Source organism: Pseudomonas sp. 1121_17, from assembly GCF_052850745.1.
In genome coordinates this window covers 1-112457 of sequence record NZ_VXCX01000005.1, presented here as the reverse complement: position 1 = coordinate 112457, position 112457 = coordinate 1, and the positions used below count along the sequence as shown (strand labels likewise).

Sequence of the window (112457 nt, the reverse complement as noted above, 5' to 3'; positions counted from 1 at the left end):
TGCATCGCGCAGGTTACCAACGTGATTGGCGATCAACGCGCCCTTGTGGAAGTCTTCGGTGGCTTCTTCCACCACCACATCCAACGCTTCGTCACAGGTCACCAGACCGACCAGGCGGCCGTCGTCGTCGAGCACTGGCACCGCCAGCAGGTCATGCAGGCGAATCAACCGCGCCACCTCTTCCTGCAAGGTGTGCACGCTGACGCTGATGATATTGCGCACCATGACCTGTTCAATCGCCGCCTCGGGTGCTGCCAGGATCAGCTCGCGCAGCGACACGGTGCCGAGCAGGTTGCGCTGCTCATCGAGCACATAGGACTGGTAGATGGTTTCGGCATCGGCCGCCTCGCGGCGCAGCATGTCGATTGCCTGGCTGGCGCTCAAACCGCTGTCCAGGCTCGAGTAATGGCTGATCATCAGCGCACCGGCGGTGCCGGCCGGATGGCGCTGCGACTGCAACAGTTGGTCACGTCGAGCCTGGGCGGCGCGGCGCTGGTTGGCTTGCGCCTCTACAAAATCAGGGGAGTAGTGCATGCGGTGTCTCCAGGCGCCGACGCGGGCGCCTGCAGCCCTCACCCTCTCAGGTGCAAGCCTTCGGCAGCCCTGGCGCCAGCGCGCTCAGTGCCAGAATGCAGGTTCGTGATGAACTGAAAACTGGGAAGGTCCATTGAGGGTGTATCTCGTCGAGCCGCACATGCGGCGCGGCGATAATAGGCAGCTGACGCGGGGACGTCAGCACGCAATTGCCCGGTTGTACGCATTTGGGAAAGCTCCTACGACAGTTCGGCCAACACCTAGCCGATATCCACCCGGCACATCGGCCTCCCTTCACGGCCGCAGCGGTGTAGAATCGGCCTATTCATCGCCAGTCATCCCCGGCGGGTTTATGAGCTCTGGTCGAGCTTGCGGCGATCCCGTAGTGTTTTCGACCTCATCCGTGCCAGTGGCAACCGGCCTGCGGTGCAAAGGACAAGAGAAGCTCACTTCCCTTTTTTCTGACCTGATTCAGCCGCCAGGAGTGCTTCATGCCTGATTATCGTTCCAAGACTTCCACCCACGGCCGCAACATGGCCGGTGCCCGTGCCCTGTGGCGCGCAACCGGGATGAAGGACGAAGACTTCAAGAAACCGATCATCGCCATCGCCAACTCGTTCACCCAGTTCGTCCCTGGGCATGTGCACCTCAAGGACCTGGGCCAACTGGTCGCTCGCGAGATCGAGCGCGCCGGTGGCGTGGCCAAAGAGTTCAATACCATTGCGGTCGACGATGGCATCGCCATGGGCCACGACGGCATGCTCTATTCGCTGCCCAGCCGCGAGATCATCGCCGACTCGGTCGAGTACATGGTCAACGCCCACTGCGCCGACGCCATCGTGTGCATCTCCAACTGCGACAAGATCACCCCTGGCATGCTCATGGCTGCACTGCGCCTGAACATCCCGGTGATCTTCGTCTCCGGCGGTCCGATGGAAGCTGGCAAGACCAAACTCGCCAGCCACGGCCTGGACCTGGTCGACGCTATGGTCATCGCCGCCGACTCTACCGCCAGCGATGAAAAAGTCGCCGAGTACGAGCGCAGCGCCTGCCCGACCTGTGGCTCGTGCTCCGGCATGTTCACCGCCAACTCGATGAACTGCCTGACCGAAGCACTCGGCCTGGCCCTGCCTGGCAACGGTTCGACCCTGGCCACCCACTCCGACCGTGAGCAGCTGTTCCTCACTGCCGGCCGTACCATCGTCGAGCTGTGCAAACGCTACTACGGCGACAACGACGCCTCGGTGCTGCCGCGCAACATCGCCAACTTCAAGGCGTTCGAAAACGCCATGATGCTCGACATCGCCATGGGCGGCTCGACCAACACCATCCTGCACCTGCTCGCTGCAGCCCAGGAAGGTGAGGTCCAGTTCGACCTGCGTGATATCGACCGGCTGTCGCGCAAGGTGCCGCAGCTGTGCAAGGTTGCGCCGAACATTCAGAAGTACCACATGGAAGACGTCCACCGCGCCGGCGGCATCTTCAGCATCCTCGGCTCGCTGGCCCGTGGCGGCCTGCTGCACACCGACCTGCCGACCGTGCACAGTCCGAGCATGGAAGAAGCCATCGCCAAATGGGATATCACCCAGACCGACGATGAAGCTGTGCACACCTTCTTCAAGGCCGGCCCTGGTGGCATCCCGACGCAGACCGCGTTCAGCCAATCGACCCGTTGGGAAACCCTCGACGACGACCGTGAAAACGGCTGCATCCGCAGCTTCGAGCATGCCTATTCGCAAGAAGGCGGCCTCGCCGTGCTGTACGGCAACATCGCCCTTGATGGCTGCGTGGTGAAAACTGCCGGTGTTGACGAATCGATCCACGTGTTCGAGGGCAACGCGAAGATCTTCGAGAGCCAGGACAGCGCTGTGCGCGGCATTCTGGCCGATGAAGTACAGGCCGGCGACATCGTGATCATCCGTTACGAAGGCCCGAAAGGCGGCCCGGGCATGCAAGAGATGCTCTACCCGACCTCGTACCTGAAGTCCAAAGGCCTGGGCAAGGCCTGCGCCCTGCTCACCGACGGCCGCTTCTCTGGCGGTACCTCGGGCCTGTCGATCGGCCACGCTTCGCCTGAAGCCGCTGCCGGTGGCGCGATTGGCCTGGTGCGCGATGGCGACAAGGTGTTGATCGACATCCCCAACCGCTCGATCAACCTGTTGGTCAGCGATGAGGAGCTGGCCACCCGCCGCGCCGAGCAGGACAAGAAGGGCTGGAAGCCGGTGGAAGTGCGTCCGCGCAAAGTCACCACGGCGCTGAAGGCTTACGCGCTGCTGGCGACCAGTGCCGACAAGGGTGCTGTGCGCGACAAGGCGTTGCTCGACGGCCTGTAAGGTTTTTCGGCAAAAACAGACCGGCGCCTGGTGCGCCGGTTTTTTTTCGCCTATACCCAGCCTTCCCGCTCAGGCAGCGCTCATCAGGTGAAACGGTTTGTTTATTGCGACGTCCAAGACGTTGTTATTCCATACCGGCATAAGCACATTCCATTCAGGTATAAATTCGTTTGTTTTCAAGCTGTTAGCATTTACGTTCGCAATCGCGCCCAGACGCGAAGCCCCCTATTTAGATCCCGGAGCTGTAATGAACCTGCCGTTGTCACTTAATCTGCTGGCGTTTCTGGCCCTGCTGCTGGGCCTGGCGCAAACCCGCCGCACCGATTGGAGCCTGGCCAAGAAGGTCCTGCTCGGGTTGGTCATGGGCGTAGGGTTCGGCCTGGCCTTGCACACTGTTTACGGCGCAGGGCATCCGGTGCTCAAGGCCACCATCGGTTGGCTCGATCTGGTCGGTAACGGCTATGTCGGACTGTTGCAGATGATCGTCATGCCGCTGATCTTTGCCTCGATCCTCAGTGCGGTTGCGCGCCTGCACAATGCCTCGGCGCTGGGCCGGATCAGTGTGCTGAGCATCGGCACATTGCTGCTGACCACTGCCATCGCAGCCTTGATTGGTGTATTGCTGACCAACCTGTTCGGCCTCAGCGCCGAGGGCCTTGTCGCGGGCATCCCCGAAGCGGCGCGGCTGCAGGCGATCCAGAGTGACTATGCCGGCAAGGTCGCCGACCTCAATATCCCGCAGCTACTGCTGTCGTTCGTGCCGAGCAATCCGGTTGCCGATCTGGCCCGGGCCAAGCCGACCTCGATCATCAGCGTGGTGATCTTCGCCGTGTTCGTTGGCCTGGCGGCACTGCAACTGATCAAGGATGACCGCGAAAAAGGCGAACGCGCGCTGTCGGCCATCGACACCCTGCAAGCCTGGGTCATGCGCCTGGTGCGCCTGGTGATGAAGCTGACCCCGTACGGCGTGCTAGCGTTGATGACCAAGGTGGTCGCCAGCTCGAACATCGAAGACATCCTCAAGCTGGGCAGCTTCGTGCTGGTGTCGTACCTCGGCCTGGGCCTGATGTTCGTGGTACATGGCCTGATCCTGGCCGCCACCGGAGTCAGCCCACTGCGCTTTTTGCGCAAGGTCTGGCCGGTGCTGACTTTCGCCTTCACCAGCCGCTCCAGTGCGGCGAGCATTCCGCTCAATATCGAAGCACAGACCCGGCGCCTGGGCGTGCCGCAATCGATCGCCAGCTTCAGCGCATCGTTTGGCGCAACCATCGGCCAGAACGGCTGTGCCGGCCTCTATCCGGCCATGTTGGCGGTGATGGTGGCGCCAGCGGTGGGCATCGATACCTTCGATCCGCTGTGGATTGCCACTTTGATCGCCATCGTCACCTTGAGCTCGGCGGGTGTCGCAGGTGTGGGTGGCGGCGCGACCTTCGCCGCGTTGATCGTGCTGCCGGCGATGGGCCTGCCGGTCGAGCTGGTGGCGCTGTTGATCTCGGTCGAGCCGCTGATCGACATGGGCCGCACCGCGTTGAACGTGAATGGCTCGATGACCGCAGGCGTGGTCACCAGCCAGTTGCTCAAGAGTACCGACAAGGCCGTGCTGGACGATGAGCAGCACGCCGAGCTGAGCCACACCTGAAACGCACAAGGGCCGCATCGCGGCCCTTGTCTATCAACGCTTGTTCCACACCTCGAAGTAATAGCCAGGCTTGCCTTGTTCCGCCTGGGCTTCACTCGAATCCAGTGTCCACTGCTGCGCGTCGAACTCCGGGAACCACGCATCGCCCTGCGGCGACAGTTCGACCCGGGTCAGGTACATGCGGCTGACCAGCCCCTGCTCCAGCGCCAGCGCGTACAACTGCGCGCCGCCAATCAGCATCAGCTCATCGACGCCCTGCTCGTGTGCCCATTGCTCGGCACGTGCCAGCGCCTGCTCCAGCGAGGGGAACACCTCGGCGCCTTCCAACTGCAAGCCAGGCTGGCGGCTGACGACGATGTTCAGCCGCCCTGGCAGCGGCCGGCCCAGCGAATCCCAGGTCTTGCGGCCCATGATGATCGGCTTGCCGAGGGTGGTTGCCTTGAAGTATTTGAAGTCCCCCGGCAGGTGCCAGGGCATGGAGTTGTCGATGCCGATCACGCGGTTGCTGGCGCAGGCCGCGATCAGGCTGAGGGGGAGAGATGTCTTCATGCAGACGAGGATAGCAAACCGTGACTGGGTTAAGCTTGTGCCCTGACCTGTGCATTGGAAGACCTTGTGACTGCACCCACTCCACTCGACAAGCGCTGGCTCACCGAAGCGGTCCGCCTGCGCGAGGAACATGCCGGCCCTCTGGAAGATCAGGAAGCCAACCGCCGCGCCCGCCAGCAAGGCGGCGACCTTGCTGCGCGGATCGAAACCCGCGCCCTGTGGCTGGCCGAACGCGATGGCCTGGCCGAGGCGTTGCGCCACTGGAAACAAGGCGCGCGGCTGGCCCTGCTGGCAATGATGATGCTGGCGGTAGTCAGCGGCGCCGGCCTCGGACTGGCCGCGCTTGGCGATGGTCAACGCCCGGTCAATGTGTTCTGGGCACTGGGCAGCCTGCTCGGGCTCAACCTGCTGATGCTGATCGGCTGGGCAGGCGGCCTGCTGTTCGCCGGCGAGCAAGGGGCAACCCTGGGCCGGCTGTGGCTGTGGCTGAGCGAGCGCTTCGCCCGCGACGCCAAGGCCGCGCACCTGGCGCCGGCGCTGGTAGTGCTGCTGCAACGTAAGCGCCTCAACCGCTGGTTGCTCGGTGCCCTGGTGCATGGCCTGTGGCTGTTGGCGATGATTGCCGCAGTGGTCATGCTGCTGGCATTGCTGGCAACCCGCCGTTACGGCTTTGTCTGGGAAACTACCCTGCTCGCCGCCGAGCCGTTCATTACCCTGACCCACATCCTTGGCGCCCTGCCCTCGCTGCTCGGCTTTGCCGTGCCGGACGAAGCGATGATCCGCGCCAGCGGCGCGACCCTGCCGGCGCTGGATATAGCGCGCCAGGCCTGGGCCAGCTGGTTGCTTGGGGTGGTGCTGGTGTATGGCCTGCTGCCGCGCCTGCTGCTGGCGCTGCTGTGCCTGTGGCGCTGGCGCCAGGGCCGTAATCGGCTGCAACTGGACGTGAGCCTGCCCGGTTATGCGCACTTGCGCGAAGCGCTGATGCCCAGCAGCGAACGGCTGGGCGTGCAGGACGCAGCACCGGAATTACTGCCGGAGTTTCACGCCGGGCACCTGGACGCCAGCGCCAGCGGTGCAGTGCTGGTCGGCCTGGAACTGGATGATCAACGCCCCTGGCCGCCAGCGTTGCCGGCGGGAGTGAGCGACGCCGGCCTGCTCGACAGCCGCGAGTCGCGCAACAAGCTGCTTGAGCAACTCAGCCGCTTCCCGCCGGCCCGCCTGGCCATCGCCTGCGACCCGCGCCGCTCTCCAGACCGTGGCAGCCTGGCGCTGCTCGCCGAACTGGCGCGCAACGCAGGCGCCACGAGGATCTGGCTGCTGCCGGCGCTTACCGGGCAGACCTTGGACAGGGCGCGCCTGAGCGACTGGCACGAAGCCCTCGACCGCCTCGGCCTGCCCTATGCCGACAGTGCCCCTTTGAACTGGTTGGAGCAAGGCCATGACTGAGCCGCTGAAACTGGCCGTGGTCGGCCACACCAATGTCGGCAAGACCTCGCTCCTGCGCACGCTGACCCGTGACGTCGGTTTCGGCGAAGTCTCGCATCGTCCCAGCACCACCCGCCACGTCGAAGGTGCGCGGCTGTCGGTGGATGGCGAGCCGTTGCTGGACCTGTTCGACACGCCAGGGTTGGAAGATGCCATCGCCCTGCTCGACTATCTCGAACGCCTGGAACGGCCCGGCGAACGGCTGGATGGCCCGGCCCGGCTCGAGCGCTTTCTGCAAGGCAGCGAAGCCCGTCAGCGTTTCGAACAGGAAGCCAAGGTGCTGCGCCAGTTGCTCGCCAGCAATGCTGGGCTGTATGTGATCGATGCCCGTGAGCCGGTATTGGCCAAATACCGTGATGAACTGGAAGTGCTGGCCAGCTGCGGGCGACCGCTGCTGCCGGTGCTCAACTTTGTCGCCAGCAGCGAGCACCGCGAGCCGGAATGGCGCGAAGCCCTGGCACGGCTGGGCCTGCATGCACTGGTGCGGTTTGATAGCGTGGCCCCGCCGGAGGACGGCGAGCGCCGCCTGTATGAAAGCCTCGCGCTGCTGCTGGAAGAGTCACGTCCCGCCCTGCAACGGCTGATCGAGGATCAGCAGGCACAGCGCCTGGCCCGCCAGCACAGCGCCAAGCGCCTGATCGCCGAACTGTTGCTCGATTGTGCCGCCTGCCGGCGTAGCGTCGAGGCCCAACCGGCGGCCGAAGCGCAGGCGATCGAAGCCCTGCGCCAAGCAGTGCGCCAGCGCGAGCAACGCTGTGTCGAGGGGTTGCTCAAGCTGTATGCGTTCCGCCGCGAAGACGCCAGCGCAGGCGACTTGCCGTTGCTGGATGGGCGCTGGGGCGATGATCTGTTCAACCCGGAAACCTTGAAACTGCTTGGTGTGCGCCTGGGCAGCGGCGTTGCTGCCGGTGCAGCCGCGGGCGCCGGCGTTGATTTGCTGGTCGGCGGGCTGACCCTGGGCGCCGCTGCGCTGGCCGGTGCAATCGCTGGCGGCGCACTGCAAACCGCACGCAGCTACGGCTCGCGCTTGCTCGGCAAGCTCAAGGGCCAGCGGGAATTGACCGTGGATGACGCTGTGCTGCGGCTGCTGGCGTTGCGTCAGCAGCAGCTTCTCAAGGCCCTGGACAGCCGCGGCCATGCGGCGCAGCAGAGCATTCAGCTGCAGGCGGGGGATGACAAGGCCTGGCGCGAGGGCAAGCTGCCCGAAGCCCTGCACAGGGCCCGGGCACACCCGCAGTGGTCGTCGCTAAACCCTGGCGCACGGCTCAATCAGGCCGAGCGCCAGGAGCAACTGGAGCAGTTGCTCGAACAGCTTTGAGTTACTGCTGGGCGACCTTCTCTGACTTGCCGTCGTAGCGCTTGCGCCACTCGGCAAGGATCTTGTCGCGGTTCTGCGAGGCCCAGGCAAAGTCGTTTTTGATCAGGCGCTGCTCATAGTCTGCCGGCAACTCGGTCTGCGGCTTGGCAATGCCGGGGGCAGCGAGCACGGCGAAGTTCTCCTTATACAGGTCCATCGCCGCAGGGCTGGCCGAGAAGTCTGCCAGGCGCTTGGCGGCAGCGGCCTTGGGCGTGCCCTTGATCACTGCAGTGGCTTCAATCTCCCAGCCCAGGCCCTCCTTGGGCAGGATGATGTCCAGCGGCGCGCCCTGGCGCTTGAGCTGCACGGCCGGGTACTCGAAGGAGATGCCGATCGGGAACTCACCCGATGCCGCCAGCTTGCACGGCTTGGAGCCGGAGTGAACGTACTGGCCGATGTTCTGGTGCAGGCCGTCCATGTAAGCCCAGCCCTGCGGCTCGCCAAAGGTCTGCAGCCAGGCGCTGACGTCGAGGAAACCAGTGCCCGATGAGGCCGGGTTGGGCATGACGATCTTGCCCTTGTACTCAGGCTTGGTCAGGTCTTGCCAGCTGACCGGCTTGCTCAGACCCTGCTTCTCGGCCTCGACGGTGTTGAAGCAAATGGTCGCGGCCCATATATCCATGCCCACCCAGGCCGGCGGATTGGCGGCGTCGCGGTAGTTCTTCGAGATCGTCGCCAGGTCCTTCGGCGCATAGGCTTCGAGCATTTTCTGCTGGTCGAGAATGGCCAGGCTGGACGCCGCCAGGCCCCACACTGCATCAGCCTGCGGGCGGTCTTTCTCGGCCAGCAGCTTGGCGGTAATGATCCCGGTGGAGTCGCGCACCCACTTGATCTCGATGTCCGGGTTGGCCTTTTCGAAGGCCTGCTTGTAGGTCTTCAGCTGCTCGGCTTCGAGCGCGGTGTAGACCGTCAGCTGAGTCTCTGCGGCAGACACCTGCAGGCTGAAAAAGGCGCTGATGGCAGCAGCAAGGGCAACTGGCTTGAACATGGTGCGGTTCCTTTCAGGGTGGGCAGGCAGTCAATGGCCGGGCGCGGATTGGCGCCAGGCCTGGGAGCGGCGCAGCAGGCCGCGCGAGGCGGCGGCCAGCAGCAACGAAGCGGTAGCACTGGTGAGCAGGATCAGCGTCGACATCGCCGCAGCGCCGCCAACGTTGCCGGCATCGTCCATGTTCAACACCGCCACGGCGGCGAGGACGGTGTCGGGGCTGTAGAGGAAGATCGCCGCCGACACCGTGGTCATCGCCGAGACGAACAGGTAGCGGATGATGTCGAGCAAGGCCGGCAGGCAGATCGGCAGGCTGACCCGCAGAAAATGCCGGTACAGCGGCGCCTTGAGCGACAGCGCTGCGGCTTCGAATTCGCCGTCGAGCTGGCGCAGGGCGGTGGTTGCGGTCATCTGTGCGGTAGTTAGATAGTGCGCAATGGTGCACACCACCAACAGGGTCATGCTGCCGTAGAACACGTGCAGCGGGTTGCTGGCGAGGTTGAAGAAGAAGACGTAACCCAGGCCCAACACCAGCCCCGGCACCGCCATCGGAATGAAACTGAGCAGTCGCAGCGACTGGTTGAGCAGCCGTTGGCCCTGGGTTTTTTCCATCAGGTAGGCGCCAACGAAGATCACCAGGCTGCCGATCAAGGCCGTGCACAGCGCCATGCTCACACTGTTGCGATAGGCCAGCCAGCCACCGCCGGCGGTGTCTTCAAACAGGTAGTGCTTGAACGACAGCGACAAGTTGTAAGGCCAGAAGGTAACCAGCGACGAATACACCGCCATGCCCACCACCGCCAGCAGCACGCTGCACACCAGTACCACCACCGGGAGAAATACAGCATCGCGACGGCGCGACGGCTTGGGCTCGAACACCTGCGCCCGGCCACTCATGGCCTGGCCCTGGCGCCGGCGGAGCCAGGCATCGACAGCAAAACTGAACAGCGCCGGCAGCAGCAGGACCATGCCGATCAGTGCACCTCGGCCAAACTGCTGCTGCCCTACCACGGCTTTGTAGGCTTCCAGCGCCAGCACCTGATAGTCACCGCCCACCACCACTGGCACACCGAAGTCGGTGATGGTCAGGGTGAACACCAGGCAGAACGCGGCAAACACGGCCTGGCGGGTCGCCGGCCAAGTCACGCTGAAGAATGCCCGCACTGGTCCCGCGCCCATGCTCGAAGCCGCTTCGAACAGCCGCGCATCGGCCAGCGACAGCGCTGACAGCAGAATCATCAAGGCATGCGGGAAGGTATAGATGGCCTCACCGACAACGATGCCCCAGAAGCCGTAGATGTTGTCGTTGAGCAGGCTGCGCAGCAGGCCCTGGTTGCCGAACAGATAGACCAGCGCAATCGCCGGCAACATCGACGGGGCCAACAACGGCAGCAGGGAAACCCCCCGCCACAGTGGTTTGGCCGGGATCAAGGTGCGCTGCAGGGCGTAGGCAAACAGATACGCCAACGGTATGACGATAGCGGCCACGGTGAAGGCAACTGCCAGGCTGTTACCGAGCAGCCAGCGGAAGTTGGCGCTGGCAAACAGCTCCCGTGCTGCCAGCAAGCCGCCGCCCTGGCCGGCGTCGCCGCTGAAGCCGCGCCAGAAGATCGCCAGCAGCGGCAGCAACACTGCCACGATCAGCAGCACCAGCAGCAGGCTTTTGCCGCCGAGCACAAAGATCCGGTCGGCCAGCGCAACGCCGTTGCCTCGGTCCGCCGTGGCCAGGTTCAAGGGCATGGAGATTGGCCCGGCCATCTCAGGCAAACACCTGCAGGCTCTGCGGCGGCAGCGCCACCCAGATGTCCTGAGAACCAAGGCGCGGCATGGCCTCCGGCGCCAGCTCGGCAAGTAGGGTATGCCCCGGCAGAGTGTGCAGCTCAAAGGCCATGCGGCAACGGTTACCGAGGAAGGTAACTTCGCGCACCTTGGCCGGGAACAGGTTTTCTTCATGCACCAGCGGGTTGACCGTGATCGCCTCAGGGCGACAGAACAGCCGACCGCTGCTGGCCGCACCGGCATTGGCGGCCAGGCGCAGGTTCATCCCGCCGACCTGGGCGTGGCTGGCACTGTTGCGCTGGAACGGCAGCCAGTTGCCCTGGCCAACGAACTCGGCCACGAATGGCGTGGCCGGCCGGTCGTAGATCGCTTGCGGGGTGTCGTACTGCTCGACCTGGCCGTTGTTCATCACGGCTATGCGGTCGGCCATCAACATGACTTCGTCCTGGTTGTGCGTGACCATCAGGGTGGTGATTCCGAGCTGGCGCTGCAGTTGGCGCAGCTCGCCACACAGGTGCTCACGTACCCGCGCATCCAGCGCCGACATCGGCTCGTCCAACAATAACAAAGACGGCGCCGGGGCCAGGGCGCGGGCTAACGCCACCCGCTGTTGCTGACCACCGGACAACTGGCTTGGATATTTCTTCTCGCTGCCAAGCAGGCCGACCAACTCAAGCATCTGCCCGACCCGCTGGCGCGCTTGGTCGCGGCTGCTGGCATTCAGACCGTAGGCTATGTTGGCCTCGACCGTGAGGTTGGGGAACAGCGCATAGGACTGGAACAGGATGCCGTAGTCGCGGGCCTGCGGCGGCAGCTCGGAGATGTCGCGCTCGCCCAGGTACAGCTCGCCACGGTCTTGCCGCTCGAGGCCGGCGATGCAACGCAGCAGGGTGGTCTTGCCGCAGCCGGACGGCCCGAGCAGGCACACCAGCTCGCCGGCACCGATATCCAGGGAAACGTTGTTCAGCGCAGCGAAGGCGCCGAAGCGTTTGTCGAGACCGCGCACTTTTACCGGTGCGCCAGGTGTAGGGGTAGCGTGGGTCATGGCCAGGCCTCGTGATCAGATAGACGCCATGCTAGGGAGGCAATGCGAAGGTTCTGTGGCGTTCAGGGCAAAGCTGGCGATAGTGCCATAGGCAGATTTGGGAGTGGCCGTGCTGGCCTTTGCGTAAGGAAGCCTGCCGCAGCACTTACAACTGAATGCCCGATACTTCCTGCGCGACACCAAGAAACGCCGCTGGCAGGCGCGCCTGGCGCCGCTCCTTGAGGCAATACAGGTACTCGTGCATGACCGGTGCACCTTCCAGGGTGAGCACGGCCAGCTCGGGGTTATGCGGTACCTCATGGCGGGCGATGATGCTGATGCCGATGTTGCGCAGCACGGCCTCGCGGATCGACTCGCGGCTGCCGATCTCAAGCAAGGTGCCGACCTTGACCCCACGCCCGGCAAGCATCTGTTCGGTCATCAGCCGCGTGGTTGAACCCTGCTCGCGCATCAGCAGGCAATGACCGGCCAGGGCATCGATGGCCAGCGTCTGCCGTTGCGCCAACGGATGGCTGCGGTGCACGGCCACCACCAGCGGGTCCGTACCCAGCACTCGCCGCACCAGCCGTGCATCCTCGACCAGTTGCGAGGATGCGGCGACATCCACGCGATAGTCTTCGAGCATCTCCAGCACCTGTTGCGAGTTGCCGATTTCCACCGCTACGTCCACCTGCGGCAGGCGTTGGCGAAAAATTTTCACCAGGTCGAGAATGTAATACGGCGCGGTGGCGGCGATGCGCAGACTGCCCTGGGCCTGGCCGCTGTTGCGTAGCTCGAACTCGATGTCCGCTTCCTGCTGCAGCAAGGTCTTGACCATCGGTAGCAGGCGCGCGCCGCTCTCGCTCAATACCAGCCGGCGCCCACCGCGGTAGAACAGCTCCACCGCGTAGTGGCTTTCCAGCTGGCGAATCTGCGTGGTCACCGTGGGCTGGCTGAGCCCGAGCTTCTTCGCGGCCTGGGTGATGCTGCCCAGGCGGGCAACCATGTAGAAGGCCTTGAGCTCGGAACTCAGCATGCAGATCCCTTATTTGCGCAGCAGGCGCAGACCGTTGAACACTACCAGCAGGCTCACGCCCATGTCGGCGAAGACCGCCATCCACAGGGTGGCCATGCCGGTAAAGGTAACCACCAGGAAGATCGCCTTGATCCCCAACGCCAGGACGATGTTCTGGGTGAGGATGGCCGCGCTGGCGCGAGAAAGCCTGACGAATGCCGGGATTTTGCGCAAGTCGTCGTCCATAAGGGCCACATCGGCGGTTTCAATCGCCGTGTCGGTTCCCGCTGCCGCCATGGCGAAGCCGATTTCAGCGCGGGCCAGTGCCGGTGCATCGTTGATGCCGTCGCCGACCATGCCGACCCGGTGCCCTTGGGCGTAGAGCGCTTCGATGGTCTTCAGCTTGTCGCTTGGCAGCAGGTTGCCCTCGGCTCGGTCGATACCTACCTGGGCAGCGATCGCTTGCGCGGTGTGCGGATTATCACCGGTCAGCATGACCGTTTTGATACCCAGCTCATGCAATTCGGCAATCGCCTGGCGGCTGCTGTCCTTGACGGTATCGGCTACGGCGAACAGCGCCAGCGGGCCGCTGCTATCGAGCAGCAGAACCACGGTCTTGCCTTGGCGCTCCAGCGTATCGAGTTGCGCTTCCAGTTGCGGCGAGCACAGGCCCAGCTCTTCGACCAGGCGATGGTTGCCCAGGTGGTACAGCTGGCCGTCGATCTCGCCACGCACACCGCGCCCGGACAGCGCGGCGAAGTTGCTGACGTCGCTCAACGGCAGCTGCTGCGCTTGGGCAAACTGCGCGATGGCCCGCGATACCGGGTGGTCGGAGCGCTCGCCGAGGCTGGCAGCCAGCGCCTGGGCGCGGTCTGCAAAGAGCGGATCAAGCGCGCTGAAATCGGTCTGCACCGGTTTGCCATGGGTGATCGTGCCGGTCTTGTCCAGGGCCAGGAAGTCCAGCTTGCGCCCGCCCTCCAGATACACCCCGCCCTTGATCAGAATGCCCTTGCGCGCGGCGGCGGCAAGGCCACTGACAATCGTCACCGGGGTCGAAATCACCAGTGCACATGGGCACGCCACTACCAGCAGGACCAGTGCACGATAGATCCAGTCAAACCAGACGCCGCCCATCAGCAGCGGTGGCAGAATCGCCACGGCCAGGGCCAGGGCAAACACCACCGGGGTGTAGATGCGCGAGAACTGATCAACAAAGCGCTGGGTCGGCGCACGCGCGCCCTGCGCTTCTTCCACAGCCTTGATGATCCGCGCCAGGGTTGACTGGCCGGCAAGGGCAGTAACTTTGTACTCCAGCGCGCCTTCCTGGTTGATGGTGCCAGCGAACAGCTTGTCGCCTACAACCTTCTCCACGGGCAGGCTTTCGCCGGTGATCGGCGCCTGATCGACACTCGATTGCCCGCTGAGCACTTCCCCGTCGAGGCCGATGCGCTCGCCAGGACGCACCCGCACCAACGCGCCGAGCGCTACACCACGCACTTCCACCTCAAGCCACTGGCCATCGGCCTGCTGCACGGTGGCCATGTCCGGGGTCAGCTGCATCAAGCCGCCGATGGCGTTGCGCGCGCGGTCCAGCGAGCGCGCTTCGATCAACTCGGCAACGGTGAACAGCACCATCACCATCGCCGCCTCGGGCCATTGGCCGATCAATACGGCGCCGGTCACCGCGATGCTCATTAGCGCGTTGATGTTGAGGTTGCGGTTTTTCAGCGCGATCCAGCCCTTTTTGTAGGTGCCCAGACCGCAGCCAAGAATGGCTGCCAAGGCCAGCAAGGCCACCACCCACTCCGGCGCTAGCGCGCTGAAGTGCACGATTTCGGCGGCAATTGCCGCCACTGCCGACAGTGCCAGCGGCCACCAGTGGGTCTTGGCGGCAGGCGCAGCGGCGCTGTCTTCATCGTCAGTCAGCGGCTCGGCGCGCATGCCCAGGCTGTCGACCGCCCGCTCGATTGCGTCCGTGCCTTGCAGCGTATGGCGCACGCCGAGCACACGGTTGATCAGGTTGAATTCAAGCTGCTCGATACCGGCCATCTTGCCCAGCTTGTCCTGGATCAAACCTTGCTCGGTCGGGCAGTCCATGGCCTGGATGCGAAAACGGCTGAGCTGCGCATCGCTGCTGGCCTGCTCGGTCAGTTGCACCAGCGCAGGAGCAGGCTCGCCGCCACAGCAGCTGTGGGCTTTGGTGTCTTGGCAAGCGCTCTTGGCGGCATGCGCATTCTGGTGCTCATGGCCGTGGTTATGGGCGTCATGGTCATGCGCGTGGTCATGGCTGACAGGCTGGTTCATGGAGTCGTCCTTAGCTGATGCGCCGATCCCTTGAGCAGCCTTTGCGCGGCAAAGACGCTCGGTCACAGGGTAGTTATTGCCAAGTGAACACCCTGTAGCCACTATAGGGTCAAGCCATCTGCAGAGGATTCGTGATGAAAATCGGGGAATTGGCCAAAGCCACTGACTGCGCCGTCGAGACCATCCGCTACTACGAGCGCGAGCAACTGCTGCCCGAGCCCGCCCGCAGCGACGGCAACTACCGGCTGTACACACAAGCACACGTCGAGCGCCTGACCTTCATCCGCAACTGCCGTACGCTGGACATGACCCTGGACGAGATCCGCAGCCTGCTGCGCCTGCGCGACAGCCCAGAGGGCCAATGCGGCAGCGTCAACGCGCTGATCGACGAGCACATCGACCACGTCCAGGCCCGCATCGACGGCCTGCTGGCACTGCAAGAGCAACTGGTCGACCTGCGCCAACGCTGCACCGCACCCGGGGCGGAATGCGCAATTCTGCAGCAGTTGGAGGTGAATGGTGCGGTGTCAGTGCCAGAGACCGAGCAATCGCATGTGGGCAGGAGTCATGGACATTGATCGAGCCTGTACCAACGACACAGATCGGATGCGTTCAAGCTGAAGCGGCCGTAGCTTTTTCCGGCCTGACCTCGTTTTTTTTGAATTCCTGCCAGTAGTCACCTTCGAAAAAGGTCATCGACACGATGTTCTTCTGCAATAGGCTAATGCTGAAAAGGCTCCCGATCTCATCCGCCCGGCTCGCGGCGGTGCAGCGGTCTTCAGTACCGTCGTCAATACCTGACGCCCGGCCTTTTTTAACCGCGTCGTAGACTTTGTCGTAGAAGGTGGTGAACTCGACAGTCAACTGGTCCTTGTCGCGAAAGCCGCTGTAAATCGGGATGATCGAGAAACCTTCATCGTTGTTTGAGTCATGATCCTGCAGGTTTCCGAAGTACTTTACCCAACCGATATACACCTTGCGATCTTCCATGCTGAACATGTACAGCCGTTTGTTGAACAGCGAATCGAGCAACAACGCCTGATGGGTACTGGTGGGCAGCATGGTTTCGAGGATGAAAGAACGAGTGAGGTAGTCGTTTTTCAACCCGTGGCGGTAACGGGTGATCCTGAAACGGACCTTGGCGGCCAAGTAGGCATAGATAGGCGCAGAGAGGATTGCCACCAGCATGGTCGTGAACAGGTGTCGTTCTTTGCGTGCGGTGAACCCGCGTTCATTTAGCAAGTCTGCGAGCCCAAGAAAACCATCGGTGGCCCACTCGGCAAGGAAAACAATTGCCAGCCAAGGCAATGTGAGCACGAGTCCTCTCATCGCGATATGAAGGTACAGTGACTGCCCTTCGTATTTTGCAATGAGTGTCTTGTCGTAGAAGTTGTACTTACAGTAGATGAAGCCGCAGATCAGGATAGGTAATACGAGAAGAAACCCCATTACCCGACCTAGTTGTGCCTTGAAATCGCGGTCTTGGCGGCCTCGCAGGCACGCGCAAACTCAGCATCCTGCAGGATGGTAGAGGTCGACATAGAGACAGCCCCATGATCACTGACCTGCACCTGCTCCGCGACCCTGTTGAGTCGCCTGGCGATCGCCATGGCTTCATCGGAGGGCGGGTAAACCCATTGCAGCAGAGTTTCCAAGATATTTTTGCCGCTCATACAATCATTCCTCTCCAGGCACCGCCTGAACACATACCCCAAGCGTAGCAGCGGACTCGCTGCTGACCGCCAAATCGGTTGCGGAGCCTAGGATACAGCATCTCCTGCATTCACATAGGAGACTGGTCAAGCAGGGTGTTTCGGATCATGTCGAGCGTGGTTAGCTGAAAGTCAGAACAGCTGGCGCATGCGTCCAGATGCAAGCGCCCAACCGGGCATATCGGGGCACCTGTCCCCGCGACCAATCCGAATTACACCGCCATCGGAGCCGTCAGTGGCGGGTGATGCTCGTAGCCTTCGAGGCTGAAGTCGCTCGGCTCGATCTTCTCCAGCCACTCCGGCTCGTACACCCCAGTCTTGGCAAACTCAGGCACGCGGTCGCTGATCACCAGTTGGGGTGCCGGCAATGGCTCGCGGGTGAACTGCTCGTTGAGCATGTCCAGGTGGTTCTCGTACACATGGGCGTCGCCGATGAAGTAGGTGAACCAGCGCGGGGTGTAGCCGGTCAGGCGGCCGAACAGCGACAGCAGCGCAGCGCCTTCGGTGAGGTTGAATGGCGTGCCCAGGCCGAGGTCATTGGAGCGGATGTAGAGGGTCAGGGAGATTTCCCTGGTCTCGACATTGGGGTGGAACTGGTACAGCAAGTGGCACGGCGGCAGGGCCATTTCGTCGAGCTGGGCGCAGTTCCAGCCGTGGAACAGGATGCGCCGGCTGCCCGGGTCCTTGGCGATGGTATCGAGGCACTGACGCACCTGATCGATGGCCTTGTAGAGGATGACGAACGCCTGGCCGTCTTCTTCGTCCCGGGCGATCTGGCGGAAGCCTTGTTGCTCGGCCATGGCGATGGCTGCCGGGTTGCTCAGCGGCACGCGCTTGTAGCCCGGCCACTGGCGCCATTGCACGCCGTAGATTTCGCCGAGGTCGTCATGCCCCTGACGGAACGGGTTGGCCAGCCACTGGGCGTTTTCGTTGGCGTTCTGGTCCCATACCTTGCAGCCCAGCTCGCGGAACTCGCCGGCGTTTTTCACCCCGCGCAGAAAACCGACCATCTCGCCGATGGCCGACTTGAACGCCAGGCGGCGGGTGGTCACGGCCGGGAAGCCTTTCTGCAGGTCGAAGCGCAGCATGGCGCCGGGCAGGCTGATGGTGCGCACGCCGGTGCGGTTGCTCTGCAGGGTGCCGTTGTCGATGACGTCGCGGACCAGATCTAGATACTGTTTCATGACTTACCTGTAACGAGAACGGCAGGGGGATCGCCCCTGCCGTGGAAATCAGACCGCGGCGTTGGCCGTGGGTTTGCGGTTGTACGCCAGCCAGATCAGCACGATGCCGCCAATGATCATCGGCAGGCAGAGCAACTGGCCCATGGTCAACCAGCCAAAGGCGATGTAGCCAAGCTGGGCATCAGGCACACGCACGAACTCGACGATGAAGCGGAAGATGCCATAGAACAGCGCGAACATGCCGGACACGGCCATGGTCGGGCGCGGCTTGCGCGAGTACAGCCAAAGGATCAGGAATAATGCCACACCTTCGAGGGCAAACTGATACAGCTGCGACGGGTGACGCGGCAGCTGCGCAGGGTCGCTGAACGGCGGGAAGACCATCGCCCACGGCACGTCGGTCGCCTTGCCCCATAGCTCGGCGTTGATGAAGTTGCCGATGCGCCCGGCGCCCAGGCCGATCGGCACCAAGGGCGCAACGAAGTCCATCAGTTCGAAGAACGACTTGTTGTTGCGCTTGCCGAACCACAGCGCGGCCAGCATCACGCCGATAAAGCCGCCGTGGAACGACATGCCGCCCTTCCACACTTCGAATATCAGCGTCGGGTTGGCCAGGTAGGCGTGCAGGTCATAGAACAGCACATAACCCAGGCGTCCGCCGACGATTACCCCCATCGACAACCAGAACACCAGGTCAGAGAGCTTCTCGCGGCTCCAGGTCGGGTCGAAGCGGTTCAGCCGGCGCGAGGCCAGCAGCCAGGCACCGCCGATGCCGATCAGGTACATCAGGCCGTACCAATGGATTTTCAGCGGCCCGATGGCCAGGGCCACGGGGTCGATCTGCGGGTAAGGCAGCATGGTGATTCCTCTCGATCAAATCAGGCAGCTAAATCAAAAAACTCAGGCCGACGCAGAGCAGCAACGCGGCGAACAGACGTTTGAGCAGGCGCGGCGACAGCTTGTGCGCCAGGCGCGCGCCATAACGGGCAAAAAACATGCTGGTCAGGGCAATGCCAAGCAGTGCCGGCAGGTACACGTAACCCAGGCTGTGCGGCGGCAGGTGGCTGTCGTCCCAGCCCAGCAGCATGAAACTGAGGGCGCTGGCCAGGGCGATGGGCAAGCCGCAGGCCGATGAGGTCGCCACCGCCTGCTGCATCGGCAGGCTGCGCCAGGTCAGGAACGGCACGGTCAACGAGCCGCCACCGATGCCAAAGATTGCCGAGGCCCAACCGATTACCACGCCGGCAGCCGACAACCCAGGCTTGCCAGGAACGCTACGGCTGGCCTTGGGTTTGAGGTCGAGGGCCATCTGCGCGGCGACCACCAGGGCAAACACGCCGATGATCTTCTGCAGCATCGGGCCCTGGATCAACGAAGCGGTTTTGGCGCCGATACCCGCACCGATCAGGATGCCAACGGTCATCCAGACAAAGATCGACCATTGCACCGCGCCTTTGCGCTGGTGCTCACGCACGGCGTTGATCGATGTGAAGATGATGGTCGCCAGCGAGGTGCCGACGGCCAGGTGGGTCAGCACCGAGGGCTCGAAGCCCTGCAAGGTGAAGCTGAACACCAGCACCGGCACGATGATGATCCCGCCGCCCACGCCGAATAGCCCGGCCAGGACGCCGGCGCAGGCGCCCAACAGCAGGTAGAGTACGAACTCCATTCGTCGACCCCATGAAAATTCAGTCCGGCATGGTAACGGAAGCTGGCCTTGTGGCTCTAGTGAAGTCTGTATCAGCTGATGGCCAGTGCTCGATGCAGTGGGTAGAGTGAGCAAAAACCAGAGGCTACGCCATGTGCCTGATCGTATTTGCCTGGCGGCCGGGGCATGCCCTGCCGCTGATCGTTGCGGCCAATCGTGACGAGTTCTATGCCCGCCCCAGTCAGGCGCTGGGCGCGTGGGACGACGCACCGGGGGTGTACGCCGGGCGCGACCTCGAGGCCGGCGGCAGTTGGCTGGGGATTGGTCCGAACGGGCGCTTCGCGGCGCTGACCAATATCCGTGACCCGCGCCAGCCACAAGGCCTGCGCTCTCGCGGTGAACTGGTGGCTGGTTATCTGCGCGGCGAGCTCGGCGTTGAGCAATACCTTGGGCAGGTGGCTAGCCGCAGCAGCGAGTACTCAGGCTTCAATCTGTTGATTGGCGACGAGCAGCAGCTGGGCTACCTGCACGCCTCTGACGCAGCGCCGCAGTTGCTTGAGCCGGGCGTCTACGGGCTGTCCAATGCACGGCTGGACACGCCGTGGCCGAAGCTGGTGCAGACCCGCCAAGGCCTGCGCGAGCTGCTCGACGAGGCCGACCCGCAGCGGCTGCTGGGTTTGCTTGGCAACGCTCAGCCTGCGCTGGACGCCGATTTGCCGGACACCGGCGTTGGCCTGGCCACCGAGCGGCTGCTGTCGAGCGCATTCATCGCCAGTCAGAACTACGGCACCCGCGCCAGCACGGTGCTGCTTGTGCACAAGTCGGGGCAGCGGCGCATGCTCGAGCGCAGCTTTGGTCCCTACGGCGGGCATCTGGGTGAGGTCGAGCTGGCGGTCTGAGCAGAGCCACCAGCATCCTTTGGCTTAGAGGGTCTTGTTCGCGCCAGGCCCGATCATCCGCGCCAGGCCGAGGTTCTTCAGCGCCAGCTGCAGCGAGCTGTGGATAACTTGCGGGTTGTCGTGGCTCATGGCGTCGGCCAGCAGTTCCTTGGCCTTGCTCATGTTGACCTGACGCAGCATCCACTTGACCTTGGGCAGGTTGGTGGCGTTCATCGACAGGCTGTCAAAGCCCATCGCCATCAGCAGGATCGCTGCCGCCGGGTCACCGGCCATCTCGCCGCAGATACTCACCGGCTTGCCTTCGGCATGGGCATCGCGCACCACGGTTTGCACGGCTTGCAGCACTGCCGGGTGCAGATAGTCATACAGGTCGGCGACCCGTGGGTTGTTGCGGTCGACCGCCAGCAGATACTGGGTCAGGTCGTTGGAGCCAACCGAGAGGAAGTCGACCTGACGCGCCAGCTCTTTGGTCTGGTACACCGCTGCCGGGATTTCGACCATCACCCCCACCGGCGGCATCGGTACGTCGGTGCCTTCGTCGCGCACCTCGCCCCAGGCACGGTGGATCAGGTGCAGGGCTTCTTCCAGCTCATGGATGCCGGAGATCATCGGCAACAGAATGCGCAGGTTGTTCAAGCCCTCGCTGGCCTTGAGCATGGCGCGGGTTTGCACCAGGAAAATTTCCGGGTGGTCGAGGGTGACGCGAATGCCGCGCCAGCCGAGAAACGGGTTTTCTTCCTTGATCGGGAAGTATGAAAGCGCCTTGTCACCGCCAATGTCCAGGGTACGCATGGTCACCGGAAGCGGGTGGAAGGCAGCGAGCTGCTCGCGGTAGATCGCCAGCTGTTCCTTTTCGCTGGGGAAGCGCTGCTGGATCATGAACGGCACTTCGGTGCGGTACAGGCCAACCCCTTCGGCGCCGCGTTGCTGCGCCCGGGCGACGTCGGCGAGCAGGCCGGTGTTGACCCACAGCGGCATGCGATGGCCGTCCGGGGTTACGCAGGGCAGCTCGCGCAGTGCGTCCAGGCCTTTGGCAAGTTCGCGCTCTTCTTCGACGACTTCCTTGTACTGCTTGCGCAGCACATCGCTGGGGTTGGTGAAGACTTCGCCCTTGTAGCCGTCGACGATCATTTCGATGCCGTCGACCTTGGAATACGGCAGGTCGACCAGGCCCATCACCGTCGGGATACCCATCGCCCGGGCCAGAATGGCCACATGCGAGTTACCCGAGCCAAGCACCGAAACCAGACCGGCAAGCTTGCCCTCCGGCACCTCGCCAAGCATGGCCGGGGTCAGCTCTTCACTGACCAGAATGGTGTTTTCGGCGTAGACCAGGGTCTGCGAACGGGCTTCCTGCAAGTAAGCCAACAGCCGCCGGCCAAGGTCCTTGACGTCGGAGGCGCGCTCGCGCAGGTAGTCGTCGTCCATCAGCTCGAAGCGGTTGACGTGCTCGCCGACCACCTGACGCAAGGCGCCCTGGGCCCACTGGCCGGTCTTGATCACTTCTACCACTTCGCCACCAAGGGCAGCGTCTTCGAGCATCATCAGGTAGACGTCGAACAGCGCCCGTTCTTCCGGGCGCAGCTGGGTGGCAAGCTTGGCCGACAGCTTGCGCATGTCGGCGCGCACACCTTCGAGAGCGTTGTTGAACAGTTTCAGTTCGGCGTCGATGTCATCGACGGTCTTGTCCGGCACCACTTCCAGATCGGCGGGCGGCAGCATCACCACCGCACGGCCTACCGCAGCGCCCGGCGAACCCGGTACGCCGACGAAGCGCGCCTCTTGAATGCCTTTGCCCTGACGGCCCAGGCCACGGATCGAACCGGTCGCTTCGGCGTGGGCGATAACCCCGGCCAGCTGCGCGCTCATGGTTACCAGGAAGGCTTCTTCGCCCTCGTCGAACTGGCGCCGCTCCTTTTGCTGGATGACCAGCACCCCGACCACACGACGGTGGTGAATGATCGGCGCGCCGAGAAATGACGCGTAGCGCTCTTCACCGGTTTCGGCGAAGTAGCGATACCGCGGGTGACCGGCGGCGTTTTCCAGGTTCAGCGGCTCTTCCCGGGTACCGACCAGGCCAACCAGGCCTTCGTTGGGGGCCATGCTGACCTTGCCGATCGAGCGTTTGTTGAGGCCTTCGGAGGCCATCAGCACGAACCGGTTGGTTTCCGGGTCAAGCAAGTAAACCGAGCAGACATGGCTGCCCATGGCTTCCTTGACGCGCAAGACAATGATCCCCAACGCCGTCTTGAGATCTTTGGCGGAGTTCACTTCCTGGACGATCTTGCGCAGCGTATTGAGCATGGCTCGGGGTCGAACTCCGTCGTCAGTCGCGCGTCAGCAGGCGCGGGGCTAGCTCTTTCAGGGCGCGGCGGTAGACCTCGCGCTTGAATGTCACGACCTGGCCCAGCGGATACCAATAGCTGACCCAGCGCCAGCCGTCGAATTCCGGTTTGCCGGTCAGGTCCATACGCACCCGTTGCTCGTTGCTCACCAGGCGTAGCAGGAACCACTTCTGTTTCTGGCCGATACACAATGGCTGGCTGTGCGTGCGCACCAGCCGCTGGGGTAGACGATAACGCAACCAGCCGCGGGTGCAGGCAAGAATTTGCACATCGTCACGCTCCAGGCCGACTTCTTCATTCAGCTCGCGGTACAGGGCATCTTCCGGCGTCTCATCAGGGTTGATACCGCCCTGGGGAAATTGCCAGGCATCCTGGTTGATCCGTCGAGCCCAAAGCACCTGTCCAGCATCATTGGTGAGAATGATACCGACGTTGGGGCGAAATCCATCCGGGTCGATCACGGCAGCAACCTCGAAAACGCATATTGCCGCATTGTTCCACAAAGCTCACAAGCGCAGCAACGCGCCTGCCGTGCTTATGTGCAGCCGGGTGAAATTCCCTGTGAAATGGGGCTGTTGCGGGCTGCCTCAGACCGGCTTGGCGCCCATCAGGCCCGCAATCGAGACAAAGCACACCGCACTGAACACGGCCAGTGCCAAGGTCAGGCGCAGGCTGCCAGGCTCAGCCCGGCGCAAGCGGTTGAGGCGGATCAGCAGCCACCACACACTCAGCGCACCGACGGTGTAGATCAAGCTCGAGGCCAACAGCCAGGTCTGCCCCAGCGGCCAGCCGACCAGGTGCACCAGCCACCAGCCGGTGAATGGCATGCTCACCAGGCACACGCCGAGCAACAGCCAGACAAACAGCAGGGGGCGGCGCAGCAACTGACTATAGACCGCAGCATCGCTGCGCTGGCGCAGCCGCCAGGTGTAGATGGCCAGGCCCAGGGCGCAGGCGAGCAACAGCACGGTGGCGACAACGTGCACGGTCTTCAGCGTAGTCAGGTATTCCATGTGCAGATCCTTGGGTTGCGCGTGCGGGCCTTGGCGCGGCTGGCGGATACAGCACCGCGCCGAAAAGCGTCTCGAGGTCTAGCTTAGCCCCTCAACCCAAAAACAGCCGGTAGGCCGGGTTTTCGCTTTCATCCCAGTACGGGTAGCCGATCTTGGCCAACGCTGCCGGCACCAGATGACGCTCGTCTTCGGGCACCTGCAAGCCGGCCACCACGCGCCCGTCTGCGGCACCGTGGTTGCGGTAGTGGAACATGGAGATATTCCAGCGCCCGCCCAGCTTGGTCAGGAAGTTGAACAGCGCCCCCGGCCGTTCGGGGAATTCGAAGCGCAGCACGATCTCGTCATGGGCCCGCGCCGAATGGCCGCCGACCATATGGCGGATGTGCAGCTTGGCCAGTTCGTTGTCGGTCAGGTCGATAACCGGGAAGCCTTGCTCGATCAACTGCTGCACCAGCGCGGCGCGCGGGTCGGTATCGGGATGGGTCTGCACGCCGACAAAGATGTGCGCCTCGTCCGAGGTGTGCTTGCGGTAGTTGAATTCGGTTATCTGGCGCTTGCCGATGGCCTCGCAGAAGGCCTTGAAGCTGCCCGGCCGCTCGGGGATGGTAACGGCGATGATCGCTTCGCGCTTCTCGCCCAGCTCGGCGCGCTCGGCCACGTGGCGCAGGCGGTCGAAGTTGACGTTGGCGCCGGAGTCGATGGCGACCAGTGTGTGACCACTGACACCGCTCATTTCCACATACTTCTTGATCCCGGCAACGCCTAAAGCGCCAGCAGGCTCGGTTATCGAGCGGGTATCGTCGTAGATATCCTTGATCGCCGCACAGATCTCATCGGTACTGACCGTGATCACCTCGTCCACATGCAGCTTGCAGATATCAAAGGTGTGCTGGCCGATCTGCGCGACCGCAACGCCATCGGCGAACAGCCCGACTTGCGGCAGCACTACCCGCTCGCCAGCGGCCATGGCCGCCTGCAGGCAGTTGGAGTCGTCCGGCTCGACGCCGATCACCTTGATTTCCGGGCGCAGATACTTGACGTAGGCAGCGATGCCGGCAATCAAACCGCCGCCGCCGACCGGCACGAAGATCGCGTCGAGGCGGCCCGGGTGCTGGCGCAGTATTTCCATGGCCACGGTGCCTTGGCCGGCGATGGTGTGCGGGTCATCGTAGGGGTGGATATAGACGAAGCCCTTTTCATCCACCAGCTTGAGCGAATAGGCCAGCGCCTCGGGGAACGAGTCGCCGTGCAGGACGACCTTGCCGCCACGCGAGCGCACGCCTTCGATCTTGATTTCCGGGGTGGTCTTGGGCATCACGATGGTGGCTTTGATGCCTAGCTCACGCGCAGCCAGGGCCAGGCCCTGGGCATGGTTGCCGGCGGAGGCAGTGACCACGCCACGGGCCAGCTCTTCGGCAGTCAATTGCGCCAGCTTGTTGTACGCCCCGCGGATCTTGAACGAGAACACCGGCTGCAGGTCTTCACGTTTGAGCAGCACTTGATTGCTCAGGCGCTTGCTCAACTGGCCGGCACTGTGCAGCGGCGTTTCGACGGCAACGTCGTACACGCGCGAGGTGAGGATCATCTTGACGTACTGTTCGAGCATCGGGAAAGCATCACTGGCCGCGGGACAAGGCCTGCGAGTCTACCCCAGCGCCACGTCGGCGGACCACAGCAAAGCCGAGGTTTTGCCGGCACTTGCCGCTATACTGTGCGCCTCTCGAAACTCCCCAGCCCCACTCGGAGCCCGCATGACCCAGGACCAACTGAAACAGGCCGTCGCCCAGGCCGCTGTCGATCTCATTCTGCCAAAGCTGGACGACAAGAGCGTCGTCGGCGTCGGCACCGGTTCGACTGCCAACTTCTTCATCGACGCCCTGGCTCAGCACAAAGGTGCCTTCGATGGCGCGGTCGCCAGCTCCGAGGCCACTGCCCAGCGCCTCAAGGGCCATGGCATTCCGGTGTACGAGCTGAACAGCGTCAGCGAGCTGGAGTTCTACGTGGACGGCGCCGACGAGAGCGATGCGCACCTGAACCTGATCAAGGGCGGCGGCGCTGCACTGACCCGCGAGAAGATCGTCGCCGCCGTGGCCAAGACCTTCATCTGCATCGCCGACGGCAGCAAGCTGGTGCCGGTGCTAGGCGAGTTCCCACTGCCGGTCGAAGTGATTCCGATGGCGCGCAGCCACGTTGCCCGCGAGCTGGTCAAGCTGGGCGGCGACCCGGTCTACCGCGAAGGCGTGCTGACCGATAACGGCAACGTGATTCTGGATGTGCATAACATGCAGATCACCAACCCGGTCGAGCTCGAGCGGCAGATCAACGCCATCGTCGGCGTGGTCACCAATGGCCTGTTCGCCGCGCGCCCGGCCGATGTGCTGCTGCTCGGCACCGCCGAAGGGGTCAAGACTCTCACCGCCGAGTAAACAGCGCCGCGCCCACGGCCCCTGTTCAAGGTGGCCGTGGGCTGCGCTACTCAGTCAGCCGGCTGCTTGAACACGTAGAACAGGTTCGGCTCGCTGACCAGATAAATCGTCCCGGCATCATCCATGGCAATCCCCTCCGCCTGCGGCACCGTCTTCTGCAGGCCTTGCGAACCCTTGCGCAGCGACAGCGTACTCAGCGGTTTGCCCTTCACATCCAGCTCCACCACCAGCCGTGATTCATCCGACAGCGCCAGCAGATGGCCGCTGCGCTCATCGAACTGCAGGCTCGACAAGTCCTTTACGAACAACCGCGAATCGCGCTTGCGGTCCTGGTCGACCTGCACCGAATAAGGCTGTTCGGGATTATCGTGGGGGAAGCCGCGCACCTCATAAATCACCATCGGATCGCGCTCCTTGGCCACGAACAGGCGCTTGCCGGCCGAGTCGTAGGCCAGGCCCTCAAAGCCCTTGTTGCCGTTCAGGCCGATGCCCAGGCTGAGCTGCTCGGCGTCGTTGGCGTCGAGAAAGCGCGTGTTGTCATCCAGGCGCACCCGGATCAGGCGTTGCAGGCGCTCGTCGGTAATCACGTAGCTGTTGGGGCCGATGTACTCAACCGCCTCTGGATCACCGAAACCGGTCAACGGCACGCGGCGCAGGATGCGCCCGTCCAACGACAGTTCGATCAGCTCGGAGCGTTTGTTGGTGACGGTAAACAGGGTTTTACGATCAGGGTCGAAGGTCAGCGCCGATACATCGTCATCCAGGCCCTCGATGACCTGTCCTTCAAGCACCACCTGATAACGGTCCAGGCCGATGCTTTGCTCGGCCGGCTGCCACCAGGTCTTGAGGTTGAACCAGCCGCGCTCGAACAGTCGCGATTCATAACCCTTCACGCCGATCGCCAGTAACACGACAACAACTGACAGCAGCAACAGCACAGGCAAGCGGAGATAACGGCGCATGGAGGCAAACTCGGTGAATGGGAGGCAAAGCTAATCACGATCAGCTGAAGACAAGCTTAATGCCATCATTGCCGTTGCCGTTATTTCTTCTTGAAGCGGTAGAACAGATCCGGCTCGCTGACCATGTACAAAGTGCCGTGCTCATCCATGGCCACGCCTTCAGCGCGCGGGATACGGTCTTTGAGACCGTTGAAGCCACCGAGCAGGGTCATGAAGCTGACTTGCCCACCGGTCTCATCCAGTTCCAGCAGCATGTTCGAATCAGCCGACAGCAGCAGTGTGTGACCGGTGCGCGGGTCGATGCTCATGCCCGACAGGTTGCGCAGGTCGAGTTCATCGCTAGGCACTGGCTGCTTGGTACCCGTAAGCGGGCTGCGACCATCGGTGGCCCAGGTGAACAAGCGCGGTGGACGCTCCTCGCCGAACAGCAGACGCTGGCGCAGCGGGTCCCAGGCAACGGCTTCGAAACCCTTGTTCTGATTGGCTGACTCACCCAGATCGTAGCTGCGAAAATCCTCACGCTTGAGCTCGCGGGTCTCAGGCCCGACCGTAACCAGGGTGAGCTCATGGTTGCGCTCATCGACAATGGCCAAATGGTCACCCTCAAGCACCGCCACGCCTTCCGGGTTCGACCAGCCATGTAACGGCATCTTGCGCAAGACGTCACCGTCCAGCGTCAGCTCGACCAGAAACGGGTTCTTGCCCATCACCGCAAACAGGGTTTTGCTCCGGGGGTTGTAGGCAAGGTCAGAGGCTTCGTCATCGTTCATGCCGGGCAGCACCTTGGCATCGATGTCGACCGTGTAGTCCGGCAGCCAGATGCTTTCGCTGCGCTCTCCGGTGGTTTCGAAGCGCTCCTTGACCCAGAGCAGGCCACGATCATCCCAGTGCATGGCGAACACCACGGCATAACCGATCACCGCCACGACACCCAGCAAAAAGGGCCAACGCAGGAACAGGCGACGCTTGCGGGAAGGGGGAACTGAAGCGCTGGATGACGTCATAGCAGGAGATTCCTGAGACAGCCGAGCAGGGTTTGGCCGCGGCGAATGGGCTTTCGGGTAGCCGCATTATCCAGATCGTTTGTGAAAAAAATGACAAGCCTTGCATAAACATCGCGCTGGCTCCCGCTCTGGGGATTTGCTCCACCATGGAGCCAGCGCGCTAGGCAAACAGCTCCTTAGAGCACCTTGCTCTCGAAGCGGCACACGCCAGGCAGTTCCAGCACCAGCTCGTCACCGGCCTCGAACGGGCCGACCCCAGCTGGGGTCCCAGTCAGAATCACATCACCGGCCTGCAGCGAGAACTGCGCGGCCATGTGCTGGATCATCGGCACGATCGGGTTGAGCATCAGCGCGCTGCTGCCGTCCTGGCGCACGGCACCATTGATGGTCAGGCGCACCGGGATGTCGGTGAGGTCGTCGAATGCGCTGGCGGCCACGAACGGTGGCAGTACGCAGGCGCCATCAAAGCTCTTGCTCAGCTCCCACGGCAGGCCCTTTTCCTTGAGTTTGGCCTGCACGTCACGCAGGGTCAGGTCCAGCGCCGGGGCAAAGCCGGAGATGGCGTCGAGCACTTCTTCTACCGAAGGCTTGGCCGAAAGGGGCTTGCCCAGCAGCACGGCGATTTCGGCTTCATAGTGCACCGCACCACGATCGCTCGGGATCTTGAAGCCGCCTGCCAGAGGCACCACACAGCTGCCTGGCTTGATGAACAGCAGTGGCTCGCTCGGGATGGGGTTGTCCAGTTCCTTGGCGTGCTCGGCGTAGTTGCGCCCGATGCAGACCACTTTGCCCAGCGGGAAGTGGATGCGCGTGCCGTCTACATACTGGTGCTGGTAACTCATGGCCGATTCCTTGTGCTGGCTGCTTTTATTCAGGAGCGAAGATCTTACCCGGATTCATGATGCCGTTAGGGTCGAAAACGGCCTTGATTGCCTTCATGCAGGCGATTTCTTGCGCTGAGCGACTGTAACCGAGGTAGTCACGTTTGGTCATGCCGACACCATGCTCGGCCGAGATCGAGCCGTTGTAGCGCTGGACAATCTCGAACACCCACTTGTTGACCCTGGCGCAGGAGGCGAAGAAATCGTCCTTGCTCATGTCAGCGGGCTTGAGGATGTTCAGGTGCAGGTTGCCGTCGCCGATATGGCCATACCAGACCACTTCATAGTCCGGGTAATGCTCGGCGACCACGGCATCGATCTCACGCAGGAAGGCCGGCACCTTGGAAACGGTGACCGAGATGTCGTTCTTGTACGGCGTCCAGTGCGAGATGGTTTCGGAGATGTACTCGCGCAGCTTCCACAGGTTTTTCAGCTGGGTCTCGCTCTGGCTCATCACCCCATCCAGCACCCAGCCCTGCTCGACGCAGTGCTCGAAGGTAGCCAGGGCGTCATTGGCCACGTCCTCGTTGCTGGCTTCGAATTCCAGCAGTGCATAGAACGGGCAGGCGGTGGCAAACGGCGGCGGGACATCGCCGCGGCCCATGACCTTGGCCAGGGCCTTGTCGGAGAAGAATTCGAAGGCGGTCAGGTCCAGCCGGCCTTGAAACGCGTGCAGCACCGGCATGATCGAGTCGAAGTCAGCGGTGCCAAGAACCATCGCCGTGAGGTTGCGTGGCGCCCGGTCGAGGCGCATGGTCGCCTCGACGACAAACCCCAGTGTGCCCTCGGCACCGATGAACAGCTGGCGCAGGTCATAGCCGGTGGCGTTCTTGATCAGGTCCTTGTTCAGCTCGAGCAGCTCGCCCTTGCCGGTGACGACCTTGATGCCGGCCACCCAGTTGCGGGTCATGCCATAGCGGATCACCTTGATCCCGCCGGCATTGGTGCCGATGTTGCCGCCAATCTGGCTGGAGCCTGACGAAGCAAAGTCGACCGGATAATAAAGGCCGTGCTCTTCGGCCAACTGCTGCAGCTGACGAGTGATCACGCCAGGCTGGCAGACCACGGTGCGGTCGAACTCATTGAAGGCGAGCACCTGGTTCATGGCGTCGAAGGCCACCACCACTTCACCGTTGGCAGCGACGGCCCCGGCGGACAGGCCAGTGCGGCCCCCGGAGGGCACCAGCGCAACTTGATGGCGATTGGCCCAGGCGACGATGGCCTGCACTTGTTCGATGGTCTTGGGCAGCACAATCGCGCTTGGCGCGGGCGGGTAATGCTTGGTCCAGTCCTTGCCGTATGCCTCCAGCGAAGCAGGGTCGGTAAGCACCTTGCCAGGGTCGACCAGGGTCAGCAGCTCTTCCATTACCGCAGGATGGGTCATCGCCGGAACTCTCGACTTATTCATAGTCACCCTGAGCACTCTTCACCTGTCGGTGGGAGCTCAGATTGTGTCGCGTATGCTAGCATAGCCCTCCCGCTGTTCGTGCTAAGGCCGACGCCGCGCCGCTTCACCTCCTCGCCATTATTTCTCCGGGATACAGGTTTACGCAGATGAGCAAGACTTCTCTCGACAAGAGCAAGATCCGGTTCCTTCTTCTTGAAGGTGTGCATCAGAACGCGGTCGATACCCTCAAGGCTGCCGGCTACACCAACATTGAGTACCTGACCGGTTCAATACCCGAAGCCGAGCTCAAGGAAAAGATCGCCGACGCGCACTTCATTGGTATCCGCTCGCGGACCCAACTGACTGAAGAAATCTTCGACTGCGCGAAGAAGCTGGTGGCGGTAGGTTGTTTCTGCATCGGCACCAACCAGGTCGATCTCGGCGCTGCTCGCGAGCGCGGCATTGCCGTGTTCAACGCGCCTTACTCGAACACCCGTTCGGTGGCCGAGCTGGTTCTCGCCGAAGCGATCCTGCTGCTGCGCGGCATCCCCGAGAAAAACGCTGCCTGCCACCGCGGCGGCTGGATCAAGAGCGCGACCAACTCGTTCGAGATTCGCGGCAAGAAGCTCGGCATCGTCGGCTACGGCTCGATCGGCACCCAGCTGTCGGTACTGGCTGAAAGCGTCGGCATGCAGGTGTACTTCTACGACCCGCTGACCAAGCTGCCGCTGGGCAACGCCACGCAGGTGGCTAGCCTCAACGAACTGCTGGGTCTGGCTGACATCGTCTCCCTGCACGTCCCTGAGCTGCCATCGACCCAGTGGATGATCGGCGAGAAAGAAATCCGCGCGATGAAAAAGGGCTCGATCCTGATCAACGCCGCCCGCGGTACCGTGGTCGAGCTGGAAAGCCTGGCCAACGCGATCAAGGACAAGCACCTGATCGGCGCCGCCATCGACGTATTCCCGGTGGAGCCGCGCTCCAACGATGACGAGTTCGAAAGCCCGCTGCGTGGCCTGGACAACGTCATTCTCACCCCGCATATCGGTGGCTCGACTGCCGAAGCGCAGGCCAACATTGGCTTGGAAGTCGCCGAGAAGCTGGTCAAGTACAGCGACAATGGTACTTCGGTGTCGTCGGTCAACTTCCCGGAAGTGGCCCTGCCGGCCCACCCAGGCAAGCACCGCCTGCTGCACATCCACGAAAACATCCCGGGCGTGCTCAGCGAGATCAACAAGGTCTTCGCCGAAAACGGGATCAACATCTCCGGTCAGTTCCTGCAGACTGACGAGAAGGTTGGCTACGTGGTGATCGACGTCGATGCCGAGTATTCGGATCTGGCTCAGGAAAAACTGCAGCACGTGAAGGGCACTATCCGCTCGCGCGTACTGTTCTGAGCTTGATTGCTTCCTGAAGATTATTGGGGCTGCTTTGCAGCCCTTCGCGGGTGAACCCGCTCCCACAGCAAACCTTGTGGGAGCGGGTTTACCCGCGAAGGGTCGCAGAGCGGCCCCAATTACTGTCACTTAACGGTAACGGTAATTTTCTGCGACTCAACGCTAGGCTTGAACGGCACATGATACTTGTCGCCCAGCACCAACTGCAGGGTGTGCTTGCCTGGTGTCAGGGTGATGGTCGCTTCAGTCTGCGCCTTGCCGAAATGCAGCACCTGCGGCCCAGCCGGCAGCGGCGCATTGTTCTCTGGCATCAGGCTGGTCGGCAGCGGTGTATCGCTCAGGGGCTGCTTGTCGACATCTACCAGCAAGTGGTGGTGGCCGCTATGCGGAGTCTGGTCGCCAGCGGGTTTCAGCGCCATGCCTTCGATGGCAAATTTGACGGTAAAGGTCTTGTCGACCGTGGCACCATCCGCCGGGGAAACAATGAAGACCTTGGCACCCTTCGGCGGCTCCTGGCTTTGCAGGGCATCCGCTGCACTGGCGAGTACCGACGCCCCCATGAGCAGACCGGCAACGGCAGCACGCGAAAATAGGCTGTTCATTCACTTCTCCTGTGATTCACTTCATTGACCGCCGCCAGGTAACGATCGGCAGCGGAGCATCAACATAGTCCAAATGTGGCCCGAGGTGTCTGGGCCCGCTGTCACAAATAATTTATCAGCGGTTTAAACATTAGGAGAGACCCACGGTCATAGCCAGCGTTCGACCGCCACCACAAATAAAGCAGCGGCGAATGAAATTTACCTGCTGAACAAGAAGGGATACTCATGCGTTTGACCATTGGCGTACTGCTGACAGTACTGATCAGTCCGTTGGCCCAGGCCGAGCTGATAGACGAAATCAACGACCGGGGCGAACTGCGCATTGCCGTGCAAGCCGATACACCGCCTTATGCCTTCAAGCAGGACGAACACCTGGCGGGCTTCGATGTCGAGCTGGGCCAGGCCCTGGCCAAGGAGCTGGACCTGCGTGCCGAGTTCATCGAAACCCCCGCAGAGCAGATATTGCCCGAGGTCGAGAGCGGCAAGATCGACGTTGCCCTGAGCCAGCTTCGCGCTGCGCAGAAGGTCGACGCGGCATTGGATGTCAGCCAGCCGTTTGGCAGTGACAAACTGGTAATCCCGTTCCAGAAAGACAACCCGGCCTTCGAGAGCGCAGTGAACAACGCCCTGCAGCGGATCAAGGATGACGGCAGACTGGCGGACCTTGAAAAGAAATGGCTCAAGGGTGAGCAACCTACCGCCGGCCAGTAACCTGCTGATGACATCTCAGTGGTCGAGGGCTGCCAGCGCCTGCTGCGCCTCGGCCAACTGCAGCTCGCTGAACACCAGCACGCCTTCGCGGCGCAGCAGCGCAGTAGTCACGCCCTGCCCCGCCACTTTGACCCCGCTGAAGCTGCCGTCGTAGGTCAGTTGGTTACCGCAGGAGGGGCTGCCGGACTTGAGTACGGCGACCCGGATGCCGTGCCGACGCACCAGCGCCAGGGCGATCTGCGCACCCGCCAAAAACGCCGCACTGACGTCCTCGCCCGACACTGCAATCACCTGCGCCTGCCCGTCGAGCACCTGCGCGCCCTGCCCGCCGGGGATTTCTGCAGGTGGCCGCGGGGTCGGCAAGCCGCCAGCTACCTCCGGGCACAGCGCTACCACACGACCCTCGGCCTGCCAGCCTTGCAGCACGTCCGGATGGCCACTGGCACGCCCGTCGTAGCGCACCGGCTGGCCCAGCAGACAGGCGCTGACCAAAACCGGCGACAATTCAGAACGGTTCATTGCCACGCCTACGGAACCAACCCGTCAACGACAAGCGCTCACGCCCGGCCGCCAGCACTTCGTGGGGCACGTCGGCGGACAGAAACACCACCAGTGTGCCCGCTGTCGGCGCTACGTCATGCACACGCTGGTCATCGAGGAACATGCGCAACTCGCCGCCGTCGCCAGACTGCCAGTCCTGATTGAGATAGATCACAGCCGACACGGCGCGGCGGTCGTCATCGCGAAAGCGGTCCAGATGGCGCCGATAGAACGCCCCCGGCGGATACAGGGCGAAATGGCATTCGTAGTCTTCAAGGCCGATGAACAAGCCCTGATTGATTGCCTGACGCAGCGCGTCCATGGCGTCCAGGTAACGGTCGCAAGCGCTCGACTCGCCAGGCTCCAGCCAGCGGATATGATCGCCACGGATAGCCTCGCGAACCTCTAGCGTGCCGCCACGGCCAACCCCGGCAGGGTTGAGCTGGCCGTCGCCGGCGCGCCGGTGGCATTCAGCAGCCAGCGCGCTGACCAGCTCGGCCGGCAAAAAGTCGGCCTGCTGCGACCAGCCCTGGCTGGCCAGGTCATCGACAATCGCGGACAGCTTTGAAACATCAGAAGTAATGTGCATGGCGCATCATAGCCATTCGCCCAGGCCCCCTCCAGCGCCACTTGGCTGACCGGCGTCATTGCGTCTCGACAAACTCCCACTGCGCCACGGACAATAGCGCACTGCCGACAGGAGTCCTGAATGCGCCGTTTGTTTTCCCTGCTGTTGCTGATGATCTGCACCATGCCTGTCTGGGCAGACAGCCTCGATCAGCTGTACAAGGCCGCCGGCTGGCCCGACCAGCGCGCCCATTTCAATGATGCCGTGAGTGCTGCCCAACAGCGCTACCGCAACAGCCTGCCGCCTGCGGTTTACCAGGCGCTGGTGAGCAACAGCAACCAACGCTTCCAGGCCCAGGCCATGGACCAGCGCGCACAGGCGCAGCTGCGCAGCAAGCTGGCCAACCCGGCGCCAGCGTTGGCGTTCTTCAATTCGCCGTTGGGGCGCAAAGTGGTGGCCGCCGAGTTGCTCGCCACACGCAAGGACCAATTGGCCAAGAACGCCAAAGGCCTGCCCAAGCTGCAGGTCAGCGACACCCGGCAACTGATCATGGGCCACCTGGCCCAGGCCCTGCCCGCGCGCGAAGCCGGCGCCGAAGTCAGCCTGGCGATCGCCGGCGTGGCTGCCGACAGCCTCAGCTCGATGATCCCAGGGCTGTTTGGTGGCGGTCAGGCGCAAGGGTTGCTCGACGGCCAGCGCCAGCGCCTGATGAACCAGATCGGCGAAGATCTCAACAACACCTTGCTCTACGTCTACCGCGAGCTCAGCGATGCCGAACTGGAAGAGTTCGCCAACTTCGCCGAGTCCGCCGACGGCCAGGCGTACTACCAGGCCGCACTGGCGGCAGTGCGTGCGGGGCTTGCGGTCGGCCAGAACGGCAATCAGCTCAAGTAATCAGCCCAGCCGCTGGCTGATGAAATCGAGGTAGCGCTGACGGGTTGTCGGCAGTTCATTGGCCAGATGATGGCGCGCCTCTGGCAGCAGCAGGATCTGCGGATCAGCGAACTTGGCCTTGAGCACCTTGAGGTTGTAACGCCAGTCGACCGTGCCATCCGCCTCGCCCTGCACGATCAACGGCCTGCGCGTGCTCGGCGGCGCCGCCTCGATCCGCTTGACCCAGCTCATCAGCGCACCGACCCAGGCAGTCGGCAAACGCCGTGGTTGCAGCGGGTCGGCCTGCAGAAACGGCAGAAACGCCGGGTCGTTGCTGTTTTCGCTGAACTGGCGCTGGATGCCGTTGACGAAGTGGCGCAGCAATCGATAGCTGAGCTTGGACCAGTGCCACGCCCGCGGCCGCACCAGCGGTGCCAGCAGGATCAGCTCGCCATCGACCGGGCTGTGCTCGCCGGCATGCAGCACGTGATCGACCGCGATCGCCCCACCGGTGCTCTGCCCGCATAGATGCCACGGGCGTGGCAGCTCCAGCTCGCGGGCCTGGCCGAACAGCGCCACCAGGGTCTGCTGATAAAGCCCGAAGTCACTGATGCTGGCCCGCTCGCCACTGGACAGGCCATGCCCGGGCAAATCACAGCTGACCACCGCAAAGGCCTTGCTCAGCGCCCACTCGATGACATGCCGGTACAGCCCCATATGGTCATAGTAGCCGTGTAGCACGAACAGCGTCGCCACCGGCTGCGGCGGCAGCCAGGCCTGGCCGACCAGCTCGAAACCGCCCGCCTCGAAGCTGCCGAGCAAACGCTGCACAGGCAGATCCAGGCCATAGAAGCGCTGGTACGCAAGCGCCTCGGCAGATAACGGCTGGCGGCTCGACAATGGCGCGAGGCCGCTGCGCAGGTCGACGTTGAAAGGAGCAGGCATCGGCAAAATCCGCGAACAAGTATTGATCTGGGATATTCAGCTCAAGCGCGGCGCATGGCAAGCTGGGCGCCCCTTCAACTCATTGCCAAAAGCGAGTACCGCAGCTGCGGCCCCCCATGAAAAAGCTGTCGACCTTGGCCATCACCCTGCTCTGCGCCGCCGTGCTCTGGTGGGCTTACGACAGTTTCCAGTCACGTTATCTGCGCCCGTTCGCCAATCAGGCCACGCTGTTCGAGGGTAGCCAGCTGCGCCTGCCCGCCGAGCTTGCCGGCCCCGGGGCGATCCGTGTGGTGCATTTCTGGGACCCGGCCTGCCCGTGCAACGTCGGCAACCAGCAACACCTGAGCGAGCTGGTCGAACAGTTCACGCCGCAGGGAGTGAGCTTCTATCTGCTGCAAAAGCCCGCCAGCCATGGCGCGCTGCCGGCCAACCTGGCCGCGCTCAAGGTCCTGCGCGAGCTGCCCGGCAGTGCCAGCCTGCCCGCCAGCCCTGCGGTGGCGATCTGGGACCGCCAGGGCCGACTGGCCTACTTCGGCCCGTACAGCGAGGGTGCTGTGTGCAACTCAAGCAACAGCTTCATCGAGCCAATCCTCAAGGCCTTGCTCGAAGACCGCAACGTGAGCGCCTCCAACACCGTCGCGGTCGGCTGCTACTGCGCCTGGGCGGGCTGACGCTCGCGGGCCGGATTGCCCACCACCACCGCGCCGGCGGCGACGTCGCGAGTCACCACGCTGCCGGCACCGATCACCGCGTCATCACCGATGGTGACGCCCGGCAGGATGATCGCACCGCCACCGATCCAGACGTTGTTGCCGATGTGCACCGGCCGGCCGCTTTCGAGACCGGTGCGGCGCACGTCCGGGTCGAGCGGGTGATCGGCGGTGTAGATCTGCACCGACGGCGCGATCTGGCAGTCGTGGCCAATGTGCACCGGCAGCACGTCGAGGATCACGCAGCTGAAGTTGATAAAGGTGTTGGCACCGATGCTGATGTTGTAGCCATAGTCGCAGTAGAACGGCGGGCGGATGATCACGCCCTCGCCGACGGCGGCAAGATGCTCGGCCAGCAATGTATGGCGGCTGAGCTTGAGCTGCTCGTCGCTGCTGTTGTAGCGGTCCATCCACTGCTTGTTGCTGCGCTGCTCAGCCTGCAACTCGGGGCAGCCTGCGTGATAGAGCTGGCCGCTGAGCATCTTCTGTTTTTCGCTGAGGGACATGCAGACTCCTTTGGGGGCTATGCTGGTGGCGCGATTCGGTCAATGATCTGACAACCGTTTGCGTTGATATGCACAAGGAGTTCTGATGAAACGCAGCTTGACCGTACTGGCCGTGCTGATTGCCGTGGCCGCTGCTGGCGGTTACTGGTATGTCCACAGCAAGCAGCCACAACGCGATGGCGAGCTGAGCCTGCGCGGCCTGCAAGCGCCGGTCAACGTGCGCTACGACGAGCGCGGCGTGCCGCACATCCAGGCGCAGAGCGAAACCGACCTGTACCGCGCGCTGGGCTATGTGCACGCCCAGGACCGGCTGTTCCAAATGGAGATCATGCGCCGCCTGGCCCGTGGCGAGCTGGCCGAAGTGCTCGGCAGCAAGCTAGTCGCCACCGATACCCTGTTCCGCAGCCTGCGCATCCGCGAACAGGCCGCCCGCATGGTCCAGCGTCAGGATCGCCAAGGCCCGGCCTGGCAGGGTTTGCAGGCCTATCTGGATGGGGTGAACCAATGGCAGGCCAGCCACCCCAAGCCGGTTGAGTTCGATCTGCTCGGCATCACTCCACGCCCCTTCGGCGCCGAAGACACCCTGAGCATTGCCGGTTATCTGGCCTACAGCTTCGCCGCCGCGTTTCGCACTGAACCGGCGCTGACCTACATCCGCGATCAGCTTGGCGCCGATTACCTGAACATCTTCGACCTGGCATGGCAGCCCGAAGGCGCCCTCGCCCCGCGCCTGGCAGCCGCCGACTGGCGTAGCCTCGAGCAACTGGCCAGCGCCAGCCAGGATGCTCTGGCCGCCGCCGGCCTGCCGCAGTTCGAGGGCAGCAATGCCTGGGCCGTATCAGCCAGCCGCACCCGTAGCGGCCGCCCGCTGCTGGCCGGCGACCCGCATATCGGCTTTGCCGTGCCGGCGGTGTGGTACGAGGCCGAGCTGTCGGCGCCGGGTTTTGAGTTGTATGGCTACTTCCAGGCACTTAATCCGTTTGCCCTGCTCGGTCACAATCGCGACTTCGGCTGGAGCCTGACCATGTTCCAGAACGACGACGTCGACCTGATTGCCGAGCGCAGCAACCCGGCCAATCCCGAACAGGTGATGATCGACGGCCAGTGGCAAACCCTGCAACGCAGCCAGCAGCAGATCGCCGTGAAGGACGCAGCGCCGGTCGAGATCACCCTGCGCAGCTCGTCCCACGGGCCGATCGTCAATAGCGTGCTCGGCGAAACGGCGGGACCCACGCCGATTGCCATGTGGTGGGCGTTTCTGCAAACCGAAAACCCGATCCTTGAAGGCTTCTACCAGCTCAACCGCGCCGACAGCCTGAACAAGATGCGACTGTCGGCGGTGAAGATTCAGTCGCCCGGGCTCAACCTGGTGTGGGCCAATGCCGCTGGCGACATCGGCTGGTGGGCCGCGGCGCAGTTGCCAATCCGCCCGGAGCGGGTCAACCCGGCGTTCATTCTCGACGGCAGCAGCAGCCAGGCAGACAAGCTTGGCTTCTACCCCTTCAACCTCAACCCGCAGCAGGAAAATCCAGCCAGCGGCTACATCGTCTCGGCCAACTTTCAGCCACCCGCCACGATCCAGGTGCCGGGTTACTACAACCTTGCCGACCGCGGCCGCCAGCTTGACCGGCAACTGGCCAACCAGCAGATCAAGTGGGACATGGACAACAGCCAGGCGCTGCAACTGGATACCGCCAGCGACTACGGCCCACGCCTGCTCGCGCCATTGCTGGCGACCCTGCGCGAAGCTGCCGAGGGCGTGCAGGAGCAGGAGCTGGTCGAGCAACTGGCAGCCTGGCGCGGTGACTACCCGCTGGATTCGACCAGCGCGACCCTGTTCAACCAGTTTCTGTACGAGCTGGCCCATGCCGCACTGCACGATGAGCTGGGCGACACGTGGTTCACGATGCTGCTCAACACCCGCGCCATCGACGCCGCCCTGCCCCGACTCGCAGCTGACCCGGAATCACCTTGGTGGAACCAGCGCGGCGCCAGTCAACCTGCAGGGCGCAGTGCGGTGGTGCGCCAGGCCTGGCGCAAGACGTTAGCCCACCTGGGCGAAACCTTTGGCGCCGACCCGGCCAACTGGCAATGGGGCAAGGCGCATACCCTGACCCATAACCATCCGCTGGGCGTGCAGAAGCCGCTCAACCTGCTGTTCAACGTCGGCCCGTTTGCCGCGCCGGGGACCCACGAAGCGCCGAACAATCTCTCGGCCAAGATCGGCCCGGCGCCCTGGCCGGTAACCTATGGGCCTTCGACCCGGCGGATCATCGACTTCGCCGACCCCGCCAAGGCGCTGAGCATCAACCCGCTCGGCCAGAGCGGCGTGCCGTTCGACCGGCATTATCGCGATCAGGCCGAGGACTACATCGAAGGCCGTTATCAGCGGGCGCAGTTGGGCGTGATCCCGGCGCGCAGTACCTTGCGCCTGCTGCCTGCCGAATAGCCTTTCGCAGAAACAAAAACGCCGACGCAAATGCGTCGGCGTTTTTTCAGGGCAGTCAGCGTGCGAATCAGAACGCTGGCAGTACCGCACCGCTGTATTTCTTGGCGATGAAGGCTTTCACTTCCGGGCTGGTCAGCGCTTTGGCCAGTTTCTGCATGGCAGCGCTGTCCTTGTTGTCCGGGCGAGCCACCAGGAAGTTGACGTACGGCGAGTCGCTGCCTTCGATGATCAAGGCGTCCTTGGCCGGGTTCAGACCTGCTTCAAGGGCGTAGTTGGTGTTGATCATGTCCAGGTCAACCTGGTCCAGCACGCGCGCCAGCATGGCCGATTCAAGTTCCTTGAACTTGAGGTTCTTAGGGTTCTCGGCGATGTCTTTCGGCGTGGCCAGGGCGTTTTTCGGGTCTTTCAGGGTGATCAGGCCAGCCTTCTGCAGCAGGATCAGGGCGCGGCCGCTGTTGCTGCCCTCGTTGGGGATGGCAACGGTAGCGCCGTCTTTCAGCTCGCTGAGGTTCTTGATCTTCTTCGAGTAGCCGCCGAAGGGTTCAACGTGGACACCGATCACGGTGACCAGGTTGGTGCCTTTACCTTCGTTGAAGCTCTTCAGGTACGGCAGGGTCTGGAAGTAGTTGGCATCCAGGCGCTTCTGATCGACCTGCACGTTCGGTTGCACATAGTCGGTGAAGACCTTGATCTCCAGGTCGACACCTTCTTTGGCCAGGGTCGGCTTGATCAGTTCGAGGATCTCGGCGTGCGGCACCGGGGTGGCAGCGACTACCAGTTTCTCGGCCGCATGGGCAACGCCAGTCAGCGCCAGGGCAGCAGCCAGGGCCGCAGTCAGCAGGGATTTCTTCATGGTGATCCTTAAGTAAGCTGAGCCATCGGCGACGGCAATATGGGTGCCCGGCGCAAGCTGCGCTGGGCGTGAAGCGGACGATACCGGGATTTTATATTCCGGAACAATATCTTTTGATTAGCTGCTTATATCAAAAAGAGTTGGCCACCATCGACTTCGCTTATTAGCCGCATGATGGGCTATTTGAGTGCCGCCAATGCTGACTCGAGCAACTGGCGCAGGGCTGCGCTGGTGTGCGGCTCACGGCTCTGAGCGAGCTGGCTCAGTCGCGCCGTCAGGCTGGCCAGCGGTGCGGTGTCGGGCAGGTCGAGTTGCTCGGCGAGGATCTCCTCGCCATCGCTCACCAGCAGTGCGAAATGGATGATGTTTTCCAGCTCGCGGGTATTGCCCGGCCAGGTATGCGCCTCCAGCGCTTGCTGCGCCAGGTCGCTGATCAGTGGCACCGGCCGCTCCAGCCGGGCGCTGTAAATGCCGACGAAGTACTCGGCCAACGGCAGGATATCGCCTACCCGCTCACGCAGTGCCGGCAGTTCCAGCTCGCCCTCGTGCAGGTACAGGTAGAGCCGCTCGTTGAAGCGCCCTGCCGCCACGGCCAGGGCCAGGTCAATGCTCGAAGCGGCAACCAGGCGCACGTCGACCGGCTGCGGCTGCTGCGCACCGACCCGGGTCACTTCGCGGTTTTCCAGCGCGGCGAGCAACTTGGCCTGAATCGCCAACGGCAGATCGGCAATCTCATCCAGGTACAGCGTGCCGCCATTGGCCGAACCAAACCAACCGGCCCGGCTGCTGGCGGTGCCGCCGTGGCTGCCGGCGCTGTAGCCGAACAGTTCGGCATCGGCGTAGGTATGGCTGATGGCGGCGCAGTTGACCGAAACGAACAGCCCGGCGCGGTCGCTGGCGCGATGGATCTGCCGCGCCAGCAGCTCCTTGCCGGTACCAGTTTCGCCACGGATCAGCACCGGCAACGGCTGCACTGCCAGACGCTCCAGGTCTCGGCGCAGCTGCTGCGAGCGCGGGTCGACAAACACCAGCGCCTTGGCGCGAATGCTCAGCGGGCTTTTATCCAGCTCGGGGAAGGTCAGCAGCGGCTGGCCGAAAGGGGCGTGCAAGGTCATGACAAACTCCCGCCGGGCCATCAGCAGCCGGGCGTCTCAGGCATTCTGTGGATAACTGGCGGGTCAGGCGCGCCGTAGCGTGCGCTGCTCGATCCGGCTTTGCAGGCGGTACAGGTAGGCAAAGCCCTGCTCCCAGCGCTCATGCCCGGACTTGACGTTGATATGCCCGGCATTGGCCAACAGGCCCGCCTCGGCCGCCCATTCCTGGGCCAGGTACAACGCTCGTGGCACACTCACCGCCGGGTCGTTGTCCGAGCTCACCACCTGGCTGGCAAACGGCAACGCCTGCAGTGGGATCGGCGCGAAGTTGCGCAGCGCCGGCGCGCAGGTTGGCCGTTCGACATCCGCCGGTGCCACCAGCAAGGCGCCACGTACCCGCGCGAGCAAAGCCGGGCTGGCTGCAGCGGCCCAATGGGCAACGGTGATGCAGCCCAGACTGTGGGCAATCAGGATTACCGGCGTACTGTCAGCGGCAATCGCCTGCCCCAGCGCCTGCACCCAATCGCGCCGCTGCGGCGTAAGCCAGTCGGCCTGCTCGACCCGAGCGCTGTTGGGCAGGCTGCGCTGCCAGTGGCTTTGCCAATGATTGTCTGGCGATCCTTGCCAGCCCGGCACAATCAGGTAACGAATTGACTCATTGCGCATGGGGACGCCTCCAGCAAGTTTGCGTGCTTGTTGACCAGTATAGGGAGCGAGATATATCCGTAAAGGAATAAGAAGCTATTTATTTATAACCAATTTTCCTTTGGCAAATAAAAAAAGGGCCATCCCCCTGCCAAGAGGTATGGCCCTGAAGCACTTGCCTGAAGAGGGTACGACGAGCTCTAGCGTGCGGTTATCACCGCCAGCTTGGTGATCCCGGCGCGTTCGATCGCCGCCATGGCGCGGGCTACTTCGCCGTAATTGACGCCATCGTCGGCCTGCAGCTGCACTCGCAGCTCGGCGTCCTTGAGCTTGGCTGCCTTGAGGTTGCTTTCGAGTAGGTCTGGCTGGATCTCGTCCTTGTTGATGAACAGCTTGCCGCCACCATCGATGCTCACCACCAGCGGGTCTTTCTGCTCGACCGGGGCCACGGCTTCGGTCTTGGGCAGATTGATCGGTATGGCGTTGGTCAGCAGCGGTGCGGTGACGATGAACACCACCAGCAGCACCAGCATGACGTCGACCAGTGGCGTGACGTTGATTTCACTGAGGACTTCGTCGTTCTCCTGGGTTGAAAAGGCCATATCAGGACGCCTCTTTCACGGGCTGGGTGAAGCCGGCCTGAGGCTTGTGTGCGGTCGGGTGGACCAGCACGCGGAAGGCGCTCTTCTGGGCCAGGCTGTAGAAGTCATGAGCAAAGTCATCGAGGTCGGCAGCGGTCAGCTTGAGCCGGCGCAGGAAGTAGTTGTAGACCAGCACCGCCGGCACCGCGACGGCAATACCAACGCCGGTTGCAACCAGTGCCGCACCGATCGGCCCGGCCACCGTTTCGAGGCTGGCCGAACCTGCCGCACTGATGCCCTTGAGCGCTTCCATGATGCCCCACACGGTGCCGAACAGGCCGATGAAGGGCGAGGTGCTGCCGATACTGGCGACTACAGCAAGGCCGGTTTCCAGCGAGCGCCGTTCACGCACGATCTGCTGGCGCAGGGCGCGTTCGAGGCGGTCCTGATGGTTGATCGACTGGCTAAGGTCGCTGGCATGGCCAGGCTCGCCCACGGCGATGGCGGCGTACCCGGACTGCGCCACACGGGCGGCCGGGCCTGGCAGTTCGTGGCTGAGCTCGGCCGCCGAGTCGAGGCTGGAGGCAGCCCAGAACTGCTTGTGAAAGCGTTTGTCCTGGTTCTTCAGGCGCACGAACTGTACGGCCTTGATCAGCGCCAGGCCCCAGGTGGCGACAGAGAACACAACCAGCAGCCATATCACGGCTACTTCAACGGACTCGAGGGGAGATACGGATGCCAGGCTCATGATGAAGTCTTCCTATGTTCGGTCGGTATACGGTTCAGGTGCATGTTCAGGGGTGTAATCAGCGCAGCTTGAAGTCGATCGGCACACTTACCCAGCCGGACTGGGCGACATCGCCCTGCTTGGCCGGGACAAAGCTCCAGCGCTTGACGGCCGCCAGTGCGGCGTCGTCGAGGGCCGGGCGGCCACTGCTTTTCTGAATCTGGATCTGGCCGGGCTTGCCGCTGGCCGTGACCTCGACCCGGAGCAGCACGGTGCCTTCCCAGCCGCGGCGCTGGGCCATCTGCGGGTATTCCGGCGCCGGGTTCTTCAGGTATGCAGCGTTGGCCGACGGCGGCGTGACCGGCGCTGGCGCCGGTGGAGCTGGCGTTGGCGTTGGCGCAGGTGCTGCAACTGGCGGCGGCGGAGTTTCCACCGGTTTCGGCACGGGCTTGGCGACAGGCTTTGGCACCGGCTTGGGTTTCGGTTTAGGCACAGGCTTGGGCGCAGGTTTGGCCGCCAGCTCATCGACTATCGGCGGCGGTGGCGGCTCGACTACCGGAGGCGCTGGTGCAGGCGGTGGCGGTTCGACCACGGGCGGGGCCGGTGCGGAAAACTCGATGGTCATGGGTGGGATCTGCGGTGGCACGACCGGCAACGGCGGGGTCGGGCTCTGGCTGATCCAGTACGCCGCCGCGCCATGCAACGCCACTACCAGCAGTGCCAAGGCCCATTTGTCGCGGCGCTTGAGGCCGCTGACCGGCGTGCGTTGCAGGCGCAGCTGGCCGAGTGGCAGACGAAGCGTGCGTCCAAGCTCGACCAGGTCGCCCGGGGCCGGGCGCCATGGCTGGTCATAGGCCCTGACGGCCGTATGGACATTACCCATTGATCAAACTCCTGGGGTCTTGATTCATGGCTGAATCATCGGTGCCAGACGCTTATCTCTGAAAGTAATGTTTATATGTAAAGTTAGAACTTTATTGAATATTGGTTTTCGAGTGAGGTCCGCAGGTCGCGTGGTTGTTGGGCTGGGCGGGAGGGTGGGGATTTTGATGCCTGGACGGCATATTAAATATTCACGGGAGGCATTGGTCTGGCGGGGGATGGGCCGCAAAGCGGCCCCAAAATGGATCAGATATCAGCAACCTTCTGCCAAACCTTGGGCCGGAAGAACAATGTCTCGCCCCGCGCCAGCCCGGTCAGGCTGTCATGGTCCTTGACCACCTCGGCTTCGATCAGCTCGCTCTGCCCTTCCACCTTCAAGGTCACCCGCGTGGTCGCGCCCAACGGCCGAATATCACGCACCTCGGCCGCATGGTGGCCTTCGGTTTCATGCCGCGACAACGACACCTCGTGTGGGCGGAACAGCACATGGTTGCCTTCACTCAGGCTCATGCGGTTGGAGTCACCAAGGAAGTGATAGACGAAGTCGTTGGCTGGCTTTTCATACACCTCACCCGGCGAGCCGATCTGCTCGATCACGCCCTTGTTCATCACCACGATGCGGTCGGCGACTTCCATCGCTTCTTCCTGGTCGTGGGTAACGAATACCGAGGTCAGGTTAATGTCTTCGTGCAGCCGCGCCAGCCAGCGGCGCAGCTCTTTACGCACCTTGGCATCCAGCGCACCGAACGGCTCGTCGAGCAGCAGTACCTTGGGCTCGACCGCCAGGGCGCGAGCCAGAGCGATACGCTGACGCTGGCCGCCGGACAACTGCTCGGGGTAACGGTCGGCCAGCCAGTCGAGCTGGACCATGTTCAACAGCTCATGGACCTTCTCGGCGATGCGGCTTTCGCTCGGCCGCTCGCCCTTGGGCTTCATGCGTAGGCCGAAGGCGACGTTGTCGAACACGCTCATGTGGCGGAACAGCGCGTAATGCTGGAACACGAAGCCGACGTTGCGATCACGCACGTCATGCCCGGAGACATCTTCGCCATGGAAGACGATGCTGCCATCGTCCGGCGTCTCGAGGCCGGCGATGATCCGCAGCAGGGTGGTCTTGCCGCAGCCCGACGGGCCGAGCAGAGCCACCAGCTCGCCGCTGTTGATATCCAGGTTGATGTTGTCCAGAGCCTGGAAGCTGTTGAAGCGCTTGCTGACGTTACGAACTTCGATCGACATGAATTATTCCTCCGCTGCGCTTTGGCGCAGACGGTTAATACGGTTCTCGCTCCACTGCTTGAGCAGCAGGATGAAGAGCGCCAGGATCAGCAGCAAGCTCGCCACGCTGAACGCCGCGACGTGGTTGTATTCGTTGTAGAGGATTTCGACGTGCAGCGGCAAGGTGTTGGTAACCCCGCGGATATGCCCGGACACCACCGACACCGCACCAAACTCGCCCATCGCTCGCGCAGTACACAGCACCACGCCGTAGATCAGGCCCCATTTGATGTTGGGCAGGGTCACGTGCCAGAACATCTGCCAGCCATTGGCGCCAAGCAGGCGCGCGGCCTCTTCCTCTTGAGTGCCCTGCTCTTGCATCAGCGGGATCAGCTCACGGGCCACGAATGGCACGGTAACGAAGATGGTCGCCAGGACGATGCCCGGCAAGGCGAACACGATCTGGATGTCGTGATCCTGCAGCCACGGTCCGAAGAAGCCTTGCGCGCCGAACATCAGCACATAGACCAGACCGGCGATTACCGGCGAGACCGAGAACGGCAGGTCGATCAAGGTCACCAGGATGCTCTTGCCGGCAAAGTTGTACTTGCTCACGCACCACGCCGCACTGACCCCGAACAGCAGGTTCAGCGGCACCGAAATGGCCACCGCGAGCAAGGTCAGCCTGAGCGCCGACAGTGCATCGGGTTCGAAGATCGCCTCGAAGAACGTGCCGAAGCCGTTCTTCAGCGCTTGGGAAACCACGATCACCAGCGGCAACAGCAGAAACAGCGCAAACACCAGCCAGGCCGAAATGATCAGCACCCGCCGTGAGGTGGCGCTGCCGCGGCGGGCGGCGTTGGCGGCGGCCGTTGCGCTTAGAGTTGAACCAGACATGGGCGGTCCTCCTTCAAGGGGTTTCGATGCGCCGCTGAAGCAAGTTGATCAGCAGCAGCAGAATGAAGGAAACCACCAGCATCAAGACGCCGATGGCAGTAGCGCCGGTGTAGTCGTACTGGTCGAGCTTGACCATGATCAGCAACGGCAAGATTTCGGTCTTCATCGGCATGTTGCCGGCGATGAAGATCACCGAGCCGTACTCGCCAACACCGCGAGCAAAGGCCAGCGCGAAGCCGGTCAACCAGGCCGGTAGCAGCGCCGGCATGAGGATATGGCGGAATACCTGCAACGGTTTCGCGCCCAGGCAGGCAGCCGCTTCTTCGACTTCACGGGGGATGTCGGCCAGCACCGGCTGCACCGTCCGCACCACAAATGGCAGGGTGACGAAGGTCAGCGCCAGGGTGATACCCAGCGGCGTGTAGGCGATCTTGACACCGAGGTCGGTGGCGAACTGCCCGACCCAGCCGGACGGCGCATACAGCGCGGTCAGGGCGATGCCGGCGACTGCCGTGGGCAAGGCGAAAGGCAGGTCGATCATCGCGTCGATGATCTTGCGCCCGGGGAAGGTGTAGCGTACCAGCACCCAGGCCAGCAGGGTGCCGATGATGCCGTTGATGATGGCGGCGAACAGGGCAGTGCCGAAACTCAGCTTCAGCGCGGCAATCACTCGCGGGGCGCTGATGATGTTCCAGAACTGCTCCCAGGTCAGCTGCGAGGCATGCACGAACATGGCCGCCAGCGGTATCAGCACGATCAGGCTGAGGTACACCAAGGTGTAGCCCAGAGTCAGCCCGAAGCCGGGTATGACGGGGGATATACGACGTGACATAAAGGTCCCTGGTTTAACGCATCAAGCCCGGGACAAGTCCCGGGCCTATGCAGGCTACTGAAGCTCCAGTGCGGCACTGTACTGCCGAGTTACTGCGCCTGGTAGATCTGATCGAACACACCGCCATCGTTGAAGAATTTCGGCTGTGCAGTTTTCCAGCCGCCGAAGTCCTTGTCGATGGTCACCAGGTCAAGTTTGGGGAATTGCTTGCCATATTCGGCAGCTACTTTCTGGTCACGCGGGCGGTAGAAGTTCTCGGCGGCAATTTTCTGCCCGGCCGGGCTGTACAGGTACTTGAGGTATTCCTCGGCGATCTGCTCGTTGCCTTTCTTCTGCGCGTTCTTGTCGACCACTGCCACTGGCGGCTCGGCGAGGATCGACAGCGAAGGCACGACGATTTCGAACTTGTCGCCGCCGCCATCTTCCTTCAAGGCCAGGAACGCTTCGTTTTCCCACGCCAGCAGCACATCGCCCTGACCATTATTGACGAAGGTGATGGTCGAGCCGCGGGCGCCGGTGTCCAGCACAGGCACGTGCTTGAACAGCTGCTGCACGTATTCCTGGGCCTTGGCTTCGCTGCCGCCGGCTTTCAGACCATAGGCCCAGGCGGCGAGGAAGTTCCAGCGAGCGCCGCCGGAGGTTTTCGGGTTGGGAGTGATCACCGACACGTCGTTCTTGACCAGGTCGCCCCAGTCCTTGATGCCTTTCGGGTTGCCTTTGCGCACCAGGAAGACGATGGTCGAGGTGTACGGTGTGCTGGCGTCCGGCAGGCGGGTCTGCCAGTTCTCTGGCAGTGTCTTGCCGAGCTTGGCGATTTCGTCGATGTCGCCAGCCAGGGCCAGGGTCACCACGTCGGCGCGCAGGCCGTCGATCACTGCACGGCCTTGCTTGCCCGAGCCACCATGGGACTGCTGAATCTTGACCTTGTCATCCGGGTGCGCCTGCTGCCAGTGCTTGATGAACTCGGCGTTGTACTGCTGATACAGCTCACGGGTTGGGTCGTAGGACACGTTGAGCAGTTCGTAGTCCTTGGCGATGGCGGAACCGGCAAACACGGCACTGGCCAGAGCGGCGAGTGCATAACGGCGGATGGACATGGTGAAGCTCCCGAATTGGCATTTTTTTAATTGGTAGGTAGTGCGCGATCAGCCGGTCTTGTTGCCGGGCTGCTGCAGGCGGAACTTCTCCTTGCGCTCGATCTGCACGACCTGAGCGTTGTGCACGGTGATCTCTACCGCGCCGAAGCGCAGGTCGCGCAGAGCGGCCTGGATCTCACGCAAAATGGTCGCTTCGTCCTGACCATCGATGCTACGCAGGGATGCACTCATGCTCGTTCTCCTTTGAGTGAAGTGCCGGGCAGGGTTTGAAGGGGATTTGCGCCTGGCTTGAAGCTGATAATAGTGAGGCGCTGATATTCTTAAAAATACTATTTAAGAATGTTTATATAACCAAAAGCAAAAAGGCCACTGTGCTGGACAATGGCCTTTTCTGAACGGCGCGCGGTATTAGCTGGGCGACTGTTCTGGCTCGCGAATCTTGTACCAGGCCACATACAGCGCCGGCAGGAACAACAGCGTCAGCAGCGTTGCACTGATGATGCCGCCGATCATGGCATAGGCCATCGGCCCCCAGAACACCTCGTGGGCAATCGGGATCATGCCCAGGCTGGCCGCCGCTGCGGTGAGCAGGATCGGCCGGCGGCGATGGTTGGTCGCCTCAAGCACCGCCGCCCAGGGCGACAGGCCCTGCGCCTCGAATTCGTCAATCTGGGTGACCAGGATCACCGAGTTGCGGATGATGATGCCGATCAGCGCCAGGATTCCGAGGATCGCCACAAAGCCCATTGGCGTACCCGTCGGCACCAGCGCCAGCACCACCCCGATCAAGCCCAAAGGCGCCACGCTGACCACCAGGAACAGCTTCTGCACGCTGTGCAGCTGGATCATGAGGAAAGTCGCCATGAGGAACAGCATCAACGGGATAACCTGGCCAATTGGCCCCTGCGCCTTGCTGCTCTCCTCGACCGTACCGCCGGTGGCCACTTCGTAGCCCGACGGCAATTTGCTGGCGAACTCTTCGATACCCGGTTTGAGCTGTTTGACCAGGTCGGTCGGCTGGATATCACCGTTGACCGAGGCCTTGATGGTGATGGTCGGCTTGCGATCGCGGCGCCACACCAGCGGTTGCTCCAGCTCGTAGCGCACCGTGGCAATCGACAGCAGAGGGATCGAGGTGCCGTTGGGAGTCAATATCTGCAGGTTCTGCAAGGTATCGGGCGAGCCGCGCTCGCTGTCTTCGGCGCGGGCGATCACGTCGACCAGGTAGATGCTGTCGTTGACCTGGGTGATCGGCACGCCACTGACAATGCTGTTCATCACATTGGCGACGTCTTCGGACGACAAGCCCAACTGACGCGCCTTGTCCTGAGCGATCTCGACCCGCAGGACTTTGCCCGGCTCGTTCCAGTCGAAGATCATCTCGCCTATATGCTGATTGCTGTCGAGCATGGTCGCCAGGTCGATCGCGTGCTTGCGCACCAGGTCGATGTCCTTGCCGCTGATCCGGTACTGGATTGGCCTGCCCACCGGCGGGCCCATCTCCAGCGACTGCACGTTGCTGCCAATGCCGACGAAGTCTTCGCGCAGCAGCTTGCGCAGCCGGTCCATCAGCCCGGCACGCTCCTCCAGGCCTTTGCTGACGATCACCAGCTGGGCGTAGTACGGGTTCTGCAACTGCTGGTCGAGCGGCAGGTAGAAACGGATCGCGCCCTGGCCGATGTAACTGCTCCAGTGCACCAGATCGGGGTCGTCCTTGATCTTCGCTTCAAGCCGATCGACCACCTTCCGGGTCTCCTCGATCGAGGCGTTTTGCGGCAGGTTGAGGTCGACCAGGATTTCCGGGCGGTCCGATGACGGGAAGAACTGGTTCTGCACAAAGCGCATCGAAAACAGCGCCAGAGCGAAGATCAGCACCGTGCCGATGATCGTCCACCAGCGGTTGCGCATGCACCACAGCAAACCATGCTCGAAGGCACGACCGACGCGGCCAGTCTTGGCTTCGTGTTCCTTGACCTTGTTGGCCTTGAGGATATGCACGCCGAGTACCGGGGCGAAGAACACCGCCACCACCCACGACACGATCAACGCCACTGCGATCACCGCGAAAAGGGTGAAGGTGTACTCGCCGGCAGAGCTGGCATTGAGCCCGATGGGCACAAAGCCGGCCACCGTGACCAGAGTGCCGGTCAGCATCGGGAAGGCCGTCGAGGTATAGGCAAAGGTGGCCGCCTGCTCCTTGGTTTCGCCCATTTCCAGGCGCGTGACCATCACCTCGACGGTGATCATCGCGTCATCCACCAGCAGGCCGAGAGCGATGATCAGTGCACCCAGCGAGATCCGCTGCATGGTGATGCCGCTGTATTCCATGAACAGGAACACCATCGCCAGCACCAGCGGGATCGAACAAGCCACCACCAGCCCAGCGCGCACACCGAGGCTGACGAAGCTCACCGCCAACACGATCAGTACCGCCTCGAACAAGGCACTGGTGAAGCCGCCAACTGCCTTCTTCACTACCACGGCCTGATCCGACACGGTGTGCACACCAACCCCGACCGGCAAGTTGGTGATGATCTGGTCCATCTTGGCTTTCATGTCGGCGCCGAACGCCTGGATGTTGCCCCCGGCTTTCATGCCAATGGCCAGGCCAATAGCCGGCTGGCCGTTGTAACGGAACATCGGTGCAGGCGGGTCGGTGTAGCCGCGCTGGATATTGGCGATGTCGGCCAGGCGGAAGAAGCGATCATTGATCCGCAGGTTGACGCCCTCGAGGTCTTTCTCAGAGCTGAACTGGCCGCTGGTGCGCACCGAAATCCGCTCAGGGCCGGCCTCGATCACCCCCGCTGGGGTAACTGCGTTCTGGGCTTGCAGAGCCTGCATGACCTGGCGCTGGTCGATCCCCAGTGCCGCCAGTTTGCGCGTGGAGAAGTTCAGGTAGAGCACTTCGTCCTGCACGCCAAACAGCTCGATCTTACCGATGTTGGGCACTTCGCGGGCTTCGGCGCGGGCCTGCTCGACGTAGTCACGCAGTTGCCGCTGGCTCAGGCCATCGGCGGTGAAGGCATAGATGGTGCCGTAAACGTCGCCGAATTCATCATTGAATGCCGGGCCCTGAATACCTTTGGGGAACTGGCCGCGAATGTCGTCGATCTTTTTGCGCACCTGGTACCAAATGGCCGGGATATCCGGCGCCTTGGTGGTATCGCGCAGATACACATAGACCGTCGACTCACCGGGGCGGGTATAGCTTTTGACGTAATCGAGCGAGTCCAGCTCTTCGAGCTTTTTCTCGATGCGGTCAGTGACCTGATTGAGCGTCTCGTCCTGGGTCGCGCCGGGCCAGCGGGTCTGGATGACCATGGTCTTGATAGTGAACGACGGGTCTTCTTCACGGCCCAGGTTGAAGTAGGAGAACACCCCCATCAGCACACTGACGAACATCAGGTACCAGACAAAGGACTGATGCTTGAGCGCCCATTCGGACAGGTTGAAGCTTCCTTTCATTGCGCATCCTCGTCAAAGCTGACCGGCTGGCCGGGCTTCAAGCTGTTCACGCCGGCAGTCACCACGCGCTCACCCGGCTGCACGCCGGAGGCCACGACGATGCTGCTGGCGGTGCGGTCGATCAGGGTCACGTCGCGCAGGGCCACGGTCTTTTGTTGGGTGTCGAGGACCCACACTTGGGTCTTGCCGTCGCGTTCGAGCAAGGCGCTCAGCGGCAACTCGCTACGCGGGGTGACCGCCGAGGACAGGTTGACGCTAATCGCCGTGCCCAGGTGGAACGCTGCGGGGGTACTGGCCAGGGTCAAACGCGCACGCCGGGTGCGGGTGGTGGCGTCGGCTTGCGGCTCCAGCTCGCGCAGGGTCGCGGTGGTATTGACCGCAGGGTCGAGCTGCGCGGCAACAGTGAAAGTCAGGTCTTTACTCAATTGTTCGGCCAGGCCGATTGGCAGGTCGATGACCGCCTCTTTGACGTCGGGGCGGGCCAGCGTGACCACTTCCTGGCCAGCGCTGACGGTTTGCCCGGCCTCGGCACGCCAGGCGGTGACCACTGCGGCGTTGTCGCTGCGCAAGGTGCTGTAGTCGAGCTGGTCGCGGGCCTGGCTGACTGCGGCGCGCGCTTGTTCGAGCGATGCACCCGTGGTTTTCAGATCGGTCTGGGCAATGTCCAGTTGGGCCTGGGCGCCAACACCACGGTCGTAAAGCTGCTGCTGGCGGCGGGCATTGGCCTGGGCATTGATCCATTGCGCCTGGACCCGCGCCAGGTCGCCCTCGGCGGCACGCAACTGGTTCTGTTGATCGGTCGGGTCGAGGGTGGCGAGAATATCGTCCGGTTTGACCTGGGCGCCGACATCGAGCCAGCGCCGGGCGATCCGTCCTGACACGCGAAAGCCCAGGGTGCTTTCATAGCGGGCCTGGATCGTCCCGGCGAAGCGCCCCAACTGCGCCTGAACCTGCGGCTGGACCACGGTCGACAGCACCGGGCGGACCGGTTCGGCAGCCTCCTCGTCCTTGCCACAGCCGCCCAGCAGCGCAGCCGAGCAGAGTATCAGCAGCACTGCTTTCATGGCGCGGCGCCTCCGTCCTTGGCGTTGACTTTCTCAACCTGCATACCGGGGTGCAAAAGCTGCCCGCCGCTGACCACCACGGTCTCGCCGCCTTTGACGCCATCGGCAATCACCACTCTGCCGGTGAGATAGCGGCCGACCTGGACTGGGCGCAGTTCAACCTTGTCGCCCTCGCCGACCACCCACACTGCCGGCTCCTTGAGCGCCTTGGTCAAGGCCGACCACGGCAGTTCGATGCTCGGCCGGCCCTGGGTGCGGCCGCTGGCGGTGACAGGCGAGCCGAGTTGCATGCCGGCGGGCACACTCTGCAGGGCGACCTTGATCTGCACCGTGCCGCTGTCGGCAGACACTGTCGGGGTCACTTCGCGCACCTGGCCCTGCGCCTGCACCTGCGGGTTGTCGAGCAGCTTCACGATCACTGGCGCGTCGCTGGGCGGCGCCATCAGCAGCGATTCGTAGACGTTGAAGACCGCATCGCGATCACCGTCCACGGCCAGGCCAAAGATCGGCATGGTCGCCTGCACCACCTGGCCAACCTCGGCCTGGCGCGAGGTAATGACGCCATCAGCGTCGGCAACCAGCGCGGTGTAGCTCAATTGCTCCCTGGCATTGGCCAACTGCGCCTGAGCGGCCTTCAAAGCACTTTGATTGCCGCGCAGCGCCGCCTCGGCAGAATCATATTCGCTGCGGCTGGTGTAGCCCTTGGGCAGCAGTTTCTGCTGGCGAACGAAGGCTGCGCTGGTCTGGGTTACCCGCGCCTGCGCAGCAAATACCTCGGCCTTGGCCGAGTCGACGTTGTTCTGCAGGTCCTTGGGATCGAGCCGCGCCAGCACCTGGTTGGCCTTGACGTGATCGCCGACGTCGACGCTGCGCGAGATGATCTTGCCGCCGACCCTGAAAGACAGGTCGGTCTGCACACGCGCCTGGACGTCACCGGTAAGGGTCACGTTGGCGGCAAAATCTGTGGTCTGGACTTGCTGTACACCTACTCTGGGCAATTCCGGCGGGGCAATTTCTTCCTTGCAACCCACCAATAGCGACAAATAACCCAGGCAAGCGACCGACAATAGACGCCTTAACGGCATGCGTGCTCCTTGCTTGCGCGCAAATGGTTCGAGGGATGCGACTGTTAGCGTAGATCAGGGTTCCGCAATCAGCATTGACGTACACCGATTGTCGCGCCAGTCCCGCATAATCATTCACCGAAAGACACGCCTGCAGGTGCAACATGCTGACCACTCTGGCCATCGCCAACTACCGCTCGATCAATGAACTGGTGATGCCGTTGGGGCGCCTGAACCTGATCACCGGCGCCAATGGCAGTGGCAAGTCCAACCTGTACAAGGCGTTACGCCTGCTGGCTGAAACCGGCCGCGGTGGCGTGGTCAATGCGCTGGCAGCCGAAGGCGGCCTGGAGTCGACGTTCTGGGCCGGTCCGGAGAAAATCACCCGGCGCATGCTGGCCGGCGACGTCGAGGTCGAAGGTGGCCCGCGCCAGCACGTCAAACGGTTGAAGATGGGCTTTGCCGGCGAAGACTTCGGTTACGCCATCAGCCTCGGCCTGCCGCCACCGACCCACTCAAAGTTCGGCCTCGACCCGCAGGTCAAGCACGAGGCGATCTGGGCCGGCCCGGTATGCCGCCCCGCCAGCCTGCTGGTGCAACGTAGCGCGGCTATGGTCAAGTTGCGCGAGGGCCGCCAGTGGCAGGTGGTCAACCAGCACATGACCGAATTCGACAGCTTGTTCGATCAGGTCGGCAGCCTGCACGGCTCGCCAGAAGTGCTGCACCTGCGCGAGAGCATCCGCAGTTGGCGCTTTTACGATCACTTTCGCACCGACCCGGAAGCACCGGCGCGCCAGTCGCGCCTCGGCACCCGCACCCCGGTGCTGCATCACGATGGCCGCGACCTTGCCGCCGCGCTACAGACCATCGATGAGATCGGCGACCTGCAGGCCCTGCAGGATGCGGTCAGCGACGCTTTTCCTGGGGCGCAGGTAAAAGTCGATGCCGAGGCCGGCGGGCTGTTCCGGCTGCGCTTTCATCAGGCCGGGCTGCTGCGCCCGTTGAGCGCCGCCGAGCTGTCTGACGGCACCCTGCGCTACCTGCTGCTGGTGGCGGCACTGCTGACCCCGCGACCGCCGAGCATGATGGTGCTGAACGAACCGGAGACCAGCCTGCATCCAGACCTGTTGCCGGCACTGGCGCGACTGATCATCAAGGCGTCCGAACGGAGTCAGGTGTGGGTGGTGTCGCATGCGCCGCGCCTGGTGGCAGCACTTGAGCAGCATGATCAATGCAACTCGATACGCCTGGAGAAGGCGCTGGGGCAGACGGTGATCGTCGGCCAGGGCATGCTCGATCAGCCCATGTGGAACTGGCCGGACTGAGCCCGGCGTACTGCTACCCCGCCGCTCTGGCAAGCGGCGAGGTAGCAGTGATTACGCTGATCAGGCCGAAGCGGGCGCCTGGCTCGGGCGACGTACCTGAGGCTGGCCAACGCTTGCCGCTGCACCCTCCTCGATAGCCTGCTGGATGGCCTTGCGGCGGTGCTCTTCAGCGCGGCGGCTGAAGTACCAGACCATGAAGGTCACCAGCGATACCGACAGCAGGATCAGGCTGGCCACGGCGTTGATCTCGGGTTTGACCCCGAGCCGCACTGCCGAGAACACTTCCATCGGCAAGGTGGTCGAGCCTGGCCCGGAGACGAAGCTGGCCAGTACCAGGTCATCCAGCGATAGCGCGAACGACATCATGCCGCCCGCCGCCAGCGACGGCGCGATCATCGGGATGGTGATCAGGAAGAACACCTTCCACGGCCTGGCACCGAGGTCCATCGCTGCTTCTTCGATCGACAGGTCCAGTTCACGCAGGCGCGCCGACACCACTACCGCCACGTAGGCTGCGCAGAACGTGGTGTGGGCGATCCAGATGGTGACGATGCCGCGCTCCTGCGGCCAGCCGATCATCTGCGCCATGGCCACGAACAGCAGCAACAGCGACAGACCGGTGATCACCTCGGGCATGACCAATGGCGCCGTGACCAGGCCACCGAACAGCGTGCGGCCCTTGAAGCGGGTGACCCGGGTCAGCACGAACGCGGCCAGGGTACCCAGCGCCACCGCGGCGACTGCGGTGTAGCAGGCGATCTCCAGCGAGCGCATCACCGAGCCCATCAGCTGGGTGTTGTCGAGCAGGCCGATGTACCACTTCAGCGACCAGCCGCCCCATACCGTTACCAGCTTGGAGGCGTTGAACGAGTAGATCACCAGGATCAGCATCGGCAGGTAGATGAACAGCAAGCCGAGCACCAGCATCAGCTTGGAAAAACTGAAACGCTTCATGCTCTGCCCTCCATCTCTTTGGCCTGGCTACGGTTGAACAGCAGGATCGGTACGATCAGGATCGCCAGCATCACTACCGCCAGCGCCGAGGCTACCGGCCAGTCACGGTTGTTGAAGAATTCCTGCCACAGCACTTTACCGATCATCAGGGTTTCCGGGCCGCCGAGCAGTTCTGGAATGACGAACTCACCCACCACCGGAATGAACACCAGCATGCAGCCGGCAATGATGCCGTTTTTCGACAGCGGCACGGTGATCTTCCAGAAGCTGTTGAAGGTGCTCGAACCGAGGTCCGAAGCGGCTTCCAGCAGGCTCTGGTCGTGCTTCACAAGGTTGGCGAACAACGGCAGGATCATGAACGGCAGGTATGAATAGACCACGCCGATATACACCGCCAGGTTGGTGTTGAGTATCTGCAGTGGTTGATCGATCAGGCCGATCCACATCAGGAAGCTGTTGAGCAACCCGTTGTTGCTGAGGATGCCCATCCAGGCGTACACCCGGATCAGGATCGCGGTCCAGGTCGGCATCATGATCAGCAGCAGCAGGACCGTCTGGCTTTCCTTGCGCGCGTTGGCGATGGCATAAGCCATCGGATAACCGATCAACAGGCACAGCACGGTGCTGATGAAGGCCATCTTCAACGAGCCCAAGTAGGCCGAGATATACAGCTCATCCTCGGTCAACAGGCCATAGTTGGCCAGGTTGAGCACCAACTGAATCTTGTCTTCGACGTAGGTGTAGATCTCGGTGTACGGCGGGATCGCCACGTCGGCTTCGGCAAAGCTGATCTTCAACACGATGAAGAACGGCAGCATGAAGAACAGGAACAGCCAGATGAACGGCACGCCGATCACCAGGTGCCGTCCCTCCGGGACCAGCCTCTGGAAGGCTCGCTTGAGCTTGCGGATTTTCATGAGCGCAGTACCACGCCGCTGTCGTCTTCCCACCATACGTAGACTTCGTCGCCCCAGGTTGGGCGGGTACCCTGGCGCTCGGCGTTGGCCACGAACGACTGGACGATCTTGCCGCTCGGCAGCTCGACATAGAACACCGAGTGGCCGCCCAGGTAGGCGATGTCATGCACCTTGCCGCGCGACCAGTTGTATTCATAGCTCGGCTGCTCGGTGGTGACCAGCATCTTCTCTGGACGCAGCGCGTAGAGGATGCTCTTGTCCTCGACCGAGGTGGAAACACCGTGGCCGACGTAGATATTGCGCTCAAGCTCGGGGCTGGCGATCAGCGCGTGGCCCTCGGCGTCGTCGACCACCTGCCCTTCGAACAGGTTGACGTTGCCGATGAACTCACACACCAGGCGGCTGGTGGGGGTTTCGTAGATGTCGATCGGCGAGCCGATCTGAGCGATCCAGCCCAGGTGCATGATGGCGATGCGCTCGGCCATGGTCATGGCTTCTTCCTGGTCGTGGGTCACCATCACGCAGGTCACACCGACCCGCTCGATGATCTGCACCAGTTCCAGCTGCATCTGCGAGCGCAGCTTTTTGTCCAGCGCGCCCATCGGCTCATCGAGCAGCAGCAATTTCGGCCGCTTGGCCAGCGAGCGCGCCAGCGCCACCCGCTGGCGTTGGCCACCGGACAGCTGGTGCGGCTTGCGCTTGGCGTACTGGGTCATGTGCACCAGCTTGAGCATCTCGTCCACGCGGGCGTCGATCTCGGCCTTGGGCATCTTGTCCTGCTGCAGGCCGAAGGCGATGTTTTGCGCCACGGTCATGTGCGGGAACAAGGCGTAGGACTGGAACATCATGTTGATCGGCCGCTCGTACGGCGGCATGTCGGTGATGTCGACCCCATCCAGATAGATGCGCCCTTCGCTCGGCCGCTCGAAGCCTGCCAGCATGCGCAGCAGGGTCGATTTACCGGAGCCGGAGCCACCCAGCAGGGCGAAGATCTCGCCTTTGCGGATTTCCAGGGACACATCGTCCACGGCAATTGTTTCGTCGAACTTTTTCGTGACCCGGTCGATCTTGACCAACACCTGCTTGGGTTGCTGGCCACCCTCGAGGGCTTTCTTATAGGCACTGGAGGCAACTGCCATGAGTGAAACTCCCAACAAGATTTTTAAGCCCGCCCTCAAGGAGGCGGGTCTGGATGATTATTTGCCCGACTTGACCTTGGTCCAGCTGCGGGTCATCAAACGTTGCACCTTGGGCGGCAACTCGCTGTTGACGAACATCTTGTCCAGTACTTCCTGCGGTGGGTAAACCGCGGCGTCGTTCCTGACATCCTGGTCCATCAGCGCGCCAGCCTTGGGGTTCGGGTTGGCGTAACCGACGTAATCGCTGACCTGGGCGATAACCTCAGGCTTGAGCAGATAGTTGATGAAGGCGTGGGCCTCCTTGCTGTTTTTCGAGTCGGCCGGAATCGCCAGTACATCGAACCAGAGGTTGCCGCCTTCCTTGGGAATCGCGTAGGCCAGGTTGACGCCCTTCTTCGCTTCTTCAGCGCGGGCCTTGGCCTGGAACACATCACCGGAGAAACCGGCGGCCACGCAGATGTCGCCGTTGGCCAGGTCGGTGATGTATTTGGAGGAATGGAAGTAGGTCACGTAAGGGCGCACGGCCAGCAGCTTCTTCTCGGCAGCGGCGTAATCCTTGGGGTTGCTGCTGTTGGGATCGAGGCCCATGTAGTTGAGCACCGCGGGCAGCATTTCGTCAGCCGAATCGAGGAAGGCCACACCGCACTTGGACAGCTTCTTCATGTTTTCCGGTTCGAACAGCACTGCCCACGAGTCGATGCTGTCGACGCCGAGCACGGCCTTGACCTTGTCGACGTTGTAACCGATGCCATTGGTGCCCCACAGATACGGCACGGCGTAGAGATTGCCGGGGTCGTTCTTCTCCAGGCGCTTCATCAGCGCCGGGTCGAGGTTGGCATAGTTGGGCAGCAGACTGCGGTCGAGCTTCTGGAATGCGCCCGCCTTGATCTGCTTACCGAGAAAATGGTTGGACGGCACGACCACGTCATAGCCGGTACGACCGGCGAGCAGCTTGCCTTCCAGGGTTTCGTTGGAGTCAAAAACATCCTGTACCGGTTTGATCCCGGTTTCTTTCTCGAAATCGGCGAGGGTGGTTGGCCCGATGTAGTCCGACCAGTTGTACAGATGCACCGTAGGCGCCGCTTGGACGCTGCATGCCAGCGTCAGGCCCGCTCCGGCCAGCAAGGCCTTGCGAAGTACAGATTTAGACAAGTGGATGCTCCTTGGCAATCAGTGCATTCGGTGACGGTAGCCGTCAGTGATAAAGGCGCCGCCAGACTGGCAAAACCGGCGCGCAACTTACCCTTGCAGGGACGCTGCGGCAAACTTATTCGTCGTAGTGCGCCTCCGGGCCGAAAACCGCGGCCCAGAGGCTTTCACTCAGGCTTACTTGCCCGACTTGATCTTGGTCCAGCTGCGGGTGATCAGACGCAGGGTGCCTGCATCGAGATCGCTGATTGCGTACAGCTGTTTCTTCACCGCATCCGACGGGTAGATGGCCGGGTCGCTGGTGATGTCCTTGTCGACCAGGGCAGTCGCCGCCTTGTTGCCGTTCGGGAAGCGCACGGCGTTGGTGATCTCGGCCATGACTTCAGGCTGCAGCAGGTAGTTCATGAACTGGTACGCAGCGTCGAGGTTGCTGGCATCCTTGGGGATGGCGACCATGTCGTAGAAGGTGCCGGCACCTTCCTTGGGAATGGTGTACGCCAGCTTGACCTTGTCGCCAGCCTCGTGAGCGCGGGCTTTGGACTGTTCGAGGTCACCCGAGTAGCCGACTGCAACACAGATGTTGCCGTTGGCAAGGTCGGAGATGTACTTGGACGAGTGGAAGTACGCCACCGATGGGCGGATCTTCATGAACAGGTCTTCGGCTGCTTTCAGGTCAGCCTTGTCTTTGCTGTTGGTCGGCTTGCCCAGGTAGTGCAAGGCGGCCGGGATCATTTCGGTCGGGGCGTCGAGGAAGGTAACGCCGCAGCTCTTGAGCTTGGCCATGTTCTCTGGCTTGAACACGGTGTCCCACGAGTCGATCTTGTCCACACCCAGCGCGGCCTTGACCTTCTCCGGGTTGTAGCCGATACCGATCGAACCCCACATGTACGGGAAGGCGTGCTTGTTGCCTTCGTCGCTGGCATCGCCAACGGCCTTGAGCAGGTCTTCGTCGAGGTTTTTCCAGTTGGGCAGCTTGGAGCGGTCCAGCTCCTGATAGACGCCGGCCTTGATCTGTTTGGCGAGGAAGTTGTTCGACGGTACGACGATGTCGTAGCCAGACTTGCCTGCCAGCAGCTTGGCCTCGAGGGTCTCGTTGCTGTCGAACACGTCGTAGACCACTTTGATGCCGGTCTGCTTTTCGAACTTGGCCACGGTATCCGGGGCAATGTAGTCCGACCAGTTGTAGACGTGGAGTACTTTGTCGTCAGCCTGAACTGCGGTAGCCATGGCACCCATGAGGGCGGCGGCCAGCAACGTCTTGCCCATTTTCTTCATGCGTAATGCTCCAGAATTTATTATCAAGCCATCTGTTCAGCAGCCAGGTCCCATGGTGCAAGCGCTGGGCGACTGAATCAGTCGCTAGTCTGGCAAGTTACAAGGCGCTGTATCAACAACAGCAGACCCTTGTAACCGCTTAATGTCACAACGCTAGCGTAGCAGGCGGCTATTTCACCGCTTCATAGGTCAAATCCAGGCACTTGCGCGCCTTTTCCACCAGTTCGTCGATCTCGGCATGGGAGATCACCAGCGGCGGCGCGATGATCATGGTGTCGCCTACGGCGCGCATGATCAGGCCGTTGTCGAAGCAGAAGTTACGGCAGATCATGCCGACGCCCTTGCCCTCGTAACGGCTGCGAGTTGCCTTGTCCTTGACCAGCTCGATCGCGCCGAGCAAGCCAAGGCCGCGCACTTCGCCTACCAATGGGTGGTCCTGCAGCTCACGTAAACGCTTTTGCAAATACGGTGCCGCTTCTGTCCTGGCGCGCTCGACAATGTGCTCATCGCGCAGCAGGCGCAGGTTTTCCAGGCCGACTGCAGCCGCCACCGGGTGCCCGGAGTAGGTGAAGCCGTGGTTGAAATCGCCGCCTTCGCTGAGTGCCTGGGCCACCTTGTCACGCACGATCACACCGCCCATGGGGATGTAACCGGAGGTCAGCCCCTTGGCGATGGTCATCAGGTCAGGCTGGAGGTCGTAGTAGTCCGAACCGAACCACTCGCCGGTGCGGCCGAAACCGCAGATCACTTCATCGGCGACGAACAGGATGTCGTACCTGGCGAGGATCTCCTTGATCTTCGGCCAGTAGGTTTCTGGAGGAATGATCACCCCGCCAGCACCCTGGATCGGCTCGGCGATAAACGCCGCAACATTGTCTTCGCCGACTTCGAGAATCTTCTGTTCCAGCTGCTCGGCCGCCCACACACCGAAGGCGTCCGGGCTCATGTCACCGCCCTCACCGAACCAATACGGCTGAGGAATATGCACGATGCCCGGGATCGGCAAGCCGCCCTGCTCGTGCATGCCACTCATGCCGCCCAGACTGGCACCGGCCACGGTCGAGCCGTGATAGCCGTTGATGCGACCAATGATGGTCTGCTTGTGCGGCTTGCCCTTGAGCGCCCAGTAATGGCGAACCATGCGCAGCACGGTGTCGTTGCCTTCGGAGCCGGAGCCGGTGAAAAACACATGAGTCATGCCCGCCGGGGCAACGTCGCTGATCGCCTTTGCCAGCTCCAGCGCCGGCGGGTGGGCGGTCTGGAAGAACAGGTTGTAGTACGGCAACTCACGCATCTGCTTCTCTGCCGCCTGCACCAGTTCTTCACGCCCGTAACCCACCGCAACGCACCACAGCCCGGCCATGCCGTCGAGGATCTTGTGACCCTCGCTGTCCCACAGGTGCACGCCCTCAGCCTTGGTGATGATGCGCGGGCCCTTCTCCTTCAGCTGTTTGTAGTCGCTGAAAGGTGCCAGGTGGTGTTCACCGCTGAGGGTTTGCCAGTCACGGGTTTGCGGGTTGTTGACGCTCATGTGCTTCTCCGTTGTGCGACAGCCGCGCTCCTGCGGGCCGGGTTTGGTTCAGACGGCAAACAGCAGGAATTCACGTTCCCAGGAGCTGATCACGCGTTTGAAGTTTTCATGCTCGGCGCGCTTGGTGGCGACGTAGCCGGCGATGAATTTCTTGCCCAGGTACTGCTCCAGCTCATGGCAGTTCTCCATGCGTTCCAGTGCATCCTCCAGGGTGAGCGGCAGGCGCAGGTTGCGCCGCTCGTAGCCACGGCCCTGCACCGGTGCGCTTGGTTCGATGGCCTGGATCATGCCGATGTAGCCACACAGCAGGCTGGCAGCGATGGCCAGGTACGGGTTGGCATCGGCGCCTGGCAGACGGTTCTCGACTCGGCGGTTCTGCGGCCCGGCATCCGGCACACGCAGGCCGACGGTGCGGTTTTCTTCACCCCACTCGACGTTGACCGGCGCCGAGGTGTCGGGCAGGAAGCGACGGAACGAGTTGACGTTGGGGGCGAACAGCGGCAACACATACGGGATGAACTTCTGCAGCCCGCCGATATGGTTGAGGAACAGCTGGCTCATGCTGCCGTCGGCGTTGGCGAAAATGTTCTTGCCGGTCTGCATGTCGACCACGCTCTGGTGCAGGTGCATGGCGCTGCCCGGCTCGCCGGTCATTGGCTTGGCCATGAAGGTGGCGGCAACGTTGTGCTTGAGCGCAGCCTCGCGCATGGTCCGTTTGAACACCAGTATCTGGTCGGCCAGGTGCAGTGCATCACCGTGACGGAAGTTGATCTCCATCTGCGCCGTGCCGTCTTCGTGGATCAGCGTGTCGAGGTCCAGCTGCTGCAGTTCGCACCAGTCATAAACGTCTTCGAACAGCGGGTCGAATTCGTTGGCGGCTTCGATCGAGAACGACTGGCGGCCGGTTTCCGGGCGGCCCGAGCGGCCTACCGGCGGTTGCAGCGGGAAGTCCGGGTCTTCGCTGCGCTTGGTCAGGTAGAACTCCATCTCCGGCGCGACGATAGGCTGCCAGCCCTTGTCGCTGTAGAGCTTGAGCACTTTCTTCAACACGTTGCGCGGCGACAGCTCGATCGGGTTGCCCTTTTTGTCGTAGGTGTCGTGGATCACCTGAGCAGTTGGCTCGATGGCCCAAGGCACGAGAAACACCGCGTTCTCGTCAGGTCGGCAGATCATGTCGATGTCGGCCGGGTCGAGCAGTTCGTAATAGATGTCATCGTCGACATAGTCGCCGGTCACGGTCTGCAGCAGCACGCTCTCAGGCAGGCGCATGCCCTTTTCGGCGATGAACTTGTTGGTCGGCGAGATCTTGCCGCGGGTGATGCCGGTCAGGTCGCTGATCATGCATTCCACTTCGGTGATCTTGTGTTCTTTCAACCAATCGGTGAGCTGGTCGAGGTTGTTACTCATAAATACCTCAGGAGGTAAGGTGGCCCGGTCGGGATAGCTCGGGCAGTGCTGACGTCGGGCGTCGATCAAGGCGGTAGCCGGCTCGGCGCAAGGGCCGCAGCAGACCCGCGCCTTGATTCTGGATGGAGTAGCCGGGCATTGCAAAACTGCGCGCACAGGACGTCATCGGAACCACACCGACGGCGGGATTCCTTGAAGCATTCACAGGGCAGAACAAGCGAAGGGGGTGCAGCAGACTGCGACGTAAGGCGTATGGACCGGGGCGACCGTCAATTATTGCGGCCAGAGCATCAGCCTCAGCAAATGGCTGAGCGTTGCCCTTGCGGCGGACGGATTGAGTCCCTGAAAGCACTGCACAGACAGCACCTGCAGGTCGCGACAAGCGGACCATATGACCCTCGTATTATTGTGTTTTGGGTTGCGACCGAGCTTAGCCTTGTTCATTTTTTTACACAACACCTCCGTAAAAAATAAAAGACAGGCAGGCCGAGATAACCCTTTTCGGCTTAAATAGCGGATAATGCTTCGCCCCGATATGCAGCAAATCTGCCGTAGATGTGCCATTTCAGGGCGTTAAGGGGTTGGCTTGACTTCGGTTTGCGTTTCCGATTGACTGGAACTGCAAGCCCCCCTTGATTGATATTTTTAACAACAAAGGTGTTGCATCATGTCGGTACCCCCGCGTGCCGTTCAGCTTAACGAAGCGAACGCGTTCCTTAAGGAACATCCTGAGGTTCTCTACGTTGACCTTCTGATTGCAGATATGAATGGTGTGGTGCGCGGCAAGCGCATTGAGCGCACCAGCCTCCACAAGGTTTACGAGAAAGGCATCAACCTGCCGGCCTCCCTCTTCGCCCTCGACATCAACGGTTCGACCGTTGAAAGCACGGGCCTGGGTCTGGACATCGGCGATGCGGACCGCATCTGCTACCCGATCCCTGACACCCTGTGCAACGAGCCGTGGCAGAAGCGCCCTACCGCTCAGCTGCTGATGACCATGCACGAGATCGAAGGCGAGCCGTTCTTCGCCGATCCACGTGAAGTGCTGCGCCAGGTCGTGAGCAAATTCGACGACATGGGCCTGACCATCTGCGCGGCGTTCGAACTTGAGTTCTACCTGATCGACCAGGAAAACGTGAACGGCCGTCCACAGCCGCCGCGCTCGCCGATCTCGGGCAAACGCCCGCAGTCGACCCAGGTCTACCTGATCGACGACCTCGACGAATACGCCGACTGCCTGCAGGACATCCTTGAAGGTGCCAAAGAGCAAGGCATCCCGGCTGACGCCATCGTCAAGGAAAGCGCCCCGGCGCAGTTCGAAGTTAACCTTCACCATGTGCCTGATGCGCTCAAGGCCTGCGACTATGCAGTGCTGCTCAAGCGTCTGATCAAGAACATTGCCTACGACCATGAAATGGACACCACGTTCATGGCCAAGCCGTACCCCGGCCAGGCTGGCAATGGCCTGCATGTGCACATCTCGATCCTGGACAAAGATGGCCACAACATCTTCACCAGCGAGGATCCCGAGCAGAACGCCGCGTTACGCCACGCAGTCGGCGGTGTGCTCGAGACCCTGCCCGCGTCGATGGCGTTCCTGTGCCCGAACGTCAACTCGTACCGCCGCTTCGGTTCGCAGTTCTACGTGCCCAACGCACAGAGCTGGGGCCTGGACAACCGTACCGTCGCCGTGCGCGTGCCGACCGGCTCGCCCGACTCGGTCCGCCTCGAGCACCGTGTAGCAGGCGCCGACGCCAACCCGTACCTGATGATGGCAGCGGTGCTGGCAGGCGTGCACCACGGCCTGACCAACAAGATCGAACCGGGCCCGGCGATCGAAGGCAACTCGTACGAGCAGCTTGATCAGAGCCTGCCGAACAACCTGCGTGATGCCCTGCGCGAGCTGGACGACAGCGAAGTGCTGAACAAGTACATCGATCCGAAGTACATCGACATCTTTGTCGCGTGCAAGGAAAGCGAGCTGGAGGAGTTCGAGCACTCGATCTCCGACCTCGAGTACAACTGGTATCTGCACACCGTGTAAATGAAAACGCCGTCTGATCAGACGGCGTTTTTCATTGTGGCGTGAGGCTTACAGGGTCTTCTCGAAGATCTTCGAGTTGCGCTGGAAGTTGTACAACGAAGCCCGCGCCGCCGGCAGCCGCTCGACGCCACTGGGCTCGAAGCCGCGTTCGCGAAACCAGTGCGCAGTGCGCGTGGTCAGCACGAACAGGGTCTTCAGCCCGAGCGTGCGCGCCCGCGATTCGATCCGCTCGAGCAGGTCATCGCCACGGCCGCCATGGCGGTACTCCGGGTTGACCGCCAGGCACGCCAGCTCCCCCGCCGACGAATCGGCAATCGGGTACAACGCCGCACAGGCGATGATCAGACCGTCGCGCTCGACCACACTGAACTGCTCGATCTCACGTTCCAACACCTCGCGCGAACGGCGCACGAGAATGCCCTGTTCTTCCAGCGGGCTGATCAGCTCAAGCAAACCACCGACGTCTTCGATGCTCGCCTCACGGACGATCTCGAACTGCTCCTGCGCCACCAAAGTGCCGCCGCCGTCGCGGGTGAACAGCTCGGTGAGCAGCGCACCGTCTTCGGCATAACTGACGATATGGCTACGCGCCACGCCGCCCTTGCACGCCTCGGCGGCGGCATCCAGCAGTTCGCCCTGATAGTCGCTGCCCAGCCGTGCCAGGTGCGGCGCGATCTGTTGCGGGCGCAGCTCGCGCACCAGCCGGCCGTTTTCATCGAGCAGGCCGGGCTCGGCGCCAAACAGCAGCAGTTTGTCGGCGGCAAGTTCGATAGCTGCGCGGGTGGCGACGTCTTCGCAGGCCAGGTTGAATATCTCGCCGGTCGGCGAGTAGCCCAGCGGCGACAGCAGCACGATCGAGCGTTCGTCAAGCAGGCGATTGATGCCCTTGCGGTCGATCCGGCGGACTTCACCGGTGTGGTGGTAGTCGACCCCTTCGAGCACGCCGATCGGCCGTGCTGTGACCAGGTTGCCGGACGCCACGCGCAGTCGTGCGCCCTGCATTGGCGAGGAGGCCATGTCCATCGACAGGCGCGCCTCGATCGCCACGCGCAAGGCGCCGACCGCGTCGATCACGCAATCCAGGGTGGCGGCATCGGTAATGCGCATGCCGTGGTGGTAATGCGGGATCAGGCCACGGGCGGCCAGGCGGCTTTCGATCTGCGGGCGCGAGCCGTGCACCAGCACCAGGCGCACGCCAAGGCTGTGCAGCAGCACGAGGTCGTGGACGATATTGCCAAAGTTGGGGTGATCGACGCCGTCGCCGGGCAGCATGACGACGAAGGTGCAGTCACGGTGAGCATTGACGTACGGCGAAGCGTGGCGGAGCCAGGTTACGTAATCGGGCATGACAGGGCCTGTGGCTAAGTGGACGGAGAACGGTCAAGACGCACAACGTGCGAGGTCATCGTCGGAACAGGCTTGCGGTCACGCGCACTCTCCTCTAGGCAGGAACGAATCAGCTCAATGGACGTTTAGCTCAGGCAATAGTGCCTGATCAGGTCACGCAATAGACGCACGGTAGGCTCGATACGTGACATTTCAAGGTATTCGCCGGGCTGGTGAGCACAGGCGATGTCGCCCGGCCCAAGCACAATGGTCTCGCAGCCCAGCTGTTGCAGGTACGGCGCCTCGGTGGCGAAGGCCACCGCTTCGGCGCGGTGCCCGGTCAAGCGCTCTGCCACACGTACCAGCTCGCTGTCGGCGGCCTGCTCGAACGGCGCCACCTCAGGGAACAACGGTTTGTAGTCGATGCTCACCTGATGCTGCTCGGCCAGCGGCACCAGCTTGGCGCGAATGGCCGCGCGCAGCTGCTCCGGGTCCATCCCGGGCAATGGCCGCAGGTCGAACTCGAGCGCGCACTGACCGCAGATCCGGTTGGGGTTGTCGCCACCGTGAATGCAGCCAAAGTTCAGCGTCGGCGTCGGCACGGTGAACTGCGGGTTGCTGTAGGTTTGCTGCCATTGCTGGCGCAGGCCGATCATCTCGGCCATCACTGCGTGCATCGCTTCCATCGCACTGTGGCCCAGGCTTGGGTCTGACGAATGGCCGCTGCGGCCGAGAATATCGATGCGTTCCATCATGATGCCCTTGTGCAGGCGAATCGGCCTGAGCCCGGTCGGCTCGCCGATCACCGCTGCGCGGCCAAGCGGCTGACCGGCCTCGGCCAGGGCGCGGGCGCCGGACATCGAGCTTTCTTCGTCGCACGTAGCAAGGATCAGCAGGGGTTGTTTGAAGTCATGTTCGAGCAGCGGCAGCACGGCCTCGATCACCAGCGCGAAAAAGCCTTTCATGTCGCAACTACCCAGCCCGACCCAGCGATCGCCCACCTCGGTCAGTTTCAGCGGGTCGCTCTGCCACAACTGCTCGTCGAACGGCACCGTGTCGCTGTGGCCAGCCAGAATCAGCCCGCCAGGGCCCGTGCCGCGGCTGGCCAGCAGGTTGAACTTGCCGGGGGTGACCTGCTGGATATCGCATGTGAAGCCAAGGTCAGCCAGCCAACCGGCGAGCAAGTCGATCACCACGCGGTTGGACTGATCCAGTGCGGGCTGGGTGCAACTGACCGATGGCGCGGCGATCAGGGCGGCGAACTGGTCTTTCAGCGATGGCAACGGCATGCGCGGATTCCTCGAAAACGTCGACCCATCATAACAACGCCTGACGTAGACGGCGCAAGGCCGCTGCACCAGGGCAACCGACCAGTCGGATCACAGCAGCACGGCTGACTGCTGTAGACTGCCTTGCAACGATGCCCCTCCTTCGAGCCCGCGATGCACAAAGAAACCGAACTCAAACTCCGCGCCAGCCGCGAGACTCTCACCGCCCTTCGTGAGCACCCCCTGCTGAAGAAGCGCAACAAGTCCGGCTGGCAGACCCGCGAACTGCTCAACCAGTACTTCGACACCCCTGAGCGTGAGCTGTCCGCCGCGCGTGTCGCCCTGCGTCTGCGCCGCGATGGCGATGCCGTCATCCAGACCCTCAAGTGCCGTGGCCAGAGCGTCGCAGGCCTGTCTGAGCGCAACGAATTCGAGTGGCCGCTGGAAAAAGCCAAGCTCGACCTGAAAAAACTCGACGCCAGCTGCTGGCCCGAGCAACTCGCCGAGCTCGACAAAAAGACCATCAAACCGCTGTTCACCACCGACTTCACCCGCGAGTTCGCCGAAATCTCCTGGGGCCGCGGCAAGGCCAAAGTGGTTATCGAAGCAGCACTGGACCAAGGCTTTGTCATCGCTGGCAAGCGCAAGGAAGAAATCTGCGAGCTGGAGCTTGAGCTGCGCGAAGGTTCCGCCGAAGCCCTGCTGGAACTGGCCGCCGAGCTGGCCGCGAGCCTGCCCTTGATGCCCTGCGACATCAGCAAGGCCGAGCGCGGCTATCGCCTGCTTGAGCCAGACAGCTACGAGCTGGACCTGCCGAGCGCCGAGCTCGACGCCGAAATGCCGGTCGACGACGCCTTCACCGCCCTGGCCTGGCAGTTGCTGGCGAGCAGCCAACGGCTGGCCGAGCAGTACCGCCACAGCGGCCACTGGCGCCTGCTGCAGGACTGGGTGCAGTGCCTGAGCGAGCTGCGCGCCCTGGCCGGCAGCATGGGCCAGGCCGCGCCGCGCGCGACCACCAGCGCCCTGCGCGCCAGCCTCGACGCGCTACTGGAAGACTGGCGCCCGCTGGTACAGGCCGGTAACGACGACGAAGACGTCCGCCGCGCCGCGCCCGAGCAGTTCAGCGAAGAGCTGGAAGACCCACGCTGGGGCCAGTTCTCGCTGGAAACCTCACGCTGGCTGCTGGCCCGCGCCTGGACCGTCGAGCGCAAAGGCCGTGGTGAACGCCAGGGCAAGGCGCAGCTGGCCAACTGGCTGCAACACCTGGTCGGCGAAGAAGCCCGCGCGCTGAAGCTGCAAGAGCGTTATGTGCAGCAGCCGGAAGACCTTGGCGAGCAGTTGCCACGCATCGAAACCCTGCTGACCTGGCTGCGCCACGCCCGCCAGGTGCTCGACGTGCCGCAAATGGATCGCCTCTATGGCGAGCTGAACAAGCTGCACAAGCTGGCTGAGCAGCCTTTGGGCGAGGAAGAGAACGACGAACTGCTGATCGCCCGCGTCGAGCAGGCTCGTGCGATCGAGCAGAACCGCGCCTGGAAGCACCTGCTCAAGTCGCCGTCAACGCGCTAACGGCAGGCTGGTCGTGGACTTGATTTCGGACAAGGCCACGATCGAGTTGACCTCCTGGATCCCCGGCACATTCGACAGCTTTTCGAAGAAGAATCGTTCGTAAGCTTCGATGTCCGGGGTGACAATGCGCAACAGGAAGTCCACCGACCCCATCAGCACGTAACATTCCAGCACCTCGGGGAATTCACGGATCGCTTCGGTGAAGCCGGCGAAGTTGGACCGCCCGTGGGCGTTGAGCTTCACCTCGGCAAAGATCTGTGTATTCAGGCCGACCTTCTTGCGGTCGAGCAGGGTCACCTGAGCCCGAATTACCCCCTCTTCCTTCAGCCGTTGAATACGCCGCCAGCAGGGTGACTGCGACAGGCCGACGCGTTCGGCAATCTGCGCGCTGGACAATGAAGCATCCTCTTGTAGCAGCTGCAGGATGCGCCGGTCATAGGCGTCCAGTTCGCTTTGCATTAATTATTCTCCAAGCTGCCAATGAACGAATAGATCAATCTGCGTAGCTGACAAATCGACTCAATCATAGCGAAAAAATGCCGCCTTCCGCGTGGCAGAATTTCTTCCGTCCTGGAGGAGAATCACATGAACGCACTTGAACGGCCCGACACCCTGCCCCGCTCCGACGTCTGGGCCGCCAGCGCGGCGCACAGCCACGTGCGTTATCAACTGCAAGCCGAGGCCGAGCCAGACAGCCTGTGCCGAGTGCTGAACCTGTTCGCGATGCAGTTCCTCACGCCCAATAGTGTGCAGATGCGTCAGCAGGGCGACTGGCTGGAGCTGGAAATCGGCATCGATGGTTTGAGCTGGCATCGCGCCGAAGTCATCGCCCAGAAGCTGCGCAATCTGGTTTGTGTCGGCGAAGTCGAGCTGAGCAACTTGCCGCAGTTGCAAGGCGTAGCCGCTGGCTAGGACGCCATTGGCGATGGCCCGGTAAAAATTGGCAACCGTTGCCCCAGCGTCCTCGCGGCGAGCACAGCTAGCCTTGCCCGTACCTTTTCGGCACGGACGCCGCCGCGATGCATACCCAAGACAGCCACGACCTCGACCTCAAACGCCTTCTCGACGCTCTGCTCGCCGACCGCCGCCTGCAACCCGGTGACGTCCTGCGCGCCCTTGAGCAGCCTAACCAGTGCAGCAGCCACCCGCTCGAAATCATCGCCAGCCTGAACCTTAGCGATCAGCAGCGCCCCGGCCATGTCCTCGATCTGGACAGCCTGTGCCAATGGCTGGCCGATGTCGTGCAGCAGCCCTTCGTCCGGCTCGACCCGCTGCAGATCGACCTGGCCCAGGTCGGCAGCCTGATCTCGCGCGCCTTCGCCGACCGCCATGGCATCCTCGCTCTGGCGGTCGATGTGCACAGCGTCACCGTGGCCAGTGCGCAGCCCTTTCAGCGTGAGTGGGAGCACGATCTGGCGCGCAGCCTGGGCAAGCGCGTCCAGCGCGTGCTGGCCAGCCCGGTGCACATTCGCCAACTGAGCCAGAGCCTGTTCCGCCTGGCCCACTCGGTGCAGGGTGCCGGCCTGCAACAGGATGCCAGCCTGGGCGAGCTCGAGCAGTTGCTGGAGTTGGGCAAGCGCCAGGGCGAGGCTGGCGCGGAGGATGCGCACATCGTGCATATCGTCGACTGGCTGCTGCAGTACGCGATCGAGCAGCGCGCCAGCGATATTCACCTCGAACCGCGTCGTGAACAAGGCCAGCTGCGCTATCGCATCGACGGCCTGCTGCACATGGTGTATGCCTTTCCGCTGGCCGTGACCCTGGCGCTGGTGAGCCGCCTCAAGCATCTTGGCCGCATGGATGTCGCGGAGAAACGCCGACCGCAGGACGGTCGCCTGAAGACGCGGCTGGCCGGCGAGATGGAAGTCGAGCTGCGCCTGTCGACCCTGCCCACCCCGTTTGGCGAAAAGCTGGTGCTGCGCCTGTTCGACCCGCAGCAGTTGCATGAGGACTTCGACCGGCTCGGCCTCGATGGCGAGCTGCGGCACCGCTGGCAGGCACTGCTGCGCCAGCGTCAGGGCATCATTCTGGTAACCGGGCCGACCGGCTCGGGCAAGACCAGCACGCTGTACGCGAGCCTCAAGCGGTTGGCCACGCCTGAGGTCAACCTGTGCACCATCGAAGATCCGATCGAGCGGCTGGAACCCGCTTTCAACCAGCTGCAGGTGCAGCCCGGCCTTGACCTGGGCTTTGCCAACGGCGTGCGCGCCCTGCTGCGGCAAGACCCGGACATCATCATGATTGGTGAGATTCGCGACCGCGAAACCGCTCAGGTGGCCATGCAGGCAGCATTGACCGGCCATCTGGTGTTGTCGACCCTGCACACCAACGATGCCTGCGCAGCGATTGTTCGCCTGCAAGAGCTGGGCGTTGCTGATTACCTGATCAAAGCCACGTTGATCGGGGTAATGGCACAGCGCCTGGTGCGCACTTTGTGCGCCACCTGCAAAGGCCAGTCAGAGCAGCCGCCCATACCCTGTCGGGCATGCCGCGGTACCGGTTACCTGGGCCGTATCGGGCTATTTGAGCTGCTCACACCGGGTGCAGCTTTGCTCGGCAGCATTGGCCCGGCGACCGACCTGGCGGAGCTGCGTCAGCATGCCCTGCGCGATGGCCTGCGCGATCTGCGCAGCGACGGTGAGGCCAAGATCGCCCGCGGGCTGACCAGTCTGAGTGAAGTGCTGAGCGTCTGCAGCTGACGAATATTCCTTAGCGCGCAAGGAACTTGGCCTGTGGATCGAGCATCCAAGCAAGCATTATCCGCCCACCCTCCTAGGTACTTCAGCATGCGTTTCAAAACAGCCATCGCCGCCGCTGCCCTGCTTTCGCTGCCCGTTGGCTCGGCCATGGCCGACAGCTTCTGGCACAACGTCATCTCGTCCGGCGCAACTACTGCGTCGACCTATCTGACCTTCAAAGATCACAAAATGATCGTCGCTGCGCAGGACGATGCCGGCAGTTTCGTTGCCAGTGAAGGGGCTATTCGCGGGCCGTTCCTTGAAGCCGCGATGCGTCAGGTACGAGCCGACAATCCAGGCCTGGAGGCAAGCGACATGCAACTGGCCAATGCCATCCTGGCCAAAAACGCTGTAGCTGAGTAAGCCCGCGCTGTTGCTACCGATGGTGGCGACTGAGTGATAGCGACCGCTCCTGGGCCAGCCGTGCCGGCCCAGGAGCGATAAGCGCTACAGCGGAGGCGATTACTCGCCGATAGCGGCCTTGTAGCCAGCGGCGTCGAGCAGCTTGTCCAGCTCGGCAGTGTTGGCCGGCTTGAGTTTGAAGATCCACGATTCATAAGGGCTGTCGTTGAGCGATTCAGGGCTGTCAGCCAGGTTTTCGTTGACCGCAATCACTTCGCCCGAGACCGGCGCGTAGATATCCGATGCGGCCTTGACCGACTCGACCACGCCAGCAGCGTCGCCTGCTGCGAACACTTTGCCAACTTCAGCCAGCTCAACGAAAACCACGTCACCCAGAGCCTCCTGGGCGTGATCGCTGATGCCAACGGTTACCGTGCCATCGGCTTCCAGCCGTGCCCATTCGTGGCTTTCGGCAAAACGCAGTTCGGCGGGAATATTGCTCATGTCGTAGGGTCCTCGATGTCAGGGATCAGCGGTCGACCCGCCAGGTAATTGTTCAGATCAGAATCTTGCCGTGGCGCACGAAGGTCGGTTTGACCACCCGCACCGGGTACCACTTGCCGCGAATTTCGACCTCGGCGCGCTCGCCGGTGGCCATCGGCACACGCGCCAGGGCAATCGACTTGCTCAGCGTAGGAGAGAAACTACCACTGGTGATCTCCCCTTCGCCAATCCCGGCGACGCGAACTACCTGATGGGCACGTAGCACGCCGCGTTCTTCGAGCACCAGCCCGACCAGTTTTTCCTGCACGCCGCGCTCGATTTCATTGAGCAGCGCACTGCGGCCAATGAACTCGCGCTCGGCCGGCTGCCAGGCAATACACCAGCCGAGGTTGGAGGTCTGTGGGGTGTGCTGCTCGTCGATGTCCTGGCCGTACAGGTTCATGCCGGCTTCCAGGCGCAAGGTATCGCGCGCGCCGAGGCCACTCGGGGCGATACCGGCGCCAACCAGGTCATTGAAAAAAACCGGGGCTTGTTCGGCGGGCAGAATGATCTCCAGGCCGTCCTCGCCGGTGTAGCCGGTGCGTGCGATGAACCAATCGCCCTCAGCCACGCCTTCGAATGGCTGCAGCTCACGGATCAGCGCTGCGCGCGACCAGGACACCAGCTCAGCCACCTTGTCGCGAGCACGGGGGCCCTGAATGGCGATAATGGCCAGCTCCGGACGTGGCGTGACGTTGACCTCGTAGCCGGCGCTGTGCGCCTGCAGCCAGGCGACGACCTTGGCTCGGGTGGCGGCATTGGCCACCAGCCGGTAGCCCGCTTCGGTGCGATACACGATGAGGTCGTCGACTACCCCGCCCTGTTCATTCAGCAGGGTGCTGTAGAGCGCCTTGCCTGTACTGCCGAGGCGGGCCACGTCATTGGCCAGCAGGTACTGCAAGCAGCGTGTGGCTGCCGGGCCATCGACATCGATCACCGTCATGTGCGAGACGTCGAATACGCCGCAGTCAGCGCGCACCTGATGGTGCTCCTCGACTTGCGAGCCATAGTGCAGGGGCATGTCCCAACCGCCAAAGTCGACCATCTTGGCGCCTAGCGCCAAGTGCCAGTCGTACAAAGGTGTGCGCTGTCCCATGGGTTTCTCCTTCCGGGCGTGGCGAAGCGGCGACGGTCGGCGACGTTTAATCGTCACCTGATCTTGTAGGACCCGCCGCAGCGAATGGCGCGCATTGTAGCGGCAAGGGCGCGGGCTGGCATCCTCAGTGAGTCTGACCCGGGCGACGGGCCGAACGGCGTATCAGGCCGATGACCGGCAACAGGCCGACCAGCACCAGCGTCAGCGCGGGCAGCGAAGCGCGTGCCCACTCGCCCTCGCTGGTCATCTCGAACACCCGTACGGCAAGGGTATCCCAGCCGAACGGACGCATCAGCAAGGTTGCCGGCATCTCCTTGAGCACATCGACGAACACCAGCAAGGCAGCGCTCAGAGCGCCCGGTAGCAGCAACGGCAGATATACCTTGAAAAACAATCTCGGCCCGCCGACGCCTAGGCTGCGCGAGGCTTCCGGCAGTGACGGTCGAATCCGCTCGAGGCTGCTTTCCAACGGGCCATAGGCGACCGCGATAAAGCGCACCAGATAGGCCAGCAACAATGCCGCCAGGCTGCCCAGCAGCAACGACCGGCCGGCACCGCCCAGCCATTGCGACAGCGGCACCACCAGTTGATTGTCGAGGTAACTGAACGCCAGCATGATCGACACCGCCAGCACCGAGCCGGGCAAGGCGTAACCCAGATTGGCCAGGCCAACACCAGCGCGGATAGCCCCGGTCGGTGCCTGGCGGCGGGCAAACGCCAGCAGTAGCGCCGCGCTGACCGTGATCAGTGCCGCCATCGCGCCAAGGTACAGGGTGTGCATGACCAGGCCGACATAGCGCTCATCGAGGTCGTGCCGGCCACGCTGCCAGAACCACACCAGCAGTTGCAGCAGCGGGATGACGAAGGCGCAGGCGAACACCAGCAGACACCAGCCGCTGGCCGCCCACCCCTTGAGCCCGCGCAGGTAATACAACGCCTGCACCCGTGGCCGCTCGTTACCGCTGCGGCTGGCGCCGCGAGCGCGGCGTTCGCCATACAGCACCAGCATCACCACCAACAGCAGCAAACTGGCCAGCTGGGCCGCGCTGGACAGGCTGAAGAAGCCGTACCAGGTCTTGTAGATGGCGGTGGTGAAGGTGTCGAAGTTGAACACCGCTACGGCGCCGAAATCCGCCAGGGTTTCCATCAGCGCCAGGGCGATGCCGGCGCCGATGGCGGGCCGCGCCATCGGCAACGCAACCCGCCAGAACGCCTGCACCGGCGAAAGGCCCAGGACCCGCGCAGCCTCCATCAGGCCTTTGCCTTGAGCCATGAACGCGCTGCGTGCGAGCAGATACACGTAGGGGTAGAACACCAGCACCAGCACGGTGATTACCCCGCCGGTAGACCGTACCCGGGGCAGGCGCATCGGCCCAAATATTTCACGCAGGGCGCTCTGCACTGGCCCGGCGAAATCCAGCAGGCCAACGAATACGAACGCCAGCACATAGGCCGGAATGGCGAACGGCAGCATCAAGGCCCAGTCGAGCCAGCGCCGCCCGGGGAACTCGCAGAGGCTGGTGAGCCAGGCAAGGCTCACCCCAAGCACGGTAACGCCGATGCCCACGCCAAGCACCAGGGTCAGGGTATTGCCCAGCAGACGGCTCATTTGGGTGTCGAGCAGGTGCGACCAGATCTGCATATCGATCGACTGCCACGACAGCAGTAGAACACTCAGCGGCAGCAGTACCAGAGCGGCGATCAGGCCGACCGGCAGATACCAGCGGCGTTGGGGAGCGTGGGACAAATCTAGAGTCTCGTAACCAGGTGCGGCCGCAGCGCGGTGGGGCACGGGTCAAGCCCGCAAAAAAGGCCCCGAAGGGCCCTTCAAGCATAAAGCCTGGCGCTTAGTTCCAGCCAGCCCGATCCATCAGGCGAATCGCCTCTGCCTGGCGCTTGCCGGCCACTTCCACTGGCAGGCTGTCGGCCTTGAACGTGCCCCAGGCGGCCACTTCAGCCGATGGCTTGACCTGCGGGTTGGCCGGGAACTCCTGGTTGATGTCGGCAAACAGCTTTTGCGCTTCTTCGCCGGTCATCCACTCCACCAGTTTTTTCGCCGCTTCCGGGTGCGGCGCATGCTTGGTCAGGCCGATGCCCGAGAGGTTGATGTGCACGCCACGGTCACCCTGATTCGGCCAGAACAGCTTGATCGGCAGATCGGGCTGCTGCTTGTGCAGGCGGCCGTAGTAGTAGGTGTTGACCACGCCCACATCGCACTGGCCGGCTTCGATGGCCTGTAGCACAGCGGTGTCATCGGAGAACACGTCAGTGGACAAGTTGCCGACCCAGCCCTTGATGATCTGCTCGGTCTTGGCCTCGCCGTGAGTCTCGATCATGGTCGCGGTCAGCGACTGGTTGTAGACCTTTTTCGCAGTGCGCAGGCACAGGCGCCCTTCCCACTGCTTGTCTGCCAGCGCCTCGTAGGTGCTCAGCTCGCTCGGTTTGACCCGCTCGGTGGCGTAGACGATGGTCCGCGCACGCAGGCTCAGACCGGTCCAGTCATGGGACTTGGCGCGGTATTGAGGGGGGATGTTGGCGTCGATGATGTCCGAAGTGATCGGCTGCAAAATGCCCATCTGCTCGGCCTGCCAGAGGTTGCCGGCATCCACGGTCAGCAGCAGGTCAGCCACGCCGTTCTGGCCCTCGGCCTTGATGCGCTGCATCAGCGGCGCTTCCTTGTCGGTGATGAACTTGATCTTGACCCCGGTCTTGGCCGTGTAGGCGTCGAACACCGGCTTGATCAGCTCATCGATGCGCGAGGAGTACACCACCACTTCGTCCGCCGCCTGCACAGTGCCGCCGAACAGGGTCAGGGCCAGGGCGGCCAGTAGGTGCTTGCGTGGCAACATCGGGTATTCCTCGCGGGTGATTGAGCTGCGAATGGTAGTGAATACCATTAAGCAGCTCACCCGCTGAGCAGTTACCAGATGTTGCAGTCAGGGCCGGGCCAATTCCGGCAGATCGCCAGACAAGCCCAGCGCCTGCCGCACGAACAGCGCCTTGGCCTCAGGCAGTTGCTCGACCAGCTTCAAACCGCTGTTGCGCAGCCAGCGCAGCGGCAACGGATTGGCCTGGAACAGCCGCTCGAAGCCCTCCATGGCCGCCATCAGCGCCAGGTTGTGCGGCATGCGCCGGCGCTCGTAGCGGCTCAGCACCTTCACATCCGCCAACCGCTCGCCGCGCTCGCAGGCCCGCACCAGCTCTTCGGCCAATACGGCGGCATCAAGAAAGCCCAGGTTGACGCCTTGCCCGGCCAGCGGGTGAATCACGTGGGCGGCATCGCCGATCAATGCCAGACCTTCAGCTACATAGCGCTTGGCGTGGCGCTGGCGCAGCGGCACGCAGACCCGAGGGTCAACCTCAAGGACCTGACCCAGACGCCCCTCAAAGGCGCGCTGCAGCGCCTCGGCGAAGGCGGCATCATCATGCCTCATCAGTTGCTCGGCCTGCTCTGGGGTAGTGGACCAGACGATTGAGCACCACTGCTGGCCGCCATCACGCGCCAGCGGCAGAAACGCCAGCGGCCCCTCGTCGGTGAAGCGCTGCCAGGCGGTGGCCTGGTGCGCCTCGCTGCAGCGCACGCTGGTGACGATGGCCTGGTGCAGGTAATCCCACTCGCGGGTCTCGCAGCCGGTCAGGTGGCGCACCGCCGAGTTGGCGCCATCGGCAGCGATGACCAGTGGCGCGCGCAGGCGACGGCCATCGGCCAGGGTCAGCAGCCACTCATCACCGGAGCGGCGCATCTGCTCCAGGCGGGCATTGGCCAGCAGGCCGATGTCGCTGTCGAGCAAACGCTCCAGCAGGCCGTCCTGGACTACCCGGTTTTCAACGATGTGGCCCAGCAGGTCGGCGTGCACACTGGCCGCCGAGAAGTGGATCTGGCCGGTGCCGCTGCCATCCCACACATGCATGTCGGTGTACGGCGACAGGCGCCGGGCGACAATGCCATCCCAGGCGCCGAGGCGCTCGAGGATGCGCTGGCTGGCTGCCGACAAGGCACTGACCCGCGGCTCGAACGCGGCTTGCTGGTCAAACGGCTTGACCGACAACGGGCCGCCGTCGAGCAGGACAACTTGCAAGCCGCTGTGGCGCAATGCCAGGGCCAGGGCGCTGCCGACCATACCGGCACCGACAATCAGTACATCTGCGCGCGTTTCCATGCCTTACGCCTGCCTCACTTGCGGCTTGAGCCGTACATAAAGAGTTTTATCGACCCGCGCCACCAGTTCACCGGCGCCGTCGCGGATGTCGACCTGCAGCCGCGGCAGGTACTTCTTGCCGCTGGCGGTCTGCTGGCGAATCTCGGCCAGCAGCGCGTCATCGACGTTGAACTCGGCATACACCGGGCCTTTGCCCGGTGAGATGAAGTCGATGCTGGCGGCCTTGTCCCAGACAATGTACTCGCTGCCCAGACGCTCGATCAGCAACAGCATGTAGAACGGGTCGACCATCGAATACAGGCTGCCGCCGAACTGGGTGCCGACGTAGTTGCGGTTCCAGCGGGTGAGCTTCATGCGCACTTTGATGTGGCTCATGTCGGGGCTGATCTGCTGCACCCGAATACCAGCACCCAGGTACGGCGGGTAGATATTCAGCAACCAGCGCAGCATGCGGGCCTTGCGCGCCAGCCGACGCGAATCGCTCACAGGCGACCCCGCAGATCGCTGCGGGTGCCCAGGCCCATCGCCTGGCGGGCGAACCAGCGCTTGGCCGGTGGCAACAGATCAAGGCCAAGCAAACCCAGGTTGCGTCCGGTGGCCAGCAACGGCTGGCTGCTGCCGAACATCCGCGTGACCTGATCGGAGAAGCCGATGGTCAGGCTCTGGTCGAGTTGCTGCCGCTGCTGATAGGTCTGCAGGGTCGCCAGGTCGCCGGGGTGCTGCGGGCCGGCCAGCAAGCCTTCAGCCAGCGCCTGCACATCGCGTAGCGACAGGTTGAAGCCCTGCCCGGCAATCGGGTGCAGGCTGTGCGCGGCATTGCCGAGAACCACCAGATGCGGGCGCACCTGCTCGCTGGCAGCCACCAGCGCCAGCGGATACAGATGCCGCGCGCCAACCTGGCGCAGTGCGCCGAGGCGGTAGCCAAAGATCTGCTGCAGCTCGGCGAGGAAGTTGCGCTCGTCGATCTCGGCCAGGCGCTTGGCGTCCATCCCCTGGCGGGTCCAGACCAGCGCGCAGCGGTTGTCCGGCAATGGCAGCAAAGCCATAGGCCCCTGTTCGGTAAAGCGCTCGAAGGCCTGACCGCCGTGGGCCTCACCGGGGGTGATATTGGCGATCAAGGCACTCTGCTGATAAGGCCGGCGCTGCACATGGATGCCCAGCTGCTCGCGCAAGCCCGAGCGACCACCATCAGCCAGCACAGCCAGGTCACACTCAAGGCTGGTGTCGTCATCCAGCTGCAAGCGGTAACCGCCTTCGATCGGCTGCATCGCCTTGACCTCGGCCGGGCATCGCCAGCTCACCACTTCCGGGTCCAGGCCCTGCCACAGGCACTGGCCAAGCCAGGCGTTTTCCACCACATAGCCCAGCGCCGGCACGCCTTCTTCGCTGGCGTCCAGGCGGGTGGCGCCAAAGCGACCGCGGTCGGACACGTGAATCTGCAGAATCGGCTCGGCGCGCTGGCTGATGGCCGGCCACAGGCCCAACTGCTGGTAGATCTGCCGGGTGCCAAACGACAACGCCGACGAGCGCGCATCGTAGCTTGGCTGAAACGCATCGCCAGGAGCGAACGGCTCGATCAGCAGGATTTTCCAGCCACGCGCCTTGGCCCCAGCCTGCAGCGCCAGCGCCAGGCTGGCGCCGACCAGGCCGCCGCCGATGATTGCCAGGTTGACCCGGCTCATGCCGCCTGCTCGCGGGCAGCGGCCATCAGCGCCTCGATCTCGGCAACCGTCCGCGGCACGCCGGAGGTAAGAATTTCACAGCCCTGCCTGGTAACCACCACGTCGTCCTCGATCCTGATGCCGATACCGCGCCACTTCCTGGCCACGGCCTGATTGTCGGCGCCGATGTAAATGCCGGGTTCGACGGTCAGCGCCATGCCCACTTCGAGCACCCGCCACTGGCCGCCGACCTTGTACTCGCCGACATCGTGCACATCCATGCCCAGCCAGTGCCCGGCGCGGTGCATGTAGAACGCGCGGTAGGCCTCGCTGTCGATCAGCGCCTGCACTTCGCCCTTGAGCAAGCCCAGCCGCACCAGCCCTGCGGTAATCACCCGCACCGTCGCCTCATGGGCGTGGTTCCAGTGCTTGCCTGGGGCGATCTCGGCAAAGGCCGCAGCCTGGGCTTCGAGCACCAGCTCGTAGATGGCTTTCTGCTCAGCAGAAAAACGCCCGCTGACCGGGAACGTGCGGGTGATATCGCTGGCATAGCAGTCGATTTCACAGCCGGCATCGATCAGCACCAGGTCGCCGTCCTTGAGCACGGCGTCGTTCTGCTGATAGTGCAGGATGCAGCCATTACGCCCAGCAGCGACGATCGAGCCATAGGCCGGCATCTTCGCCCCGCCCTTGCGAAACTCGTAATCGAGCTCGGCCTCCAGGCTGTATTCGTAAAGCCCCGCCCGGCAGGCCTGCATCGCCCGCACATGGGCCCGTGCAGAAATCGCCGCAGCGGCGCGCATGACCTTCACTTCCGCTGCCGATTTATACAGGCGCATGTCGTGCAGCAGATGATCCAGCGCAACGAACTCGTTGGGCGGCTGCGCACCGAGGCGGGCCTTGGAGCGAATCAGGTTGATCCAGTCCATCAAGCGCCGGTCGAACTCAGGGTTGCTGCCCATCGCCGTATACACCCGCTCGCGGCCTTCGATCAGGCCCGGCAGGATCTCGTCGATGTCGGTAATCGGAAATGCATCGTCCGCGCCATACTCGCGCAGGGCACCTTCCTGACCAGCACGCAGGCCGTCCCACAGCTCGCGCTCCGGGTTGCGTTCACGGCAAAACAGCACGTATTCGCCATGCTCGCGACCGGGGATCAGAACAATGACTGCCTCAGGCTCGGGAAAGCCGCTGAGGTACTGGAAGTCGCTGTCCTGACGGTACACGTGCTCGACATCACGATTGCGAATGGCAACCGCAGCGGCGGGCAGGATGGCGATGCTGTTGGGGACCATCTGCGCCATCAGCGCCTTGCGCCGACGGGCATACTCGGCCTTGGGTATGTGGCTCATGGGCGGACGACCCCGATTGATCAGTGCAGCGATGGCTTGGGGGCAGGCGCAACTGGCGCGGCCAGCTCGGTGAACAGCAGCAGCGGCGCGACGCGCAGGTACTCGGTGACCTCCATGTAGTCGCTCTCGCCGTCTTCGGATTCTTCCAGGGCGTCTTGCACCTGCGAAATCGCCACCAGGTCCTGCAGCACTTCCTTGGCTTCGGTGGACAGGTCCTTGCCACCGGCGTTCAAGCCAAAACCGGCGATGAAGCCCTGGCACCACTCGCCAAGGGCGGCGGCACGTTCGGTCAGCGGTTGTTCATCACCCGGCAGCAACAGCACCAGAGCGACGTCATCGCCGGTAAGTTCGGCCTTGACCATCTCCTGCAGGCCGATCAGGGCGTTGCGCACAGAGTCGTTCGGTTCGACCTCGAGGGCGTTGGCGGCGTCGGCCAGCCAGGCCTCGGCATCGAAGCCTGCGCCGGCGCAGCTGCGGCCAATCAACAGGCCGTGCAGCTCGGCGGGGGAGACAGGGTGGCCATTGCTCGAGAGCAGTGTGGCGAAAGCGGTATACGGCGATTGAGTATTAGGCATGGGCTGCTAGGCGCCAGACGGCGCAATGTCTAGAATGAAGACCTTGTATCCTAGCACCGGCAGGCGCGCCAAGACCATCGGCACTGGCCGCCCAAGGCCCGGCACCGGCATCATGGCCAGGCCGTAAACGATGGAGCGAAACGAGTGCCCCCCATGCAAGACAACGACCTGCAAGCGCTGATGAGCCGTTTCGAGCTGCTGATCGAGCGCGTCGAGCAACTTAAACGGCAAAATGCACTCCTATTAGCGCAGGAAACTTCCTGGCGCGAAGAGCGCGCCCACCTCATTGAAAAAAATGAGATCGCAAGGCGTAAGGTCGAATCCATGATCTTGCGGCTCAAGGCCCTGGAGCAAGACTCATGAGTTCAAGCAATAGCGTCACCGTACAGATCCTCGACAAAGACTACTCGATCATCTGCCCGCCCGAAGAGCGCAGCAACCTGGTCAGCGCCGCGCGCTATCTGGATGGCAAGATGCGCGAGATCCGCAGCAGCGGCAAAGTCATCGGCGCCGATCGCATTGCGGTGATGGCGGCCTTGAACATTACCCACGAAATGCTCCACCGCCAGGAAACCCCTGAAGTGGCCAGCGGCGGTACTACCCGCGAGCAGGTGCGTGACCTGCTCGAGCGCGTCGACAGCGCATTGGCCGACGACACGGGTACCAAAAACGGCTGAGATCGGTATACTGGCGTCACTCCCTGGGAGATGCGCCAGTCGGTTATGTCCCTGAGCCGATACGCACAACCACGGGGGTTGCACGCTGGGGCCGGTGTGCATGTCCGCCCGACGGAAAGCCTTAACGCCCCCTGCAATCTCCACCTTGAACTTTCGGGTTCAAGGGCTACGCCGATAGCGGTCTTATCGGGGAGCCTGAATTCTGCTTTGCTCGCCTGCTCTGGCGGGCAACTGGTCTGGCCGCCACGGCGGCCGACACCTCCGGGACCTCTGTGCCATGACCGACACCGCGCCCCTCACCCGCCCGCAACTTCGTCGCCAGCTGCGTAACGCACGCCGCGCCCTTACGCCTGCACAACAGCGTCAGGCGTCTCGCGGCCTGTACCGTCAGCTGGCCCAGCATCCGTTATTCCGCCGCGCCCGCCACATTGCCCTGTACCTGCCCAATGACGGTGAGATCGACCCGCGTCTGCTGCTGCGCGAGGGTCATCGGCGCGGCAAGCGGATCTACCTGCCGGTGCTGCACGCCTGGCCGGCCACACGCATGGTGTTTCAGCGTTACGACCAGGGTGAGGTGCTCAAGCGCAATCGCTTTCGCATCCCGGAGCCGGTAATCGAGCGCAAGCGGCAACGGCCAATCTGGGCGCTGGACTTGATCCTGCTGCCGTTGGTCGGGTTTGACGAAGTGGGTGGCCGCTTGGGCATGGGGGGCGGGTTCTATGACCGCAGCCTGGCTTATCAGAGCCGGCGCAAGACCTGGAAGAAACCGCTGCTGCTGGGCCTGGCGCATGAATGCCAGAAGGTCGAGCGCCTGGCACAGGCTAGTTGGGATGTCCCGCTGCAAGGCACGGTCTCGGACCGCCACTGGTACCTGGCGCGCACTTGAGCGCGCAATGACTTCAGCGCTGCTGTGGCGCTTGCTCGACGGGGGTCTGGTAGGCGACGTCCATCTTTCGCTCCAGCAAACTCTGCGCATAACCGGTGGTAACGACCCCAAGACCGAAGAGAAAGGCCAGGATCCACAGCAGGTCCGGTTTGCGTTTGTTCATTGATTGCCCCCTGGCAACTGATTCGGGCTTGCCAGCTTTTTCAGTGCTGACTGAGCATAGTGCTTAAAATCGGCGCATTTTCCGCCAACCGGAGCCGACACGCAAACGTTGACGTCAACCGGCTGTCGGTTTCATGCAACTAGTTATTTCAGACTTTGTCAGGAGCAGCGTCCATGGCCTATTGGCTGATGAAATCCGAGCCGGACGAATTGTCCATCGATGACCTCAAACGCCTCGGCGAAGCGCGCTGGGACGGGGTGCGCAACTACCAGGCGCGCAATTTCCTCAGAGCCATGGCGGTTGGCGACGAGTTTTTCTTCTATCACTCAAGCTGCCCGCAGCCTGGCATTGCCGGTATCGCCAAAATTGTTGCAGCGGCGTACCCCGACCCTACGGCACTTGACCCGCAGAGTCACTACCACGATGCCAAGGCCAGCGCCGACAAGAACCCCTGGAGCGCCGTCGATGTCGCCCATGTGCGCACCTTCAAGCCTTTGCTCGGGCTGGGCTTGCTCAAGCAGCAGGCAGCCCTAGAGGAGATGCCGCTGGTGCAAAAAGGTACACGGCTGTCGGTAATGCCGGTGACTCCGGAGCAGTGGGCTGCCATTCTAGCCTTGGCAAAATAGAGCGGGCCGCTCTGCGGCCCCCAGTTGGCTTCACAGCCTCAGCATCACTGCACAATCAGGTTGTTGAACAGCAGGTCCTCGACGATCGGCTTGCCTTCCTCGTTCTCCATCACCTGCTGTACCTGCTTCAACGCTTCCTGACGCAGGCGCTCCTTGGCCTCGACGTTACTCATGCTGTCCACGGTCTGCTGGGTGAACAGCGCCACCAGCTGATTACGAATCAGCGGCTCGTGGTGCTTGACCGCCGCCGCAGCGGCATCGCCGGTCACGCGCAGGGCCACGTCAGCCTTGTACACGCGCAGCTTGCTGTTGCCATCCAGTGCGTAATTGCCGACAAAAGGCGGGCTCAGGCTGATATAGGCAACCTTCGGCGCGCCTTCTGCGGCTTCCTCGGCCATCGCCGCCATTGGCAGCATCAGCGCCATAACCATCAAGATCCACGCTTTCACGAATTCGCTCCTCACATACAGTTGGCGCCAGCTTACCCAGCACGTCGCGCAAACCCAAGCCCGAGCTTATGCCGGGCCATCAGGGCCGAGCATGCTCGTTGACCGGGCAAGCAGTCCTCCTACACTTATCGGCCATCACCTGCAAAGGAATAGCCCCGATGAAAGCCGTGTTGTGCAAAACCCTGGGCCCGGCGTGCGACCTTGTGCTTGCAGACGTCGCCAGCCCCCAGCCGAAGATCAATGAGGTCCTGCTCGACGTGCACGCCGCCGGGGTCAACTTCCCTGACACGTTGATCATCGAAGGCAAATATCAGTTCCAGCCACCGCTGCCGTTCTCGCCGGGTGGCGAAGCGGCCGGGGTGGTTGCGGCAGTGGGCGCCAAGGCCGGTGCGTTCGAGGTGGGCCAGCGGGTCATGGCGCTGACCGGCTGGGGCGCGTTTGCCGAGCAGGTCGCAGTGCCCTGCTACAACGTGCTGCCAATCCCCGACAGCATGGACTTCACCACCGCCGCCGCGCTGGGCATGACCTACGGCACTTCGCTGCATGCACTGCGCCAGCGGGCCAACCTGCAGTCTGGAGAAACCCTCTTGGTGCTGGGCGCTTCCGGTGGCGTCGGCCTGGCCGCCGTGGAGATCGGCAAAGCCATGGGTGCCAAGGTGATCGCCGCAGCCAGCAGCGCCGACAAGCTGGCGGTAGCCAAGGCTGCCGGTGCAGATGAGCTGATCGACTACAGCACAAGCTCGCTCAAGGATGAAATCAAGCGCCTGACCGGCGGCCAGGGCGTCGACGTGATCTACGACCCGGTCGGCGGCGAGCTGTTCAACCAGGCGGTGCGCGGCCTGGCCTGGAACGGCCGGCTGCTGGTGGTGGGCTTTGCCAGCGGCGTGATCCCGCAGTTGCCGGTAAATCTGGCGCTGCTCAAGGGCGCGGCGGTAGTGGGAGTGTTCTGGGGTGCATTTGCCCAGCGTCAGCCACAGGACAACGCCGCAAACTTCCGTCAACTGTTCGCCTGGCACGCCGAGGGCAAGATCAAACCACTGGTGTCGAAAACCTATCCACTGGCCGAAGCCGGCAGCGCCATCGAGCAACTGGCGCAGCGCAAGGCGGTGGGCAAGCTGGTGGTGCAGACCCGCTGAACGAGGCCTGCGCGGGGCTCAAACCTCGCGCAGGTTATGGCAGCGGCGAAAGCGTGCTTCCAGATTGCGGTCTGGCATCTGATGGCTGCGCAGCGCATTCAAGGTCTGCTCGACATAATCGCGGGTGGTGCCGAAGCGCCCGCTGGCGCTGGCCAGGATCTGGCTGAGCAGCCCATCCGGCAGGTAGCCGGCGTAACACGGCAAGTGCCGCTCCAGCACAAAGCCCAACGCCTGCACCTTGCTGCCATTGTCGAGCCGGCAGGTCAGCCAGTGCGGGCGATAGGCCGGGTATGGCATCTCCCGTTGCCATAGGGCCATCAGCGAATCATCCAGGTTGCTGTCGTCCAGCCGGTAGGCAAAGCCGCTGCACGAGCCGCCGCGATCCAGGCCAAACACCAGCCCGGGGCACTCGGGCGTGCCACGATGTTCGTGCGACCACAGGTACAGGCCGCGGTGATAACCATGTACCCGCGCGCGTTGGCGTTCGACCGAGTTGCACTCCGGCCGCCAGATCAGCGAACCATAGGCAAACAACCAGACCGGCCCGCCACGGTGACGCGACATGGTCGACTGCATCGACACCGACAGTTGCTCGCGCGTGAGTTGCTGACCGAAGTCCAGCGACGGCGGGTAGGACACTTTCCAGGATAGACTTTCAATTGCCGACATAAGCTGCCGCCATTATTCCCCGAGAACTTGCAATGAGCGCCACTGTAACTCACTGGCGCTGCGCTGGACTTACCGTACGGCAGAAAGGCACTGTTGTACAAGCCCTGGCGCAGGCAGCAGCCCCCACAACATGGGCACTGCAGCCGACTGGGCAGTGCTGTTTGGAGTATAGATAAAGTTAGTGGCAAAGGCGGTAACAATTACCGCCTTATAATCAACTCGAGCAACTTTGGTTATTAGCGATCAGCCACGCGGGGCGTAGGCAAATACATCAGCGCGCATACGATGGGCGTCCATTCCGGCTTCGACCAGAGCATCCAACGTGGCATAGACCATGTTTGGCGAGCCACTGGCATATACATGCACGTCGTTGAGGTCGGCGATGTCTTCACAGACCGCTTCGTGGAGCATGCCGCAGCGCCCTTCCCAACCGCACAGGTCGCTGACTACCTTGTGCAGGAACAAATTCGGCAAACGCTGCCACTCGTCCCAGTGCTCGATCGCGTAGAAGTCTTCTGGGCGACGCACGCCCCAGTACAGGTGCACCGGGTGCTTGAAGCCGTTGGCCCGGCAGTGCTCGATCAGGCTGTGCATCTGGCCCATGCCGGTGCCGGCGGCGATCAACACCAGCGGCCCATCCGGCAGCTCGGCCAGGTGGGTGTCGCCAAACGGCATCTGAATACGCGCCAGGCCGTCGCGCTGCAATTGCTCGATCAAGGCTACCGAGCTGGGCTCACGAGCCAGTACGTGCAGCTCCAGATCCCGCCCGGCATGCGGTGCCGAGGCCAGCGAGAAGGCAGCCTTGTCGGCGCCATCGCGCTCGATCATCAGATATTGGCCGGCGTGGTAGCGCAGCGGCTTGCCGGCGGGGGCACGCAGGCGCACGCGCCAGACATCACCACCCACCTCGACACACTCGCTGACCGTGCAGGCCAGCGTGCGTAGCGGCAGCTCGCCCAGGGCCAGAACGCCGTCCCAGAGCAGCACGCAGTCTTCCAGCGGCTCGGCAATGCAGGTGAACAGCTCGCCGTGATCGCGTACTTCACCATCCTGGCGCACGCGGCCTTCGACCAGCAGTGCCGCGCAGACATGGCAGTTGCCATTGCGACAGCTGCTCGGGCAGTCATAGCCAAGGCGCCGCGCCCCATCAAGAATCCTTTCACCGGGCTCCAGCGCCAGTACCGCCCCGGAGGGCTGCAACGTTACCTGCATCAATCTATTCCCAACTGATCCCACAGCTCATCGATACGGCGGGTAACGGCATCATCCTTGACGATGACCCGGCCCCATTCGCGTGTTGTCTCGCCCGGCCACTTGTGTGTGGCGTCCAGGCCCATCTTCGAGCCAAGCCCCGACACCGGTGAGGCAAAATCCAGGTAGTCGATCGGCGTGTTGTCGATCATCACCGTATCACGCTTGGGGTCCATGCGCGTGGTGACGGCCCAGATCACGTCGTTCCAGTCGCGGGCGTTGATATCGTCGTCGGTGACAATAACGAACTTGGTGTACATGAACTGTCGCAGGAACGACCACACACCGAGCATTACCCGCTTGGCATGGCCTGGGTACTGCTTCTTGATGGTCACCACCGCCATACGGTACGAGCAGCCTTCCGGCGGCAGGTAGAAGTCGGTGATCTCCGGGAACTGCTTCTGCAGGATCGGCACGAACACTTCGTTCAGGGCCACACCCAGAATCGCCGGCTCATCCGGTGGCCGGCCGGTATAGGTACTGTGATAGATCGGATTACGCCGATGGGTAATGCGCTCGATGGTGAACACCGGGAAGCTGTCGACTTCGTTGTAGTAGCCGGTGTGATCGCCATACGGGCCTTCCGGGGCCATCTCGCCAGGGTGGATAACCCCTTCAAGGATGATTTCCGCCGTGGCCGGCACCTGCAGGTCGCTGCCGCGGCACTTGACCAGCTCGGTACGGTTACCGCGTAGCAGGCCGGCAAAGGCGTACTCGGACAAGGTATCCGGCACCGGCGTGACCGCGCCAAGGATGGTCGCCGGGTCGGCGCCGAGCGCCACCGCCACCGGGAACGGCTGGCCCGGGTGTTTCTCGCACCACTCGCGATAGTCCAGCGCGCCGCCTCGATGGCTCAACCAGCGCATGATGACTTTGTTGCGGCCGATCACCTGCTGGCGATAGATGCCCAGGTTCTGCCGCTCTTTGTTCGGCCCGCGGGTGACGGTCAGGCCCCAGGTGATCAGCGGCGCGACGTCGCCCGGCCAGCAATGCTGAATCGGCAGCTGACTGAGGTCGACGTCGTCGCCCTCGATCACCACCTCATGGCACACCGCGTCCTTGACCACCTTGGGCGCCATCGACACGACTTTCTTGAAGATCGGCAGCTTCGACCAGGCATCCTTGAGACCCTTGGGCGGCTCGGGTTCCTTGAGGAAGGCCAGCAGCTTGCCGATCTCGCGCAGCTCTGCAACCGACTCGGCGCCCATGCCCATGGCGACCCGCTCCGGTGTGCCGAACAGGTTGCCCAGCACCGGGATGTCGAAACCGACAGGTTTTTCGAACAGCAACGCCGGCCCCTTGGCACGCAAGGTGCGATCGCAGACTTCGGTCATTTCCAGGACGGGTGAAATCGGAACCTGGATGCGCTTGAGTTCGCCGCGCTGCTCCAGGCCACGGATAAAGTCGCGCAAATCGCGATACTGCATGCGTAAGCCTCGTGTTGGCCGTATCGGTCGGGGTGCAGAGTGTAGCGCCTTAGCGGGTTGGAGTGTAGGAGCTGCCTTGTGTCGCGAAAGGCACGCGTAGCGGGCCCGGCAATTCTGCGGCGCTGTCGAGATCGTGGGGCCGCTATGCAGCCCTTTCGCGGCACAAGGCCGCTCCTACACAAGGCGCGCCGGAGCCTCTGAAGCAGACAGCAAAAAGCCGGGTTTCCCCGGCTTTTGCTGTTACCAAGCAGAGCTTACTTGCGCTTCATCGACAGGAAGAACTCGTCGTTGGTCTTGGTCTGCTTGAGCTTGTCGATCAAGAACTCGATAGCGGCGATCTCGTCCATCGGGTGCAGCAGCTTGCGCAGGATCCACATGCGCTGCAGCTCGTCATCAGCAGTCAGCAGCTCTTCACGACGCGTGCCCGACTTGTTGATGTTGATGGCCGGGAACACACGTTTCTCGGCGATACGACGGTCCAAAGGCAGTTCCATGTTACCGGTACCTTTGAACTCTTCGTAGATCACTTCATCCATCTTCGAGCCGGTTTCAACCAGCGCGGTGGCGATGATGGTCAGCGAGCCGCCTTCTTCGATGTTACGCGCAGCACCGAAGAAGCGCTTTGGCTTCTCGAGCGCATGGGCATCGACACCACCGGTCAGGACCTTGCCGGAGCTCGGGATGACGGTGTTGTAGGCACGGGCCAGACGGGTGATCGAGTCGAGCAGGATGACCACGTCTTTCTTGTGCTCCACCAGGCGCTTGGCCTTCTCGATGACCATTTCGGCAACCTGCACGTGGCGGGTTGGCGGCTCGTCGAAGGTCGAAGCAACTACTTCGCCGCGCACGGTGCGCTGCATCTCGGTAACTTCTTCCGGGCGCTCGTCGATCAGCAGAACGATCAGGTGGCACTCGGGATTGTTACGGGTGATGTTGGCAGCGATGTTCTGCAGCATGATCGTCTTGCCCGCTTTTGGCGGAGCGACGATCAGGCCACGCTGGCCCTTGCCGATCGGCGCGCACAGGTCGATCACACGCCCGGTCAAGTCCTCGGTGGAACCGTTGCCGGCTTCCATCTTCAGGCGCTTGTTGGGGAACAACGGCGTCAGGTTCTCGAAGAGGATCTTGTTCTTCGCGTTTTCTGGACGGTCGTAGTTGATCGTGTCGACCTTGAGCAGCGCGAAGTAACGCTCCCCTTCCTTTGGCGGACGAATCTTGCCAACGATGGTGTCACCGGTACGCAGGTTGAAGCGACGGATCTGGCTGGGCGAGACGTAGATATCGTCAGGGCCGGCCAGGTAGGACGCATCAGCCGACCGCAGGAAACCGAAACCATCCTGGAGAATCTCCAGCACGCCGTCACCCGAGATCTCTTCGCCGCTCTTAGCGTGTTTTTTCAACAGGGCGAAAATCACGTCCTGCTTGCGCGAACGGGCCATGTTTTCAATGCCCATCTGTTCGGCCATTTCTAGCAGATCAGTAATCGGCTTTTGCTTGAGTTCAGTCAGGTTCATAAGGGGAGTGGACGTAATCATGTAAGAAGGGAGAATTAAGCTTCTGGCTTAATGAAGCCGCGCCGCAAGAAGGCGACAGGATCGCGTACTGATTCGAATTGGGATGCTTCGGCGACGGCGTGCAGGGGGCACTTGAAGAAACAGTGCGAGGCCGAATGTAACACTTGCTTTTTTGCGCGTCTAGTGTTCGCAAAAAGAAAAGCCCCGGATTTACCGGGGCCTTTTCACATCACAGGTTGGCGTCGATGAACGCAGCCAGTTGTGATTTCGACAGCGCGCCGACCTTGGTTGCCTCGACGTTGCCGTTCTTGAACAGCATCAGCGTCGGGATGCCACGCACACCGTGCTTGGCCGGGGTTTCCTGGTTGTCGTCGATATTCAGCTTGGCGACGGTCAGTTTACCCTCGTAGGTAGTGGCGATGTCGTCCAGGACTGGAGCGATCATCTTGCATGGGCCGCACCATTCAGCCCAGTAGTCGACCAGCACCGGGCCTTCTGCCTTCAGGACTTCAGCCTCGAAGGTGGCGTCGGTGACATGTTTGATCAGGTCGTTGCTCATGGATATCTCCAGGTGGAAAGCAAAATCGTGGCCCATCATAGCTGCACCGGCTGGCTACAGGAAGTCGCGGACGATTGAGTGTAACTATAGTGGAGCAAGACGCCACGCATCGAAACTGTCACACAGGTGTCATACGATCCGTGCGCACCTTGCTTTGCATCAAACCTTGCCCAGCCACGCGTTGGCGTATGCCCGCGTTCGTGGCAGGATTGCCAGGTAACCGACCGAGAATCTCGAAAATCATGCCGCAGAACTCCGCGAAGAACCTATCCCTGATCGCCGCCATCGACCTGGGCTCCAACAGTTTCCACATGGTCGTGGCCAAGGCCCACCACACGGAAATCCGCATTCTTGAGCGGCAGGGCGAGAAGGTTCAGCTGGCCGCCGGTATCGACGAAGAGCGCCGCCTCAGCGAAGAAGCCATGCAGCGCGGCCTGGAGTGCCTCAAGCGCTTCGCCCAGCTGATCAACGGCATGCCCGATGGCGCCGTGCGCATCGTCGGCACCAACGCGCTGCGCGAAGCGCGCAACCGCAACGAATTCATCCAGCGTGCCGAAGCTATCCTCGGCCACCCGGTCGAGGTCATCTCCGGCCGTGAAGAAGCGCGCCTGATCTACCTCGGCGTGTCACACACCCTGGCCGACAATCCAGGCAAGCGCCTGGTCGCCGACATTGGTGGTGGCAGCACCGAGTTCATCATTGGCCAGCGCTTCGAGCCGTTGCTGCGCGAGAGCCTGCAAATGGGCTGCGTCAGCTATACCCAGCGCTACTTCCGCGACGGCAAGATCACCCCGGCGCGCTACGCCCAGGCCTACACCGCCGCACGCCTGGAGTTGATGAGCATCGAAACCGCCCTGCACCGGCTGACCTGGGACGAAGCGATCGGCTCGTCCGGGACCATTCGCGCCATCGGCGCGGCGATCAAGGCTGGCGGCCTGGGCAACGGTGAGGTCAATGCCGAAGGCCTGGCCTGGGTCAAACGCAAGCTGTTCAAGCTCGGCGACACCGACAAGATCGACTTCGAAGGCGTCAAACCTGACCGCCGCACGATCTTCCCGGCCGGCCTGGCGATTCTCGAAGCCATTTTCGATGCACTCGAACTGCAACGCATGGACCACTGCGACGGCGCCCTGCGTGAAGGTGTGCTGTTCGACCTGCTTGGCCGCCATCACCACGAAGACGTGCGCGAGCGCACCCTCAATTCGTTGATGGAGCGCTACCACGTCGACCACGGCCAGGCCGCGCGGGTCGAACGCAAGGCGCTACACGCATTTGATCAAGTGGCCAAAGACTGGAATCTGGAAGACGGCAACTGGCGCGACCTGCTGAGCTGGTCGGCCAAGGTCCATGAGGTGGGCCTGGACATCGCCCACTATCACTACCACAAGCACGGCGCCTACCTTATCGAGCACTCCGACCTGGCCGGCTTCTCGCGTGAAGACCAGCAGATGCTCGCGCTGCTGGTGCGCGGCCATCGGCGGAACATTCCCAAGGATAAATTCGCCGAGTTCGGTGATGAAGGCAGCCAGCTGATTCGCCTGTGCGTCCTGCTGCGCTTTGCCATCCTCTTCCACCACATCCGTGGTACCCAAGAGATGCCCAAAGTGGTGCTGCAAGCCCACGACAATAGCCTGGAAGTAGTATTCCCGGACGGTTGGCTGGAACAGCACCCGCTGACCCAGGCCGACTTCGCCAACGAGGCGGAGTGGCTGGCCCGGGTCGGCTTCGTCCTCAGCGTACGTTGAGGACCGGGTTGCTCAGGCGCTCCAGCAGGGTCGCCTGGGCACTGCGCGGGTTCTGGTTGCCGGTTGGCGTGCTGCGCACGTAGCGGCCGTCGGACTGCAGGATCCACGCCTGAGTGTTGTCGGTCAGGTAGCTTTCCAGCTCCTTCTTGACCCGCAGCAGGTGCTTCTTGCCCTCGACGGGGAAGCAGGTCTCGACGCGTTTATCGAGGTTGCGCTCCATCCAGTCGGCACTCGACAGGAAGATCTGCTCTTCGCCGCCATTGAGGAAGTAAAACACCCGCGTGTGCTCAAGGAAGCGGCCGATGATCGAGCGTACGTGAATATTATGCGAAACCCCAGCGATGCCCGGGCGCAGGCAGCACATGCCACGTACCACCAGATCGATACGTACACCTGACTGGCTGGCCTTGTACAGCGCGCGGATGATCTTCGCGTCGGTCAACGAGTTGAACTTGGCGATGATGTGCGCCGGCTTGCCGTCGAGCGCGCACTGGGTCTCGCGGGCAATCATGTCGAGCATGCCCTTCTTCAGCGTGAACGGCGCATGCAGGAGCTTCTTCATGCGCAGGGTCTTGCCCATGCCGATCAGTTGACTGAACAGCTTGCCAACGTCTTCGCACAGCGCGTCATCCGAAGTCAGCAGGCTGTAGTCGGTATACAGACGGGCGTTGGCGGCGTGGTAGTTGCCGGTGCCCAGGTGCGCGTAGCGGACGATTTCGCCCTGCTCGCGACGCAGGATGAGCATCATCTTGGCGTGGGTCTTGAAGCCGACTACGCCATAGATCACCACCGCGCCGGCCGCCTGCAGGCGGCTGGCCATCTGCAGGTTGGACTCTTCGTCGAAGCGCGCACGCAGCTCGATCACCGCAGTGACTTCCTTGCCGTTACGCGCTGCGTCGACCAGTGCGTCGACGATCTCCGAGTTGGCGCCGCTGCGGTACAGGGTCTGGCGCACGGCGAGCACGTGCGGGTCTTTGGCTGCCTGGCGCAGCAGGTCGACCACCGGGGTGAACGACTCGAAGGGGTGCATCAGCAGGATGTCCTGCTTGCTGACCACGCTGAAGATGTTTTCGGCGTTCTGCAGCAGCTTGGGGATCGCCGGGGTGAACGGCAGGTACTGCAGCTCCGGGTGGCTTTCCAGGCCGGTGATGCTGAACAGCCGGGTCAGGTTGACCGGACCATTGACCTGATACAGCTCGTTCTCGCTCAAACTGAACTGCTTGAGCAGGTAATCGGACAGATGCTTGGGGCAGGTGTCGGCGACTTCCAGGCGCACCGCATCGCCGTAGCGACGCGAGAACAGCTCACCACGCAGGGCGCGGGCAAGGTCGTCGACCTCTTCCGAGTCCAGCGCCAGGTCGGCGTTACGGGTCAGGCGGAACTGATAGCAACCCTTGACCTTCATGCCCTGGAACAAATCATCGGCGTGGGCGTGAATCATCGACGAGAGGAATACGTAGTTGGCACCGGTGCCGCCCACCTCCTCCGGTACGCGAATCACCCGAGGCAGCAAACGCGGCGCGGGGATGATCGCCAGGCCCGAATCGCGGCCGAATGCATCGACCCCTTCGAGCTCGACGATGAAGTTCAGGCTCTTGTTCACCAGCAACGGGAACGGGTGGGTCGGATCGAGGCCGATCGGGGTGATGATCGGCGCGATCTCGTCGCGGAAGAAACGCCGCACCCAGGTCTTGATCTTCGGCGTCCAGTTACGACGACGAATGAAGCGAATGTTGTGCTTTTCCATCTCTGGCAGCAGCACGTCGTTGAGGATCGCGTACTGGCGATCCACTTCGTGGTGCACCAGCTCGCTGATCCGGCTCAGGGCCTGATGCGGCTGCAGGCCGTCGGCGCCGGCCAGCTCACGGGCAAAATTGATCTGCTTCTTCAGGCCAGCGACGCGGATCTCGAAGAACTCGTCGAGGTTGCTGGAGAAGATCAGCAGGAACTTCAAGCGCTCGAGCAGCGGATACGACTCGTCCAGCGCCTGTTCCAGCACGCGGAAGTTGAACTGCAGCTGCGAGAGCTCGCGATGAATGTACAGGCTGCTGTCGTCCAGCCCAGGCACCGGAATCGCCGGCGCCGGCGCAGGGGTCGGCGCGGCGGTTTCGAGCGCAGCGTCGGCAACCGCTTCGACCACAGGCTCGGCCACCGGCTCAAGGTCTGGCGGCGTTTGCGTCAGCTCTTGCGGTAGCGCTTGAGCATCCTTGATGTCGACCGGGGATAGCACTTCGTTATTCATCTGACGTTCCTGAAGGGCGTTACTGCCCTCTCAACAATTGGGCGGCGCGAACGGCGAAATAAGTGAGAATGCCATCGGCGCCTGCACGTTTGAAAGCGGTTAGCGATTCGAGGATCACGGCCTCGCTCAGCCAGCCATTCTGAATTGCCGCCATGTGCATGGCGTACTCGCCGCTGACCTGATAGACAAAGGTCGGCACCTTGAACTCGGTTTTGACCCGGTAAACGATATCCAGGTACGGCATGCCTGGCTTGACCATGACCATATCGGCACCTTCGGCCAGGTCAGTGGCCACTTCGTGCAGGGCCTCGTCGCTGTTGGCCGGGTCCATCTGGTACGACGCCTTGTTGGCCTTGCCCAGGTTCAAAGCCGAGCCTACCGCATCGCGGAACGGCCCATAGTAGGCACTGGCGTACTTGGCCGAGTAGGCCATGATGCGCACGTTGACGTGACCGGCGACTTCCAGCGCCTCGCGGATCGCGCCGAGGCGGCCGTCCATCATGTCAGAAGGTGCCACCACTTGCGCGCCAGCCTCGGCGTGGGACAGCGCCTGGCGCACCAGCGCATCGACGGTGATGTCGTTTTGCACGTAGCCGTCTTCGTCGAGGATGCCGTCCTGGCCGTGGGTGGTGAACGGGTCGAGGGCAACATCGGTGATCACCCCAAGCTCCGGGAAGCGTTCACGCAGGGCGCGGGTAGCGCGCTGGGCAATGCCATCCGGGTTCCACGCTTCGGCGCCATCCAGGGTCTTTTTCTCGACCGGGGTTACCGGGAACAGTGCCAAGGCCGGAATCCCCAGTTCCACCCAGGACTGCGCAGCTTCCAGCAGCAAGTCGATCGACAAGCGCTCGACACCTGGCATGGACGGCACTTCTTCCCGGCGGTTTTCACCATCCAGAACGAATACCGGCAAGATCAGGTCATCGACCGTCAGCGTGTTTTCACGCACCAGGCGACGGGAAAACTCGTCGCGGCGATTGCGACGCAGACGTGTGGCAGGAAACATACGGTTGGCGGGGGTAAAGCTCACGGCAGACTCCTGAGCCCGCGCAGGCGGGCAGCGCGACAGTTATAAGCGGCCATTATGACGCCTGTGTTACACCCTTGGGCAACCCTGCGACGTGTCGCCACAGGCAATCACCATGTAGGAATTGTTCACGTCGAGACACATTTGGACACTTTCCCCACGGCCCGCGAAGGGGTAGGCTGCGCGTTCATTTCGCCAGCACCCCAGAAGATGCTTCAACAATTCCTGCAGGATTTCGGCTACTTTGCCCTTTTTCTCGGCACATTTTTTGAAGGTGAGACCATCCTGGTGCTTGCGGGATTTCTTGCGTTCCGCGGTTACATGGACATCAACATGGTGTGCGTGGTGGCCTTCTTCGGCAGCTATGCCGGCGACCAGCTGTGGTACTTCATGGGCCGCCGCCATGGCCGCGCAATCCTGGCGCGCAGGCCGCGCTGGCAGGCCATGGGCGACCGTGCCCTGGACCATATCCGCCGCCACCCGGACATCTGGGTACTGAGCTTCCGCTTCGTCTATGGCCTGCGCACGGTGATGCCGGTGGCGATTGGCCTGTCGGGCTATCCGCCGCGCCGCTACCTGCTGCTCAACGGCATTGGTGCTGCGGTGTGGGCAGTGGCCTTGGGCGCTGCGGCCTATCACTTCGGGGCGATCCTCGAAGGCCTGCTTGGCAACGTCAAGAAGTACGAGCTGTGGGTACTCGGTGGCCTGCTGGTGCTGGGCCTGCTGTTATGGCTGCGCCGTCGTTTTCGCACCCAGCGCGCCGAGCGCAAGGCGGCCGCCGACGCGGCTGCGACCGCGCAGCTGACAGACAAGCCAAGCCCACCGCAAGAATGAACATGCCGCTGTTGCCGTGATCCTAGTAAAGTGCCAAGCAACAATTGGCGCCTGGACTCTGGAGAAACAAGCATGACAAAAAAAGTGGCGGTGATTCTTTCCGGCTGTGGTGTCTACGATGGCGCTGAAATCCACGAAAGCGTGATCACGCTGCTGCGCCTGGACCAGCGCGGCGCGCAGGTGCAGTGCTTTGCACCAAACATCCCCCAACTGCATGTAATCGATCATCTGACCGGTGAGCAAACCAGCGAGACCCGCAATGTGCTGGTCGAGTCGGCGCGGATTGCCCGCGGCCAGGTCAAGGACATTCGCGAAGCAGACGTCAGCGAGTTTGATGCGCTGATCGTGCCCGGCGGCTTTGGCGCTGCAAAAAACCTCTCCAACTTTGCCGTTGAAGGTGACAAGTGCACGGTTCAACCAGAGGTACTGGCGCTGGCCGAGGCCTTCGCCGAAGCCGGCAAACCGGTCGGCCTGATGTGCATTTCGCCAGCTCTGGCAGCGAAGATCTACGGCCCGGGCGTGGTCTGCACCATCGGTAACGATGCCGGCACCAGTGCGGCGGTGGTGAAGATGGGCGGCACCCACGAAGAGTGCGATGTACATGACATCGTCGAAGACACCCAGCGCAAACTGGTGACCACCCCGGCGTACATGCTCGCTACCTCGATCAGCGATGCGGCCAGCGGCATCAACAAACTGGTGGACCGGGTGCTGGAATTGACCCACGCCAACGACCACTGAGCCGCCCTGCAGCGCTGGCCCAGGCCGGCGCTGCGTGGTGCTGTGATCAACGTCGTAATCAGCCCCTCGCGAGGCGGGTCAGGATGCGATCGAGGGAGTTGGCGAACTCCTGCTTCTCTTTCTCGCCGTAAGGCCCCTGGCCACCACTGGCTTGACCCTGTTCACGCAGCTCGGTGAACAGGTTACGCGTCGCCAACCGGTCGGCCATATTGCGCTCATCGAACTCGCGGCCACGTGGGTCGAGCGCCGCCACGCCGTTTTTCACCAGGCGGTCGGCCAAGGGGATATCGCTGCAGATTACCAACTCGCCCGGTACGGCATTCTCGACCAGATAATCATCGGCGGCATCCGGCCCGCTCGGCACCACGATCAGCTTTACGCAGGCAAACGCCGGCTTGACCTGTGCTTGGCCGGCGACCATCACCACCTCAAGTTTGCGCTTGAGGGCAAACTTTACGATCAGGTCCTTGGCTGCCTTGGGGCAGGCGTCGGCATCGATCCATATACGCATTGCATTCTCATCGGCTGTTAATCACTGCGCCCAGTGTGCCAGATCGCAGCTCAACTGGCCGCAGCGCGGCGCCGCTCGACCAGCCACGAGCGGCCATACAGCAGCGCGATCGCGCTCAGTGCCAAGGCTTGTGCCGCCAGTGAGTAGGCATCGGCATGAATGCCCAGCCAGTCGAATTCAAAGAACGCCACCGGCCGCGTGCCGAGAATGCCTGCCTCTTGCAAGGCCTTGATGCCATGCCCGGCGAACACCACCGACAGTGCGCACAGCAGCGCGGCGTTGATGCTGAAGAACAGCGCCAGCGGCAGCTTGGCCGAACCGCGCAGGATCACCCAGGCCAGGCCCACCAACAGCACCAGCGCGGTGGCGCCACCGGCCAGCACAGCGTTGTGCCCGGCAGGCCCTGATTGCAGCCACAGGGTTTCGTAGAACAGGATCACCTCGAACAGCTCGCGGTACACCGAGAAGAACGCCAGCAAGGCAAACCCAAAGCGCCCGCCGCCGCCGACCAGGCTGCTCTTGATGTAGTCCTGCCAGGCGGCAGCGTGGCGCCGGTCGTGCATCCACACGCCGAGCCACAGCACCATCACGCTGGCAAACAGCGCGGTGCAACCTTCGAGCAATTCGCGCTGAGCACCACCAACATCGATCAGATACGCCGCTACCGCCCAGGTGGCGAAGCCTGCGACCAGTGCCAGCGCCCAGCCAACGTTGACGCTGCGCACCGCAGATTGCTGCCCGGTATTGCGCAGGAAAGCCAGGATCGCGGCCAGCACCAGAATCGCCTCCAGGCCTTCGCGCAGCAGAATCAACAGCCCGGAGATGTAGCTCAGCGACCAGCTCAGGCCATCGCTGCCAAGCAGCTTGGCGGCGGCGTCGAGCTTGACCTTGGCCTGGCTCAGGCGCTGTTCGGCCTGGGCGACGGGCAGGCCGTCCTGCAACGACTGCCGATAGGCCATCAGGGCCTTCTCGGTGTTTTTGCGTACTTGGGCATCGATGTTGTCGAGGGAGCTTTCGACCAGCTCGAAACCTTCCAGATACGCCGCAACCGACAGGTCGTAGGCCTGGTCATGATCGCCGTCGCGATAGGCCGCCAGGCTCTTGTCGAGGGTGCTGGCGGTGTACTCAAGCAATTGCGCGGGGCCGCGCTTGACCTGCGGCGGCTGTGCGCGCTGCGCGCGAAACGCAGCGACGGCCTCTGCGCTGTGGCTGGCGGCGACTTCTGCGGGGGTTTGCCGGGCCAGATCAGCCAGGTTCCACGTCGTCGCACCAGCAGCGGCCTGTGGCGCGGCGCTGAAGCTGGCGACATAGGCCGCTACGTCCCAGCGCTGACGCTCGTCGAGCTGGTCGGCAAACGAGGGCATTTCGGTGCCTTCGATGCCCAGGCCAAGGGTGTTGTAGAGGTCGAACAGGCTGAGCTGATCGAGCCGGGCGACGTCGCGCAGGTTGGCCGGCGCTGGCTCCAGACCGAGCCCGGCCGGGCCATCGCCGGCACCACTGTCACCGTGGCAGATCGAGCAGTTTTGCGCGTACAGCGCGGCGCCGCGGGCGGGATCAGGGGTGATTATCGGGGCCTGGCTGACCTCATAGGCAACCGCCAGACGGGCACCGAGCTGGCGCGCCTCGCGAGCAACGGTAGGGCCGTCCTGGCGCTGGTCGATGGCGGTGCGCAAATCCTGTACGCCCTGTTCGAGGGCATCGCGTTCGGCGTGCGCCGGCAGGTTTTTCACCAGTTCGGCGAGCACACTGCTGAATTCCTGTTGCTCGCGGTACTCACCGTCATCGACCACCCTGCCCTCGCGCACCGTCGGCGGGTAATCCGCGCCGATGTAATCGAGCAGGTGCAAGGCCTTGGTCGCCTCTGCAGGGGCTTCGGCCATGGCCAGCGTGCTGCACAGCGCCAGCACTGGCCACAACAGCCAGGCGAGTAAACGGGGACGGGGATTCATGGCCGGTCTCGAGGGGAATACGAAAGAGAACATTGTTCACTTCCACTCGCTTCTGCTCAAGGGCGGCTGGCGGATTTCACGAAAAATCTTGTAACAAGTTAGCTGAGCTCGCGCCGTGTCAAGTGCGACGCAGTTCTGCAGGAGCGGCCTCGTGTCGCGAAATGAGGACGTAGCCCTCACCGAAGTGGAGATCGTCGGCCTGTTTTCACTGATCTGACCTACGCCAGAACGGCCATTCATCAACTACGCACCATCCAGGATGAGGGTGGATGCCACTCTTTAGCCTGGGTACTCATGCCCGACCACCTTCACTGGCTGGTAGAGCTTGGAACGGGATCCCTCGCCAGTCTGATGTGTACCTTTAAATCACGCTGCAGCGTAGGTTTGTACCGTGCTGGGGCCGCTCGACAGCATATCTGGCAGCAAGGTTTTCATGACCGGGCCCTGCGCCGGGATGAGGATGTTAAGGCTGTCGCGCTGTACATCATTCGCAACCCAATACGCGCGGGACTGGTGCGCAGAGCTGGCGAGTATTCGCATTGGGATTGTGTTTGGCTGTAGCGGCCTCGGTGAGGGCTTCGCCCTCACTTCGCGACACAAGGCCGCTACGGTGTCCGCGCATGGCGCTTGTACGCGGTCCGTGTAGGGAGCATGTCGCTGTGGACAGAAAAATGCGGCGAGATGATCAGCTTTAAACGGGGTGGATCGGGGACGATCTTTTTCATGGCGAAACTCCTGTGCTCGGATAGGAACTGCCGTCCTCCTCGTCTCACAGAATTGGGTGGCAGTCGTACATGGTGTGAGACACGGGGCACAGGCAAACCCGGCCAGGCATACGCCTGTCCATATACGACCGCCATAAAACGGTTGCTTGCCTGTTGCCGGGTGTCTCACGCCCGTTCGCCCTATTCAGGCGACCCGACGACGTTAGCCCTGAGGCATTTCCCCGACAATACGGCAGCTTCCGCAGAGAACGTAGGATACTTCCGAAGGCCATCAAGCCTGAAGCGCTCAGCGTGAAGTTGGGAATGGTCTTACAAGGGCCCCGTGATGTCAGCAGGCCATATTCCACGGCAGCTCAAGCCCCGCAAGGGCTGCACAAAACAGCCTGGATTTGCCGTAATACTTTGTAATGTTTGCTCTGCGATTTTAGTTGTACGACGTCCTATCAGCATGTTCGACTGCGCCGGCTCTCACTACAAAAATAACGGAGACATCCAATGACCACCCTACCTTCCGTTGAGGGCAAAACTGCCGTGCCCTCGCAAAGCCGCCTCGGGCGCATCGCCAAGCTACTCGGCCCAGGCATCATCGCCGTGTTGTCTTGGCTGGGCGCAGGTGATCTGATCACCTCTTCCGTGGCCGGCGCCAACTACGGTTACGCAATGATGTGGGTGCTGGCAGTTTCGCTGCTGCTGCGTTACCTGATCGTCAACATCATCGCCCGCTTCCAGCTGTGCAATAACCAGGGCATGACCATTCTCCAGGGCTACGCGCAACTGCATCCGGTGTTCGCCTGGTTCATGCTCGGCTACGCGCTGATCATGGGCCACCTGATGAACGCATACATGATCAAGGGCGCCGGCGAATCACTGGCCATGCTGCTGCGCGTCGACTACCCGCTGCTTTGCTCGATGGCGGTGGTGCTGGCAGTGTGGATGCTGGTCGGGCGCAATATCTATTCGCTTATCGAAGGCGTGATGAAGGCATTGCTGGCGATCATGACCCTGGCGTTTCTGGCGCTGGCGGTGATGTCCGGGCCGGATGTGGCAGGCATCGTCAAAGGCACCATCGGCTTCAGCATCCCGCCTGACGAGGGCGTGCATGGTGCCATGCTGGTAGCGGTGTCGGTGATTGGCGCAGTGGCCGGTTCGGTGGCCAACTTCGTCCACCCCTACGTGATGCGCCAGAAGGGCTGGATTGGCCCGCAGCACAAGCGCGTGCAACGCAACGACCTGCTGTTTGCAGTATTCGTCGGTATCGTCATCAACCTGGCGATCTGGATCGTCGGCGCAGAAATCCTGCGGCCCAACGGCATCGAAGTGAAAACCCTCGGCGATCTGGGCAAGGCGCTGGAAATCTTCTTCGGCCCGATCGGTTGGTATGTGTTCTTCATCGGTGTGTTCGCCACCCTGTTCGCCAGCATTTCCGGCAAGACCACAGCCTTCCCGATGCTGATCACCGACGCCCTGCAGCACGTGCAGCCCAAGCGTCGCGAGCGTTATGGCAAGGAGTTCCACAAGGACCCGGCGCACCGTTGGTTCATGCTGTTCATCCTGGTTACGCCACTGATCTGGTCGATTCCGGGCATGCCTGACTTCGTCACTCTGACCATCGGCGTCAGCGCGCTGAATATCATTGGTCTGCCGGTGATCTCGCTGGGCCTGTTGATCATGTCCAACCAGAAATCGCTGCTGAGCAAGGAATACCGCAACAACCTGTTCGAGAACATCGCCCTGGCATTCGCCACCGGCCTGGCGCTGTGGGTAGCGTTCCAGCTGGGTGTGGAGCTGTTCAGCTAAGTCATCGTACAACACTGCTGTAAACACTCTGCGGGGCAGGTCCTGAAAGGGCTTGCCCCGCGTTTGTTTGCGGCCAGTGGGGGTTGATTGTCGCCATTGAAATGACAATGTGTCTCTGCACAGGCGGATTGTCTGCACTCACCCTGCCCTTCACAATGCGCGACCAACCTGATCCCGCTGCCTTCTTCGCAGCTCATGGAGTTCGAGCAATGCCACACGAAGGCAGCCTGCTACAAACCGCCGTCATCTTCCTTCTCGCCGCAGTGATTGCCGTGCCGCTGGCCAAGCGCCTGCAACTGGGCGCCGTCATCGGATACCTGCTCGCCGGCGTGGCCATCGGCCCGCAGGTGCTGGGCTTGATTCGCGACACCGAAAGCGTCGCGCACATTTCCGAGCTGGGCGTGGTGTTGCTGCTGTTCATCATCGGCCTGGAGCTGTCACCGCGGCGGTTGTGGCTGATGCGTAAAGCGGTGTTCGGCGTGGGTCTGGCACAGGTGCTGCTGACCGGCGCGATACTCGGCGCCATTGCTCTGTTCGGTTTCGCCCAATCACTGCCCGCAGCGCTGGTGCTGGGTCTGGGCCTGGCCTTGTCGTCGACAGCCTTTGGCTTGCAGACGCTGGCCGAAACCAAGCAATTGAATGCCCCGCACGGGCGTCTGGCGTTTGCCATTCTGCTATTCCAGGACATCGCCGCCATCCCGCTGATCGCACTGGTGCCGTTGCTCGCCGCCAGCGGCCCGGACGCCAGCCATGGCGACAGCCTGCAACACGGCCTGACCATCTTTGCCAGCATCGCCGTGGTCATCGTCGGCGGCCGTTATCTGCTGCGCCCGGTGTTCCGCATCGTCGCCCGCACCGGCTTGCCGGAAGTGTCCACAGCCACCGCACTGCTGGTGGTGATCGGCACTGCCTGGCTGATGGAGCTGGCCGGAATTTCCATGGCCTTGGACGCATTTCTCGCTGGCCTGCTGCTGGCCGACTCGGAATACCGGCACGAGCTGGAGTCGCAGATCGAGCCGTTCAAAGGGCTGTTGCTGGGCCTGTTTTTCATCAGTGTCGGCATGGGCGCCAACCTCAGCCTGCTGTTCGACACGCCGTGGCTGCTGCTCGGCCTGACCGCGCTGCTGATTGCAGTAAAGCTGCCAATGCTGATGCTGGTCGGGCGCCTGGGTGGCCTCAACACGTCAAATGCCCTGCGCCTGGGCGTAGTGTTGGCGGCCGGCGGTGAGTTCGCTTTCGTGGTGTTCAAGCTGGGCAAGGACCAAGGCCTGCTCGACAGCTACACCTACGACCTGCTGTTGATGACCATCACCCTGTCGATGGCCGCCACGCCGCTGTTGCTGATGGCCTGCGCACGCCTGCTCAAGCGCCCGCCTGCCACGCGTGAAGTGCCGGAACAGTACAAGGACATCCAGACCGATGCGCCGCGGGTGGTGATCGTCGGCATGGGCCGCATGGGCCAGATCGTCTCGCGCATCCTGCGTGCGCAGAAGATCCCGTTCATTGCCCTCGACACCTCGGTCGACGCCATTGAGATGACCCGCACCTTCGAGCAGGCGCCGGTGTTCTACGGCGACCCGATGCGCGCCGAAGTGCTGCACGCCGCCAAAGTCGGCGAGGCCGAATACCTGATCGTGACCACCGACGACCCCGAGATCACCACACGCACGGCAGAGCGGGTCAAACGTCTCTATCCACATCTGAAAGTGCTCGCCCGCGCGCGCAACCGCCAGCATGTGCACAAGCTGATGGACGTCGGCGCCGAACCGATCCGCGAGACCTTTCACTCCAGCCTCGAGATGAGCCGCCGTGCACTGGTCGGGCTTGGCCTGTCGGACGATCAGGCCGCAGATCGAATCCAGCGCTTCGCCGAACACGACGAGCAGGTACTCGAAGCCCAGGGCCGCATCCGCGACGACCGCGCCAAGGTCATGCAGAACGCCAAGGAAGCACGGGTCGAGCTGGCCCGGTTATTTGAGTCAGACGCAGACTGAGGCCGACTCAGGCCAACACCAATCGACAGATGGGCGGATGCTCCCGCTGCGCGGCCTGCCATAGATCGTAGGCCGCGCTCGTAACAAATCTCAAGCCAGTGCGGCTCACTCCCTCGGTCACAGCCACTGCGTGACCACAAAAAATCCCCCGCCCCCTCCACCCCTGGCCTGTTACGCTCCGTCTCGCTCGAGTCGCAAACACTCCGGCGCAGCAGCAAGCGACTGACCAGGAGACCCGCTTGGAAGACCTCAACTCGCTGTACTTCTTCACTCAGGTAGTCGAGCACGGTGGCTTTGCGCCTGCCGGGCGGGCACTGGACATGCCCAAGTCGAAGCTCAGCCGGCGTATCGCCGACCTCGAAGAACGCCTGGGCGTGCGCCTGCTGCATCGCACCAGCCGGCATTGCTCGCTGACCGAAATCGGCCAGGAGTACTACCGCCGTTGCCTGGCCATGCGGGTCGAGGCCGAGAGCGCCGCCGAGGTGATCGAGCGTAACCGCAGCGAGCCGCGCGGGCTGGTACGCATGAGCTGCCCGACCACCCTGCTCAACTCCTGGGTCGGGCCGATGCTGACTCGCTATATGCTCAAGTATCCGCGGGTCGAGCTGTTCATCGAAAGCACCAACCGCCGCGTCGATTTGCTGCACGAGGGCTTCGATGTGGCGCTGCGGGTGCGCTTTCCGCCGCTGGAAAACACCGACATGGTGATGAAGGTGCTGAGCAACAGCACCCAATGTCTGGTCGGTCGGCCGGCGTTTCTTGAGCAACTGCCGGCAGGCTTCGATCCACAGCAGCTCAGCCAGCTGCCGAGCCTGCACTGGGGCGGCGCGCAGCGGGAGTATCAGTGGGAGCTGTTTCAGGGCGAGGACATGAGCCGCAGCATCGTCATCCCGCATACGCCGCGAATGGTCACCGATGACCTGTTTGCGCTGCGCCATTTTGTGGTGGCGGGGATCGGTATAGCGCACTTGCCAAAGGTGGCCGTGCGTGAGGATCTGGCCAGCGGGCATCTGGTGGAAGTGCTGCCGGGCTGGAATCCGCGCTGCGGTATCGTCCATGCGATCTTCCCGTCGCGGCGTGGCTTGCTGCCGTCGGTACGCTCGCTGATCGATCACCTGGCGGAAGAGTTCGTGTCCTGCGACATGGCTTGAGCAGGCATAAAAAAGGGGCCCTTGCGGGGCCCCCGGATCAAATCAGAACGCGAAACACGAACAGCCCAGCGAGCCCCAGAAGCCCTGGAAGTCACTCACCGGCACACTCGATTTGCGCGCCTTGTCATGGCTGTGAGCATGCACCCCACACGGCCCGGAACACTGATGCGGCATCGCTGCCAGCGACGGTGTGCCCGCCCGCCAGTGCCCCGGCACCTTAGCCACCGGCGACCACTCAGGCAACACCGGCACCTGCGCCGGGCTCAACTTGTCGAACTCGGCCGCGCCGTACACGACCTTGCCATCGACAATGGTCAGCACCGACTCGATGCTCTTGATCGCCTCTTCACTGACGCTGAAGAAGTCCAGCGACAGCGCTGCCAGGTCAGCCAGCTGGCCGACCTTGAGCTGGCCCTTCTTGCCCTGCTCGCTGGAGAACCAGGCGCTGCCCTGGGTGAACAACTGCAGCGCGGTGTCGCGGCTCAGGCCTTCGGGGTACAGCTCCATGCCGCCGACGGTCTTGCCGCTGACCATCCAGTACAGCGAGGTCCACGGGTTGTAGCTGGAAACCCGAGTGGCGTCGGTACCGGCACCGACCGGCACGCCCATTTCCAGCATGCGCTTGATCGGCGGGGTCTGTTCGGCGGCCTTGGCGCCGTAACGGTCGACGAAGTACTCACCCTGGAAGGCCATGCGGTCCTGAATGGCGATACCGCCGCCCAGGGCACGCACGCGCTCGATGTTCTGCGGGGTGATGGTTTCGGCGTGGTCGAAGAACCACGGCAGGCCGTTGAACGGGATGTCGCGGTTGACCTTCTCGAACACGTCGAGCATGCGCGTGATCGACTCGTTGTAGGTCGCGTGCAATCGGAACGGCCAGCGCTGCTCGACCAGATGGCGGACCACCGGCTCCAGCTCTTCTTCCATGGTCTGCGGCAAGTCAGGGCGCGGCTCGAGGAAGTCCTCGAAGTCGGCGGCGGAGAACACCAGCATCTCGCCGGCGCCGTTGTGCCGGAGGAAGTCGGTGCCGCTGTGCAGCTTGACGCTGGAGGTCCACTTGCGGAAGTCGTCGAGCTCTTCCTTGGGTTTTTGCGTGAACAGGTTGTAGGCGATGCGCACGGTCAGCTGGTTGTTGTCGGCCAGCTCCTGGATCACCGAGTAATCGTCGGGGAAGTTCTGGTAGCCACCGCCGGCATCGATCGCGCTGGTCAGGCCGAGGCGGTTGAGTTCACGCATGAACTGGCGGGTCGAGTTGACCTGATACTCCAAGGGCAGCTTCGGCCCTTTGGCCAGAGTGGCGTAGAGGATCATCGCGTTGGGGCGGGCGATGAGCATACCGGTCGGGTTGCCGAACTTGTCGCGCTGGATCTCGCCACCGGCTGGGTTGGGGGTGTCCTTGTCGTAGCCGACGGCTTTGAGCGCGGCGCGGTTGAGCAGCGCGCGGTCGTACAGGTGCAGCAGGAATACCGGGGTATCGGGGGCTGCCTGGTTGATCTCTTCAAGGGTTGGCATGCGTTTTTCGGCGAACTGGAACTCGTTCCAGCCACCGACTACCCGCACCCACTGCGGAGTTGGCGTGCGCGCCGCCTGGTCCTTGAGCATGCGCAGGGCATCGGCTACCGAAGGCACGCCTTCCCAGCGCAGTTCCAGGTTGTAATTGAGACCGCCGCGGATCAGGTGTAGGTGCGAGTCGTTGAGACCGGGGATCACCGTGCGCTGCTTGAGGTCGATGATCTGCGTGCTGTCGCCGCGCAAGGCCATGGCCTCGGCGTCGCTGCCCACGGCGAGAAAACGCCCGTCCTTGATGGCCACGGCGGTGGCGGTTGGGTTTTCACGGTCGACGGTGTGCAGCTTGCCGTTGAACAGGATCAGGTCGGCGGTCATGGGCAAATCCTCGGATAGGGGGCGGGAGCGGCGCGGAGTGAACCGCGCCGCCTCGGTGGCTTACTTGGCCAGGAACGCCAGCAGGTCTTCGTTCAACTGCTGCGCATGGGTGACCGCAAAGCCGTGCGGCGCGCCGCTGTATACCTTGAACTCCGCGCCCTTGATCATTTCTGCTGCGCGCTTGCCGGTGGTTTCCATCGGTACGATCTGGTCGGCGTCGCCGTGGATGACCAGGGTCGGCACATCGACTTTGGCCATGTCTGGCCGGAAGTCGGTACCAGAGAACGCGCTGACGCAATCCAGAGTCGCTTTCAATGACGCCAGCAGGGCGATATTGAGGGTCTGCGCCTGCACTCCGGCGGAGACCGCCTGGCCTTTGTTGATGCCGTAGAACGGGGTGGCGAAGTCGGCCAGGAACTGTGCACGGTCGGCTCTGAGGCCCGCCTGAATGCCTTCGAACACCGAAGCATCGACGCCATCCGGGTTGCTCTCGGACTTGCCGAACACCGGTGTTACTGCGCCGAGCAACACCAGCTTGGCCACCCGCTCGCTGCCATGCCGACCGATGTAGCGGCTAACGTCACCGCCACCCATGGAGAAGCCGACCAAGGTCACGTCGCGCAGGTCGAGGTGCTCGATCAGCTGGGCGATGTCGTCGGCGAAGGTGTCGTAGTCATAGCCGGTCCACGGTTGGTCGGAGCGACCGAAGCCACGCCGGTCAAAGGCGATGGCGCGGTAACCGCGGCTGGCGAGAAACTCCATCTGGGTGTCCCACATGTCCGCATCCAGCGGCCAGCCATGGCTGAACAGCACGGGCTTGCCGCTGCCCCAGTCCTTGAAATAGATCGAAGTGCCATCGCGGGTTACGAACGTGCTCATATCGGTATCTCCAGAAAATTAGGTAGGGGCTTGCACAGCGTAGCGTCAGAAATGTTTCAACCACGTAGCCAGTTGGCGCAGCGGCGGGTTACCCACGGCATGATGAAAAACACCACCGGCAGGATCACCAGCAGGTTGCCGATCAGGTTGCCAATGACCGGTCCGGCCAGTTGCGGCACGCGAGTGAACAGCGGTGCCAGCACGATCGGTACCAACATGGTCAACGGGCAGATCACCAGGTAGGTCAGCACGGCCTGCTTCCAGCGCGGCGGCGCTGGGGTGCTGCTGCTGGCCGGGGTGAACCAGAACTCCGGGTCGTCATGCACATGGGTGTGGTCGCCGTCTTCAAGCAGCGGCAGAACCTCGCTGACCAGTGCCTGGCGTTCAGCCGAATTGACCCATGCCTGCAGCAGTTCAGCATCGGCAAAACGCACCACGGTGGTGAAGTGGCAACCACCGCCATCGGGGCGGATCACGTTGACGTCGAGGTGGCCCGGCTGCTGGCGGGCGGTGGTTACCGCGCGCTTGAGCCATGTCTCGTACTGCGCCAGCGCGGCGGCCCGCGCCTTGTGCTGGATGACCAGGGTCACCACGTTGCGGTTATCGACGGTTGCACTGTTCATGGGTGTTCCCTGGGCAAAGGCGGCTGGCCATGGCCCACGCTGTTGCTGTGGGCCGGCGCTGGGTTGGGGACGCGGCTTATTTGCCGGCGGCGGTCAGGGCGCTGTAGGTGGTCATCAGGTTGCGGTAGTCCGGGATGTGGTTGGAGCACAGCGCGCCGAGGCCTTCGATGTCGTTCCTCCAGTCGCGGTGCAGTTCACAGGCCACGCCGAACCAGTTCATCAGTTGTGCACCAGCGCTGCTCATGCGGTTCCAGGCGGCGTCACGAGTGATCTCGTTGAAGGTGCCGGACGCATCGGTAACCACGAACACATCGAACTCTTCTTCGAGCGCCGACAGCGCCGGGAACGCCACACAAACCTCGGTTACCACACCAGCGATGATCAGCTGCTTCTTGCCAGTCGCCTTGACCGCCTTGACGAAGTCTTCGTTGTCCCAGGCGTTGATCTGGCCAGGGCGAGCGATGTACGGCGCATCCGGGAACAGCGCTTTCAGCTCGGGGATCAGCGGGCCGTTGGGGCCTTGCTCGAAGCTGGTGGTGAGGATGGTTGGCAGGTTGAAGAACTTGGCCAGGTCAGCCAGGGCCAGCACGTTGTTCTTGAACTTGTCCGGCTCGATGTCACGTACCAGCGACAGCAGGCCAGCTTGATGGTCGACCAGCAGGACTACGGCGTCGTCTTTGTTCAGGCGGTTGTATTTGAAGTTGTTCATGGTTTGGTGCTCCGCAAGGGTCTTGGTTTCGAGTGAGTTGGGTGTTTCGCGTTGATGAGTAAAGATTAAAACCAAGCCCTTTGTGCGACTAGATAGTTAAATTTGTCTTTAGCGTTCTATTTTATGAACGATGGTGATTGCGGCCTATTGTTGCGACTACGGCCCAGTTGCTTGTCCCCCTCACCTGCTCTTTACTACCCCTCAGCCCTCCCCCGCACCGAGACCGTCATGCTGGCGTTCATCCAGTCCTACCCGCTGTTGCTCGGCACCTGTTTGATCCTGCTCGATGTGCTGCTCTGGCAATTGATCCCGCTGCAGCGCCAGCCTTGGCGCATTGCTGCGCGTCTGGCGATCTTCCTGTCTTTCAGCGCGGTGTTGGTGGCCGCGGGGATGAGCCCATTGCAGCCGCCACCGTGGGTGGATGATGTAGCGCGGAATCTGTTGGCGACGGTGCTGGCGATTGGCTGGTGGCTGTTTGCGGCGCGGACGGTAACGGTGGTGTTCGGCGTGCTGCTGGTGGCGCGCGGCAGCCATGGCGGGCGCTTGTTGCAGGACGTGCTCGGGGCGCTGATCTTTCTGGTGGCAGTGGTGGCTGCGGCAGCCTATGTGCTGCAGTTGCCGGTCAAAGGGCTGCTGGCGACGTCAGGGGTAATGGCGATCGTGATCGGCCTGGCATTGCAGAGCACCTTGAGCGATGTGTTCTCGGGGATCGTTCTGAATACCACGCGGCCGTATCAGATCGGCGATTCGATTTCGATCGATGGCACCGAGGGCAAGGTGGTCGATATCGACTGGCGGGCAACGCGGATGATCACTGCCAGCGGCAGCCTGGCGGTGGTGCCCAACTCGGTGGCGGCCAAGGCCAAGCTGCTTAATCACAGCCGCCCGGTGGATCGGCATGGGCTGAGCATCACCGTGGTAGTGCCGGCCAAAGTGCGCCCGAAGCGGGTGTTCGACGCATTGGAAAAAGCCCTGCAGGGCACCTCGGCGTTACTCGCCACGCCTGCGCCCAAGGTCTCGGTGAAAGCCTCGAGCCTGGAGTCGGTGGAGTATGAAGCCAGTGGTTTCATCGCCGACATGGCACGCAAGGGCGAGGTGCGCAATCAGCTGTTCGACCTCGCCCATCGGCACCTGGAAGCCAGCGGGGTGATCTGGAATGCCGACCTGGCCTCAGCGCCACGCAGCCGCCAGCGCGAGCTGCTGGATGAGGTGCGCCTGTTCCGCTCGCTGAGCGGCGACGAGCGCGATGAGCTGAGCCAGCACATGACGGCGGTGGAGTACCTGGTCGATCAGGTGATCCTTGGCATCGGCGAGCGATCGCAGCATGTGTTGGTGATCGCCAGCGGCGTGGTCTCGGCGTCGGTGCGCGATGGCGAGCGGCTGGTCGAGGCCGGGCGCATGGGGCCGGGCGAGCTGCTGGCCATTGAAGGTTTGGTCGATGAAGAAGAGTCGGCGGCGGAGTTCCGCACCCTGAGCGGCTGCGTGCTGTACCGGATCGACAAGGAACAGCTGCGCAGTTGCCTCGACCAGCGCAGCGACGTACAGATGGCCTTGACCAAGCTGCAGCGGTTCCGCCGGCAGAGCCGCGATTCACTGTTGATGCAGAAACCGGTGCTGGTCAAGAAAGGCGGCTTTCTCAGCTGGCTGCTGTAGGAGCGGCCTTGTGTCGCGAAAGGGCCGCGTAGCGGCCCCAGATTTCAGCTTCGCCGCGGGTATCGCCGGGCCAGCTACGCTGG

At 62.7% G+C, this 112457-nt stretch carries 103 protein-coding genes, 1 other RNA gene and 1 pseudogene (1 of these 105 running past the window's edge); 32 read left to right on the top strand and 73 right to left on the bottom strand.

What is annotated here, in order from left to right:
• Positions 1-534: the 5' portion of a magnesium transporter gene (mgtE, locus tag FW789_RS12415; RefSeq protein ID WP_186701173.1), read on the bottom strand. It extends 522 nt beyond the left edge of the window; only the first 534 of its 1056 coding nucleotides appear in the window; the start codon lies at positions 532-534; its stop codon lies beyond the left edge, outside the window.
• Positions 535-1025: 491 nt separating this feature from the next.
• Here mgtE and ilvD point away from each other — a divergent pair, with 491 nt between their 5' ends.
• Both ilvD and FW789_RS12405 read left to right on the top strand, forming a co-directional pair.
• Positions 1026-2867, top strand: coding sequence for a dihydroxy-acid dehydratase (gene ilvD, locus FW789_RS12410; RefSeq protein WP_314877034.1), 1842 nt, complete (start codon positions 1026-1028; stop codon positions 2865-2867).
• 247 nt (positions 2868-3114) lie between these two features.
• Positions 3115-4506 (top strand): L-cystine transporter, encoded by a 1392-nt coding sequence (locus tag FW789_RS12405; RefSeq protein ID WP_411563979.1) that lies wholly within the window; start codon positions 3115-3117, stop codon positions 4504-4506.
• 33 nt (positions 4507-4539) lie between these two features.
• On the opposite strand, the gene FW789_RS12400 is transcribed toward FW789_RS12405, so the two are convergent.
• Positions 4540-5055 (bottom strand): dihydrofolate reductase, encoded by a 516-nt coding sequence (locus FW789_RS12400; protein ID WP_446431508.1) that lies wholly within the window; start codon positions 5053-5055, stop codon positions 4540-4542.
• 54 nt (positions 5056-5109) lie between these two features.
• On the opposite strand from FW789_RS12400, the gene FW789_RS12395 reads away from it, so the two are divergent.
• Together FW789_RS12395 and FW789_RS12390 are read left to right on the top strand one after the other, a co-directional pair.
• Entirely contained in the window at positions 5110-6501 is a 1392-nt protein-coding gene (locus FW789_RS12395; RefSeq protein ID WP_446431507.1) for a DUF2868 domain-containing protein, read from the top strand.
• A complete protein-coding gene (locus tag FW789_RS12390; RefSeq protein ID WP_181088331.1) occupies positions 6494-7858 on the top strand; it encodes a GTPase/DUF3482 domain-containing protein in 1365 nt (454 codons plus the stop codon). The genes FW789_RS12395 and FW789_RS12390 overlap by 8 nt, the downstream gene beginning before the upstream one ends.
• 1 nt (position 7859) lies before the next feature.
• Here the strand turns inward: FW789_RS12390 and FW789_RS12385 are convergent, their stop codons facing one another.
• From FW789_RS12385 to FW789_RS12365, 5 genes are all read right to left on the bottom strand, one after another.
• Complete coding sequence (locus FW789_RS12385; RefSeq protein WP_446431506.1) at positions 7860-8885, bottom strand: putative 2-aminoethylphosphonate ABC transporter substrate-binding protein; 1026 nt, start codon at positions 8883-8885, stop codon at positions 7860-7862.
• A 30-nt stretch (positions 8886-8915) separates the two neighbouring features.
• Positions 8916-10640: a putative 2-aminoethylphosphonate ABC transporter permease subunit gene (locus FW789_RS12380; protein WP_446431505.1), complete on the bottom strand. Its 1725-nt coding sequence runs from the start codon at positions 10638-10640 to the stop codon at positions 8916-8918.
• A gap of 1 nt (position 10641) precedes the next feature.
• Positions 10642-11706, bottom strand: a complete 1065-nt coding sequence (locus FW789_RS12375; protein ID WP_446431504.1) for a putative 2-aminoethylphosphonate ABC transporter ATP-binding protein — start codon at positions 11704-11706, stop codon at positions 10642-10644.
• Positions 11707-11851: 145 nt separating this feature from the next.
• Positions 11852-12721: a LysR family transcriptional regulator gene (locus tag FW789_RS12370; protein ID WP_101315402.1), complete on the bottom strand. Its 870-nt coding sequence runs from the start codon at positions 12719-12721 to the stop codon at positions 11852-11854.
• A 9-nt stretch (positions 12722-12730) separates the two neighbouring features.
• Positions 12731-15004 (bottom strand): heavy metal translocating P-type ATPase, encoded by a 2274-nt coding sequence (locus tag FW789_RS12365; RefSeq protein WP_446431503.1) that lies wholly within the window; start codon positions 15002-15004, stop codon positions 12731-12733.
• Between the two features lie 134 nt (positions 15005-15138).
• Here FW789_RS12365 and cadR point away from each other — a divergent pair, with 134 nt between their 5' ends.
• Entirely contained in the window at positions 15139-15582 is a 444-nt protein-coding gene (gene cadR, locus FW789_RS12360) for a cadmium resistance transcriptional regulator CadR (protein WP_186701165.1), read from the top strand.
• A 34-nt stretch (positions 15583-15616) separates the two neighbouring features.
• Here cadR and FW789_RS12355 read toward each other — a convergent pair whose 3' ends face one another.
• From FW789_RS12355 to FW789_RS12335, 5 genes are all read right to left on the bottom strand, one after another.
• On the bottom strand, positions 15617-16453 hold the full coding sequence (locus FW789_RS12355) for a hypothetical protein (RefSeq protein WP_446431502.1): 837 nt from the start codon (positions 16451-16453) through the stop codon (positions 15617-15619).
• An 8-nt stretch (positions 16454-16461) separates the two neighbouring features.
• Positions 16462-16677 carry a hypothetical protein gene (locus FW789_RS12350; RefSeq protein WP_181105841.1) on the bottom strand — a complete coding sequence of 72 codons (216 nt, stop codon included), beginning with the start codon at positions 16675-16677 and terminating at the stop codon, positions 16462-16464.
• Between the two features lie 251 nt (positions 16678-16928).
• Complete coding sequence (locus FW789_RS12345; RefSeq protein WP_446431501.1) at positions 16929-17900, bottom strand: thymidylate synthase; 972 nt, start codon at positions 17898-17900, stop codon at positions 16929-16931.
• Positions 17901-17948: 48 nt separating this feature from the next.
• A complete protein-coding gene (lgt, locus tag FW789_RS12340; RefSeq protein ID WP_101315394.1) occupies positions 17949-18758 on the bottom strand; it encodes a prolipoprotein diacylglyceryl transferase in 810 nt (269 codons plus the stop codon).
• A 28-nt stretch (positions 18759-18786) separates the two neighbouring features.
• Positions 18787-19569 carry a sulfite exporter TauE/SafE family protein gene (locus FW789_RS12335; RefSeq protein ID WP_446431500.1) on the bottom strand — a complete coding sequence of 261 codons (783 nt, stop codon included), beginning with the start codon at positions 19567-19569 and terminating at the stop codon, positions 18787-18789.
• A gap of 131 nt (positions 19570-19700) precedes the next feature.
• Here FW789_RS12335 and FW789_RS12330 point away from each other — a divergent pair, with 131 nt between their 5' ends.
• On the top strand, positions 19701-20447 hold the full coding sequence (locus tag FW789_RS12330) for an NRDE family protein (protein ID WP_340612262.1): 747 nt from the start codon (positions 19701-19703) through the stop codon (positions 20445-20447).
• A gap of 24 nt (positions 20448-20471) precedes the next feature.
• Here FW789_RS12330 and ptsP read toward each other — a convergent pair whose 3' ends face one another.
• The 4 genes from ptsP to ilvA all read right to left on the bottom strand — a co-directional run bounded on the left by ptsP (position 20472) and on the right by ilvA (position 25411).
• The gene (gene ptsP, locus FW789_RS12325; RefSeq protein WP_103435643.1) at positions 20472-22751 is read right to left on the bottom strand and encodes a phosphoenolpyruvate--protein phosphotransferase; all 2280 of its coding nucleotides are present in this window, start codon (positions 22749-22751) and stop codon (positions 20472-20474) included.
• Between the two features lie 22 nt (positions 22752-22773).
• Positions 22774-23253, bottom strand: a complete 480-nt coding sequence (locus FW789_RS12320) for an RNA pyrophosphohydrolase (protein WP_101315386.1) — start codon at positions 23251-23253, stop codon at positions 22774-22776.
• Positions 23254-23379: 126 nt separating this feature from the next.
• Complete coding sequence (locus tag FW789_RS12315; protein ID WP_103435642.1) at positions 23380-23805, bottom strand: DUF2269 family protein; 426 nt, start codon at positions 23803-23805, stop codon at positions 23380-23382.
• Between the two features lie 91 nt (positions 23806-23896).
• On the bottom strand, positions 23897-25411 hold the full coding sequence (gene ilvA, locus FW789_RS12310; RefSeq protein WP_411562334.1) for a threonine ammonia-lyase, biosynthetic: 1515 nt from the start codon (positions 25409-25411) through the stop codon (positions 23897-23899).
• Positions 25412-25556: 145 nt separating this feature from the next.
• Between ilvA and rpiA the strand changes: the two genes are divergently transcribed.
• Positions 25557-26231 (top strand): ribose-5-phosphate isomerase RpiA, encoded by a 675-nt coding sequence (rpiA, locus tag FW789_RS12305; RefSeq protein ID WP_103435641.1) that lies wholly within the window; start codon positions 25557-25559, stop codon positions 26229-26231.
• Positions 26232-26281: 50 nt separating this feature from the next.
• On the opposite strand, the gene FW789_RS12300 is transcribed toward rpiA, so the two are convergent.
• From FW789_RS12300 to FW789_RS12285, 4 genes are all read right to left on the bottom strand, one after another.
• Positions 26282-27193: an SdiA-regulated domain-containing protein gene (locus FW789_RS12300; RefSeq protein WP_101315379.1), complete on the bottom strand. Its 912-nt coding sequence runs from the start codon at positions 27191-27193 to the stop codon at positions 26282-26284.
• A gap of 80 nt (positions 27194-27273) precedes the next feature.
• Positions 27274-28197, bottom strand: coding sequence for an SdiA-regulated domain-containing protein (locus tag FW789_RS12295; RefSeq protein WP_186701120.1), 924 nt, complete (start codon positions 28195-28197; stop codon positions 27274-27276).
• A 176-nt stretch (positions 28198-28373) separates the two neighbouring features.
• Positions 28374-29039, bottom strand: coding sequence for a fumarylacetoacetate hydrolase family protein (locus FW789_RS12290; protein WP_103435639.1), 666 nt, complete (start codon positions 29037-29039; stop codon positions 28374-28376).
• Between the two features lie 25 nt (positions 29040-29064).
• The gene (locus FW789_RS12285) at positions 29065-30462 is read right to left on the bottom strand and encodes an FAD-binding oxidoreductase (RefSeq protein ID WP_101315373.1); all 1398 of its coding nucleotides are present in this window, start codon (positions 30460-30462) and stop codon (positions 29065-29067) included.
• 170 nt (positions 30463-30632) lie between these two features.
• Between FW789_RS12285 and serA the strand changes: the two genes are divergently transcribed.
• Positions 30633-31862: a phosphoglycerate dehydrogenase gene (gene serA, locus FW789_RS12280; protein WP_446431499.1), complete on the top strand. Its 1230-nt coding sequence runs from the start codon at positions 30633-30635 to the stop codon at positions 31860-31862.
• A 125-nt stretch (positions 31863-31987) separates the two neighbouring features.
• On the opposite strand, the gene FW789_RS12275 is transcribed toward serA, so the two are convergent.
• On the bottom strand, positions 31988-32464 hold the full coding sequence (locus tag FW789_RS12275; RefSeq protein ID WP_103435638.1) for a DUF4399 domain-containing protein: 477 nt from the start codon (positions 32462-32464) through the stop codon (positions 31988-31990).
• A gap of 225 nt (positions 32465-32689) precedes the next feature.
• Between FW789_RS12275 and FW789_RS12270 the strand changes: the two genes are divergently transcribed.
• Positions 32690-33175, top strand: coding sequence for a substrate-binding periplasmic protein (locus FW789_RS12270; RefSeq protein WP_103435637.1), 486 nt, complete (start codon positions 32690-32692; stop codon positions 33173-33175).
• Positions 33176-33190: 15 nt separating this feature from the next.
• On the opposite strand, the gene FW789_RS12265 is transcribed toward FW789_RS12270, so the two are convergent.
• Together FW789_RS12265 and FW789_RS12260 are read right to left on the bottom strand one after the other, a co-directional pair.
• Positions 33191-33694 carry a DUF523 domain-containing protein gene (locus tag FW789_RS12265; protein ID WP_103435636.1) on the bottom strand — a complete coding sequence of 168 codons (504 nt, stop codon included), beginning with the start codon at positions 33692-33694 and terminating at the stop codon, positions 33191-33193.
• Complete coding sequence (locus tag FW789_RS12260; RefSeq protein ID WP_446431498.1) at positions 33681-34304, bottom strand: 2OG-Fe(II) oxygenase; 624 nt, start codon at positions 34302-34304, stop codon at positions 33681-33683. The genes FW789_RS12265 and FW789_RS12260 overlap by 14 nt, the downstream gene beginning before the upstream one ends.
• A 120-nt stretch (positions 34305-34424) precedes the next feature.
• On the opposite strand from FW789_RS12260, the gene FW789_RS12255 reads away from it, so the two are divergent.
• On the top strand, positions 34425-35177 hold the full coding sequence (locus tag FW789_RS12255) for a DUF2059 domain-containing protein (protein WP_101315360.1): 753 nt from the start codon (positions 34425-34427) through the stop codon (positions 35175-35177).
• Here FW789_RS12255 and FW789_RS12250 read toward each other — a convergent pair whose 3' ends face one another.
• Positions 35178-36101: an alpha/beta hydrolase gene (locus tag FW789_RS12250; protein ID WP_103435634.1), complete on the bottom strand. Its 924-nt coding sequence runs from the start codon at positions 36099-36101 to the stop codon at positions 35178-35180. It abuts the gene before it with no gap.
• 116 nt (positions 36102-36217) lie between these two features.
• Here FW789_RS12250 and FW789_RS12245 point away from each other — a divergent pair, with 116 nt between their 5' ends.
• Positions 36218-36772, top strand: a complete 555-nt coding sequence (locus tag FW789_RS12245; RefSeq protein WP_103435633.1) for a DUF6436 domain-containing protein — start codon at positions 36218-36220, stop codon at positions 36770-36772.
• Here FW789_RS12245 and FW789_RS12240 read toward each other — a convergent pair.
• On the bottom strand, positions 36751-37317 hold the full coding sequence (locus tag FW789_RS12240) for a sugar O-acetyltransferase (RefSeq protein ID WP_103435632.1): 567 nt from the start codon (positions 37315-37317) through the stop codon (positions 36751-36753). The genes FW789_RS12245 and FW789_RS12240 overlap by 22 nt on opposite strands.
• 85 nt (positions 37318-37402) lie before the next feature.
• Here FW789_RS12240 and FW789_RS12235 point away from each other — a divergent pair, with 85 nt between their 5' ends.
• Complete coding sequence (locus FW789_RS12235) at positions 37403-39766, top strand: penicillin acylase family protein (RefSeq protein WP_446431497.1); 2364 nt, start codon at positions 37403-37405, stop codon at positions 39764-39766.
• Positions 39767-39833: 67 nt separating this feature from the next.
• Here the strand turns inward: FW789_RS12235 and FW789_RS12230 are convergent, their stop codons facing one another.
• The 14 genes from FW789_RS12230 to FW789_RS12165 all read right to left on the bottom strand — a co-directional run bounded on the left by FW789_RS12230 (position 39834) and on the right by FW789_RS12165 (position 54203).
• On the bottom strand, positions 39834-40619 hold the full coding sequence (locus FW789_RS12230) for a MetQ/NlpA family ABC transporter substrate-binding protein (RefSeq protein WP_411562339.1): 786 nt from the start codon (positions 40617-40619) through the stop codon (positions 39834-39836).
• Positions 40620-40798: 179 nt separating this feature from the next.
• On the bottom strand, positions 40799-41734 hold the full coding sequence (locus FW789_RS12225) for a sigma 54-interacting transcriptional regulator (protein WP_411562340.1): 936 nt from the start codon (positions 41732-41734) through the stop codon (positions 40799-40801).
• A gap of 63 nt (positions 41735-41797) precedes the next feature.
• Positions 41798-42379 carry an alpha/beta hydrolase gene (locus FW789_RS12220; protein WP_103435629.1) on the bottom strand — a complete coding sequence of 194 codons (582 nt, stop codon included), beginning with the start codon at positions 42377-42379 and terminating at the stop codon, positions 41798-41800.
• 179 nt (positions 42380-42558) lie between these two features.
• On the bottom strand, positions 42559-42960 hold the full coding sequence (locus FW789_RS12215; protein ID WP_446431496.1) for an ExbD/TolR family protein: 402 nt from the start codon (positions 42958-42960) through the stop codon (positions 42559-42561).
• 1 nt (position 42961) lies between these two features.
• The gene (locus tag FW789_RS12210; protein WP_103435628.1) at positions 42962-43687 is read right to left on the bottom strand and encodes a MotA/TolQ/ExbB proton channel family protein; all 726 of its coding nucleotides are present in this window, start codon (positions 43685-43687) and stop codon (positions 42962-42964) included.
• Positions 43688-43745: 58 nt separating this feature from the next.
• Entirely contained in the window at positions 43746-44549 is an 804-nt protein-coding gene (locus FW789_RS12205) for an energy transducer TonB (protein WP_207072880.1), read from the bottom strand.
• Positions 44550-44794: 245 nt separating this feature from the next.
• Positions 44795-45784: a sulfate/molybdate ABC transporter ATP-binding protein gene (locus tag FW789_RS12200; RefSeq protein WP_101315337.1), complete on the bottom strand. Its 990-nt coding sequence runs from the start codon at positions 45782-45784 to the stop codon at positions 44795-44797.
• A 3-nt stretch (positions 45785-45787) separates the two neighbouring features.
• Positions 45788-46660 carry a sulfate ABC transporter permease subunit CysW gene (cysW, locus tag FW789_RS12195; RefSeq protein ID WP_103435626.1) on the bottom strand — a complete coding sequence of 291 codons (873 nt, stop codon included), beginning with the start codon at positions 46658-46660 and terminating at the stop codon, positions 45788-45790.
• Between the two features lie 13 nt (positions 46661-46673).
• On the bottom strand, positions 46674-47492 hold the full coding sequence (gene cysT, locus FW789_RS12190) for a sulfate ABC transporter permease subunit CysT (RefSeq protein WP_103435625.1): 819 nt from the start codon (positions 47490-47492) through the stop codon (positions 46674-46676).
• 89 nt (positions 47493-47581) lie between these two features.
• A complete protein-coding gene (locus FW789_RS12185) occupies positions 47582-48589 on the bottom strand; it encodes a sulfate ABC transporter substrate-binding protein (protein ID WP_101315331.1) in 1008 nt (335 codons plus the stop codon).
• A 48-nt stretch (positions 48590-48637) separates the two neighbouring features.
• Positions 48638-48820: a sulfur starvation response protein OscA gene (gene oscA, locus FW789_RS12180; RefSeq protein WP_101315329.1), complete on the bottom strand. Its 183-nt coding sequence runs from the start codon at positions 48818-48820 to the stop codon at positions 48638-48640.
• A gap of 177 nt (positions 48821-48997) precedes the next feature.
• Positions 48998-52054, bottom strand: a complete 3057-nt coding sequence (locus tag FW789_RS12175) for an efflux RND transporter permease subunit (RefSeq protein ID WP_446431495.1) — start codon at positions 52052-52054, stop codon at positions 48998-49000.
• Entirely contained in the window at positions 52051-53118 is a 1068-nt protein-coding gene (locus tag FW789_RS12170) for an efflux RND transporter periplasmic adaptor subunit (protein ID WP_103435623.1), read from the bottom strand. Before FW789_RS12170 ends, FW789_RS12175 begins: the two co-directional genes overlap by 4 nt.
• Entirely contained in the window at positions 53115-54203 is a 1089-nt protein-coding gene (locus FW789_RS12165) for an efflux RND transporter periplasmic adaptor subunit (protein WP_101315323.1), read from the bottom strand. Before FW789_RS12165 ends, FW789_RS12170 begins: the two co-directional genes overlap by 4 nt.
• A gap of 143 nt (positions 54204-54346) precedes the next feature.
• Between FW789_RS12165 and FW789_RS12160 the strand changes: the two genes are divergently transcribed.
• The gene (locus FW789_RS12160) at positions 54347-55507 is read left to right on the top strand and encodes an AAA family ATPase (RefSeq protein ID WP_207072878.1); all 1161 of its coding nucleotides are present in this window, start codon (positions 54347-54349) and stop codon (positions 55505-55507) included.
• 60 nt (positions 55508-55567) lie between these two features.
• Here FW789_RS12160 and FW789_RS12155 read toward each other — a convergent pair whose 3' ends face one another.
• The 7 genes from FW789_RS12155 to FW789_RS12125 all read right to left on the bottom strand — a co-directional run bounded on the left by FW789_RS12155 (position 55568) and on the right by FW789_RS12125 (position 63879).
• On the bottom strand, positions 55568-56461 hold the full coding sequence (locus tag FW789_RS12155; protein ID WP_103435621.1) for an ABC transporter permease subunit: 894 nt from the start codon (positions 56459-56461) through the stop codon (positions 55568-55570).
• Positions 56458-57378 (bottom strand): ABC transporter permease subunit, encoded by a 921-nt coding sequence (locus FW789_RS12150; protein WP_101315318.1) that lies wholly within the window; start codon positions 57376-57378, stop codon positions 56458-56460. Before FW789_RS12150 ends, FW789_RS12155 begins: the two co-directional genes overlap by 4 nt.
• Positions 57375-58517, bottom strand: coding sequence for a polyamine ABC transporter ATP-binding protein (potA, locus tag FW789_RS12145; RefSeq protein WP_101315316.1), 1143 nt, complete (start codon positions 58515-58517; stop codon positions 57375-57377). Before potA ends, FW789_RS12150 begins: the two co-directional genes overlap by 4 nt.
• Positions 58518-58574: 57 nt before the next feature.
• Positions 58575-59669 (bottom strand): polyamine ABC transporter substrate-binding protein, encoded by a 1095-nt coding sequence (locus tag FW789_RS12140; protein WP_101315314.1) that lies wholly within the window; start codon positions 59667-59669, stop codon positions 58575-58577.
• 174 nt (positions 59670-59843) lie between these two features.
• Complete coding sequence (locus FW789_RS12135) at positions 59844-60941, bottom strand: polyamine ABC transporter substrate-binding protein (protein ID WP_101315312.1); 1098 nt, start codon at positions 60939-60941, stop codon at positions 59844-59846.
• A gap of 169 nt (positions 60942-61110) precedes the next feature.
• The gene (locus FW789_RS12130; protein WP_446431494.1) at positions 61111-62472 is read right to left on the bottom strand and encodes an aspartate aminotransferase family protein; all 1362 of its coding nucleotides are present in this window, start codon (positions 62470-62472) and stop codon (positions 61111-61113) included.
• 48 nt (positions 62473-62520) lie between these two features.
• Positions 62521-63879, bottom strand: a complete 1359-nt coding sequence (locus FW789_RS12125) for a glutamine synthetase family protein (RefSeq protein ID WP_103435619.1) — start codon at positions 63877-63879, stop codon at positions 62521-62523.
• A 667-nt stretch (positions 63880-64546) separates the two neighbouring features.
• Between FW789_RS12125 and FW789_RS12120 the strand changes: the two genes are divergently transcribed.
• Positions 64547-65923, top strand: a complete 1377-nt coding sequence (locus FW789_RS12120) for a glutamine synthetase family protein (protein ID WP_101315306.1) — start codon at positions 64547-64549, stop codon at positions 65921-65923.
• A 48-nt stretch (positions 65924-65971) separates the two neighbouring features.
• On the opposite strand, the gene argA is transcribed toward FW789_RS12120, so the two are convergent.
• A complete protein-coding gene (gene argA, locus FW789_RS12115; protein ID WP_103435618.1) occupies positions 65972-67270 on the bottom strand; it encodes an amino-acid N-acetyltransferase in 1299 nt (432 codons plus the stop codon).
• A gap of 125 nt (positions 67271-67395) precedes the next feature.
• On the bottom strand, positions 67396-68538 hold the full coding sequence (gene argE / locus FW789_RS12110) for an acetylornithine deacetylase (RefSeq protein ID WP_101315302.1): 1143 nt from the start codon (positions 68536-68538) through the stop codon (positions 67396-67398).
• 153 nt (positions 68539-68691) lie between these two features.
• Here argE and FW789_RS12105 point away from each other — a divergent pair, with 153 nt between their 5' ends.
• Positions 68692-70086 carry a CYTH domain-containing protein gene (locus FW789_RS12105; RefSeq protein WP_103435616.1) on the top strand — a complete coding sequence of 465 codons (1395 nt, stop codon included), beginning with the start codon at positions 68692-68694 and terminating at the stop codon, positions 70084-70086.
• Here FW789_RS12105 and FW789_RS12100 read toward each other — a convergent pair.
• Positions 70075-70545, bottom strand: a complete 471-nt coding sequence (locus FW789_RS12100) for an Lrp/AsnC family transcriptional regulator (protein WP_101315298.1) — start codon at positions 70543-70545, stop codon at positions 70075-70077. The genes FW789_RS12105 and FW789_RS12100 overlap by 12 nt on opposite strands.
• Positions 70546-70671: 126 nt before the next feature.
• On the opposite strand from FW789_RS12100, the gene FW789_RS12095 reads away from it, so the two are divergent.
• From FW789_RS12095 to FW789_RS12085, 3 genes are all read left to right on the top strand, one after another.
• Positions 70672-70998: a hypothetical protein gene (locus FW789_RS12095; protein WP_101315296.1), complete on the top strand. Its 327-nt coding sequence runs from the start codon at positions 70672-70674 to the stop codon at positions 70996-70998.
• A gap of 107 nt (positions 70999-71105) precedes the next feature.
• Positions 71106-72785, top strand: a complete 1680-nt coding sequence (locus tag FW789_RS12090) for a GspE/PulE family protein (protein ID WP_186701104.1) — start codon at positions 71106-71108, stop codon at positions 72783-72785.
• 87 nt (positions 72786-72872) lie between these two features.
• Positions 72873-73187 carry a DUF2388 domain-containing protein gene (locus tag FW789_RS12085; RefSeq protein ID WP_186701103.1) on the top strand — a complete coding sequence of 105 codons (315 nt, stop codon included), beginning with the start codon at positions 72873-72875 and terminating at the stop codon, positions 73185-73187.
• 99 nt (positions 73188-73286) lie between these two features.
• On the opposite strand, the gene gcvH is transcribed toward FW789_RS12085, so the two are convergent.
• The 9 genes from gcvH to FW789_RS12040 form a co-directional block, all read right to left on the bottom strand.
• Complete coding sequence (gene gcvH, locus FW789_RS12080) at positions 73287-73670, bottom strand: glycine cleavage system protein GcvH (protein ID WP_103435612.1); 384 nt, start codon at positions 73668-73670, stop codon at positions 73287-73289.
• Between the two features lie 52 nt (positions 73671-73722).
• Entirely contained in the window at positions 73723-74805 is a 1083-nt protein-coding gene (gene gcvT / locus FW789_RS12075) for a glycine cleavage system aminomethyltransferase GcvT (protein ID WP_207072875.1), read from the bottom strand.
• A 124-nt stretch (positions 74806-74929) separates the two neighbouring features.
• Entirely contained in the window at positions 74930-76552 is a 1623-nt protein-coding gene (locus tag FW789_RS12070; RefSeq protein ID WP_446431493.1) for an ABC transporter permease, read from the bottom strand.
• Between the two features lie 100 nt (positions 76553-76652).
• On the bottom strand, positions 76653-77654 hold the full coding sequence (locus FW789_RS12065; RefSeq protein ID WP_411564024.1) for an extracellular solute-binding protein: 1002 nt from the start codon (positions 77652-77654) through the stop codon (positions 76653-76655).
• Between the two features lie 87 nt (positions 77655-77741).
• A complete protein-coding gene (locus FW789_RS12060) occupies positions 77742-78965 on the bottom strand; it encodes a 2-octaprenyl-3-methyl-6-methoxy-1,4-benzoquinol hydroxylase (RefSeq protein WP_150573481.1) in 1224 nt (407 codons plus the stop codon).
• Positions 78966-78968: 3 nt separating this feature from the next.
• Positions 78969-79451 (bottom strand): DUF4442 domain-containing protein, encoded by a 483-nt coding sequence (locus FW789_RS12055; RefSeq protein ID WP_103435608.1) that lies wholly within the window; start codon positions 79449-79451, stop codon positions 78969-78971.
• Entirely contained in the window at positions 79448-80647 is a 1200-nt protein-coding gene (gene ubiH / locus FW789_RS12050) for a 2-octaprenyl-6-methoxyphenyl hydroxylase (protein ID WP_411562348.1), read from the bottom strand. The genes FW789_RS12055 and ubiH overlap by 4 nt, the downstream gene beginning before the upstream one ends.
• Positions 80644-81978: a Xaa-Pro aminopeptidase gene (gene pepP, locus FW789_RS12045; RefSeq protein WP_186701650.1), complete on the bottom strand. Its 1335-nt coding sequence runs from the start codon at positions 81976-81978 to the stop codon at positions 80644-80646. The genes ubiH and pepP overlap by 4 nt, the downstream gene beginning before the upstream one ends.
• 20 nt (positions 81979-81998) lie before the next feature.
• Positions 81999-82553: a UPF0149 family protein gene (locus FW789_RS12040; RefSeq protein WP_186701649.1), complete on the bottom strand. Its 555-nt coding sequence runs from the start codon at positions 82551-82553 to the stop codon at positions 81999-82001.
• A 153-nt stretch (positions 82554-82706) separates the two neighbouring features.
• Here FW789_RS12040 and FW789_RS12035 point away from each other — a divergent pair, with 153 nt between their 5' ends.
• The 4 genes from FW789_RS12035 to FW789_RS12020 all read left to right on the top strand — a co-directional run bounded on the left by FW789_RS12035 (position 82707) and on the right by FW789_RS12020 (position 84116).
• Positions 82707-82916, top strand: a complete 210-nt coding sequence (locus FW789_RS12035) for a TIGR02449 family protein (RefSeq protein WP_101315273.1) — start codon at positions 82707-82709, stop codon at positions 82914-82916.
• A complete protein-coding gene (locus FW789_RS12030; RefSeq protein WP_101315271.1) occupies positions 82913-83230 on the top strand; it encodes a cell division protein ZapA in 318 nt (105 codons plus the stop codon). Before FW789_RS12035 ends, FW789_RS12030 begins: the two co-directional genes overlap by 4 nt.
• Positions 83231-83247: 17 nt before the next feature.
• Positions 83248-83427, top strand: a non-coding RNA gene (gene ssrS, locus FW789_RS12025) — 6S RNA.
• 80 nt (positions 83428-83507) lie between these two features.
• Positions 83508-84116, top strand: a complete 609-nt coding sequence (locus tag FW789_RS12020) for a 5-formyltetrahydrofolate cyclo-ligase (protein WP_314876964.1) — start codon at positions 83508-83510, stop codon at positions 84114-84116.
• A 13-nt stretch (positions 84117-84129) separates the two neighbouring features.
• Here the strand turns inward: FW789_RS12020 and FW789_RS12015 are convergent, their stop codons facing one another.
• Positions 84130-84279 (bottom strand): hypothetical protein, encoded by a 150-nt coding sequence (locus tag FW789_RS12015; RefSeq protein ID WP_181003761.1) that lies wholly within the window; start codon positions 84277-84279, stop codon positions 84130-84132.
• A 173-nt stretch (positions 84280-84452) separates the two neighbouring features.
• On the opposite strand from FW789_RS12015, the gene FW789_RS12010 reads away from it, so the two are divergent.
• Positions 84453-84905 carry an EVE domain-containing protein gene (locus FW789_RS12010; RefSeq protein WP_207072871.1) on the top strand — a complete coding sequence of 151 codons (453 nt, stop codon included), beginning with the start codon at positions 84453-84455 and terminating at the stop codon, positions 84903-84905.
• A gap of 44 nt (positions 84906-84949) precedes the next feature.
• On the opposite strand, the gene FW789_RS12005 is transcribed toward FW789_RS12010, so the two are convergent.
• Positions 84950-85354 carry a flagellar basal body-associated protein FliL gene (locus FW789_RS12005; protein WP_101315265.1) on the bottom strand — a complete coding sequence of 135 codons (405 nt, stop codon included), beginning with the start codon at positions 85352-85354 and terminating at the stop codon, positions 84950-84952.
• A gap of 158 nt (positions 85355-85512) precedes the next feature.
• Here FW789_RS12005 and FW789_RS12000 point away from each other — a divergent pair, with 158 nt between their 5' ends.
• Positions 85513-86490, top strand: coding sequence for an NADPH:quinone oxidoreductase family protein (locus FW789_RS12000; protein ID WP_446431492.1), 978 nt, complete (start codon positions 85513-85515; stop codon positions 86488-86490).
• Between the two features lie 18 nt (positions 86491-86508).
• Here FW789_RS12000 and FW789_RS11995 read toward each other — a convergent pair whose 3' ends face one another.
• From FW789_RS11995 to trxA, 5 genes are all read right to left on the bottom strand, one after another.
• Complete coding sequence (locus tag FW789_RS11995; RefSeq protein WP_103435600.1) at positions 86509-87159, bottom strand: gamma-glutamylcyclotransferase; 651 nt, start codon at positions 87157-87159, stop codon at positions 86509-86511.
• 243 nt (positions 87160-87402) lie between these two features.
• A complete protein-coding gene (locus FW789_RS11990) occupies positions 87403-88371 on the bottom strand; it encodes a CDP-6-deoxy-delta-3,4-glucoseen reductase (RefSeq protein ID WP_103435599.1) in 969 nt (322 codons plus the stop codon).
• Positions 88371-89837 (bottom strand): 4-hydroxy-3-polyprenylbenzoate decarboxylase, encoded by a 1467-nt coding sequence (gene ubiD, locus FW789_RS11985; protein ID WP_101315257.1) that lies wholly within the window; start codon positions 89835-89837, stop codon positions 88371-88373. Before ubiD ends, FW789_RS11990 begins: the two co-directional genes overlap by 1 nt.
• Before the next feature lie 254 nt (positions 89838-90091).
• Positions 90092-91351 (bottom strand): transcription termination factor Rho, encoded by a 1260-nt coding sequence (gene rho, locus FW789_RS11980; RefSeq protein WP_101315255.1) that lies wholly within the window; start codon positions 91349-91351, stop codon positions 90092-90094.
• A gap of 229 nt (positions 91352-91580) precedes the next feature.
• On the bottom strand, positions 91581-91910 hold the full coding sequence (trxA, locus tag FW789_RS11975) for a thioredoxin TrxA (protein ID WP_101315253.1): 330 nt from the start codon (positions 91908-91910) through the stop codon (positions 91581-91583).
• Positions 91911-92152: 242 nt separating this feature from the next.
• Between trxA and ppx the strand changes: the two genes are divergently transcribed.
• Positions 92153-93655 carry an exopolyphosphatase gene (gene ppx, locus FW789_RS11970; protein ID WP_103435598.1) on the top strand — a complete coding sequence of 501 codons (1503 nt, stop codon included), beginning with the start codon at positions 92153-92155 and terminating at the stop codon, positions 93653-93655.
• Here the strand turns inward: ppx and ppk1 are convergent.
• Both ppk1 and hemB read right to left on the bottom strand, forming a co-directional pair.
• Positions 93642-95897, bottom strand: a complete 2256-nt coding sequence (gene ppk1 / locus FW789_RS11965) for a polyphosphate kinase 1 (protein ID WP_101315249.1) — start codon at positions 95895-95897, stop codon at positions 93642-93644. The two genes, ppx and ppk1, sit on opposite strands and share 14 nt — an antisense overlap.
• Positions 95898-95916: 19 nt before the next feature.
• On the bottom strand, positions 95917-96927 hold the full coding sequence (hemB, locus tag FW789_RS11960) for a porphobilinogen synthase (RefSeq protein ID WP_103435597.1): 1011 nt from the start codon (positions 96925-96927) through the stop codon (positions 95917-95919).
• 207 nt (positions 96928-97134) lie between these two features.
• Here hemB and FW789_RS11955 point away from each other — a divergent pair, with 207 nt between their 5' ends.
• Both FW789_RS11955 and elbB read left to right on the top strand, forming a co-directional pair.
• Positions 97135-97758, top strand: a complete 624-nt coding sequence (locus FW789_RS11955) for a VTT domain-containing protein (protein ID WP_186701645.1) — start codon at positions 97135-97137, stop codon at positions 97756-97758.
• A gap of 72 nt (positions 97759-97830) precedes the next feature.
• Positions 97831-98499 carry an isoprenoid biosynthesis glyoxalase ElbB gene (elbB, locus tag FW789_RS11950; protein ID WP_207072869.1) on the top strand — a complete coding sequence of 223 codons (669 nt, stop codon included), beginning with the start codon at positions 97831-97833 and terminating at the stop codon, positions 98497-98499.
• 58 nt (positions 98500-98557) lie between these two features.
• Here elbB and FW789_RS11945 read toward each other — a convergent pair whose 3' ends face one another.
• Entirely contained in the window at positions 98558-99010 is a 453-nt protein-coding gene (locus FW789_RS11945) for a YaiI/YqxD family protein (protein WP_103435595.1), read from the bottom strand.
• 50 nt (positions 99011-99060) lie between these two features.
• Entirely contained in the window at positions 99061-100992 is a 1932-nt protein-coding gene (locus FW789_RS11940) for an FTR1 family protein (protein WP_207072868.1), read from the bottom strand.
• Between the two features lie 156 nt (positions 100993-101148).
• Here FW789_RS11940 and FW789_RS11935 point away from each other — a divergent pair.
• The 4 genes and pseudogenes from FW789_RS11935 to FW789_RS11920 form a co-directional block, all read left to right on the top strand.
• Positions 101149-101520 (top strand): annotated as a pseudogene (locus tag FW789_RS11935) (REP-associated tyrosine transposase); the annotation flags it as partial.
• Positions 101521-102179: 659 nt separating this feature from the next.
• Positions 102180-103481 carry an Nramp family divalent metal transporter gene (locus FW789_RS11930; protein WP_103435591.1) on the top strand — a complete coding sequence of 434 codons (1302 nt, stop codon included), beginning with the start codon at positions 102180-102182 and terminating at the stop codon, positions 103479-103481.
• 209 nt (positions 103482-103690) lie between these two features.
• A complete protein-coding gene (locus FW789_RS11925) occupies positions 103691-105475 on the top strand; it encodes a monovalent cation:proton antiporter-2 (CPA2) family protein (RefSeq protein ID WP_446431491.1) in 1785 nt (594 codons plus the stop codon).
• 239 nt (positions 105476-105714) lie between these two features.
• A complete protein-coding gene (locus FW789_RS11920; RefSeq protein WP_103435587.1) occupies positions 105715-106626 on the top strand; it encodes a LysR substrate-binding domain-containing protein in 912 nt (303 codons plus the stop codon).
• Between the two features lie 42 nt (positions 106627-106668).
• Here FW789_RS11920 and FW789_RS11915 read toward each other — a convergent pair whose 3' ends face one another.
• The 4 genes from FW789_RS11915 to ycaC all read right to left on the bottom strand — a co-directional run bounded on the left by FW789_RS11915 (position 106669) and on the right by ycaC (position 110721).
• Complete coding sequence (locus FW789_RS11915) at positions 106669-108510, bottom strand: amidohydrolase (RefSeq protein ID WP_340612478.1); 1842 nt, start codon at positions 108508-108510, stop codon at positions 106669-106671.
• Positions 108511-108570: 60 nt separating this feature from the next.
• The gene (locus FW789_RS11910; RefSeq protein ID WP_207072866.1) at positions 108571-109389 is read right to left on the bottom strand and encodes an alpha/beta fold hydrolase; all 819 of its coding nucleotides are present in this window, start codon (positions 109387-109389) and stop codon (positions 108571-108573) included.
• 56 nt (positions 109390-109445) lie between these two features.
• Positions 109446-110012, bottom strand: a complete 567-nt coding sequence (locus FW789_RS11905) for an antibiotic biosynthesis monooxygenase (RefSeq protein ID WP_446431490.1) — start codon at positions 110010-110012, stop codon at positions 109446-109448.
• A 76-nt stretch (positions 110013-110088) separates the two neighbouring features.
• Entirely contained in the window at positions 110089-110721 is a 633-nt protein-coding gene (gene ycaC, locus FW789_RS11900; protein WP_101322920.1) for an isochorismate family cysteine hydrolase YcaC, read from the bottom strand.
• A gap of 228 nt (positions 110722-110949) precedes the next feature.
• Here ycaC and FW789_RS11895 point away from each other — a divergent pair, with 228 nt between their 5' ends.
• Positions 110950-112374, top strand: a complete 1425-nt coding sequence (locus tag FW789_RS11895; protein ID WP_446431489.1) for a mechanosensitive ion channel domain-containing protein — start codon at positions 110950-110952, stop codon at positions 112372-112374.
• Positions 112375-112457 lie beyond the last annotated feature (83 nt).

What these genes read in the sequence shown, in the direction of transcription:
- FW789_RS12355 (WP_446431502.1), bottom strand. Translation starts at nt 16,453, where the DNA reads ATGGGGTTTCTTCTCGTATTACCTATCCTGATCTGCGGCTTCATCTAC.
- FW789_RS12060 (WP_150573481.1), bottom strand. Translation starts at nt 78,965, where the DNA reads ATGGAAACGCGCGCAGATGTACTGATTGTCGGTGCCGGTATGGTCGGC.
- FW789_RS12230 (WP_411562339.1), bottom strand. Translation starts at nt 40,619, where the DNA reads ATGAAGAAATCCCTGCTGACTGCGGCCCTGGCTGCTGCCCTGGCGCTG.
- FW789_RS12155 (WP_103435621.1), bottom strand. Translation starts at nt 56,461, where the DNA reads ATGAAGCGTTTCAGTTTTTCCAAGCTGATGCTGGTGCTCGGCTTGCTG.
- FW789_RS11910 (WP_207072866.1), bottom strand. Translation starts at nt 109,389, where the DNA reads ATGAGCACGTTCGTAACCCGCGATGGCACTTCGATCTATTTCAAGGAC.
- FW789_RS12030 (WP_101315271.1), top strand. Translation starts at nt 82,913, where the DNA reads ATGAGTTCAAGCAATAGCGTCACCGTACAGATCCTCGACAAAGACTAC.
- cysT (WP_103435625.1), bottom strand. Translation starts at nt 47,492, where the DNA reads ATGTCACGTCGTATATCCCCCGTCATACCCGGCTTCGGGCTGACTCTG.
- ilvD (WP_314877034.1), top strand. Translation starts at nt 1,026, where the DNA reads ATGCCTGATTATCGTTCCAAGACTTCCACCCACGGCCGCAACATGGCC.
- ubiH (WP_411562348.1), bottom strand. Translation starts at nt 80,647, where the DNA reads ATGAGCCGGGTCAACCTGGCAATCATCGGCGGCGGCCTGGTCGGCGCC.
- FW789_RS12210 (WP_103435628.1), bottom strand. Translation starts at nt 43,687, where the DNA reads ATGAGCCTGGCATCCGTATCTCCCCTCGAGTCCGTTGAAGTAGCCGTG.
- FW789_RS12240 (WP_103435632.1), bottom strand. Translation starts at nt 37,317, where the DNA reads ATGTCCCTCAGCGAAAAACAGAAGATGCTCAGCGGCCAGCTCTATCAC.
- ilvA (WP_411562334.1), bottom strand. Translation starts at nt 25,411, where the DNA reads ATGCTCGAACAGTACGTCAAGATGATCCTCACCTCGCGCGTGTACGAC.
- FW789_RS12370 (WP_101315402.1), bottom strand. Translation starts at nt 12,721, where the DNA reads ATGCTGAGTTCCGAGCTCAAGGCCTTCTACATGGTTGCCCGCCTGGGC.
- FW789_RS12390 (WP_181088331.1), top strand. Translation starts at nt 6,494, where the DNA reads ATGACTGAGCCGCTGAAACTGGCCGTGGTCGGCCACACCAATGTCGGC.
- FW789_RS11930 (WP_103435591.1), top strand. Translation starts at nt 102,180, where the DNA reads ATGACCACCCTACCTTCCGTTGAGGGCAAAACTGCCGTGCCCTCGCAA.
- rho (WP_101315255.1), bottom strand. Translation starts at nt 91,351, where the DNA reads ATGAACCTGACTGAACTCAAGCAAAAGCCGATTACTGATCTGCTAGAA.
- FW789_RS12130 (WP_446431494.1), bottom strand. Translation starts at nt 62,472, where the DNA reads ATGAGCGTCAACAACCCGCAAACCCGTGACTGGCAAACCCTCAGCGGT.
- FW789_RS12255 (WP_101315360.1), top strand. Translation starts at nt 34,425, where the DNA reads ATGCGCCGTTTGTTTTCCCTGCTGTTGCTGATGATCTGCACCATGCCT.
- gcvH (WP_103435612.1), bottom strand. Translation starts at nt 73,670, where the DNA reads ATGAGCAATATTCCCGCCGAACTGCGTTTTGCCGAAAGCCACGAATGG.
- FW789_RS12385 (WP_446431506.1), bottom strand. Translation starts at nt 8,885, where the DNA reads ATGTTCAAGCCAGTTGCCCTTGCTGCTGCCATCAGCGCCTTTTTCAGC.
- FW789_RS12300 (WP_101315379.1), bottom strand. Translation starts at nt 27,193, where the DNA reads ATGCGCCGTTATCTCCGCTTGCCTGTGCTGTTGCTGCTGTCAGTTGTT.
- FW789_RS12235 (WP_446431497.1), top strand. Translation starts at nt 37,403, where the DNA reads ATGAAACGCAGCTTGACCGTACTGGCCGTGCTGATTGCCGTGGCCGCT.
- ppx (WP_103435598.1), top strand. Translation starts at nt 92,153, where the DNA reads ATGCCGCAGAACTCCGCGAAGAACCTATCCCTGATCGCCGCCATCGAC.
- FW789_RS11945 (WP_103435595.1), bottom strand. Translation starts at nt 99,010, where the DNA reads ATGCGTATATGGATCGATGCCGACGCCTGCCCCAAGGCAGCCAAGGAC.
- FW789_RS12170 (WP_103435623.1), bottom strand. Translation starts at nt 53,118, where the DNA reads ATGAAAGCAGTGCTGCTGATACTCTGCTCGGCTGCGCTGCTGGGCGGC.
- ycaC (WP_101322920.1), bottom strand. Translation starts at nt 110,721, where the DNA reads ATGAACAACTTCAAATACAACCGCCTGAACAAAGACGACGCCGTAGTC.
- FW789_RS12095 (WP_101315296.1), top strand. Translation starts at nt 70,672, where the DNA reads ATGAACGCACTTGAACGGCCCGACACCCTGCCCCGCTCCGACGTCTGG.
- FW789_RS12345 (WP_446431501.1), bottom strand. Translation starts at nt 17,900, where the DNA reads ATGAAACAGTATCTAGATCTGGTCCGCGACGTCATCGACAACGGCACC.
- FW789_RS11915 (WP_340612478.1), bottom strand. Translation starts at nt 108,510, where the DNA reads ATGACCGCCGACCTGATCCTGTTCAACGGCAAGCTGCACACCGTCGAC.
- FW789_RS12090 (WP_186701104.1), top strand. Translation starts at nt 71,106, where the DNA reads ATGCATACCCAAGACAGCCACGACCTCGACCTCAAACGCCTTCTCGAC.
- FW789_RS12035 (WP_101315273.1), top strand. Translation starts at nt 82,707, where the DNA reads ATGCAAGACAACGACCTGCAAGCGCTGATGAGCCGTTTCGAGCTGCTG.
- FW789_RS12250 (WP_103435634.1), bottom strand. Translation starts at nt 36,101, where the DNA reads ATGCCTGCTCCTTTCAACGTCGACCTGCGCAGCGGCCTCGCGCCATTG.
- FW789_RS12000 (WP_446431492.1), top strand. Translation starts at nt 85,513, where the DNA reads ATGAAAGCCGTGTTGTGCAAAACCCTGGGCCCGGCGTGCGACCTTGTG.
- FW789_RS12330 (WP_340612262.1), top strand. Translation starts at nt 19,701, where the DNA reads ATGTGCCTGATCGTATTTGCCTGGCGGCCGGGGCATGCCCTGCCGCTG.
- potA (WP_101315316.1), bottom strand. Translation starts at nt 58,517, where the DNA reads ATGGCAGTTGCCTCCAGTGCCTATAAGAAAGCCCTCGAGGGTGGCCAG.
- FW789_RS12265 (WP_103435636.1), bottom strand. Translation starts at nt 33,694, where the DNA reads ATGAACCGTTCTGAATTGTCGCCGGTTTTGGTCAGCGCCTGTCTGCTG.
- FW789_RS11940 (WP_207072868.1), bottom strand. Translation starts at nt 100,992, where the DNA reads ATGTTCTCTTTCGTATTCCCCTCGAGACCGGCCATGAATCCCCGTCCC.
- trxA (WP_101315253.1), bottom strand. Translation starts at nt 91,910, where the DNA reads ATGAGCAACGACCTGATCAAACATGTCACCGACGCCACCTTCGAGGCT.
- FW789_RS12135 (WP_101315312.1), bottom strand. Translation starts at nt 60,941, where the DNA reads ATGAAGAAAATGGGCAAGACGTTGCTGGCCGCCGCCCTCATGGGTGCC.
- FW789_RS12350 (WP_181105841.1), bottom strand. Translation starts at nt 16,677, where the DNA reads ATGAGCGGCAAAAATATCTTGGAAACTCTGCTGCAATGGGTTTACCCG.
- FW789_RS12375 (WP_446431504.1), bottom strand. Translation starts at nt 11,706, where the DNA reads ATGACCCACGCTACCCCTACACCTGGCGCACCGGTAAAAGTGCGCGGT.
- FW789_RS12040 (WP_186701649.1), bottom strand. Translation starts at nt 82,553, where the DNA reads ATGCCTAATACTCAATCGCCGTATACCGCTTTCGCCACACTGCTCTCG.
- ptsP (WP_103435643.1), bottom strand. Translation starts at nt 22,751, where the DNA reads ATGCTCAATACGCTGCGCAAGATCGTCCAGGAAGTGAACTCCGCCAAA.
- FW789_RS12335 (WP_446431500.1), bottom strand. Translation starts at nt 19,569, where the DNA reads ATGGAGTTCGTACTCTACCTGCTGTTGGGCGCCTGCGCCGGCGTCCTG.
- FW789_RS12065 (WP_411564024.1), bottom strand. Translation starts at nt 77,654, where the DNA reads ATGTTGCCACGCAAGCACCTACTGGCCGCCCTGGCCCTGACCCTGTTC.
- FW789_RS12105 (WP_103435616.1), top strand. Translation starts at nt 68,692, where the DNA reads ATGCACAAAGAAACCGAACTCAAACTCCGCGCCAGCCGCGAGACTCTC.
- FW789_RS12160 (WP_207072878.1), top strand. Translation starts at nt 54,347, where the DNA reads ATGCTGACCACTCTGGCCATCGCCAACTACCGCTCGATCAATGAACTG.
- FW789_RS12205 (WP_207072880.1), bottom strand. Translation starts at nt 44,549, where the DNA reads ATGGGTAATGTCCATACGGCCGTCAGGGCCTATGACCAGCCATGGCGC.
- FW789_RS11925 (WP_446431491.1), top strand. Translation starts at nt 103,691, where the DNA reads ATGCCACACGAAGGCAGCCTGCTACAAACCGCCGTCATCTTCCTTCTC.
- gcvT (WP_207072875.1), bottom strand. Translation starts at nt 74,805, where the DNA reads ATGGGACAGCGCACACCTTTGTACGACTGGCACTTGGCGCTAGGCGCC.
- FW789_RS12290 (WP_103435639.1), bottom strand. Translation starts at nt 29,039, where the DNA reads ATGAGTTACCAGCACCAGTATGTAGACGGCACGCGCATCCACTTCCCG.
- FW789_RS12085 (WP_186701103.1), top strand. Translation starts at nt 72,873, where the DNA reads ATGCGTTTCAAAACAGCCATCGCCGCCGCTGCCCTGCTTTCGCTGCCC.
- oscA (WP_101315329.1), bottom strand. Translation starts at nt 48,820, where the DNA reads ATGAGTGCATCCCTGCGTAGCATCGATGGTCAGGACGAAGCGACCATT.
- FW789_RS12200 (WP_101315337.1), bottom strand. Translation starts at nt 45,784, where the DNA reads ATGTCGATCGAAGTTCGTAACGTCAGCAAGCGCTTCAACAGCTTCCAG.
- FW789_RS11905 (WP_446431490.1), bottom strand. Translation starts at nt 110,012, where the DNA reads ATGAACAGTGCAACCGTCGATAACCGCAACGTGGTGACCCTGGTCATC.
- FW789_RS12315 (WP_103435642.1), bottom strand. Translation starts at nt 23,805, where the DNA reads ATGGAATACCTGACTACGCTGAAGACCGTGCACGTTGTCGCCACCGTG.
- FW789_RS12245 (WP_103435633.1), top strand. Translation starts at nt 36,218, where the DNA reads ATGAAAAAGCTGTCGACCTTGGCCATCACCCTGCTCTGCGCCGCCGTG.
- FW789_RS12295 (WP_186701120.1), bottom strand. Translation starts at nt 28,197, where the DNA reads ATGACGTCATCCAGCGCTTCAGTTCCCCCTTCCCGCAAGCGTCGCCTG.
- lgt (WP_101315394.1), bottom strand. Translation starts at nt 18,758, where the DNA reads ATGCTGCCTTACCCGCAGATCGACCCCGTGGCCCTGGCCATCGGGCCG.
- FW789_RS12150 (WP_101315318.1), bottom strand. Translation starts at nt 57,378, where the DNA reads ATGAAAATCCGCAAGCTCAAGCGAGCCTTCCAGAGGCTGGTCCCGGAG.
- FW789_RS12275 (WP_103435638.1), bottom strand. Translation starts at nt 32,464, where the DNA reads ATGAACAGCCTATTTTCGCGTGCTGCCGTTGCCGGTCTGCTCATGGGG.
- FW789_RS12260 (WP_446431498.1), bottom strand. Translation starts at nt 34,304, where the DNA reads ATGCACATTACTTCTGATGTTTCAAAGCTGTCCGCGATTGTCGATGAC.
- pepP (WP_186701650.1), bottom strand. Translation starts at nt 81,978, where the DNA reads ATGAGCCACATACCCAAGGCCGAGTATGCCCGTCGGCGCAAGGCGCTG.
- FW789_RS12225 (WP_411562340.1), bottom strand. Translation starts at nt 41,734, where the DNA reads ATGACCTTGCACGCCCCTTTCGGCCAGCCGCTGCTGACCTTCCCCGAG.
- elbB (WP_207072869.1), top strand. Translation starts at nt 97,831, where the DNA reads ATGACAAAAAAAGTGGCGGTGATTCTTTCCGGCTGTGGTGTCTACGAT.
- cysW (WP_103435626.1), bottom strand. Translation starts at nt 46,660, where the DNA reads ATGTCTGGTTCAACTCTAAGCGCAACGGCCGCCGCCAACGCCGCCCGC.
- FW789_RS12175 (WP_446431495.1), bottom strand. Translation starts at nt 52,054, where the DNA reads ATGAAAGGAAGCTTCAACCTGTCCGAATGGGCGCTCAAGCATCAGTCC.
- FW789_RS12400 (WP_446431508.1), bottom strand. Translation starts at nt 5,055, where the DNA reads ATGAAGACATCTCTCCCCCTCAGCCTGATCGCGGCCTGCGCCAGCAAC.
- FW789_RS12100 (WP_101315298.1), bottom strand. Translation starts at nt 70,545, where the DNA reads ATGCAAAGCGAACTGGACGCCTATGACCGGCGCATCCTGCAGCTGCTA.
- ubiD (WP_101315257.1), bottom strand. Translation starts at nt 89,837, where the DNA reads ATGCAGTATCGCGATTTGCGCGACTTTATCCGTGGCCTGGAGCAGCGC.
- FW789_RS12015 (WP_181003761.1), bottom strand. Translation starts at nt 84,279, where the DNA reads ATGAACAAACGCAAACCGGACCTGCTGTGGATCCTGGCCTTTCTCTTC.
- FW789_RS12185 (WP_101315331.1), bottom strand. Translation starts at nt 48,589, where the DNA reads ATGTCCATCCGCCGTTATGCACTCGCCGCTCTGGCCAGTGCCGTGTTT.
- FW789_RS12215 (WP_446431496.1), bottom strand. Translation starts at nt 42,960, where the DNA reads ATGGCCTTTTCAACCCAGGAGAACGACGAAGTCCTCAGTGAAATCAAC.
- FW789_RS11995 (WP_103435600.1), bottom strand. Translation starts at nt 87,159, where the DNA reads ATGTCGGCAATTGAAAGTCTATCCTGGAAAGTGTCCTACCCGCCGTCG.
- FW789_RS12125 (WP_103435619.1), bottom strand. Translation starts at nt 63,879, where the DNA reads ATGAGTAACAACCTCGACCAGCTCACCGATTGGTTGAAAGAACACAAG.
- FW789_RS12020 (WP_314876964.1), top strand. Translation starts at nt 83,508, where the DNA reads ATGACCGACACCGCGCCCCTCACCCGCCCGCAACTTCGTCGCCAGCTG.
- FW789_RS11990 (WP_103435599.1), bottom strand. Translation starts at nt 88,371, where the DNA reads ATGCAGGTAACGTTGCAGCCCTCCGGGGCGGTACTGGCGCTGGAGCCC.
- FW789_RS12120 (WP_101315306.1), top strand. Translation starts at nt 64,547, where the DNA reads ATGTCGGTACCCCCGCGTGCCGTTCAGCTTAACGAAGCGAACGCGTTC.
- FW789_RS12165 (WP_101315323.1), bottom strand. Translation starts at nt 54,203, where the DNA reads ATGCCGTTAAGGCGTCTATTGTCGGTCGCTTGCCTGGGTTATTTGTCG.
- FW789_RS11955 (WP_186701645.1), top strand. Translation starts at nt 97,135, where the DNA reads ATGCTTCAACAATTCCTGCAGGATTTCGGCTACTTTGCCCTTTTTCTC.
- FW789_RS12365 (WP_446431503.1), bottom strand. Translation starts at nt 15,004, where the DNA reads ATGAACCAGCCTGTCAGCCATGACCACGCGCATGACCATGACGCCCAT.
- serA (WP_446431499.1), top strand. Translation starts at nt 30,633, where the DNA reads ATGAGCAAGACTTCTCTCGACAAGAGCAAGATCCGGTTCCTTCTTCTT.
- cadR (WP_186701165.1), top strand. Translation starts at nt 15,139, where the DNA reads ATGAAAATCGGGGAATTGGCCAAAGCCACTGACTGCGCCGTCGAGACC.
- argE (WP_101315302.1), bottom strand. Translation starts at nt 68,538, where the DNA reads ATGCCGTTGCCATCGCTGAAAGACCAGTTCGCCGCCCTGATCGCCGCG.
- FW789_RS11895 (WP_446431489.1), top strand. Translation starts at nt 110,950, where the DNA reads ATGCTGGCGTTCATCCAGTCCTACCCGCTGTTGCTCGGCACCTGTTTG.
- FW789_RS12405 (WP_411563979.1), top strand. Translation starts at nt 3,115, where the DNA reads ATGAACCTGCCGTTGTCACTTAATCTGCTGGCGTTTCTGGCCCTGCTG.
- rpiA (WP_103435641.1), top strand. Translation starts at nt 25,557, where the DNA reads ATGACCCAGGACCAACTGAAACAGGCCGTCGCCCAGGCCGCTGTCGAT.
- FW789_RS12285 (WP_101315373.1), bottom strand. Translation starts at nt 30,462, where the DNA reads ATGACCCATCCTGCGGTAATGGAAGAGCTGCTGACCCTGGTCGACCCT.
- FW789_RS12010 (WP_207072871.1), top strand. Translation starts at nt 84,453, where the DNA reads ATGGCCTATTGGCTGATGAAATCCGAGCCGGACGAATTGTCCATCGAT.
- FW789_RS12380 (WP_446431505.1), bottom strand. Translation starts at nt 10,640, where the DNA reads ATGGCCGGGCCAATCTCCATGCCCTTGAACCTGGCCACGGCGGACCGA.
- ppk1 (WP_101315249.1), bottom strand. Translation starts at nt 95,897, where the DNA reads ATGAATAACGAAGTGCTATCCCCGGTCGACATCAAGGATGCTCAAGCG.
- FW789_RS12220 (WP_103435629.1), bottom strand. Translation starts at nt 42,379, where the DNA reads ATGCGCAATGAGTCAATTCGTTACCTGATTGTGCCGGGCTGGCAAGGA.
- FW789_RS12270 (WP_103435637.1), top strand. Translation starts at nt 32,690, where the DNA reads ATGCGTTTGACCATTGGCGTACTGCTGACAGTACTGATCAGTCCGTTG.
- argA (WP_103435618.1), bottom strand. Translation starts at nt 67,270, where the DNA reads ATGCCCGATTACGTAACCTGGCTCCGCCACGCTTCGCCGTACGTCAAT.